This window comes from Mycolicibacterium boenickei, assembly GCF_010731295.1.
Taxonomy (GTDB): Bacteria; Actinomycetota; Actinomycetes; order Mycobacteriales; family Mycobacteriaceae; genus Mycobacterium; species Mycobacterium boenickei.
Genome location: NZ_AP022579.1, coordinates 5283524 through 5398866, shown reverse-complemented (window position 1 = coordinate 5398866; position 115343 = coordinate 5283524). Strand labels below are relative to the sequence as shown.

At 67.2% G+C, this 115343-nt stretch carries 113 protein-coding genes and 2 tRNA genes (2 of these 115 running past the window's edge); 77 read left to right on the top strand and 38 right to left on the bottom strand.

Annotated elements, in window-relative coordinates:
* Positions 1–1410, bottom strand: partial view of a 4-coumarate--CoA ligase family protein gene (locus tag G6N57_RS25805; protein WP_077743863.1) — the 5' portion only. The gene continues 165 nt to the left of window position 1, outside the view; only the first 1410 of its 1575 coding nucleotides appear in the window; it begins with the start codon at positions 1408–1410; its stop codon lies beyond the left edge, outside the window.
* Positions 1411–1422: 12 nt separating this feature from the next.
* On the bottom strand, positions 1423–1824 hold the full coding sequence (locus G6N57_RS25800) for an MmcQ/YjbR family DNA-binding protein (RefSeq protein WP_039318736.1): 402 nt from the start codon (positions 1822–1824) through the stop codon (positions 1423–1425).
* Positions 1825–1905: 81 nt separating this feature from the next.
* Between G6N57_RS25800 and ligA the strand changes: the two genes are divergently transcribed.
* Entirely contained in the window at positions 1906–4002 is a 2097-nt protein-coding gene (gene ligA / locus G6N57_RS25795) for an NAD-dependent DNA ligase LigA (protein WP_077743864.1), read from the top strand.
* Between the two features lie 10 nt (positions 4003–4012).
* On the opposite strand, the gene G6N57_RS25790 is transcribed toward ligA, so the two are convergent.
* Entirely contained in the window at positions 4013–4681 is a 669-nt protein-coding gene (locus G6N57_RS25790) for an ACT domain-containing protein (RefSeq protein ID WP_204161341.1), read from the bottom strand.
* 94 nt (positions 4682–4775) lie between these two features.
* Here G6N57_RS25790 and gatC point away from each other — a divergent pair, with 94 nt between their 5' ends.
* From gatC to G6N57_RS25775, 3 genes are read left to right on the top strand one after another with little or no spacing between them, the layout of a single operon-like run.
* Positions 4776–5075, top strand: coding sequence for an Asp-tRNA(Asn)/Glu-tRNA(Gln) amidotransferase subunit GatC (gatC, locus tag G6N57_RS25785; protein ID WP_019343142.1), 300 nt, complete (start codon positions 4776–4778; stop codon positions 5073–5075).
* A 5-nt stretch (positions 5076–5080) separates the two neighbouring features.
* Complete coding sequence (gene gatA, locus G6N57_RS25780; RefSeq protein WP_077743916.1) at positions 5081–6562, top strand: Asp-tRNA(Asn)/Glu-tRNA(Gln) amidotransferase subunit GatA; 1482 nt, start codon at positions 5081–5083, stop codon at positions 6560–6562.
* A 54-nt stretch (positions 6563–6616) separates the two neighbouring features.
* Positions 6617–7648 (top strand): ATP-dependent 6-phosphofructokinase, encoded by a 1032-nt coding sequence (locus tag G6N57_RS25775; RefSeq protein ID WP_077743917.1) that lies wholly within the window; start codon positions 6617–6619, stop codon positions 7646–7648.
* An 82-nt stretch (positions 7649–7730) separates the two neighbouring features.
* On the opposite strand, the gene G6N57_RS25770 is transcribed toward G6N57_RS25775, so the two are convergent.
* Entirely contained in the window at positions 7731–8423 is a 693-nt protein-coding gene (locus G6N57_RS25770; RefSeq protein ID WP_077743865.1) for an NAD(P)-dependent oxidoreductase, read from the bottom strand.
* Positions 8424–8496: 73 nt separating this feature from the next.
* Here G6N57_RS25770 and G6N57_RS25765 point away from each other — a divergent pair, with 73 nt between their 5' ends.
* Positions 8497–8970, top strand: coding sequence for a MarR family winged helix-turn-helix transcriptional regulator (locus G6N57_RS25765; protein ID WP_065511030.1), 474 nt, complete (start codon positions 8497–8499; stop codon positions 8968–8970).
* Positions 8971–8996: 26 nt separating this feature from the next.
* Complete coding sequence (gene gatB, locus G6N57_RS25760) at positions 8997–10508, top strand: Asp-tRNA(Asn)/Glu-tRNA(Gln) amidotransferase subunit GatB (RefSeq protein WP_077743866.1); 1512 nt, start codon at positions 8997–8999, stop codon at positions 10506–10508.
* 12 nt (positions 10509–10520) lie between these two features.
* On the opposite strand, the gene G6N57_RS25755 is transcribed toward gatB, so the two are convergent.
* Together G6N57_RS25755 and G6N57_RS25750 are read right to left on the bottom strand one after the other, a co-directional pair.
* Complete coding sequence (locus tag G6N57_RS25755; protein ID WP_077743867.1) at positions 10521–11174, bottom strand: TetR/AcrR family transcriptional regulator; 654 nt, start codon at positions 11172–11174, stop codon at positions 10521–10523.
* A gap of 101 nt (positions 11175–11275) precedes the next feature.
* Positions 11276–12397 (bottom strand): PQQ-dependent sugar dehydrogenase, encoded by a 1122-nt coding sequence (locus G6N57_RS25750; RefSeq protein WP_174814517.1) that lies wholly within the window; start codon positions 12395–12397, stop codon positions 11276–11278.
* A 136-nt stretch (positions 12398–12533) separates the two neighbouring features.
* On the opposite strand from G6N57_RS25750, the gene G6N57_RS25745 reads away from it, so the two are divergent.
* On the top strand, positions 12534–13376 hold the full coding sequence (locus tag G6N57_RS25745) for a DoxX family protein (RefSeq protein WP_077743868.1): 843 nt from the start codon (positions 12534–12536) through the stop codon (positions 13374–13376).
* Between the two features lie 22 nt (positions 13377–13398).
* On the opposite strand, the gene G6N57_RS25740 is transcribed toward G6N57_RS25745, so the two are convergent.
* Positions 13399–13740 (bottom strand): PH domain-containing protein, encoded by a 342-nt coding sequence (locus G6N57_RS25740; protein WP_097925962.1) that lies wholly within the window; start codon positions 13738–13740, stop codon positions 13399–13401.
* 368 nt (positions 13741–14108) lie between these two features.
* Here G6N57_RS25740 and G6N57_RS25735 point away from each other — a divergent pair, with 368 nt between their 5' ends.
* Genes G6N57_RS25735 through ilvC form a run of 3 tightly spaced genes read left to right on the top strand, consistent with a single transcriptional unit; the run spans position 14109 to position 17584 of the window.
* Positions 14109–15971, top strand: coding sequence for an acetolactate synthase large subunit (locus tag G6N57_RS25735; RefSeq protein ID WP_077743870.1), 1863 nt, complete (start codon positions 14109–14111; stop codon positions 15969–15971).
* A gap of 31 nt (positions 15972–16002) precedes the next feature.
* Positions 16003–16515, top strand: a complete 513-nt coding sequence (ilvN, locus tag G6N57_RS25730) for an acetolactate synthase small subunit (RefSeq protein WP_065460760.1) — start codon at positions 16003–16005, stop codon at positions 16513–16515.
* A 55-nt stretch (positions 16516–16570) separates the two neighbouring features.
* Positions 16571–17584 carry a ketol-acid reductoisomerase gene (gene ilvC / locus G6N57_RS25725; RefSeq protein WP_036439400.1) on the top strand — a complete coding sequence of 338 codons (1014 nt, stop codon included), beginning with the start codon at positions 16571–16573 and terminating at the stop codon, positions 17582–17584.
* A gap of 70 nt (positions 17585–17654) precedes the next feature.
* On the opposite strand, the gene G6N57_RS25720 is transcribed toward ilvC, so the two are convergent.
* The 4 genes from G6N57_RS25720 to G6N57_RS25705 form a co-directional block, all read right to left on the bottom strand.
* Entirely contained in the window at positions 17655–17993 is a 339-nt protein-coding gene (locus tag G6N57_RS25720; RefSeq protein WP_077743871.1) for a hypothetical protein, read from the bottom strand.
* A 56-nt stretch (positions 17994–18049) separates the two neighbouring features.
* The gene (locus G6N57_RS25715; protein WP_133118318.1) at positions 18050–18319 is read right to left on the bottom strand and encodes a hypothetical protein; all 270 of its coding nucleotides are present in this window, start codon (positions 18317–18319) and stop codon (positions 18050–18052) included.
* Positions 18320–18425: 106 nt separating this feature from the next.
* On the bottom strand, positions 18426–19028 hold the full coding sequence (gene wrbA, locus G6N57_RS25710; RefSeq protein WP_077743873.1) for an NAD(P)H:quinone oxidoreductase: 603 nt from the start codon (positions 19026–19028) through the stop codon (positions 18426–18428).
* Entirely contained in the window at positions 19025–20455 is a 1431-nt protein-coding gene (locus G6N57_RS25705; RefSeq protein ID WP_077743874.1) for a phytoene desaturase family protein, read from the bottom strand. Before G6N57_RS25705 ends, wrbA begins: the two co-directional genes overlap by 4 nt.
* Positions 20456–20514: 59 nt before the next feature.
* On the opposite strand from G6N57_RS25705, the gene serA reads away from it, so the two are divergent.
* The 3 genes from serA (at position 20515) to G6N57_RS25690 (ending at position 23832) form a co-directional block, all read left to right on the top strand.
* A complete protein-coding gene (gene serA / locus G6N57_RS25700) occupies positions 20515–22101 on the top strand; it encodes a phosphoglycerate dehydrogenase (protein ID WP_077743875.1) in 1587 nt (528 codons plus the stop codon).
* Positions 22098–23108, top strand: a complete 1011-nt coding sequence (locus G6N57_RS25695; RefSeq protein WP_077743876.1) for a 3-isopropylmalate dehydrogenase — start codon at positions 22098–22100, stop codon at positions 23106–23108. Before serA ends, G6N57_RS25695 begins: the two co-directional genes overlap by 4 nt.
* Positions 23109–23226: 118 nt before the next feature.
* Complete coding sequence (locus G6N57_RS25690; protein ID WP_077743919.1) at positions 23227–23832, top strand: dihydrofolate reductase family protein; 606 nt, start codon at positions 23227–23229, stop codon at positions 23830–23832.
* A 2-nt stretch (positions 23833–23834) separates the two neighbouring features.
* Here G6N57_RS25690 and G6N57_RS25685 read toward each other — a convergent pair whose 3' ends face one another.
* Positions 23835–25034: an MFS transporter gene (locus G6N57_RS25685; RefSeq protein ID WP_077743877.1), complete on the bottom strand. Its 1200-nt coding sequence runs from the start codon at positions 25032–25034 to the stop codon at positions 23835–23837.
* Between the two features lie 118 nt (positions 25035–25152).
* Between G6N57_RS25685 and G6N57_RS25680 the strand changes: the two genes are divergently transcribed.
* The 5 genes from G6N57_RS25680 to G6N57_RS25660 all read left to right on the top strand — a co-directional run bounded on the left by G6N57_RS25680 (position 25153) and on the right by G6N57_RS25660 (position 28953).
* Positions 25153–26298, top strand: a complete 1146-nt coding sequence (locus G6N57_RS25680) for an alpha/beta hydrolase family protein (protein WP_077743920.1) — start codon at positions 25153–25155, stop codon at positions 26296–26298.
* Between the two features lie 60 nt (positions 26299–26358).
* Positions 26359–27135 carry a fumarylacetoacetate hydrolase family protein gene (locus G6N57_RS25675; RefSeq protein WP_077743878.1) on the top strand — a complete coding sequence of 259 codons (777 nt, stop codon included), beginning with the start codon at positions 26359–26361 and terminating at the stop codon, positions 27133–27135.
* Positions 27135–28595, top strand: coding sequence for a glutamate--tRNA ligase (gene gltX / locus G6N57_RS25670; RefSeq protein WP_077743921.1), 1461 nt, complete (start codon positions 27135–27137; stop codon positions 28593–28595). The genes G6N57_RS25675 and gltX overlap by 1 nt, the downstream gene beginning before the upstream one ends.
* A 142-nt stretch (positions 28596–28737) precedes the next feature.
* Positions 28738–28812: transfer RNA gene (locus G6N57_RS25665), tRNA-Gln, on the top strand.
* 68 nt (positions 28813–28880) lie between these two features.
* Positions 28881–28953 (top strand) — tRNA-Glu (locus G6N57_RS25660).
* Positions 28954–29126: 173 nt separating this feature from the next.
* On the opposite strand, the gene G6N57_RS25655 is transcribed toward G6N57_RS25660, so the two are convergent.
* Positions 29127–29828: an IclR family transcriptional regulator gene (locus G6N57_RS25655; protein ID WP_036439384.1), complete on the bottom strand. Its 702-nt coding sequence runs from the start codon at positions 29826–29828 to the stop codon at positions 29127–29129.
* Between the two features lie 118 nt (positions 29829–29946).
* On the opposite strand from G6N57_RS25655, the gene leuC reads away from it, so the two are divergent.
* The 3 genes from leuC to G6N57_RS25640 all read left to right on the top strand — a co-directional run bounded on the left by leuC (position 29947) and on the right by G6N57_RS25640 (position 32889).
* On the top strand, positions 29947–31401 hold the full coding sequence (gene leuC / locus G6N57_RS25650; protein WP_077738838.1) for a 3-isopropylmalate dehydratase large subunit: 1455 nt from the start codon (positions 29947–29949) through the stop codon (positions 31399–31401).
* 22 nt (positions 31402–31423) lie between these two features.
* Positions 31424–32017, top strand: coding sequence for a 3-isopropylmalate dehydratase small subunit (leuD, locus tag G6N57_RS25645; RefSeq protein WP_077738839.1), 594 nt, complete (start codon positions 31424–31426; stop codon positions 32015–32017).
* A gap of 215 nt (positions 32018–32232) precedes the next feature.
* On the top strand, positions 32233–32889 hold the full coding sequence (locus G6N57_RS25640) for an HU family DNA-binding protein (RefSeq protein ID WP_077738840.1): 657 nt from the start codon (positions 32233–32235) through the stop codon (positions 32887–32889).
* Between the two features lie 62 nt (positions 32890–32951).
* Here the strand turns inward: G6N57_RS25640 and mutT1 are convergent, their stop codons facing one another.
* Genes mutT1 through cofC form a run of 3 tightly spaced genes read right to left on the bottom strand, consistent with a single transcriptional unit; the run spans position 32952 to position 36831 of the window.
* The gene (gene mutT1, locus G6N57_RS25635; protein WP_077738841.1) at positions 32952–33890 is read right to left on the bottom strand and encodes an 8-oxo-(d)GTP phosphatase MutT1; all 939 of its coding nucleotides are present in this window, start codon (positions 33888–33890) and stop codon (positions 32952–32954) included.
* A 42-nt stretch (positions 33891–33932) separates the two neighbouring features.
* Complete coding sequence (locus tag G6N57_RS25630; protein WP_077738842.1) at positions 33933–36140, bottom strand: RNA degradosome polyphosphate kinase; 2208 nt, start codon at positions 36138–36140, stop codon at positions 33933–33935.
* Between the two features lie 22 nt (positions 36141–36162).
* Entirely contained in the window at positions 36163–36831 is a 669-nt protein-coding gene (gene cofC, locus G6N57_RS25625) for a 2-phospho-L-lactate guanylyltransferase (protein ID WP_077738843.1), read from the bottom strand.
* A gap of 64 nt (positions 36832–36895) precedes the next feature.
* Here cofC and G6N57_RS25620 point away from each other — a divergent pair, with 64 nt between their 5' ends.
* From G6N57_RS25620 to G6N57_RS25610, 3 genes are all read left to right on the top strand, one after another.
* The gene (locus G6N57_RS25620) at positions 36896–37894 is read left to right on the top strand and encodes an NAD(P)H-dependent glycerol-3-phosphate dehydrogenase (RefSeq protein ID WP_163646670.1); all 999 of its coding nucleotides are present in this window, start codon (positions 36896–36898) and stop codon (positions 37892–37894) included.
* Between the two features lie 29 nt (positions 37895–37923).
* Positions 37924–39030: a cystathionine gamma-lyase gene (locus G6N57_RS25615; RefSeq protein WP_077738845.1), complete on the top strand. Its 1107-nt coding sequence runs from the start codon at positions 37924–37926 to the stop codon at positions 39028–39030.
* A 61-nt stretch (positions 39031–39091) separates the two neighbouring features.
* Entirely contained in the window at positions 39092–40213 is a 1122-nt protein-coding gene (locus G6N57_RS25610; protein WP_077738846.1) for a D-alanine--D-alanine ligase family protein, read from the top strand.
* Between the two features lie 31 nt (positions 40214–40244).
* Here G6N57_RS25610 and G6N57_RS25605 read toward each other — a convergent pair whose 3' ends face one another.
* Positions 40245–40823 (bottom strand): DUF3515 domain-containing protein, encoded by a 579-nt coding sequence (locus tag G6N57_RS25605; protein ID WP_077738847.1) that lies wholly within the window; start codon positions 40821–40823, stop codon positions 40245–40247.
* A 10-nt stretch (positions 40824–40833) separates the two neighbouring features.
* Positions 40834–41076, bottom strand: a complete 243-nt coding sequence (locus tag G6N57_RS25600; RefSeq protein WP_036439365.1) for an Lrp/AsnC family transcriptional regulator — start codon at positions 41074–41076, stop codon at positions 40834–40836.
* A gap of 106 nt (positions 41077–41182) precedes the next feature.
* On the opposite strand from G6N57_RS25600, the gene G6N57_RS25595 reads away from it, so the two are divergent.
* Together G6N57_RS25595 and G6N57_RS25590 are read left to right on the top strand one after the other, a co-directional pair.
* Entirely contained in the window at positions 41183–42166 is a 984-nt protein-coding gene (locus tag G6N57_RS25595) for a thiamine-phosphate kinase (protein WP_077738848.1), read from the top strand.
* 24 nt (positions 42167–42190) lie between these two features.
* The gene (locus G6N57_RS25590) at positions 42191–42919 is read left to right on the top strand and encodes a uracil-DNA glycosylase (RefSeq protein ID WP_077738849.1); all 729 of its coding nucleotides are present in this window, start codon (positions 42191–42193) and stop codon (positions 42917–42919) included.
* A 5-nt stretch (positions 42920–42924) separates the two neighbouring features.
* Here G6N57_RS25590 and G6N57_RS31865 read toward each other — a convergent pair whose 3' ends face one another.
* Entirely contained in the window at positions 42925–43284 is a 360-nt protein-coding gene (locus G6N57_RS31865; protein WP_133118319.1) for a hypothetical protein, read from the bottom strand.
* Positions 43285–43354: 70 nt separating this feature from the next.
* Positions 43355–43549, bottom strand: a complete 195-nt coding sequence (rpmB, locus tag G6N57_RS25580; RefSeq protein ID WP_003881125.1) for a 50S ribosomal protein L28 — start codon at positions 43547–43549, stop codon at positions 43355–43357.
* A 259-nt stretch (positions 43550–43808) separates the two neighbouring features.
* On the opposite strand from rpmB, the gene G6N57_RS25575 reads away from it, so the two are divergent.
* The 3 genes from G6N57_RS25575 to G6N57_RS25565 are packed head-to-tail and all read left to right on the top strand — an operon-like array spanning position 43809 to position 48402.
* Positions 43809–45449 carry a fatty acid kinase ATP-binding subunit FakA gene (locus G6N57_RS25575; RefSeq protein WP_077738851.1) on the top strand — a complete coding sequence of 547 codons (1641 nt, stop codon included), beginning with the start codon at positions 43809–43811 and terminating at the stop codon, positions 45447–45449.
* A complete protein-coding gene (recG, locus tag G6N57_RS25570; RefSeq protein ID WP_077738852.1) occupies positions 45449–47698 on the top strand; it encodes an ATP-dependent DNA helicase RecG in 2250 nt (749 codons plus the stop codon). The genes G6N57_RS25575 and recG overlap by 1 nt, the downstream gene beginning before the upstream one ends.
* Positions 47695–48402 (top strand): HNH endonuclease family protein, encoded by a 708-nt coding sequence (locus G6N57_RS25565; RefSeq protein WP_077738853.1) that lies wholly within the window; start codon positions 47695–47697, stop codon positions 48400–48402. The genes recG and G6N57_RS25565 overlap by 4 nt, the downstream gene beginning before the upstream one ends.
* Positions 48403–48423: 21 nt before the next feature.
* Here G6N57_RS25565 and G6N57_RS25560 read toward each other — a convergent pair whose 3' ends face one another.
* Entirely contained in the window at positions 48424–49218 is a 795-nt protein-coding gene (locus G6N57_RS25560; RefSeq protein ID WP_077738854.1) for an MBL fold metallo-hydrolase, read from the bottom strand.
* Positions 49219–49223: 5 nt separating this feature from the next.
* The gene (locus G6N57_RS25555) at positions 49224–49778 is read right to left on the bottom strand and encodes an ester cyclase (protein WP_077741657.1); all 555 of its coding nucleotides are present in this window, start codon (positions 49776–49778) and stop codon (positions 49224–49226) included.
* Between the two features lie 97 nt (positions 49779–49875).
* Here G6N57_RS25555 and G6N57_RS25550 point away from each other — a divergent pair, with 97 nt between their 5' ends.
* On the top strand, positions 49876–50604 hold the full coding sequence (locus G6N57_RS25550) for a TetR/AcrR family transcriptional regulator (RefSeq protein WP_197908756.1): 729 nt from the start codon (positions 49876–49878) through the stop codon (positions 50602–50604).
* On the opposite strand, the gene G6N57_RS25545 is transcribed toward G6N57_RS25550, so the two are convergent.
* Positions 50573–51079 carry a GNAT family N-acetyltransferase gene (locus G6N57_RS25545; protein ID WP_165777766.1) on the bottom strand — a complete coding sequence of 169 codons (507 nt, stop codon included), beginning with the start codon at positions 51077–51079 and terminating at the stop codon, positions 50573–50575. The genes G6N57_RS25550 and G6N57_RS25545 overlap by 32 nt on opposite strands.
* Positions 51080–51146: 67 nt before the next feature.
* Here G6N57_RS25545 and G6N57_RS25540 point away from each other — a divergent pair, with 67 nt between their 5' ends.
* Positions 51147–51734, top strand: coding sequence for a TetR/AcrR family transcriptional regulator (locus G6N57_RS25540; RefSeq protein WP_235680576.1), 588 nt, complete (start codon positions 51147–51149; stop codon positions 51732–51734).
* On the opposite strand, the gene G6N57_RS25535 is transcribed toward G6N57_RS25540, so the two are convergent.
* Both G6N57_RS25535 and G6N57_RS25530 read right to left on the bottom strand, forming a co-directional pair.
* Complete coding sequence (locus tag G6N57_RS25535; protein ID WP_077738857.1) at positions 51722–52564, bottom strand: aldo/keto reductase; 843 nt, start codon at positions 52562–52564, stop codon at positions 51722–51724. The two genes, G6N57_RS25540 and G6N57_RS25535, sit on opposite strands and share 13 nt — an antisense overlap.
* A 5-nt stretch (positions 52565–52569) precedes the next feature.
* Entirely contained in the window at positions 52570–53397 is an 828-nt protein-coding gene (locus tag G6N57_RS25530) for an aldo/keto reductase (RefSeq protein ID WP_077738858.1), read from the bottom strand.
* Between the two features lie 13 nt (positions 53398–53410).
* On the opposite strand from G6N57_RS25530, the gene G6N57_RS25525 reads away from it, so the two are divergent.
* From G6N57_RS25525 to mutM, 11 genes are all read left to right on the top strand, one after another.
* On the top strand, positions 53411–54547 hold the full coding sequence (locus tag G6N57_RS25525) for an alpha/beta hydrolase (RefSeq protein ID WP_077738859.1): 1137 nt from the start codon (positions 53411–53413) through the stop codon (positions 54545–54547).
* Positions 54548–54574: 27 nt separating this feature from the next.
* Positions 54575–55408: a DsbA family protein gene (locus tag G6N57_RS25520; protein WP_077738860.1), complete on the top strand. Its 834-nt coding sequence runs from the start codon at positions 54575–54577 to the stop codon at positions 55406–55408.
* Positions 55405–56028 carry a vitamin K epoxide reductase family protein gene (locus G6N57_RS25515; RefSeq protein WP_077738861.1) on the top strand — a complete coding sequence of 208 codons (624 nt, stop codon included), beginning with the start codon at positions 55405–55407 and terminating at the stop codon, positions 56026–56028. The genes G6N57_RS25520 and G6N57_RS25515 overlap by 4 nt, the downstream gene beginning before the upstream one ends.
* A 34-nt stretch (positions 56029–56062) precedes the next feature.
* Positions 56063–59482: a pyruvate carboxylase gene (locus G6N57_RS25510; RefSeq protein ID WP_077738862.1), complete on the top strand. Its 3420-nt coding sequence runs from the start codon at positions 56063–56065 to the stop codon at positions 59480–59482.
* Positions 59479–60033, top strand: a complete 555-nt coding sequence (gene rsmD, locus G6N57_RS25505) for a 16S rRNA (guanine(966)-N(2))-methyltransferase RsmD (RefSeq protein ID WP_077738863.1) — start codon at positions 59479–59481, stop codon at positions 60031–60033. The genes G6N57_RS25510 and rsmD overlap by 4 nt, the downstream gene beginning before the upstream one ends.
* A 38-nt stretch (positions 60034–60071) precedes the next feature.
* Complete coding sequence (gene coaD, locus G6N57_RS25500; protein WP_077738864.1) at positions 60072–60548, top strand: pantetheine-phosphate adenylyltransferase; 477 nt, start codon at positions 60072–60074, stop codon at positions 60546–60548.
* A gap of 86 nt (positions 60549–60634) precedes the next feature.
* Positions 60635–61201, top strand: coding sequence for a hemerythrin domain-containing protein (locus tag G6N57_RS25495; RefSeq protein WP_077741659.1), 567 nt, complete (start codon positions 60635–60637; stop codon positions 61199–61201).
* Between the two features lie 149 nt (positions 61202–61350).
* Complete coding sequence (gene sepIVA, locus G6N57_RS25490; protein WP_036445489.1) at positions 61351–62088, top strand: cell division protein SepIVA; 738 nt, start codon at positions 61351–61353, stop codon at positions 62086–62088.
* Positions 62089–62152: 64 nt separating this feature from the next.
* Complete coding sequence (locus G6N57_RS25485) at positions 62153–62770, top strand: YceD family protein (RefSeq protein WP_077741661.1); 618 nt, start codon at positions 62153–62155, stop codon at positions 62768–62770.
* Positions 62767–63459, top strand: a complete 693-nt coding sequence (rnc, locus tag G6N57_RS25480) for a ribonuclease III (protein WP_220096895.1) — start codon at positions 62767–62769, stop codon at positions 63457–63459. Before G6N57_RS25485 ends, rnc begins: the two co-directional genes overlap by 4 nt.
* A gap of 6 nt (positions 63460–63465) precedes the next feature.
* Positions 63466–64335 (top strand): bifunctional DNA-formamidopyrimidine glycosylase/DNA-(apurinic or apyrimidinic site) lyase, encoded by an 870-nt coding sequence (gene mutM / locus G6N57_RS25475; protein ID WP_077738865.1) that lies wholly within the window; start codon positions 63466–63468, stop codon positions 64333–64335.
* A gap of 22 nt (positions 64336–64357) precedes the next feature.
* On the opposite strand, the gene G6N57_RS25470 is transcribed toward mutM, so the two are convergent.
* Complete coding sequence (locus G6N57_RS25470) at positions 64358–65185, bottom strand: Rv0361 family membrane protein (RefSeq protein ID WP_077738866.1); 828 nt, start codon at positions 65183–65185, stop codon at positions 64358–64360.
* A 139-nt stretch (positions 65186–65324) separates the two neighbouring features.
* On the opposite strand from G6N57_RS25470, the gene G6N57_RS25465 reads away from it, so the two are divergent.
* From G6N57_RS25465 to smc, 3 genes are read left to right on the top strand one after another with little or no spacing between them, the layout of a single operon-like run.
* Entirely contained in the window at positions 65325–65732 is a 408-nt protein-coding gene (locus G6N57_RS25465) for an OsmC family protein (RefSeq protein ID WP_065460671.1), read from the top strand.
* The gene (locus tag G6N57_RS25460) at positions 65729–66037 is read left to right on the top strand and encodes an acylphosphatase (RefSeq protein WP_077738867.1); all 309 of its coding nucleotides are present in this window, start codon (positions 65729–65731) and stop codon (positions 66035–66037) included. Before G6N57_RS25465 ends, G6N57_RS25460 begins: the two co-directional genes overlap by 4 nt.
* Positions 66038–66063: 26 nt before the next feature.
* The gene (gene smc, locus G6N57_RS25455) at positions 66064–69651 is read left to right on the top strand and encodes a chromosome segregation protein SMC (protein WP_097925965.1); all 3588 of its coding nucleotides are present in this window, start codon (positions 66064–66066) and stop codon (positions 69649–69651) included.
* Between the two features lie 7 nt (positions 69652–69658).
* Here the strand turns inward: smc and G6N57_RS25450 are convergent, their stop codons facing one another.
* Both G6N57_RS25450 and G6N57_RS25445 read right to left on the bottom strand, forming a co-directional pair.
* Entirely contained in the window at positions 69659–70285 is a 627-nt protein-coding gene (locus tag G6N57_RS25450; RefSeq protein ID WP_077738869.1) for a hypothetical protein, read from the bottom strand.
* Positions 70286–70491: 206 nt separating this feature from the next.
* Positions 70492–71970 carry a PE-PPE domain-containing protein gene (locus G6N57_RS25445; RefSeq protein ID WP_162563905.1) on the bottom strand — a complete coding sequence of 493 codons (1479 nt, stop codon included), beginning with the start codon at positions 71968–71970 and terminating at the stop codon, positions 70492–70494.
* A gap of 415 nt (positions 71971–72385) precedes the next feature.
* On the opposite strand from G6N57_RS25445, the gene ftsY reads away from it, so the two are divergent.
* The 6 genes from ftsY (at position 72386) to G6N57_RS25415 (ending at position 80891) form a co-directional block, all read left to right on the top strand.
* Entirely contained in the window at positions 72386–73750 is a 1365-nt protein-coding gene (gene ftsY, locus G6N57_RS25440) for a signal recognition particle-docking protein FtsY (protein WP_235680575.1), read from the top strand.
* 221 nt (positions 73751–73971) lie between these two features.
* Positions 73972–75276 carry an ammonium transporter gene (locus tag G6N57_RS25435; protein ID WP_163646705.1) on the top strand — a complete coding sequence of 435 codons (1305 nt, stop codon included), beginning with the start codon at positions 73972–73974 and terminating at the stop codon, positions 75274–75276.
* 6 nt (positions 75277–75282) lie between these two features.
* On the top strand, positions 75283–75621 hold the full coding sequence (locus G6N57_RS25430) for a P-II family nitrogen regulator (protein WP_003881099.1): 339 nt from the start codon (positions 75283–75285) through the stop codon (positions 75619–75621).
* An 82-nt stretch (positions 75622–75703) separates the two neighbouring features.
* The gene (locus tag G6N57_RS25425) at positions 75704–78199 is read left to right on the top strand and encodes a [protein-PII] uridylyltransferase (RefSeq protein ID WP_077738872.1); all 2496 of its coding nucleotides are present in this window, start codon (positions 75704–75706) and stop codon (positions 78197–78199) included.
* A gap of 63 nt (positions 78200–78262) precedes the next feature.
* Entirely contained in the window at positions 78263–79828 is a 1566-nt protein-coding gene (gene ffh / locus G6N57_RS25420) for a signal recognition particle protein (RefSeq protein WP_077738873.1), read from the top strand.
* A 4-nt stretch (positions 79829–79832) separates the two neighbouring features.
* Entirely contained in the window at positions 79833–80891 is a 1059-nt protein-coding gene (locus G6N57_RS25415) for a metal-dependent hydrolase family protein (protein ID WP_077738874.1), read from the top strand.
* Positions 80892–80969: 78 nt separating this feature from the next.
* On the opposite strand, the gene G6N57_RS25410 is transcribed toward G6N57_RS25415, so the two are convergent.
* The 3 genes from G6N57_RS25410 to G6N57_RS25400 form a co-directional block, all read right to left on the bottom strand.
* Positions 80970–82526 (bottom strand): diflavin oxidoreductase, encoded by a 1557-nt coding sequence (locus G6N57_RS25410; protein ID WP_077738875.1) that lies wholly within the window; start codon positions 82524–82526, stop codon positions 80970–80972.
* 90 nt (positions 82527–82616) lie between these two features.
* Positions 82617–83432 (bottom strand): D-alanyl-D-alanine carboxypeptidase, encoded by an 816-nt coding sequence (locus tag G6N57_RS25405; protein WP_077738876.1) that lies wholly within the window; start codon positions 83430–83432, stop codon positions 82617–82619.
* A gap of 86 nt (positions 83433–83518) precedes the next feature.
* Complete coding sequence (locus G6N57_RS25400) at positions 83519–84403, bottom strand: D-alanyl-D-alanine carboxypeptidase family protein (RefSeq protein WP_077741663.1); 885 nt, start codon at positions 84401–84403, stop codon at positions 83519–83521.
* 75 nt (positions 84404–84478) lie between these two features.
* Between G6N57_RS25400 and G6N57_RS25395 the strand changes: the two genes are divergently transcribed.
* From G6N57_RS25395 to trmD, 6 genes are all read left to right on the top strand, one after another.
* A complete protein-coding gene (locus tag G6N57_RS25395; RefSeq protein ID WP_077738877.1) occupies positions 84479–85714 on the top strand; it encodes an osmoprotectant NAGGN system M42 family peptidase in 1236 nt (411 codons plus the stop codon).
* Positions 85715–85733: 19 nt separating this feature from the next.
* On the top strand, positions 85734–86153 hold the full coding sequence (locus tag G6N57_RS25390; RefSeq protein ID WP_077738878.1) for a nuclear transport factor 2 family protein: 420 nt from the start codon (positions 85734–85736) through the stop codon (positions 86151–86153).
* 242 nt (positions 86154–86395) lie between these two features.
* Positions 86396–86869 (top strand): 30S ribosomal protein S16, encoded by a 474-nt coding sequence (gene rpsP, locus G6N57_RS25385; protein ID WP_077738879.1) that lies wholly within the window; start codon positions 86396–86398, stop codon positions 86867–86869.
* 8 nt (positions 86870–86877) lie between these two features.
* On the top strand, positions 86878–87120 hold the full coding sequence (locus tag G6N57_RS25380) for an RNA-binding protein (RefSeq protein ID WP_003881089.1): 243 nt from the start codon (positions 86878–86880) through the stop codon (positions 87118–87120).
* A gap of 10 nt (positions 87121–87130) precedes the next feature.
* A complete protein-coding gene (rimM, locus tag G6N57_RS25375; RefSeq protein WP_077738880.1) occupies positions 87131–87658 on the top strand; it encodes a ribosome maturation factor RimM in 528 nt (175 codons plus the stop codon).
* 11 nt (positions 87659–87669) lie between these two features.
* A complete protein-coding gene (gene trmD / locus G6N57_RS25370; RefSeq protein WP_077738881.1) occupies positions 87670–88353 on the top strand; it encodes a tRNA (guanosine(37)-N1)-methyltransferase TrmD in 684 nt (227 codons plus the stop codon).
* On the opposite strand, the gene G6N57_RS25365 is transcribed toward trmD, so the two are convergent.
* Positions 88350–89306 carry a serine hydrolase gene (locus G6N57_RS25365; protein WP_077738882.1) on the bottom strand — a complete coding sequence of 319 codons (957 nt, stop codon included), beginning with the start codon at positions 89304–89306 and terminating at the stop codon, positions 88350–88352. The genes trmD and G6N57_RS25365 overlap by 4 nt on opposite strands.
* Before the next feature lie 323 nt (positions 89307–89629).
* Between G6N57_RS25365 and rplS the strand changes: the two genes are divergently transcribed.
* The 5 genes from rplS (at position 89630) to G6N57_RS25340 (ending at position 93313) form a co-directional block, all read left to right on the top strand.
* The gene (gene rplS, locus G6N57_RS25360; RefSeq protein WP_029111328.1) at positions 89630–89971 is read left to right on the top strand and encodes a 50S ribosomal protein L19; all 342 of its coding nucleotides are present in this window, start codon (positions 89630–89632) and stop codon (positions 89969–89971) included.
* Entirely contained in the window at positions 89937–90899 is a 963-nt protein-coding gene (lepB, locus tag G6N57_RS25355) for a signal peptidase I (RefSeq protein ID WP_407665953.1), read from the top strand. The genes rplS and lepB overlap by 35 nt, the downstream gene beginning before the upstream one ends.
* Positions 90900–90922: 23 nt before the next feature.
* Complete coding sequence (locus tag G6N57_RS25350) at positions 90923–91735, top strand: ribonuclease HII (protein WP_077738884.1); 813 nt, start codon at positions 90923–90925, stop codon at positions 91733–91735.
* Positions 91732–92037, top strand: a complete 306-nt coding sequence (locus G6N57_RS25345; protein ID WP_003881082.1) for a DUF2469 domain-containing protein — start codon at positions 91732–91734, stop codon at positions 92035–92037. Before G6N57_RS25350 ends, G6N57_RS25345 begins: the two co-directional genes overlap by 4 nt.
* A 73-nt stretch (positions 92038–92110) precedes the next feature.
* Entirely contained in the window at positions 92111–93313 is a 1203-nt protein-coding gene (locus G6N57_RS25340; protein WP_077741664.1) for an amidohydrolase, read from the top strand.
* Here G6N57_RS25340 and G6N57_RS25335 read toward each other — a convergent pair.
* From G6N57_RS25335 to G6N57_RS25320, 4 genes are read right to left on the bottom strand one after another with little or no spacing between them, the layout of a single operon-like run.
* On the bottom strand, positions 93300–94004 hold the full coding sequence (locus tag G6N57_RS25335; protein ID WP_077738885.1) for a dienelactone hydrolase family protein: 705 nt from the start codon (positions 94002–94004) through the stop codon (positions 93300–93302). The two genes, G6N57_RS25340 and G6N57_RS25335, sit on opposite strands and share 14 nt — an antisense overlap.
* Before the next feature lie 24 nt (positions 94005–94028).
* Positions 94029–95483: a protein adenylyltransferase SelO gene (locus G6N57_RS25330; RefSeq protein WP_077738886.1), complete on the bottom strand. Its 1455-nt coding sequence runs from the start codon at positions 95481–95483 to the stop codon at positions 94029–94031.
* A 19-nt stretch (positions 95484–95502) separates the two neighbouring features.
* Complete coding sequence (locus G6N57_RS25325) at positions 95503–95889, bottom strand: DUF2237 family protein (protein WP_077738887.1); 387 nt, start codon at positions 95887–95889, stop codon at positions 95503–95505.
* Positions 95890–95917: 28 nt separating this feature from the next.
* Complete coding sequence (locus tag G6N57_RS25320; RefSeq protein ID WP_077738888.1) at positions 95918–96658, bottom strand: IclR family transcriptional regulator; 741 nt, start codon at positions 96656–96658, stop codon at positions 95918–95920.
* A gap of 136 nt (positions 96659–96794) precedes the next feature.
* Here G6N57_RS25320 and G6N57_RS25315 point away from each other — a divergent pair, with 136 nt between their 5' ends.
* Entirely contained in the window at positions 96795–98150 is a 1356-nt protein-coding gene (locus G6N57_RS25315) for an SLC13 family permease (protein ID WP_077738889.1), read from the top strand.
* A 36-nt stretch (positions 98151–98186) separates the two neighbouring features.
* Positions 98187–99599 (top strand): acyl-CoA synthetase, encoded by a 1413-nt coding sequence (locus tag G6N57_RS25310; RefSeq protein ID WP_077738890.1) that lies wholly within the window; start codon positions 98187–98189, stop codon positions 99597–99599.
* A gap of 10 nt (positions 99600–99609) precedes the next feature.
* On the opposite strand, the gene G6N57_RS25305 is transcribed toward G6N57_RS25310, so the two are convergent.
* A complete protein-coding gene (locus G6N57_RS25305; protein WP_077738891.1) occupies positions 99610–101214 on the bottom strand; it encodes a PucR family transcriptional regulator in 1605 nt (534 codons plus the stop codon).
* A gap of 111 nt (positions 101215–101325) precedes the next feature.
* On the opposite strand from G6N57_RS25305, the gene G6N57_RS25300 reads away from it, so the two are divergent.
* From G6N57_RS25300 to G6N57_RS25280, 5 genes are all read left to right on the top strand, one after another.
* Complete coding sequence (locus tag G6N57_RS25300) at positions 101326–102819, top strand: CoA-acylating methylmalonate-semialdehyde dehydrogenase (protein ID WP_075920775.1); 1494 nt, start codon at positions 101326–101328, stop codon at positions 102817–102819.
* 13 nt (positions 102820–102832) lie between these two features.
* Positions 102833–104218, top strand: coding sequence for an aspartate aminotransferase family protein (locus G6N57_RS25295; protein WP_077738892.1), 1386 nt, complete (start codon positions 102833–102835; stop codon positions 104216–104218).
* Positions 104219–104361: 143 nt separating this feature from the next.
* A complete protein-coding gene (locus tag G6N57_RS25290; RefSeq protein ID WP_077738893.1) occupies positions 104362–105135 on the top strand; it encodes an HAD-IIA family hydrolase in 774 nt (257 codons plus the stop codon).
* A 109-nt stretch (positions 105136–105244) separates the two neighbouring features.
* Positions 105245–105970, top strand: coding sequence for a GntR family transcriptional regulator (locus G6N57_RS25285; protein ID WP_077738894.1), 726 nt, complete (start codon positions 105245–105247; stop codon positions 105968–105970).
* Complete coding sequence (locus tag G6N57_RS25280; RefSeq protein WP_077738895.1) at positions 105967–106428, top strand: RidA family protein; 462 nt, start codon at positions 105967–105969, stop codon at positions 106426–106428. Before G6N57_RS25285 ends, G6N57_RS25280 begins: the two co-directional genes overlap by 4 nt.
* Here the strand turns inward: G6N57_RS25280 and G6N57_RS25275 are convergent, their stop codons facing one another.
* Positions 106429–107022 (bottom strand): SRPBCC family protein, encoded by a 594-nt coding sequence (locus G6N57_RS25275; RefSeq protein WP_077738896.1) that lies wholly within the window; start codon positions 107020–107022, stop codon positions 106429–106431.
* Positions 107023–107120: 98 nt separating this feature from the next.
* Between G6N57_RS25275 and G6N57_RS25270 the strand changes: the two genes are divergently transcribed.
* The 8 genes from G6N57_RS25270 to G6N57_RS25235 all read left to right on the top strand — a co-directional run.
* Positions 107121–108116 (top strand): LLM class flavin-dependent oxidoreductase, encoded by a 996-nt coding sequence (locus G6N57_RS25270; protein WP_234815664.1) that lies wholly within the window; start codon positions 107121–107123, stop codon positions 108114–108116.
* A gap of 354 nt (positions 108117–108470) precedes the next feature.
* Complete coding sequence (locus G6N57_RS25265) at positions 108471–109454, top strand: ABC transporter substrate-binding protein (protein WP_077738897.1); 984 nt, start codon at positions 108471–108473, stop codon at positions 109452–109454.
* Between the two features lie 71 nt (positions 109455–109525).
* Positions 109526–110299: an ABC transporter ATP-binding protein gene (locus G6N57_RS25260; RefSeq protein ID WP_234815665.1), complete on the top strand. Its 774-nt coding sequence runs from the start codon at positions 109526–109528 to the stop codon at positions 110297–110299.
* The gene (locus G6N57_RS25255) at positions 110296–111147 is read left to right on the top strand and encodes an ABC transporter permease (protein ID WP_077738899.1); all 852 of its coding nucleotides are present in this window, start codon (positions 110296–110298) and stop codon (positions 111145–111147) included. Before G6N57_RS25260 ends, G6N57_RS25255 begins: the two co-directional genes overlap by 4 nt.
* Complete coding sequence (locus tag G6N57_RS25250) at positions 111144–111941, top strand: ABC transporter permease (protein ID WP_077738900.1); 798 nt, start codon at positions 111144–111146, stop codon at positions 111939–111941. Before G6N57_RS25255 ends, G6N57_RS25250 begins: the two co-directional genes overlap by 4 nt.
* Positions 111938–114271 carry a xanthine dehydrogenase family protein molybdopterin-binding subunit gene (locus tag G6N57_RS25245; protein ID WP_077738901.1) on the top strand — a complete coding sequence of 778 codons (2334 nt, stop codon included), beginning with the start codon at positions 111938–111940 and terminating at the stop codon, positions 114269–114271. Before G6N57_RS25250 ends, G6N57_RS25245 begins: the two co-directional genes overlap by 4 nt.
* Positions 114268–115149 (top strand): FAD binding domain-containing protein, encoded by an 882-nt coding sequence (locus G6N57_RS25240; RefSeq protein ID WP_077738902.1) that lies wholly within the window; start codon positions 114268–114270, stop codon positions 115147–115149. The genes G6N57_RS25245 and G6N57_RS25240 overlap by 4 nt, the downstream gene beginning before the upstream one ends.
* Positions 115145–115343, top strand: the 5' end (the start) of a protein-coding gene (locus tag G6N57_RS25235) for a (2Fe-2S)-binding protein (RefSeq protein WP_407665996.1). Its footprint extends 314 nt past the window's final position; 199 of the gene's 513 nt are visible here — the first part of the coding sequence; the start codon lies at positions 115145–115147; its stop codon lies beyond the right edge, outside the window. Before G6N57_RS25240 ends, G6N57_RS25235 begins: the two co-directional genes overlap by 5 nt.

Genomic DNA, 115343 nt, shown 5'->3' with positions numbered 1-115343 from the left:
GGCTTTCGGCACTTCCTCGCCGGAATCCCGGTCCTGCACCCCGATCACCGCGGCATCGGCGATCCCGGGGTGGCCGAGCAGCACGGCCTCCAGTTCGGCGGGCGGCACCTGGTAGCCCTTGTACTTGATGAGTTCCTTCAGCCGGTCCACGACATAGACGCAGCCGTTGGCATCGACCTGGGCCAGATCTCCGGTGTGCAGGAACCCATCGTCGTCGATGGTCTCCTTGGTGGCCGCCTCATTGTTGAGGTAGCCGGCCATCACGTTGGGCCCCTTGAACCACAGTTCGCCGGTCGCGCTCAAACCCTCTGCCGGGATGCCGATCTCATCGCCGGTGTCAGGGTCGACCAGCTTGCTCACGCCGTTGGGGACGGTCCAGCCGCACGAGTCCAGCGGCGCCACCGTGCCGACGGTCGCCAGTCCGCCGTCGTGCGGGGTGATGTGGCTGACCGGGCTCAGCTCGCTCATGCCGTAACCCTGAGACACCGTGCAGCTCAGACGATCTGCCACGGCACGCCCGAGGTCGGCGTCGAGCGAGGCCGCGCCGGACAGGACGGCCCGCAGTGAGGACAGGTCATAGGAATCGACCAGGGGGTGCTTGGCCAGGGCGACGGCCACCGGCGGGGCGATGTAGACGAATGTGCACCGGTGGGTCGCGATGTTGTCCAGGAATTCGCCGAGATCGAACGACGGCATGATGACGAGTCGGGCGCGAGCGTGCAGGGCGGCGTTGAGCAGCACCGTCATGCCGTAGATGTGGAAGAACGGCAGCACGGCCAACAGCCGGTCGTCGGAAGTCAGGCCCTGCAGCGGGCGGATCTGGGCCACGTTGGCCGTCAGGTTGGCGTGGGTGAGCATGACCCCCTTGGGGTTGGCCGTGGTGCCCGAGCTGTACGGCAGGACGGCCAGGTGCGTGGCCGGATCGAAGCTCACGTCGCGTGCCGGCCCCTCTGCGCCGAGGCCCGCGCCGTCGAGCACCACCACCTGGTCTTCGGTCAGGCCGGCTGCGGTTGCTCCCTCGAGCGCCTGCGGCAGCAACGCGTTCACCGTGACCAGCAGGCGCGCGTTCGAATCCTTGAGCTGCTTGGTGATGTCCCGCGCGGTGAACAACGCGTTGACGGTGGTGGCGGTGGCACCCGCGCGCAGGATCCCGTGGAACGCGATCGCGAAACCAGAACTGTTGGGGGACAACAGCGCCACCACGTCACCGACACCGATCCCGCGTGCGGCCAACCCGCCGGCGAAGGCGTCGATCCGGCGGACCAGATCGCCGTAGCTGGTCTCGGTACCGGACTTGGCGTCCACCAAGGCGATCCGGCCGGCATCGGCCGCCGACATGTCGGCGAACAGGTAGTCGTAGACGCTGACCGTTGGCAGGTCGACGTCGGGGAACGGGCTGGCGATACTCATGGCTGCTTCCGATCAGTTCTCGTCGAGTTGTTTGATGAGCCGGCGTGAGGCGACCAGGCGGAACGAGGCGTCGACAAGTTCGCGAACCTCGCCCCAATCCACCTTTGCCGCAGTGAAGTCCAGACCAAGCCAGCCGAAGGGGCCCATGTAGGCCGGGAAGAAGAAACGGCTGTCCTGTTCGAGTGCCCGTCGGTCGCTCTCGTCGACCTTGATCAGCAGCGAATGCGGATACGGCACCATCTCGCCGCGGCCCTCGGGTTTGACGTTGCCGCCGTACATGGCGAACATCTTCGGCGCGCAGAACACCGGCCTGCCCCACGAAATCTTCTCGAACGCCTCGGGAAACCCCAGGGCAACGGTGCGGAGTTCGGCCAGGCCCAAGTCGTCGTCGCTGAACATGATCGGGTGCGGCATCCCCTTAGATTAGTGGGACGCCCGGTACCGCCTCGACCAGCGGCTGACTCCGGTGTCATAGCCCTGGACTAACCTGCGGGGGTGACCTCGAACGACGCTGGAGACGCTGACCTGCGACGACGTTGGCAGGAACTCGCAGAAGAGGTACGGGGGCATCAGTTCCGGTACTACGTCAAAGACGCGCCGGTCATCTCCGACGCGGATTTCGACGCGCTGCTGCGGCAACTGCAGGCGCTCGAGGAGGAGCATCCGGAACTGCGGACCCCGGATTCCCCGACCCAACTGGTCGGCGGCGCCGGGTTCGCCACCGAATTCGCCCCGGCCGAGCATCTGGAACGGATGCTGTCCCTGGACAACGTGTTCGATTCCGACGAGCTTTCGGCCTGGGCCGCCCGGATCAAGGGGGAGACCGGCGACGCCGCGCACTTCCTGTGCGAGCTGAAGATCGACGGCGTCGCGCTCGCGCTGGTCTACCGCAACGGCCGGCTGGTGCGGGCCGCCACCCGCGGTGACGGGCGCAGCGGTGAGGACGTGACGCTCAACGCCCGCACCATCACCGACATCCCCGAGCAACTGGCGGCCTCCGACGAGTTTCCGGTGCCCGACGTGCTGGAGGTGCGCGGTGAGGTGTTCTTCCGGGTGGCCGACTTCGAGGAGCTCAACGCCGGGTTGGTCGCGGAGGGCAAGCCCCCGTTCGCCAATCCCCGGAACAGCGCGGCGGGGTCGTTGCGGCAGAAGAATCCCGCGGTCACCGCGCGGCGCAAACTCCGGATGATCTGCCACGGGCTCGGCTACGCCGAAGGCTTCAGCCCCGCTTCCTTGCACGACGCGTACCGGGCGCTGGGCCAATGGGGACTCCCCGTATCCGCGCACACCGCAAAGGTTTCCGGGGTCGCCGCGGTCGCCGAGCGGATCGCCTACTGGGGCGAGCACCGCCACGACGTCGACCACGAGATCGACGGTCTGGTGGTAAAGGTCGACGAGGTGGCCCTGCAGCGCCGGCTCGGCTCGACCTCACGCGCGCCACGCTGGGCGGTGGCCTACAAATACCCACCGGAAGAGGCCACCACCAAGCTGCTCGACATCCGGGTGAGTGTCGGCCGGACCGGCCGGGTCACCCCGTTCGCCTACATGGAGCCGGTCAAGGTGGCCGGCTCCACCGTCGGCCTGGCCACGTTGCACAACGCGACCGAAGTGCAGCGCAAGGGCGTGCTGATCGGCGACACCGTGGTGATCCGCAAGGCCGGTGACGTCATCCCCGAGGTGCTCGGCCCGGTGGTCGACCTGCGCGACGGATCCGAGCACGCGTTCGTCATGCCGACCAACTGCCCCGAGTGCGGCACGGTGCTGGCCCCGGCCAAAGAAGGCGACGCCGACATCCGCTGCCCCAATACCCGCAGTTGCCCGGCGCAGTTGCGGGAGAGGGTGTTTCACGTCGCGGGCCGCGGCGCGTTCGACATCGAGGGGCTCGGCTACGAGGCGGCCACCGCGCTGTTGCAGGCCGGCGTGATCGCCGACGAGGGCGATCTGTTCACGCTGACTGCCGAGCAGTTGCTCCGCACCGAACTGTTCACCACCAAGGCCGGAGAACTCTCGGCAAACGGCAAGCGGTTGCTGGCCAATCTGGACAAGGCCAAGGCCCAGCCGCTGTGGCGCGTGCTGGTGGCATTGTCGATCCGCCACGTGGGCCCCACCGCGGCGCGGGCGCTGGCCACCGAGTTCGCCAGTCTGGACGCCATCATCGCGGCGAGCGAAGAGCAGCTGGCCGCGGTGGAAGGCGTGGGTCCGACCATCGCCGCCGCAGTTGTCGACTGGTTCACCGTCGACTGGCACCGGGCCATCGTCGACAAATGGCGCGCCGCCGGAGTGCGGATGGCCGACGAACGCGACGCCAGCATCGAACGCACGCTGGAAGGCCTGTCGATCGTGGTGACGGGCTCGCTACCCGGGTTCTCGCGCGACCAGGCCAAGGAGGCCATCATCAGCCGCGGCGGCAAGGCGGCCAGCTCGGTCTCCAAGAAGACCGCTTACGTGGTCGCCGGAGACGCCCCCGGATCCAAGTACGACAAGGCCGTGGAGCTCGGAGTCCCGATCCTGGACGAGGACGGATTCCGGGCCCTGCTGGCCGAAGGCCCGCAGGAGCGGCCGCAAGAGCCCGAGCCGGACGACGAGAGCTAGCCCCGGCGCCTCAGCGCAGGATCGTGGCGACGATCCCGGCCAGGTAGCCCAACCGCGCCACCTCCGAGGGACGGAAGCCCGGACCGCCCGGGCGGCCCAGCACCACGGCGGTGTCGTGGCCGCCCAACGGTGCGGCGGCCAGCGTGGTGTCCATGTCGCGCCACACCTGTGGCACCCAGTCCGCATTGCCGTCGAGCGCGGAGGCCTGCTGCAGCGGCAACCACGGCGCCGACTGGGCCTGGGTCTCGGGAGCGCCGTGACTCGCGGCGATCCGTTCCACCCCGGTTGCGGTGGACCGGACCACGACACACCAGCTCACGCGCAGAACTCGCGGCGCCTCCTCGGCGAGCACCCGCAACCGATCGGCCTTGGAGTGCGCGGCGGCGACGTGGTCGATCAACTCCAGCTCGCGGTGTGCCTCGAGCAGCCCGGTATGCGGGCGGATGCTGTCGACGTAGACGCCGGACAGGTTCTCGGCGGCGGTGATCAAGGTGTCCGGCATGGAGCCCTGCGGCAGGTCGACGACCAGATCGTCGATCGCATAGCCGGTTCCGCGCTCGACGACGTCGAGCGACAGGATGTCGGCGCCGACCGATCCGAGGGCCACGGCAAGTGAGCCGAGGCTGCCTGGTCGGTCCTCCAGCTGGACCCGCAGCAGATACGAAGGCACGCGCATCACCTTCGCACAGCGGGCGCACTGCGGCATGCCGGTGCCCGGCCCTGAGGACCGCCGAGGGGAGCCCGATTTGGTGCTTTGACTAGGCTGCTTTGTCGTGTCGAAGATCTCCCGAGACGAGGTTGCCCATCTGGCGCGTCTGGCGCGCCTGGCGCTGACCGATGACGAACTGGACAGTTACGCCGGCCAGCTGGATGCCATCCTCGGCCACGTCAGTCAGATCCAGTCCGTCGACGTCACCGGTGTGGAGCCGACGGACAACCCGCTCAAGGACGTCAACGTCAGCCGGCCTGACGTGGTCCAGCCGTGCTTGACGCAGGAGGAAGCGCTGGCCGCCGCGCCGCGTGCCGAAGACGGACGCTTCGCCGTGCCGCGGATTCTCGGAGAGGGTGAATGACGAGCATGAGTGAGCTGACCCGTCGCGATGCGGCGACCCTGGGTGCCCAGATCGCGGCCAAGGAGGTCTCCTCGACCGAGGTGACTCAGGCCCACCTGGACCAGATCGCCGAGACCGACGACCGCTTCAACGCCTTCCTGCACGTGGCCGCCGATTCCGCGTTGGCCGCCGCGGCCCGGATCGACGCCGCCGTGGCTGCCGGGGAGACGCTGCCCTCGCCGTTGGCCGGGGTGCCGCTGGCGCTCAAGGACGTCTTCACCGCCACCGACATGCCGACCACCGCGGGGTCCAAGATCCTGGAGGGGTGGCGCGCGCCGTACGACGCGACGGTGACCTCGCGGCTTCGCGCCGCGGGCATCCCGATCCTGGGCAAGACCAACATGGACGAATTCGCCATGGGATCGTCGACCGAGAACTCCGCCTACGGTCCGACGCGCAACCCGTGGAACACCGAGCGGGTGCCCGGCGGATCGGGCGGCGGCAGCGCCGCCGCGCTCGCCGCCTACCAGGCCCCGCTGGCCATCGGCACCGACACCGGCGGGTCGATCCGTCAGCCTGCCGCGCTCACCGCGACCGTCGGCGTCAAACCGACCTACGGCACGGTCTCGCGCTACGGCCTGATCGCGTGCGCCTCCTCGCTCGACCAGGGTGGCCCCTGTGCCCGCACGGTGCTCGACACCGCGCTGCTGCACCAGGTGATCGCCGGCCACGACCCGCGTGACTCCACCTCCGTCGATGCTGCGGTTCCGGATGTGGTCGGCGCCGCCCGGGCCGGTGCGGCAGGCGATCTCAAGGGCGTGCGCATCGGTGTGGTCAAGCAGCTGCGCGGTGACGGATACCAGCCGGGCGTGCTGGAGTCGTTCAACGCCGCGGTCGCTCAACTGACCGCGCTCGGCGCGGAGGTCACCGAGGTCGACTGTCCGCACTTCGACCATGCGATGGACGCCTACTACCTGATCCTGCCGTCCGAGGTGTCCAGCAACCTGGCCCGCTTCGACGCGATGCGGTTCGGGCTGCGCGTCGGCGATGACGGCACCCACAGCGCCGAAGAGGTCATGGCGCTGACCCGGGCCGCCGGATTCGGCCCGGAGGTCAAGCGCCGGATCATGATCGGCACCTACGCGTTGTCGGCGGGTTACTACGACGCCTACTACAACCAGGCGCAGAAGGTGCGGACCCTGATCGCCCGCGACCTGGAGCAGGCGTACCAGAGCGTGGATGTCCTGGTGTCCCCGGCCACGCCGACGACGGCGTTCCGGTTGGGGGAGAAGGTCGACGATCCGCTGGCCATGTACCTGTTCGACTTGTGCACGCTGCCGCTGAACCTGGCCGGGCACTGCGGTATGTCGGTGCCGTCGGGTCTGTCCCCCGACGACGGCCTGCCCGTCGGTCTGCAGATCATGGCGCCGGCCCTGGCCGATGACCGGCTGTACCGCGTGGGCGCGGCCTACGAGGCGGCTCGCGGCCCGTTGCCCAGCGCGTTGTAGGCGCTATGTCCCTATGCCCGGCATGGTTGTGTCGGGCGAGGCAAGATGGTGCCCATGCGCATCGGAGTTCTCACCGGCGGCGGTGATTGTCCTGGCCTGAACGCGGTGATCCGGGCGGTGGTGCGTACCTGCGACCAGCGGTACGGGTCGTCGGTGGTCGGATTCCTCGACGGCTGGCGCGGTTTGTTGGAAGACCGCCGCATCCAATTGGCGAACGACGATCGCAACGACCGGCTACTGGCCAAGGGCGGCACCATCTTGGGCACCGCGCGGGTCAACCCGGACAAGCTGCGGGCCGGCCTGGAGCAGATCAAGCAGACGCTCGAGGACAACGGGATCGATGTGCTGATCCCGATCGGTGGCGAAGGCACGTTGACCGCCGCGCACTGGTTGTCCGAGGAGAACGTTCCGGTGGTCGGGGTGCCGAAGACCATCGACAACGACATCGACTGCACGGACGTGACTTTCGGCCACGACACGGCTCTACAGGTGGCGACCGAGGCGATCGACCGATTGCACAGCACCGCCGAGTCGCACCAGCGCGTCATGCTGGTCGAGGTGATGGGCCGCCATGCCGGCTGGATAGCGCTGAACGCCGGGATCGCCTCGGGTGCGCACATGACGCTGATCCCCGAGCAGCCCTTCGATGTCGAGGAGGTCTGTCGGCTGGTCAAGAAGCGGTTCCAGCACGGTTCGTCACACTTCATCTGCGTGGTGGCCGAGGGGGCGAAGCCGGCCGAGGGCACGATGCAACTGCGCCAGGGCGGCATGGACGAGTTCGGCCACGAGAAATTCACCGGTGTGGCACAGCAATTGGCATTAGAGGTGGAGAAGCGGATCAAGAAGGACGTCCGGGTCACGGTGCTGGGCCACGTCCAGCGCGGCGGTACTCCGACCGCGTACGACCGGGTGCTGGCCACCCGGTTCGGGGTGAACGCGGCCGACGCCGCGCACGCCGGCGAGTTCGGGATGATGGTGTCGTTGCAGGGGCAGGACATCGGCCGGGTGTCACTGGCCGATGCGACCCGCCACCTCAAACTGGTACCGCAGTCCCGTTACGACGATGCCGCCGAGTTCTTCGGATAGGTCACGTCCCCTGCCGAGCAGACACATATTTACCCTTTTTCCAAGGGTTTCGGGGACATTTGTGTCTGCTCGGCCAGGAAAATCACGCGCTCTTGAGCGCTTCGCGGCGGAGTAGCTGCCACATGGACGGAGTGTCTACCGTCGTCGAAATCGTCACGGTCGCACCGGTTTCGGGCGCTCCGGCCAACCTCAGCAGGTAGTCGGCGAGGTCGGTGCGGGAGGTGAACGCTCCCACCGGATCGCGCCGGCCGGCAACGTATTCCGTGACTTCTGGCAGGTCGAACAGGCCGGACGGCCGCACGATCGTCCAGTTCAATCCGCTGCCGGTGACGATGTCCTCCATCCGGCGCATGTCGGCATAGAGGGTCCGGCCGAAGATGCGGCTGATCACCGGCTGGACCACGCGCAGCGCGAACGGGGTATCGGTCCGCCCGGGGTAGTCGGCGATCGCGGTGGAGCTCACGACGGCCAGTCGGTCGACTCCGGTCGCGCACATCGCGGCGACGATATTGCCCACGCCGACCGAGTACGTGTCGACCGGATCCATGGTGAACGTGACGCCCAAGGTGGACAGCACCGCGTCGGCGCCGTCGACCGCGGCGGTGACCGCCGCGGCGTCGCGCACGTCGGCTTCGGCCACCGTGAGTGCGGCGCCGGTGATCGGGAACTGCTCGGGATGGCGGGTCACCGCCACGACGGTGTGGCCCGCGTCGAGGGCTCGGCGGGTGAGCAGACGTCCCGTTGCGCCGTTGGCGCCGAAAATGACGATTCGCATGAAGCCTCCCAAATGGTCACTAATAGTGACAATCACGCTATATGACAATCACTCGCAGTGCTAGTGTCCGCGTGTGGCTGAGAAACCGATCGGGGTGTCCGCGCTCGACCAGCGCATACCGTTTCTGCTGTCCCAGCTCGGCGCGTATGTGGCCGAGGGGTTCAAGGCCAGGTTGGAACCGCTGGGCCTGCATCCCCGGGCCACCGCGGTCCTGCTGGCGCTCGCCGCGGCCGACGGGCAGTCCCAGCGTGAGCTGTACGAGCGGCTGGGCCTGCACCGCAACGTCATGGTCACGCTGATCGACACCCTTGAGGCTGAGGGGCTGGTGGAACGCAGGCCGCATCCCGAGGACCGCCGGGCCTTCGCCGTGTCGTTGACCGAGCGGGCGCGGGAGCTGATCCCGGCGCTGGATGAGACCGGCCGCGCGCTCGAGGACGAGGTCACCGCGTCGCTGTCCGACGACGAGCGCGCCGTCCTGCGACACACATTGCGGCGGTTGTCGGCCGCCGCGGGTCTGATCCCCGGCGTCCACCCCGGACTGACCTGAAACGCGGCCCCATTAGGATCGACACCATGTCTGTCGCTACCGCTGAACTCGTCGACTACGACGACGTGATCGCCGCCTACGAGCCCGTGATGGGCATGGAGGTGCACGTCGAGCTGTCCACGGCCACCAAGATGTTCTGCGGCTGCGCCAATCGGTTCGGTGCCGAGCCCAACACGCTCGTCTGCCCGGTCTGCCTCGGACTGCCCGGTTCTCTTCCGGTGCTCAACGAGGCGGCCGTCGAGGCGGCGATCCGCATCGGCCTCGCGCTCAACTGCGATATCGCACCGTGGGGCCGGTTCGCCCGGAAGAACTACTTCTACCCGGACCAGCCGAAGAACTACCAGATCTCGCAGTACGACGAACCCATCGCGATCAACGGGTACCTCGACGTGCCGCTCGATGACGGCACCACCTTCCGCGTCGAGATCGAGCGTGCGCACATGGAGGAGGACACCGGGAAGCTGACGCACCTGGGCAGTGACACCGGGCGCATCGCGGGCGCGACCACGTCGCTGGCCGACTTCAACCGGGCCGGTGTTCCGCTGATCGAAATCGTCACCAGGCCCATCGAGGGAACCGGGGCGCGGGCACCGGAAATCGCCCGTGCCTACGTGACGGCACTGCGAGATCTGCTGCGCGGCTTGGGTGTATCGGACGTGCGCATGGACCAGGGGTCCATGCGGTGTGACTCGAACCTATCCCTCAAGCCGGTCGGCGCGGCCGAGTTCGGCACCCGTACCGAGACCAAGAACGTGAACTCGCTCAAGAGCGTCGAGGTGGCGGTCCGGTACGAAATGCGCCGCCAGGCCGCGGTTCTCAACTCCGGCGGCACGGTCACCCAGGAGACCCGGCATTTCCACGAGGACGGTTACACCTCGCCGGGACGGAGCAAGGAAACCGCGCAGGATTACCGCTATTTCCCGGAGCCCGACCTTGAGCCGATCGCGCCAAGCGACGAGCTGGTCGACCGCCTGCGCCAGACCATCCCCGAGCTGCCGTGGTTGGCGCGCAAGCGGATTCAGGAGGAATGGGGCATCTCCGACGAGGTGATGCGCGACCTGGTCAACGCCGGTGCCGTCGAGCTGGTGGCCGCCACCGTCGGCCACGGCGCCTCCAGCGAGGCCGCGCGCGCCTGGTGGGGCAACTTCCTGGTGCAGAAGGCGAACGAGTCGGAAATCGAGCTCGAGGCGCTGCCCATCACCCCGGCCCAGGTGGCCGCCGTGGTCAAACTCGTCGACGAGGGCAAGCTGTCCAACAAGCTGGCCCGCCAGGTGATCGAAGGTGTGTTGGCCGGCGAAGGCGAGCCCGAGCAGGTGATGACCGACCGTGGCTTGGCGCTCGTGCGCGACGACTCGGTGATCCAGGCCGCGGTGGACGAGGCACTGGCTGCCAACCCCGATGTCGTGGAGAAGATCCGCGGCGGCAAGGTCGCTGCGGCAGGCGCCATCGTCGGCGCCGTGATGAAGGCCACCAAGGGCTCGGCCGACGCCGCGCGGGTGCGCGAGTTGGTGCTGGCCGCCTGCGGCCAGGCCGGATAACCGACGGTCAGCTCACCGGCCGGCGAGCATCGTCATCGCCGCGGCGGCATACCGTTCGAGCCGCTCACGCGGGTAGTTGTCCGGGTCGTGCACGGCCAGCCGGCCGAGCATCTCGGCGAACGACAACAACGTGTGACCGAGCAGCTCGGCATCCAGCGCAGCCAGCCGCGGATCCACCGCAATGCCGGCTTTCGCCATTTGCTCTACCTGCGTGAGGATCTGATTCCGGGCGTTGCGGACGGCGGCGCGGTAGTCGCGCGGGGCACTGTCGGGCACGGTGAGGATCAGCCGCCAGCGGGTCGGATTCTCCAGCACGCACCGCAGGAAACCGGTGACGGTCGCGGTATAGGCATCCGTCGGGCCCGTGACCGACAGGTTCTTGGGCAGCGCGGCCAGTACCTGACTCAGCCCCTGTTGATGCTCGCGGATGAGCAAGGCGGTCACCAGCTCGGCGCGGGTTCGGAACGCGGTATACAGCACCGGTTTGCCCACTCCGCCGGCCTCGGCGACCGCCTCCATCCTCAGCTCGTGCAAGGGGCAGTCGTGGAGCACGGTCATCGCCGCGTCCAGCAGTTGCTCGCGCCTTTCCTCGCGCGGTAGCCGCGGCGCGTATCTGCGGCGGGGGCGGTCAGGCACCCGGACAATGGTACGTGATAGGCGAACCATTTCTAAGGGCACGTTGTGACCCTTGCATTTATTTTTCGCCGTCGGTGCAGCCGTCCCCGGTCACGATTCGTGAGCCGACCCGCCTTGAAATGTGTTGTGGCTCAGGTGTTGTCAGCGTTGCTGCGCGGGAAGCCGCCGCCCTGCGGGAAGAGTGGGAACACGACGTCGTCGAAGCTCTCCGCGTCGCCGGCGGTCCGGTTCACGGTCGCACCCCACACGTTGCCGTCAGGGGACAGCTGCAGCGCCCACGCGTGTCCGCGCACGTTCTCCCGCACCACCTCCGGATCACCGGTGACGGCGCCGGTGTCGGGGGCGAGCCGCACCGCGACGGTCTTCTTGGGGTCGACGAGGTTGACCAACACCGTGCCCTCCAGGGCGGCGCACCCGGCGACGCCTGGGCGGTCCGGCCAGGTCCACACCGTGGACACCTTGGAATCCTTGGTGATCCGCTGCAGACGGTCGGCGCTCGGAGTCCGGTCGGTGACGTAGAGCGAACCGTCCGCCGCGTCGACGCACATCGCCCCGGCGGCGCCGAGGCCGCTCAGCGCCGTGGTGATCGGGGCCTGGTTGACCGTGGTCGGCTGCTCGATGCGCAGCACCTTGCCGGCCAGTGATCCGGGATCGGCGGCCAGTGCGGGATCGCCCGCATCACCCGTTTGCACCAGCAGGGTGGTCTTGCTGGTGAAAGTCAGCGACCCCATGTTGCCGCTGGCGCCCTTGGGGATGCCGGTGAGGATCGGCTTCGGCACGTCGCCGTCGGCGATGCGAATCACCCGGTTGTCGGTCGGTGTGCTGACGTAGGCGTACATCAACCGGTCCTGGCTGTACGTCGGGGACAACACGATGTCCATCAGGCCGCCGTCGCCAGACGGATCGACCGGGATCATCACCTTGACCTTCGGCTCGGCTTTCACCGACACCTGCTTGACCGCGCCGGTGAGCCGCTCGCCGACCAGGGCGGACTGGCTGTCGGGAAGCATGATCAAACCGCTGGTGCTGTCCAGGCAACCCTGCATCACGCCCGTTGCCTTGCATTCCTTGGGAAACGGCTTGGCAGGCAGCGGCGGCGGAGGCGGCGGCGTCGTGGTCGGCCCCGGCTCCATCTTCGGTTCAGTGGTGAAAGGCTCGGACTGGGCCGCGTCGAATCGGGCGCAGCCCGAACCGACCAGCATCGCGGCGCACAGAACGGCGGCCACCCCCGTCATCCGCCGGCGCGATTTCATGCCCGCCAGATTACGGATGCCTCGGCAGTGCGCGCCACGTCGGGACCGTGCGCCGGGTCCATAGCAGCCCGATACCAGGCAGAAGCGCCGGGGTAAATACCCGGATCGGACCGACCTTGCACTTACCCTGGCAGCTGTGACCAGTCACTCGCAGGACCCTCAAGCCTGGCAACGACCGGGTTACTCGGACGATTCCGCCAGGCCGGCCGGAGCCAGCCTGGTCGACCCCGAAGACGATCTGCCGTCGGCGACGTACGGCGGGGACTTCGAAACCACCGCGATTCCGCGCTACGACTCCAAATCGGGCGACCAGTCTGCCTTCAGCCTGGTCGGAGACCCTGAGCCGCTGCCGTACGTGCAGCCGGGCGGCCCCGCTCCGATCGGCCCCTTCTCGGCCGAACCGGCCGAGATCGAGCGCGACGAGTTCGTCGACGACCGCATCAGGGCCGCCGGCCGAAGAGGCACCCAGGACCTCGGCCTGTTGATCCTGCGCGTGGCACTTGGCGGGCTGATGATCATCCACGGCCTGCAGAAGGCGTTCGGATGGTGGGGCGGCCCCGGCCTGGACGGGTTCAACACCCAACTCGGTGAGATGGGCTTCAAGAACGCCGACATCCTGACCTACGCGGCTACCGGAGGCCAGATCGCCGCCGGCGTGCTGTTGGTGCTGGGGCTGTTCACGCCGATCGCGGCGGCCGGCGCCCTGGCCTACCTGATCAACGGGGTGCTCGCGACCGCGATGGCGGCCCACGAGCAGGCCCGGCTCTCGGAAGTCATCACCGATGGCACCGAATATCGGTTCATCGTCGTCGTGGCCGCGGCCGCGATCATCCTCACCGGACCGGGTCGCTACGGATTCGATGCCGGTCGCGGGTGGGCCCGGCGTCCCTTCGTCGGATCCTTCGTCGCCCTGTTGCTCGGCGTGGCCGGGGGCATCGCCATCTGGGTGCTGCTCAACGGCGGCAACCCACTCGGCTGAATCGGTGCTGAACGGCCACTGATCAGGCGTACGGATTCGGTACGCGGCCGCCGCTCACCTCGGTCAGCAACGGCAATGTTGCGAACGTCACTGCGGGCAGGCGCAGGTCGGTTCCGTCGTTCAGGTCGGCAATCGCCCATGAGGACCGGTCGAACCGCAGTCCCTTGATATCGCCCCACTGCACCGTGCGGCTGCGCGTCAGAGAACGCGCGGTGACGGTGTCGGTATCGGCGGTGGTGCGGTACCGGATGATGGCCGCCGACAACGCAATCGGGATCACCAGCAGCACCGAGAAAACGGTGGGATTGCTCAGCACCAGGGTCAGCAGACCGAGCGTCAGAAAGCCGACTGCCAGGTGCGCCATGGGCGAAATCCGGATGACGACAGGGGCGGTTGCCGATCGTGCGCTCACAGCTTCATCCTTGCACCACCTGAATCGCCGGCCCGCCGGCCATCCACTCTGTCGTGGCCCGCAGGCGAAGCAATTTGACCTTTAACCTGTACGGCAGCTACCGTCGAGTGCTATGCAGACCCCCGGATTGCTCGTAGTAATTGGTTGGCGCGTTGATGCCGCGCTAGCCCTCTGCCGGGCATAGCCAACCGCATCGACGCGCCACCCTCGTACAGCTGCCGGCTGACGGGGGTTTTTTATTTGCCCACAAGCGCGCCGGAATCATTGAAAAATTGAAGTTTCCGCCAACAGGAATGTGACGCAACCGTGAAGAGGACATCGTGAGCGCACCGACAACACGACCGCCAGCCCGGTCGGGAACCGCGCCTGCCAACGGCGCAGCCAAGGCCAAATCAGAATCGGGTCAGCCCAATCGGGTTGCACCGGTGCAGCTCACCGGCGCCCAGGCGGTCGTCCGGTCGCTGGAGGAGCTCGGTGTCGACGTCGTCTTCGGCATCCCCGGCGGCGCCGTGCTGCCCGTCTACGATCCGCTTTTCGACTCACAGAAACTGCGTCACGTGCTGGTTCGCCATGAGCAGGGCGCCGGTCATGCCGCCAGCGGCTACGCCCATGCCACCGGCAAGGTCGGCGTGATGATGGCCACCTCGGGCCCCGGCGCGACCAACCTGATCACTCCGCTGGCCGACGCCCAGATGGACTCCATCCCCGTGGTGGCGATCACCGGGCAGGTGGGCCGCAGCCTGATCGGCACCGACGCCTTCCAGGAAGCCGACATCACCGGCATGACCATGCCGATCACCAAGCACAACTTCCTGGTGCGCAACGGCGATGACATCGCCCAGGTGATGGCCGAGGCCTTCCACATCGCCCGCTCCGGTCGCCCGGGCGCGGTCCTCGTCGACGTTCCCAAGGACATCCTGCAGGGCCAGTGCACCTTCTCCTGGCCGCCGCAGATGGACCTGCCCGGTTACAAGCCGAACACCAAGCCGCACAGCCGTCAGGTGCGCGAGGCCGCCAAGCTGATCGCCGCGGCGCACAAGCCGGTGCTCTACGTCGGCGGTGGTGTCATCCGCGGTGAGGCCAGCGCCGAGTTGCTCGAGCTGGCCGAGCTGACCGGTATCCCGGTCGTCACCACCTTGATGGCGCGCGGTGCGTTCCCCGACAGCCACCCGCAGCACCTGGGGATGCCGGGCATGCACGGGACCGTGGCCGCCGTGGGGGCCCTGCAGAAGAGCGATCTGCTGATCGCTCTGGGTACTCGCTTCGACGACCGCGTCACCGGCCAGCTGTCGTCGTTCGCGCCCGAGGCGAAGGTGATCCACGCCGACATCGACCCCGCCGAGATCGGCAAGAACCGGCACGCCGACGTCCCGATCGTGGGTGACGTCAAGGCCGTCATCACCGATCTGATCGAGGTGTTGCGCCGCGACGGGACCACCAGTGCCGCACTGAAACTGGACAGCTGGTGGGAGTACCTGTCCGGGCTCAAGTCGACCTACCCGCTGAGCTACGGCCCGCAGAGCGACGGCAGCCTGAGCCCCGAGTACGTCATCGAGAAGCTCGGTCAGATCGCCGGACCCGAGGCGGTGTACGTGGCAGGCGTCGGCCAGCACCAGATGTGGGCCGCGCAGTTCGTCAAGTACGAGAACCCGAAGACCTGGCTGAATTCGGGCGGTCTTGGCACCATGGGCTTCGCCGTCCCGGCGGCCATGGGCGCCAAGTTCGCCCGTCCCGAGGCCGAGGTGTGGGCCATCGACGGCGACGGCTGCTTCCAGATGACCAACCAGGAGCTGGCCACCTGCGCCATCGAGGGCGCACCGATCAAGGTGGCGTTGATCAACAACGGCAACCTGGGCATGGTGCGGCAGTGGCAGACCCTGTTCTACGACCAGCGCTACAGCCAGACCGATCTGGCGACGCACTCGCGCCGGATCCCGGACTTCGTCAAGCTGGCCGAGGCGCTCGGCTGCGTCGGATTGCGCTGCGAGCGGGCCGAGGACGTCGAGGACGTCATCAATCAGGCCCGGGCCATCAACGACCGCCCGGTGGTCATCGACTTCATCGTCGGTGCCGACGCGCAGGTGTGGCCGATGGTCGCCGCCGGTACCAGCAACGACGAGATCATGGCAGCCCGGGACATCCGGCCGCTGTTCGACGAAAACGACGCCGAGGGGCATGCCTGATGAGCGCTTGCGCGAAGAAGAGAGGGTACTGATGAGCAACACCACCCCCACCCACACCCTTTCGGTGCTGGTCGAGGACAAACCCGGTGTTCTCGCCCGGGTGGCCTCGCTGTTCTCTCGCCGCGGCTACAACATCCAGTCCCTGGCGGTGGGCGCGACCGAGCAGAAGCACATGTCGCGGATGACGATCGTGGTCAGCGTCGAGGAATCGCCGCTGGAACAGATCACCAAGCAGCTCAACAAGCTGATCAACGTGATCAAGATCGTCGAGCAGGAGGACGACAACTCGGTTTCCCGCGAACTCGCCCTGATCAAGGTGCGCGCCGACGCAACCAACCGTGGCCAGGTCATCGAAGCGGTGAACCTGTTCCGCGCCAAGGTCGTTGATGTTTCGACCGAGTCCCTGACGGTCGAGGCGACCGGTACCCCGGAGAAGCTGGAGGCCCTGCTGCGGGTCCTGGAGCCGTACGGTATCCGCGAGATCGCACAGTCCGGCATGGTGTCGGTCTCGCGCGGACCCCGTGGTATCAGCGCAGTGAAGTAAGCACGTCAAGTAGCGTTAGTCGGCTGTAGAGCTAGAAAGAGAAGGAAAATTTCGCATGGCAGTTGAGATGTTTTACGACGCCGACGCGGACCTGTCGATCATCCAGGGTCGCAAGGTCGCCGTCATCGGCTACGGCAGCCAGGGACACGCGCATTCGCTGTCGCTGCGTGACTCGGGCGTGCAGGTCAAGGTCGGTCTGAAAGAGGGTTCGAAGTCCCGCGTCAAGGTCGAGGAGCAGGGCCTTGAGGTCGACACCCCGGCCGAGGTGGCCAAGTGGGCCGACGTGATCATGGTGCTCGCGCCCGACACCGCGCAGGCCGAGATCTTCAAGAACGACATCGAGCCCAACCTCGAGGACGGCAACGCGCTGTTCTTCGGCCACGGCCTCAACATCCACTTCGGCCTGATCAAGGCCCCGGCCAACGTCACCGTCGGCATGGTCGCCCCCAAGGGCCCCGGCCACCTGGTGCGTCGCCAGTTCGTCGACGGCAAGGGTGTGCCCTGCCTGATCGCCGTCGACCAGGATCCCAAGGGTGAGGGCCAGGCCCTGGCGCTGTCCTACGCCGCCGCCATCGGCGGTGCCCGCGCCGGCGTCATCAAGACCACCTTCAAGGAAGAGACCGAGACCGACCTGTTCGGTGAGCAGGCCGTGCTCTGCGGTGGCACCGAAGAGCTGGTCAAGGCCGGCTTCGAGGTCATGGTCGAGGCGGGCTACGCCCCGGAGATGGCCTACTTCGAGGTGCTGCACGAGCTCAAGCTCATCGTCGACCTGATGTACGAGGGCGGCATCGCCCGCATGAACTACTCGGTGTCCGACACCGCGGAGTTCGGCGGCTACCTGTCCGGCCCGCGGGTCATCGACGCCGACACCAAGAAGCGCATGAAGGACATCCTGACCGACATCCAGGACGGCACCTTCGTCAAGCGTCTGGTCGCCAACGTCGAGGGTGGCAACAAGGAGCTCGAGGCGCTGCGCAAGGCCAACGCCGAGCACCCGATCGAGGTCACCGGCAAGAAGCTGCGCGACCTGATGAGCTGGGTCGACCGGCCGATCACCGAAACGGCCTGATTTTCACGCTGACTGGCCAGTTATTGCACGCAAAGTTCGAAAACGCGTGCAGTAACTGGCCTTTCGCGTACTAGATGATCGTGTAGCCGATCGCCGCCAGCGTGCGGGCGACATTGCGGCCGTCGGCGCTGCCCGGGAGTTTCTCGGTGTCGTCGATCTGCAGACCTTCACCGACGACACCGTAGAGCTCGGTCGATACCGGATCGTCGGGCTCCGGCGGCTCGATGTGGCCATCGGGGTAGATGCACTGTGCCCGCATGGCCCACGTCGTCTGGGCGGCGGCGACGACGTTGTAGCCGTGCAACGGCGGGCTCACGTGATAGAGCTCCAGGTCGCCCACCGCGATGATCTTCATGACCGGATCGGTATGCGGCAGAGAACCCACCAAGCGTGCGATGCCAGAGTTCACCGCTCAAATCTAAGGGCCGGCCCAGTGGTGCGTTCGCACCAAATCACCGGCCGTTGTCAGTGCGGAACGGCGACCTGCGGCGGCGTCGTGATCGGCGGGGTGGCCTTCGGCGTCTCGGGACTGGTCGGCGGCACCGTCGGGGTCTCCGTATCGCCGGCCGGCGCCTCCGGCTGACCCGTGATCGTCTCGCCGATCGTCATCTGCGGGATGGTGACGTCTTCTTCGATCTTCTGCATGGGTTTCCCCGAGCCGCATGACACCACCGCCACCAGCACGATGGCCGTTCCGCAGGCGGCCGCCACTTGCCGCCAAAATCGAGTCGACACCTCGGCACCCCCTCGAGTTGAATTCAAGGCTGACCAACTCGACTGTAGAGCGCAGAACATCTCGGCCTGGCCCCAATGCGCGAATCAGGCGATCGCGTTGGCCTTGTCAGCCCAGCCGCGCAGCCACACTCACCACCCGCCGGGCCAGATGATCCAGCGCGTCGTAGGTGGTGTCGTCGAACTCGTTGATGTTGTCGTGGTTGGCCAGCAGGCTCGCGCCGTACGGGTTGCCGTCGGCGAACTTGAGCGGCTCCGTGTAGCCGGGCGGCACGATGATCCCGCCCCAGTGCATCAGCGTCACGTAGAGCGTCAGCAGCGTGGTCTCCTGACCGCCATGAGCGGTGTTGGTCGAGGTGAACCCGGCGTAGACCTTGTCGGCGAGCTTGCCCTGCGACCACAGGCCACCGAGCGAATCGAGAAATGCGCGCAATTGTGATGCGACAGAACCGAACCGGGTGGGGGAGCCGAAGATCACCGCGTCGGCCCAGACGATGTCGTCACCGGTCGCGCTCGGAAGATCTTTGGTGGCTTCGTAATTCGCGGTCCACGCCGGATTGTGGGCGAAGGACGCCGGATCGGCGGTCTCGGCGACGGGCCGCAACCGCACCTCGGCGCCGGCGGCCTCCGCGGTGGCGGTGACGCGCTGGGCCATGTGCGTGCCGTGTCCGGTCGCGGAGTAATAGATGACGGCTACCTTGGGCTGGGTCATGGCGCCAGCTTAGGCAGATCCGTGATGCCGAACTCGCGTTTCAGCACGGTGCGGGCCGCGTAGAAGCCGGCCATCCCGTGCACGCCGCCGCCAGGTGGAGTGGCCGACGAGCACAGGTAGGCCTTGGGGATCGGTGTGGTCCAGGGGTCGAACCGCGGTGTGGGGCCCAGCAGCGCACTCGCCATGTTGTTGCCGCCAACGCCGATGTCGCCGCCGACCAGATTGGCGTTGTGCTCGTCCATCCGCGACGCGGGCACGCTGCGCACTCCGACCACCAGATCGCGGAAGCCCGGCGCGAATCGTTCGATGATCGCCGTGACGCTCTCGGCCAGGTCGAGCGTGGAGTTGTTGGGCACGTGGACGTAGGTCCACAACGGGCGGCGACCGGCGTCGTCGATACGGGTCGGGTCGGCGATGTGGGGGAGTGCGGCCAGCACCATCGGCCATTCGGCGTGGCGCCCCGCGGCGATCTCGGACTCGGCCAGTGCCATCTGCGCGCGGCTACCACCGAGATGCAGAGTCGGCGCCTGGGCCAGACGTGGGTCACGCCAGGGGATCTCGCCGCTCAACACGAAATCGACCTTCGCCACGCCCGGCCCGTACGTGTAGCGACTCAACGCCCGGGCATACCGCGGCGGCAGGGCCTTGCCGTAGATGGCCAGCAGGGCCGTGGGTGCGGTGTCGTAGATGACCACGCCCGACGGTGGTTCGGTGACCTCGTGCCCGAGCACCAGTTCACCGCCGTGCGCGGTGAGATCGGCGAGCAGAGCGTCGGGGATGGCCTGGGACCCGCCGATCGGGATCGGCCAGCCCACGGCATGGCCCAGTGTCGCCAGCATCAACCCGGCGCCTCCGGAAACCAAGGACGGCATCGTCGAAATCGTATGGGCGGCAACGCCGCTGAACAGTGCCCGGGCGTCCTCACCCGCCAGTGTCCGCCACAGCGGGGTGCCCTGGGCCAGGAGCCGGGGTGCGACGCGGACGGCTGCGCCCAGCGAGGGCGGTACCGACCGCTTGTCGCCGAGGATGAGTCCGACCACGCCGTCGCAGTCGGCGGCCAGCGGGCCGAGCAGCCGTCGCCAGGAATCGCCGGATTCCAATTCGGCGCAGGTGCGCTCGATGTCGCGGTAGCCCACCGCGGCGGGCCGGTCGATCAGTGGGCTGGCATAGGAGATGTCGGGGACGGCCAGCTCGACGCCACGCGCCTGCAGGTCGTAGGCCGCGAAGAACGGCGACGCCAGCGCCAGCGGGTGGACCGCCGAACAGATGTCGTGGCCGACGCCGGGGAACTCCGGGTCGGGCAGGGTGCGCGCGCCGCCACCAGGGGTGGGCTGTGCTTCGATGACACGTACCGACAATCCGGCTCGGGCGCAGATGACGGCGGCGGACAGACCGTTGGGGCCGCTGCCGACGATTGTGACGTCCACGCCACCAGTACACCGCACGCGGTTCGGCTGTGGTAGGGCCCACACACTAGGCTGTCCGCGTGAGTCTTCCCGTTGTTTTGATTGCCGACAAGCTCGCGGAATCGACCGTCGCCGCCCTCGGTGACCAGGTAGAGGTCAGGTGGGTCGACGGTCCGGACCGCGAGAAGCTGCTCGCTGCCGTGCCCGAAGCCGATGCGCTCCTGGTGCGTTCCGCCACCACGGTGGACGCCGAGGTCATCGCCGCGGCCCCCAAACTCAAGATCGTCGCCCGCGCGGGCGTCGGCCTGGACAATGTCGACGTCGACGCCGCGACCGCCCGCGGAGTGCTCGTGGTCAACGCGCCGACCTCCAACATCCACAGCGCTGCCGAGCACGCCCTGGCCCTGCTGCTGGCCACCGCCCGGCAGATCCCCGCGGCCGACGCGACCCTGCGCGAGCACACCTGGAAGCGGTCGTCGTTCTCCGGCGTCGAGATCTTCGACAAGACCGTCGGCGTCGTCGGCCTTGGCCGCATCGGACAGCTGGTCGCCCAGCGTCTGGCCGCCTTCGGCGCGCACATCGTGGCCTACGACCCCTACGTCTCGCAGGCCCGCGCCGCCCAGCTCGGTATCGAGTTGCTGCCGCTGGACGAGCTGCTCGGCCGCGCCGACTTCATCTCGGTGCACCTGCCCAAGACCAAAGAGACCGCCGGTCTGCTCGGCAAGGAGAACCTGGCCAAGACCAAGCCGGGCGTCATCATCGTCAACGCCGCCCGCGGTGGCCTGATCGATGAGCAGGCCCTGGCCGACGCGATCACCAGCGGCCACGTGCGTGCCGCCGGTCTGGACGTCTTCTCGACCGAACCGTGCACCGACAGTCCGCTGTTCGAGCTGCCCCAGGTCGTCGTGACCCCGCACCTGGGTGCCTCGACCGCCGAGGCGCAGGACCGGGCCGGAACTGACGTGGCCGCCAGCGTGAAGCTCGCCCTGGCGGGTGAGTTCGTGCCGGACGCCGTCAACGTGGGCGGCGGAGCCGTCGGCGAAGAGGTGGCGCCCTGGCTGGACCTGGTGCGCAAGCTCGGTCTGCTGGCCGGTGCCCTGTCGGATGCGGCTCCGGTGTCGCTGACCGTGCAGGCACGTGGCGAGCTGGCGTCGGAAGATGTTGAGATCCTGCGGTTGTCGGCGCTGCGGGGGCTGTTCTCCGCCGTGGTCGACGAGCAGGTGACGTTCGTCAACGCGCCGACGTTGGCCGCCGACCGTGGCGTGGCCTCCGAGATCAGCACCGCCACCGAGAGTCCCAACCACCGCAGCGTGGTCGATGTGCGCGTCGTGCATGCCGACGGCAGCGCGCTGAACGTGGCAGGCACCTTGAGCGGCCCGCAGCTGGTGGAGAAGATCGTCCAGATCAACGGGCGCAACTTCGACCTGCGCGCCGAGGGGTACAACCTCATCGTCCACTACAACGATCAGCCGGGCGCCCTCGGCAAGATCGGCACCCTGCTGGGCGGGGCGAACGTCAACATCTTGGCCGCGCAGCTGAGCCAGGACGTCGACGGTGACAGCGCCATCGTGATGCTGCGGCTGGATACCGATGTGCCCGAGGACGTCCGCTCCGCGATCTCCGCCGCGGTTGACGCCACGACGCTGGAAGTGGTCGACCTGTCATGAAACTCGCTGTCATCGCCGGTGACGGCATCGGCCCGGAGGTCATCGCCGAGGCACTGAAGGTGCTCGACGCGGTCTTGCCCGGTGTCGACCGGACCGAATACGACCTGGGCGCGCGGCGTTACCACGCGACGGGGGAGACCCTGCCCGAGGGATTCGTCGACGAGCTCAAGGGCTACGACGCAATCCTGTTGGGCGCCATCGGTGATCCTTCGGTCCCGAGTGGTGTGCTCGAGCGTGGCCTGTTGCTCAACATGCGGTTCGCGTTGGACCACCACGTGAACCTGCGGCCGTCGAAGTTGTTCGCCGGGGTTTCCAGCCCGCTGGCCGGCAACCCGGAGATCGACTTCGTGGTGGTGCGCGAGGGCACCGAAGGTCCCTACACCGGCACCGGCGGCGCGATCCGCGTCGGCACCCCGCACGAGGTTGCCACCGAGGTGTCCACCAACACCCGGTTCGGGGTGGAGCGAGTGGTGCGTTACGCGTTCGAGAAAGCCCGGGCGCGGCGCAAGCACCTCACCCTGGTGCACAAGAACAACGTGCTGGCCTTCGCCGGATCGCTGTGGAAGCGCACCGTCGATGAGATCGGCGCGGACTACCCCGACGTCGAGACGGCTTACCAGCACATCGATGCCGCCACCATCCACATGGTCACCGACCCCGGCCGGTTCGACGTGATCGTCACCGACAACCTGTTCGGCGACATCATCACCGACCTGGCGGCCGCGGTCTCCGGCGGTATCGGCCTGGCCGCGAGCGGCAACATCGATGCGACGGGTACCAACCCGTCGATGTTCGAGCCCGTGCACGGCAGCGCACCCGACATCGCCGGGCAGGGGATCGCCGATCCCACCGCCGCGGTGATGAGCGTGGCGCTGCTGCTGACCCACCTCGGTGAAACCGAGGCGGCGGCGCGGGTCGACAAGGCCGTCGGCGAGCACCTGGCCACCCGCGGCGACGCGAAGCTCTCGACCAGCGAGGTCGGCGAGCGCATCCTGTCGCTGCTGTAGTTCTTCGCTTGTGGCATCGACTCTGCGTTGAGGGCGTGATTTTTCGCATTTTTGCGCCCTGGACGCAGAGTCGATCGCCGAGCGATGAGTTTGCGAACGCCCACTGGTCGGTATGGGCATGGGACTCATCGAAATCGAACTGTTCGCGACCCTCGACCTCGTCGCGCAGGCGCCGGGCGGCCCTGACGAGGACCCCGACGGGTTCTCGTTCGGCGGCTGGCAGGCCCCGCTGATCGACGAGGTCTCGGGCGCACAGGTCGGCGCTGCGTACGAGGGTGCCGACGCACTCCTGCTCGGCCGCCGGACGTACGACATCTTCGCCGCCTACTGGCCGCACCAGACCGATGAATTCGGCACGCTGTTCAACCGCATCCCGAAGTACGTCGCGTCCCGCGGCACGCCTGATCTCTCGTGGGCGGGTTCCGAACGGGTGGGCCCGGATCTTGTTGCCGCCGTGCGCGAGATCAGGGACCGGCATGAACATGTCAAGGTCGTCGGCAGCCTGAACCTGGTCCAGACGCTCCTGTACGAGAAGCTCTTTGATCGCATCGACCTGTGGGTGCACCCGATCATGCTGGGCGAGGGCAAGAAGGTGTTCGACGGCGGTTCGGTGCCCACCAATGTCACCCTGCTGCAACCACCGGTGGCCAGCCCGAACGGGATTGTCTACCTGCAGTACGGCCTTGCCGACGGCGTGCCAGGGACGGGGGACATGAGCGAGTGAGATCAGTGAGCTGATTGCTCTACGCGCACCGGATCGGCCGGCACCAGCGGCACCGCGATCAACGGCAACAACGCACAGACCGCGAACGCCACCGGGTAGCCCGCCACCCCGATCAGTGCACCGAACAACGGCGCGGAACTGGCGGTCGCGAGGTGCTGGCTGGTGTTCTGGGTGCCCAGGGCGCGCCCGCTCCAGAACGGGCCTGCGATCTCAGCGATCGCCGTGAACGCCAAACCGTTGTCCGACACCGTGATCACCGAGGCGATCACGATCAGGGCGACACTGATCGGCGAGTCCAGCCAGTCGGTCAGTGCCAGTAGCCCCATCGTCGCTGCGGCTGCCAAGGCGATCGTCCGGATCGGTCGCAGCCGCTGCCCGATGACATCGGACCAGCGGCCCGCAGCGATCCGCCCTGCCGCACCCAACAATTGAGCGACGGTCACCAGCGTGCCGGCCGATGCCGCGGACCAGCCCCGGTCGCTCATCAACCACACCAGCGTGAACGTCCACACCATGCCCTGAGGCACCACCAGCAGCACCGACACCGCGTGGATGCGCCACAACACGTTTGAGCCCCGGTACGGGTTGGCCAGGTGTTCGGCCGGAGCCTCGTGGCGCGGCGGCCGTGGCGGATCCAGCACTCCCACAGCGCAGATCACCGCCGACAGCACACACACGATCGCGGGGAACAGCAATGCGATTGCCACCCCGTGTGATTCGGCCAGACGCGGAATCACCAGCGCGCCCAAGCCGACACCCAGGGGCGTTGCCGTCTGCCGGATTCCCATTGCCAGGCCACGCTGTTCGGGTGGGAACCAACCGACCACGACCCGTCCGCTCGCCGAATTGCTACTGGCCGCGGCCATTCCGCCGAGGAGCAGAAAGATCCCGACCGCAGGCAGGGAATCGGCGGTCGCGGCCCCGAACGCCGCCGCGGCGGTCAGCGCGGAACCCACGGTGAGCACGATCCGTTCGCCGACCCGGTCGACGATGTACCCCCAGGCGATCAGCGTGAGTACCAGCCCGAAGCTCGGCATCGACGACAACAGGCCGGCCTTGGCCAGATCCAGGCCGCGCTCGGCGTGCAGGGTGGGGATGAGGAACGCCGCACCGTTGATGAAGACGTTGGCACATGTGGTCGCAGTCAGGGCGATCGCCAACATCGACCAACGGCGAAACGTGCTGATCGACGAAACCGGCATGCCTGCATCGTGTCACGGATGTCTCAAGATATTGAACTTCAATTCCAATATATGAGACAGCTGCGGGCTGTCCTAGGCTGTGATCGTGAAGTTGTGGTTTGCGACAACCGTTTTGCTGATGTGTGGACTCGTGGCGGCACCGACCGCGTCGGCGGCCGCGCCGAACTGGTCCGGCCTTGATGCTCGCGATTACACCGCGCCGATTCCGGTGCCGGGCACCCTGATCGAGACGGTCCCGCTGGATCCCGCGCTGTCGGTGCCGGGTGCGGCCGGTGCCTACCGCATCCTCTATTCGACTGTCGATCAACATGATGCGGCCGCGCTCAGCACCGCCGTGGTGTTCATCCCGCACGGCCAGGCCCCCGAGGGTGGCTGGCCGACCATCGCCTGGGCGCACGGCACCGTCGGGCTCGGTGACGACTGCGCACCGTCGGCGCAGCCCCGCAGCGCGCGGGATGCCGAGTATCTGACGCACTGGCTCGACCAGGGCTACGCCGTCGTCGGCTCCGACTACGCCGGGCTGGGCACGCCGGGACTGATGAGCTACCTCAACAGCGTGGCCACCGCCCACAGCGTCGTCGACTCGGTGATCGCGATGCACCACATGGATCTGCCGTTGTCGCCGAAGTGGGCCATCGTCGGCCAGTCCCAGGGCGGCGGGGCGGCGGTCAACAGCGCGCGCTGGGCCACCGAGTTCAGCCGGGGGACCGGTCGGGACTATCGCGGCGTGGTGGCCACCGGGACGCCCTTCAATGTCCAGAGCATCGTCGAACAGTCCGGGCCCGATATGTCGCTGCCGCCGAATCTGGGGCCCGCGGCCAACAGCTACACCGGCTACATCCTCGCCGGGTTGCGCGAGGCACGCCCCGACCTCGACGTCGACAGCGTGCTCACCCCGGTCGGGCTGGACGCGGTCGACAAGGCCGAGACGCTGTGCAAGCCGGCCCTCGATCAGCAGCTCGCCGGTCTGACGCCGACGGCGTACTTCCGCGCGCCGTTGGCCACCCGGCCCGGCCTCGCCGAAGCGCTCGACGCCTACATGGGAACGCCGACCAGCGGGTACGACCGGCCGATCTTCCTCGGCGTCGGGCTGCTGGACCGTGATGTGCCGCCGAACATGTCGCAGCAGCTCGCCGATCAGCTACGCGCCAACGGGCAGGACGTCACACTCAAGATCTATCCCGACGAGGATCACTCGGGCACCGTGCTGGCCTCGGTTCCGGACTCCACACCCTTCCTGGCCGCGGCGTTCGCCGGAGACTGACCGGACCGGACCGGAGGCGTCGACGCTGGTGACAAGACGCTGCGCACTACCCTGGTCAAAATGCGCTTAGGTCGAATCGCCAGTCCCGACGGCGTCGCTTTCGTCAGTGTCGAAGGCGACGGCCCCGATGCCGTCTGCAAAGAGATCGCCGAGCATCCGTTCGGCAACCCCAACTTCACCGGACGGAGCTGGCCGCTGGCCGACGTCCGTCTGCTGGCACCCATCCTGGCCAGCAAGGTCGTCTGCATGGGGAAGAACTACGAGGCCCACGCCGCGGAGATGGGCGCGGTAGCCCCGGAGGACCCGGTGATCTTCCTCAAACCCAATACCGCGATCATCGGCCCCAACGTGCCGATCCAGCTGCCGGCCGACGCCAATCCCGTGCACCACGAGGGCGAGCTTGCGATCGTCATCGGGCGGCCCTGCAAGGACGTGCCCGCCGCGCGCGCGGCCGAGAACATCCTGGGCTACACCATCGCCAACGACATCTCGGCGCGCGATCAGCAGGCCAAGGACGGCCAGTGGATGCGGGCCAAGGGCCATGACACCTTCTGCCCGGTGGGCCCGTGGATCGTCAACGACCTCGACCCCTCCGACCTGGAGATCCGCACCGAGGTGAACGGCGAAGTGCGACAGCTCAGCCGGACCTCGCTGATGATCCACGACATCGGGGCCATCGTCGAGTGGGTCTCGGCGGTGATGACGCTGCTGCCGGGCGACCTGATCCTCACCGGAACCCCCGAAGGCGTCGGCCCCATCGAAGACGGGGACACCGTGAGCGTCACCGTCGAGGGCATCGGCACCCTCACCAATCCCGTTGTGCGTAAAGGAAAATGATGACCGATTCAACTGTCAGGGTGAGGTTCTGCCCGTCGCCGACCGGAACCCCGCACGTCGGGTTGGTGCGGACCGCGCTGTTCAACTGGGCCTACGCCCGGCACACCGGGGGATCGTTCGTCTTCCGTATCGAGGACACCGACGCCGCGCGCGACAGCGACGAGAGCTACGCCGCGATCCTCGATGCCCTGCGGTGGCTGGGTCTGGACTGGGACGAAGGCCCTGAGGTCGGCGGCCCGTACGAGCCGTACCGGCAGTCGCAGCGCAGCGAGATCTACCGTGACGTGATCGCGCGGCTGCTCGAGGCCGGCGAGGTCTACGAGGCCTATTCGACGCCGGAGGAGGTCGAGGCGCGGCATGTGGCGGCCGGCCGGAACCCCAAACTCGGATACGACAACTACGACCGCGACCTGACCGACGAGCAGCGCAAGGCCTTTGCCGACGAAGGGCGTAAGCCCGTGTTGCGCTTGCGGATGCCCGACGAGGACCTCGGCTGGACCGATCTGGTGCGTGGGCCGGTGAGCTTCCCGGCCGGCTCGGTACCGGATTTCGCGATCACGCGTGCCAACGGAGATCCGTTGTACACCTTGGTCAATCCGGTCGACGACGCGCTGATGAAGATCACCCACGTGTTGCGCGGCGAGGACATCATGCCCTCGACGCCGCGGCAGATCGCCCTGTACCGGGCGCTGATGCGGATCGGCGTTGCCGAGCGCGTTCCTGAATTCGCTCATTTGCCAAGCGTTCTCGGCGAGGGCAACAAGAAGCTGTCCAAGCGCGATCCTCAGTCGAATCTGTTCCTGCACCGCGACCGCGGCTTCCTGCCCGAAGGACTGCTGAATTACCTGGCGCTGCTGGGCTGGGGCATCGCCGACGACCACGACGTGTTCAGCCTCGACGAGATGGTGGCCGCTTTCGATGTGGCCAACGTCAACTCCAACCCGGCTCGGTTCGACCAGAAGAAGGCCGACGCGATCAACGCCGAGCACATCCGGCTGCTGACGCCCGAGGATTTCACCGCCCGCCTGCGCGCCTATCTCGACGCCCACGGCCACGACACCGGTTTGGACGACGCCGCATTCGCCGAAGCCGCGGCGCTGATCCAGACCCGCATCGTCGTGCTCGGCGATGCGTGGGGACTGCTGAAGTTCTTCGACGACGGCTCCTACGAGATCGACGAGAAAGCCGCCGCCAAGGAACTGCGGGAAGAGGCCGCGCCGGTCCTGGATGCCGCTCTGAGCGCCTTGGAGGGCGTCGGGGAGTGGAACACCGCCAACATCGAGGCAGCGCTCAAGACGGCGCTCCTGGACGGTCTTGAGCTCAAGCCCCGTAAGGCGTTCGGACCCATCCGGGTCGCCGTCACGGGCGCGACGATCAGCCCGCCGCTGTTCGAGTCGATGGAACTGCTGGGCGCCGACCGCAGCCTGACGCGGTTGCGGGCGGCCAGGGCCGCACTGTGAAGGGCCGGGCCTGACGGGCCTTGGTAAAGACCACCGAAAATCTTTGGTAGTCTGCTCGTCGGCCCGGAAAGCGAAGCGGGGAAGCCCCCGCCGAGCCGATCGGATCGAAAATTGCCCGTGACCTGCGGTGATGGGCAATTAATGGGGTATGGTGTAATTGGCAACACAGCTGATTCTGGTTCAGCCATTCTAGGTTCGAGTCCTGGTACCCCAGCCATCCGGAGCGGTTCAGCCGGATTAGGTGAGTACGACCGCCTAAGCTATGCTGACCATCCGGAAGTTCTAGCCCCCGTCGTCTAGCGGCCTAGGACGCCGCCCTCTCACGGCGGTAGCGTGGGTTCGAATCCCATCGGGGGTACAGAGGTAAAAGCGCCCAGTTCTTACGAACTGGGCGCTTTTGCGTTGTCCGGGATGTGCCCCGCAAGCGGGTCCGGCGCCGGGTGTCGAACGTCACGTCGGCGTGGTCCTATCGGCTGACGACCCCGATGCCCGCGCCACGCCCGGCCCATCGGCCGCGCGTTGAGATTCGTCTCACAGTCGGCGGGTGAGCGCTTCGGCGGCGGCGAGCAGATCGGCGGCCCAGCGGGCCCCGGGCCGCCGGCCCATGCGGTCGATCGGCCCGGAGACCGAGACCGCGGCGATCACGGCGCCCCGGCCGTCGCGCACCGGGGCCGAGACACTGGCCACGCCGGGCTCACGCTCGGCGGCGCTCTGCGCCCACCCGCGCTTGCGGACCTCGGCCAGCGTGCGATCGGTGAACTTGGCGGCAGGCAGCACGGCCTGCTGGGTGGCCGGGTCGGCATAGGCCAGTAGCACTTTGGCTCCCGAGCCGGCCGTCATCGGCAGGTGGGTGCCCACCGGAACGGTGTCGCGCAGCCCGGCCGGAGGTTCCAATGCCACGACGCACACCCTCGACTGGCCCTCGCGCCGGTACAGCTGCACGCTCTCGCCCGTGATCTCGCGCAGGCGGGGCAGGACCGCGGCCCCGGCCGCCAGCAGCGGATCGTTGACGTGGGAGGCCAATTCGGTCAACGCCGGGCCAAGACGCCAGCGTCCGTCGCCATCGCGGGCAAGCAGCCGGTGGGTTTCCAGGCCGGCGGCCAGCCGGTGGGCGGTCGCCCGGGGCAGTCCGGTCCGCTCGCAGAGTTCGGCCAGCCCACAAGGTGACTCGGCCACGGTGTGCAGCACACCCACGGCTTTGTCGAGAACGCCGATGCCGCTATCATTTCTCACAGAGAGATACTAGCGTCTCGCATTGTGAGATGACAGGTGAGATGGCGACAGTAACTCCCAGCCCTGGCGGACTCTTGATGCAAGCCCGCGTTGCCGTTAATCGAATCGAGAAGTAGCGATGGACCAATCGACACAGACATCCGTGAAGCCGCGCACCCTGGCCGAAAAAGTTTGGGACGACCACGTCGTGGCGCGCGGTGAGGGAGAGGGCGCGGCCAGAGAGCCCGACCTGATCTACATCGACCTGCATCTCGTGCACGAGGTCACCAGTCCGCAGGCGTTCGACGGCCTGCGGTTGGCGGGGCGTCCGGTGCGCCGGCCCGACCTGACGATCGCCACCGAGGACCACAACGTGCCCACGGTCGACATCGACAAGCCGATCGCCGATCCGGTTTCGCGCACCCAGGTCGAGACGTTGCGGCGCAACTGTGAGGAATTCGGCATCCGGCTGCACCCGATGGGCGACGCCGAACAGGGCATCGTGCACATCATCGGACCGCAGCTGGGGCTGACCCAGCCGGGCATGACGGTCGTATGCGGTGACAGCCACACCTCCACCCACGGCGCATTCGGGGCCATCGCGATGGGTATCGGCACTTCCGAGGTCGAACACGTGATGGCCACGCAGACACTGCCGCTCAAGCCGTTCAAGACCATGGCGGTCAACGTCGACGGCGTCCTGCCGCCCGGGGTGAGCGCCAAGGACATCATCCTGGCCGTCATTGCCAAGATCGGTACCGGCGGCGGGCAGGGACACGTCATCGAATACCGGGGCAGTGCCATCGAGGCGCTGTCCATGGAAGGCCGGATGACGATCTGCAACATGAGCATCGAGGCCGGCGCACGCGCAGGCATGGTCGCTCCCGACGAGACCACCTTTGAATTCCTCAAGGGTCGCCCGCACGCACCCAAGGGTGCCGAATGGGACGCCGCCGTCGCCGCCTGGAGCCAGTTGCGTACCGATGAGGGCGCCGAATTCGACACCGAGGTCTACCTGGACGCCGCCACGTTGAGCCCGTTCGTGACGTGGGGGACCAACCCGGGGCAGGGCGTCCCGCTGTCCGCTTCGGTCCCCGATCCGGAGTTGATGGGCGACGACGCCGACCGTCAGGCGGCGGAGAAGGCTTTGGCCTACATGGATCTTCGACCCGGGATGGCCATGCGGGACATCGCCGTGGACACCGTGTTCGTCGGGTCCTGCACCAACGGCCGGATCGAGGACCTGCGGGTGGTCGCCGACGTGCTGCGCGATCGCAAGGTGGCCGACGGGGTGCGGATGTTGGTCGTGCCGGGCTCGATGCGGGTCCGGGCCCAGGCCGAATCGGAAGGTCTCGACCAGATTTTCACCGCCGCGGGCGCCGAATGGCGTCAGGCCGGCTGCTCGATGTGTCTGGGCATGAACCCCGATCAACTGTCACCGGGGCAGCGCTGCGCCTCGACGTCCAACCGGAATTTCGAAGGCCGACAGGGCAAGGGCGGCCGCACCCACCTGGTGTCGCCGGCCGTCGCGGCAGCGACCGCCGTGCGCGGAAAACTGGCGTCCCCTGCAGATCTGCCGGCCGCGACCCGCTAAGCAAACCAAAAGGAGAAGCGTGATGGAGGCTTTTAGCACTCACACCGGCATCGGCGTGCCGCTGCGACGGTCGAATGTCGACACCGACCAGATCATCCCCGCCGTCTATTTGAAGCGGGTCACCCGAACGGGTTTCGAGGACGGATTGTTCGCCGCCTGGCGCTCGGATCCGTCGTTCATTCTGAATCTGCCGCCATTCGACAAAGGCTCGGTGTTGGTCGCGGGACCCGATTTCGGTACCGGATCTTCGCGCGAACATGCCGTCTGGGCACTCATGGACTATGGCTTCCGGGTGGTTATCTCATCCCGTTTCGCCGATATTTTCCGCGGCAACGCCGGCAAGGCCGGGCTATTGGCGGCGGAAGTCGCCCAAGACGATGTCGAGCTCTTATGGAAGCTGATCGAGCAGAATCCTGGGCTGGAAATCACTGTGAATCTTCAAGATCGAAATATCGTCGCGGGAACGGTTGTGGTGCCGTTCAGAATTGACGACTACACGGCCTGGCGGCTGCTCGAGGGACTCGACGATATAGGCCTTACGCTGCGGAAACTCTCTTCGATCGAGGACTACGAGAAGCGCCGGCCGGCCTGGAAGCCGCACACTCTGCCGGCCTGATCGAGGGCCTGGTACGGGTGCTTCGGCGCCCGAATTCGCCGCCTGCCAAACCGGTTCTGGACCCAACCTGGCGGAGTCCAAGTGGGGCAAGCGGATTGCCAGATTGTTCGCTAGCTACGCCTGAAATTGCGCGTGGCTCTTGGAAATCAGTGGTCACAGGGTTTACCGTGTCCTCTAGTCGGTCCAAGGAGGACCACTGGTTTCGGAGGTTTTGGATGAACAAAGCGGAGCTCATCGACGTACTCACAACCAAACTGGGCACCGATCGTCGGCAGGCTACCGCCGCGGTGGAGAACGTTGTGGACACCATCGTCCGCGCGGTGCACAAGGGTGACAGTGTCACGATCACCGGTTTCGGTGTCTTCGAGCAGCGCCGTCGCGCTGCCCGTGTGGCGCGCAACCCGCGTACCGGCGAGACGGTGAAGGTCAAGCCCACCTCGGTGCCGGCTTTCCGTCCGGGCGCTCAGTTCAAGGCGGTTGTCTCTGGGGCGCAGCGTCTCCCGTCTGACGGCCCCGCCGTCAAGCGCGGCGTGACCGCAGGCCCGGCCAAGCGCACTGCTGCCAAGAAGACCGTCGCCAAGAAGGCGCCGGCCAAGAAGGCACCGGCCAAGAAGGCCGCGACCAAGGCACCGGCCAAGAAGGCCGCGACCAAGGCTCCTGCCAAGAAGGCCGCGACCAAGGCTCCCGCCAAGAAGGCCGCGACCAAGGCACCGGCCAAGAAGGCCGCGACCAAGGCACCGGCCAAGAAGGCCGCGACCAAGGCTCCCGCCAAGAAGGCCGCGACCAAGGCACCTGCCAAGAAGGCCGCGACCAAGGCTCCCGCCAAGAAGGTGGCTGCCAAGAAGGCGCCGGCCAAGAAGGGCCGCAAGTAATTACGGTAAAGGCACGTCGTGAGCGGTAGGTGAGCTCACGACGTGTCTTTTCTCGTGTGGATCTAGCCGCGGGCGGGCAGGGGACTGCCCAGGTGGTCCGCGGCGACCAGCTGGCCGTCCGCAATCGACATCACCCAGGTGCTGCCCTTGCGGTTTCCTGTGGTCTGCGGGCGGACCTGTGAGCGGGCGCACCACCACGAGATGAGATCGGGAATCACCTTGCCCTGTGTGCAGATCACCGGGGTACCGGCCCGGGTCGCGAGATCGAGCACCCGGTTGCGGCCGGCCTTGTGGTCGGAGTTGTATGCCTCTTCGGTCAGCGCCGGCTCATTGTGAATGTCCACCCCGAGTTCCTGGGCCAGGGGCTCCAGGGTCTGGTGGCAGCGCAGCCGATCGGCGGCGTAAAGCGTTGTGGCACCGAATGCCAGTAGTTGGGCGACCAACGCTTCGGCCTGCGCCCGCCCCTTCTTGTCGAGCGGACGCTTACGGTCGTCGCCCTTGAAACGGGATCGCCGACCAGCCGTACCGTGCCGGACGATGAGCACCGTCTTGGTGTCCGGTGGCTGTTTTGCAAAGCGGCGCAACATTTTTCGATCATGCGGGTAGATCAGTTGGTCCATCGCCGAAGTCACCGGCAGCCAGATGAGCTTGTCCACCTCGTCGTTGGGGGTGAAGTCGCCGCCCGTCGCGCGGGCGGCCCAATACCAAACCCGTTTGGTTCCCTGGGGAATGTCATACGAGATCGAGCCGAGCCGGCGCCCGAGCAGCGCGGTGTAGCCGGTCTCCTCGTGGACCTCGCGGACCGCGGCCACCGGATCGGTCTCCTCGAACTCGACCTTGCCCTTGGGCAGGGACCAATCGTCGTAGCGTGGACGGTGGATCACGGCCACCTCGGTCACGGGCGCGCCTGCGGCATCCTCACCGCCGCGCCACAACACGGCGCCCGCTGCGGGCACGAGCTTGGTGCCCGGCTTCGCCGCTGTCGTGCTGTCGTTCGACACCTCAACTCCTGCAGGTCATTCACCGGCCAGGGCCAGGTGGGATCAGGGGTGCCGGTGACGTTCCATCAGCGACACCTGGTGGTCGCGCACGGTCTGCCCCTCCTGGGGTAGCGCCGTCCAGTGACCGTCGTGCCGTAACTCCCAGCACCGGGTGGCCGGATCCATCGCGGACTCGAATACCTCGTTGAGTCGGGCGGTCAGCCTCGGATCCTTGACCTGGGCCATCACTTCGACACGTCGATCGAGATTACGATGCATCATGTCGGCGCTGCCGATCCAGAACTCATTGATGGCGCGGAAGTGAATAATCCGCGAGTGTTCGAGGAAGCGCCCGAGGATCGAGCGCACCCTGATGTTGTCCGAGTAGCCGGGCACGCCCGGGCGAAGGGCGCAGATGCCCCGCACCACGATCTCGACCGGGACACCGGCCTGTGAGGCCCGGTACAGCGCATCGATCACCTGCTCGTCGACGAGTGCGTTGGCCTTCAACCGGATCCCGGTCGTGGCGCCCTCGTGATGGGCGGCGATCTCGCGGTCGATGCGCTCGATGATGCCCTTGCGCACACCGCGCGGAGCCACCAGCAGGTTGCGGTAACTGTCCTTGCGCGAGTAGCCGGTCAGTGAATTGAACAGATCGGTGAGGTCGGCGCCGATGTCGGGATCGGCGGTGAGCAACCCCACGTCTTCATACAGCCGCGCGGTTTTCGGGTTGTAGTTGCCGGTGCCGATGTGGCAGTAACGCCGGATGGTCGACCCCTCACGCCGCACCACGAGGCAGGTCTTGCAGTGGGTCTTGAGGCCGATGAGCCCGTAGACCACGTGTACCCCGGCTTGTTCGAGTGCCCTGGCCCATTTGATGTTGGCCTGTTCGTCGAAGCGCGCCTTGATCTCGACGAGCGCGACCACCTGCTTGCCGGCCTCGGCCGCGTCGATGAGTGCGTTGATGATCGGCGAATCGCCCGAGGTGCGGTACAGCGTCTGTTTGATCGCCAGCACGTTGGGGTCGGCGGCGGCCTGCTCGATGAAGCGTTGCACCGTGGTGGAGAACGAGTCATAGGGGTGATGCACCAGCACGTCCCCGTCGCGCAGGGTGGAGAAAATGCTCTTCGGCGTCTCGCGTTCGCCGAAAGCCGGTGGGGTGGCGGGCACGAACGGCCGGTCTTTGAGTGCGGGCCGGTCCACGTCGTAGATCTGCCACAGCGCCGACAGGTCCAGCAGGCCGGGCACCTCGATGACGTCGCCCGGCGCCACATCCAGTTCCCGCAACAGCAGTTCGAGCATGCTCTCGGTCATGTCGTCGGACACTTCCAACCGCACCGGCGAGCCGAATCTGCGGCGCGCCAGTTCGCGTTCGAGAGCTTGCAGCAGATCCTCGTCGCGATCCTCTTCGACCTCGAAGTCGGCGTTGCGGGTGATCCGGAATGCGTGGTGCTCGACGATCTCCAGCCCCGGGAACAACACCGGCAGGAACGCCGCGATGAGTTCCTCCATCGGCAGGAACCGCACCACGGTCGACCCGTCGGCCGGAGCGCTCAGCTGAACGAAGCGCCCGACGTTGTCGGGCACCTTGATCCTGGCGAAGTGCTGCCCGCCGTCCTCGGGATGCTTGACCGTGATCGCCAGGTTCAGACTCAGCCCGCTGACGAACGGGAACGGATGGGCCGGGTCCACCGCGAGCGGGGTGAGGACCGGGAACACCTGCTCGTGGAAGTAGGTGGAGAGCTTGGCGCGTTCGGCTTCGTCGAGCTGGGCCCAGTTGACGATGACGATGCCCTCTTCGGCCAGCGCCGGGCGCACCGAGCTGAGGAACACGTTGGCGTGCCGGTTGGCGATCTGCTGGGTGCGTTCGTTGATGCGGCGCAGCTGTTCGCGCGGGGACAGGCCGTCGGCCGAGCGCACCGAAAGTCCCATCTCGTCGCGGCGTTTGAGCCCTGCCACCCGGACCATGTAGAACTCGTCGAGGTTGGACGCGAAGATCGCCAGGAACTTTGCCCGCTCGAGCAACGGCAGTGACGGGTCGGCGGCCAGGGCCAGCACCCGGGCATTGAAGTCCAGCCAGCTCAGCTCGCGGTTGAGGTAGCGATCCTCAGGCAGCGCGTTGTCCACGGCCGGCGAGGTCGCCGCCGGTGGCGCCTCGGGCGTCGCTGACTCGATGGAGGGCCCCGATGCGGTTGAAGTGGTGTCCCGTTGGGAGTTGTTCGCCCGGGTACCTGGCTCGGCTTCGGTGGCTTCGCTCATCTGTCCGATCATTCCCTATGCCAGGGGTGCGGGGCTACCTACTGGCGTGCTTGCCGAGGGTGCGCGTGGTGGCGGCTCCGACCCCGAGACGTCGAGCCGCCTGAAGATCGTCGGGTGTGTCGATGTCGCAGCGCAGACCGGGCCACGCGCCGGTTAGTTCGATCGCACCGGAGTGTCGATGGCGCGCAGCTGAATCGGATCCGAAGTGCGGAGCGAGCGCAGTGCCGAACGCGAACAGCGCGGAGGTTCCCGTGCCGTGCCGGTCTCCGACGAAACTGCGTTGATAGCCGCGGGCCAGGGTCAGGGCCTCGGCCAACTCCTGGGGTTGCAGGGCAGGCAGATCCCCTTGGAGAACAACGATATTCGGTGCGGTGCTGCGCAGCTCGGCCTCGGCCGCGGTGATGGCGTTGTTGAGTGGGTCACGATGGCCTGCCGGGGTCGGGTCCATCAACACCCCTGCGCCGAGTTGTCTGGCGGCGTCGGCCGCGGTGTCGTCGGGCGTGACGACTGTCACCGGGGCGATGGAGGATGCGGCGGTGATGGTGTCGACGAGCATCGCCAGCACCACCGCCTCGCGGGTAGGCGCGGAGAAGATGGGCGCCAGCCGGGTTTTGGCGGCCGACAGCCGTTTCACCGCGATCACCAGGGTCACGTCAGCGGCCTGCGTTGCTGCTGCGGCGTTGTCGCTTCGGGAGCCGCTCATGGGTTCATCCTGCCAGCCCTGCCGGCGGAGGCGGGTGGCGCAGCCGCCGGGTTAGGGTGAGCGGGTGGTAGAGGCTGCGGTGATGGGTGCCGGTGCGTGGGGGACGGCGCTGGCCAAGGTGCTGGCGGACGCAGGGAATCCGGTGACGATGTGGGCCCGGCGCTCCGAGGTCGCCGACGAGATCAACACCGCTCATACCAACAGTCGCTACCTCGGAGACGTCGTCCTGCCTCCGACGATCCGCGCCACCACGGACCCGGCCGAGGCGCTGGCCGGCGCCTGCACGGTGCTGCTCGGTGTTCCGGCGCAGCAGCTGCGGGCGAACCTGGAGGGCTGGAAGCACCTGATCGGCGACGACGTGACGCTGGTCAGCCTGGCCAAGGGAATCGAGCTCGGGTCGCTGATGCGGATGAGCCAGGTCATCATCCAGGTGACCGGCGCCGATCCGTCCCGGGTCGCGGTGGTGACCGGGCCGAACCTGGCCAGCGAGATCGCCGACGAGCAGCCCGCGGCCACCGTCGTCGCATGCAGCGACTCCGGACGCGCGGTCGCGCTGCAGCGTGCGCTGGCCACCGGATACTTCCGGCCCTACACCAATGCCGACGTGGTGGGCGCCGAGGTGGGCGGGGCCTGCAAGAACGTCATCGCGCTCGCCTGCGGCATGGCGGTCGGAGTGGGGCTGGGAGAGAACACCGTGGCCGCCATCATCACCCGCGGGCTCGCCGAGGTGATGCGGTTGGGGATCGCGCTGGGTGCCACCCCCGCCACGTTGGCCGGGCTGGCCGGCGTCGGAGACCTCGTGGCCACGTGTACCTCCCGGCATTCCCGCAACCGCACCTTCGGCGAGCGGCTGGGCAAGGGCGGCACCATGGAATCGGCATTGACCGCAGCGGGTGGGCACGTGGCCGAAGGAGTGGCCTCGTGTGAATCGGTGTTGGCGCTGGCATCCAGTTACGGTGTCGAGATGCCGCTGACCGACGCCGTTCATCGGGTGTGTCACAAGGGATTGTCGGTTCACGAGGCAGTCGCAGGACTGCTCGGACGCAGCACCAAACCGGAGTAGCGCCCTCCGGATGTGAGGAGGTAGCACCAATGGACGGCTTGTACGGGGATTCCACCCGGAGCGTGAAAGCTGTTGGTGTGGAATCGGTTCCGGGTCAGCCGGTGGCGCCGATCCCGGTGCCTGCGTCGGCGTATCACCTCTCTCCCGACGAGGCCGAGCCGATGGACACCTACGGCCGCAGCTCCAACCCGTCGTGGCGGCAACTCGAATCGGCACTCGCGGAGCTGGAGGGGGCCGCCACCGCGCTCACGTTCGGGTCCGGCATGGCCGCGATCACCTCGGCCCTGCGGGTGCTCGCCAAACCGGGAACCACGCTGGTGGTCCCGGCGGACGGCTACTATCAGGTCCGCAGATATGCCGCTGAATATCTTGCGCCGCAGGGGATCACGGTGATCGAGGCGACTGTGGCAGAGATCTGCGAGGCAGCCACTCGCGCTGACGTGGTCCTCGCCGAGACCCCGGCCAATCCGGGCCTGGACGTGGTCGACCTGCACCGGCTGGCGATGACCTGCCGCGGCCGCGGAGCCACTCTCGTCGTCGACAACACCACCGCGACACCACTGGGCCAGCAACCGCTTTCGCTCGGCGCGGACCTCGTGGTGGCCAGCGCCACGAAATCACTGTCAGGACACAGCGATCTGGTGGCCGGTTACGTCGCGGGCAGTCAGCCCGAGCTGATGGCCGCCGTGGAGCGGGACCGGCTGCTGGCCGGCCCGATCCTGGGTGCCTTCGAGGCCTGGTTGGTGTTGCGCAGTCTCGGCAGTGCCGGGTTGCGCTTCGAACGACAGTGTCAGAACGCGGCCGCGCTGGCGTTGATGCTGCGCAACCATCCGGCAGTGCGCTCGGTGCGCTATCCGGGGCTGCCCACGGACCCGGCACACGAGCTGGCGGCGACCCAGATGAAGCGGTTCGGCGGATTGGTGTCGATCGAGCTGGCCGATGAGGCCGCGGTGCATGCCCTGGTGCAACGCAGCGCCCTGCTCATCGCGTCGACCAGCTTCGGCGGAATTCACACCTCGGTCGACCGCAGGGCCCGCTGGGGTGACCCGGTGCCCGCCGGGTTCGCCCGCATATCGGCGGGGATCGAGGACACCGAAGACCTGATCGCCGACGTGGAGCAGGCGCTGGCCGGGTGAAAGCCCAGGTCGGGATGCGCCGACAGGCAGCCGCGGCCCGGGACGGTAGCCTCTCTAGGTTGTGACAGGCCGCAACCAGACCGGATCCCGTACCCGAGTCGCCGTCGTCTACGGCGGACGTAGCTCGGAGCACGCGATCTCGTGCGTGTCAGCAGGCAGCATCCTGCGCAATCTCGACCCGGAGCGGTTCGAGGTGGTCGCCGTCGGGATCACCCCCGACGGCTCGTGGATGCTGACCGACGGACGCCCCGAGACCCTCGCGATCACGGATGGTGAGCTGCCCGAGGTCACCGAGACGTCCGGTACCGAACTGGCACTGCCTGCCGCGCCGAACCGCAGCGGGCAGCTGCTGGCGTTGAGCAACGGACCCGGTGAGCTGCTGGCCGCCGTCGACGTGGTCTTCCCGGTGCTGCACGGCCCGTACGGCGAGGACGGCACCATCCAGGGCCTGCTGGAGCTGGCCGGGATTCCCTACGTGGGCTCCGGTGTGCTGTCCAGCGCGGCCGGGATGGACAAGGAGTTCACCAAGAAGCTTCTGGTCGCCGAGGGCCTGCCGATCGGCGACTTCGTGGTGCTGCGTCCCAACGCTCCCACCCTCGATCTGGAGCAGCGCGAACGCCTCGGCCTGCCGGTGTTCGTCAAGCCCGCCCGGGGTGGCTCCTCGATCGGCGTCAGCCGGGTCGCGGCGTGGGACGAACTGCCCGCCGCGATCGAACTCGCGCGCCGTCACGACCCGAAGGTGATCGTCGAGGCTGCGGTGCCGGGACGCGAACTGGAGTGCGGTGTGCTCGAGTTCCCCAACGGCAGCATCGAAGCCAGCACGGTGGGCGAGATCCGGGTGGCCGGGGTGCGCGGACGCGAGGACGGCTTCTACGACTTCGCCACCAAATATCTTGTCGACGCCGCCGAATTGGATGTGCCCGCGAAGGTCGACGATGACGTTTCCGAGGAGGTCCGCCGGCTGGCCGTGCGCGCCTTCAACGCGATCGACTGCCAGGGACTGGCTCGCGTCGACTTCTTCCTCACCGATGACGGACCGGTGATCAACGAGATCAACACCATGCCGGGGTTCACCACCATCTCGATGTTCCCGCGGATGTGGGCGGCCAGCGGCGTCGACTACCCGACCCTGCTGACCGCGATGGTCGAGACCGCGCTCGCACGGGGCACCGGCCTGCGCTGAGGCTTCTGCGCGCGCGAGGAGCGCTACTGCCTCAGCGTGCCTGACCGGGTGCCGGCTCCTGGGCCGGCATCGTGCGGGCGATCTGACCGGAGATCTGCTGGATCGGGGTCGGCCCTGAGCCGGCCGGCAGCGTCAACGCCACGTACACCGGGCGGTCCACCGCGTACCACGTGCTGCGGCCCTGATCGTCGGCGTCATTCCCGCTGCTCGGCACGCCGGTGTCACTCACCCGGAACCACTGGACCTCGTCGACCACCTGCAGTGGCGTGCCCACGACGAAATCCGTGGGGCGTTCCAGCCCACACCGCAGCACGACCGGCTCGGTGTCCGGCTCGGCGCGCCACGCCGCGGTGGCCGGCGGCGTCGGATCGACGGTCGGCGCGCGGCGGAAATCACCGAGCTGCTCGGGCAGCCCGTTGAGCAGGTCGTGGCACTGCTGGCTGTCGGCCTGGGGCGCCGGAATCGACGGGATCGCGACCGGTTGCTGCACCGGGGACTGCTGCCGTGACGCGGCGATACCGAGGACGGTGATCAGCACCGAGACCGCGACGACGACCGCCGCGATGAGCAAGGCGCGGGGCGGTCCGTCGGCGGTGTGCGAGTCGGTCACACCACCAACTCTATGGCCGGCCGGTGTTGGCGATCGGGCAGGTCAAGGTCCGGGTGATTCCGGGGACCTGCTGCACTGCGGGCACCACATCTGACTGCAGCGCCGCCAAGGTATCGGCGCTGATGCGCAACACCACGTCATAGGGGCCGGTGACGTATTCCGCGGACACCACGCCCGGCAGGCCTGCGAGTTGTTTGGCGACGACTTCGGCGCGGCCCACCTCGGTCTGGATCAGCACGTAAGCCTCCACCACCGGCGGTCTCCTCCATCTCGCTGCATAAACTGCTGGCCGCAGGCACCAAACGTACCGCAGGTCGGGTCCGGGTTCAGGACGCGGCAGCCGACCGGCAGGAGGCCAGATGACCGGCGAGACCAACGTCACCGATTCCGGTGACGACAACGGCGACACCCTGGCCGGAGCCGGGGAATTCGTCGTCATCGATCGCCTGGTGTCCGGGCGCACGCAAGCCGACGCGGTGACCCTGGGCCCCGGGGACGACGCGGCCGTGGTGACGGTGGCCGACGGCCGCGCTGTGGTCTCCACCGACATGTTGGTCCAGGACCGCCACTTCCGGCTGGATTGGTCGACGCCGCACGACATCGGGCGCAAGGCGATCGCCCAGAACGCCGCCGACATCGAAGCGATGGGCGGTCGCAGCACCGTCTTCGTGGTGGCCTTCGGCGCGCCGTCGGACACCCCGGTCGCGGCCGCGGCGGAACTGGCCGACGGTCTGTGGGACGAGGCGGGCCTGCTGGGCGCCAGCATCGCCGGGGGAGACCTGGTGAGTGCTCCGCAGTGGGTGATATCCGTCACGGTGCTCGGGGATCTCGGCGGCCGGGAACCGGTATGCCGCAGCGGCGCCCGGGTCGGCGACACCGTGGCGGTGGCGGGCGAGCTGGGTCGCTCTGCGGCCGGGTATGCACTCCTGCACCGTGGCGTCGAAGGGTTCACCGAACTGCGGCAGCGACACCTGACCCCGCAGCCGCCCTACGGGCAGGGGGTCCTGGCGGCCGACGCCGGCGCCACCTCGATGACCGATGTGTCCGACGGCCTGCTCGCCGATCTGGGCCACATCGCGTCGGCCTCCGAGGTGGGCATCGACCTGGAGCGCGACCTCCTGGACGGCGATCGGCGCGAGGTCGCCGAGGCCGCCGCGGCAGTGGGTGCCGACCCGTGGGCGTGGGTGCTCGGCGGAGGTGAGGACCACGCATTGGCCGCGACCTTCCCTGGCGCTGTTCCGCCCGGCTGGCGGGCCATCGGCAGGGTGGTCGGCGGTCCGGCCACGGTCCTCGTCGACGGCGCGCCGTGGGCGGGTAATGCGGGATGGCAATCGTTTGGCTAGCGGTTCACGCTAGGTTGGTTTTCCGTGACTGCGGACGCGAGGAGCAAGACGACCACTGCCGACGCGACGGCAGGCGCACGGCCCCTGAACGAACTCGTCGACCCCGGCTGGGCACGCGCCCTCGAGCCGGTCGGAGCGCATGTCGCGCAGATGGGGCAGTTCCTCCGCGACGAGCTCAGCGCGGGCAGACGCTATCTGCCCGCAGGCCAGAATGTTCTGCGCGCCTTCACCTTTCCGTTCGAGCAGGTCCGCGTGCTGATCGTCGGTCAGGATCCCTACCCGACGCCGGGACACGCCGTCGGCCTCAGTTTCTCGGTGGGTGCCGACGTGCGTCCACTACCGCGCAGTCTGTCGAACATCTTCACCGAGTACTCCGAGGACCTGGGCTATCCGCAACCGGCCAGCGGTGACCTCACCCCGTGGGCGCAACAAGGCGTGATGCTGCTCAACAGGGTGCTGACGGTGTCCCCGGGCACCCCGGCGTCACACCGCGGCAAGGGCTGGGAAGCGGTGACCGAGTGCGCGATCCGCGCCCTGGTGGCCCGGGACCAACCGATGGTCGCGGTGCTGTGGGGCCGCGATGCATCGACGCTGAAGCCGCTACTGGCCGAAGGTGACTGCGCGACGATCGAATCGCCGCATCCGTCGCCGTTGTCGGCGTCGCGAGGATTCTTCGGGTCACGCCCGTTCAGCCGGGCCAACGAACTGCTGCAGCAGAAGGGCGCCGACCCGATCGACTGGCGGCTGCCCTGAGCCGATCAGGGCATGGGGATCCCCGGCGGGGCGGGGATCGCAGGCGGCGCCGGAATCGGCGGGGGTGACGGAATGCCCGGCGACGGAATCTGGACGGTCATGTCCCCATCGCCTTCGTTCGGAGAACCGGGCATCTCGGCCGGCGGCGAGCCCGGTCCGGGCGACACCGTGGTTTCGATGACCGTCGTCTCGGTATGGGTCGCCGGACCCTCAGAGGTCACCGGGGCCTCGGTCGTCGAAGGGGTCTCCGAAGTGGTCGTATCCTCGTCGGAAGTGGTACCGCCACACGCGGTCAGCATCGAGCCGACCGCGACGGCGGCAGCGAACGCACGAAGCGATTTATGTGATGCACGACATGGGGTCATGACGGCAGGGCATACCCCGCCGTGACCTCAGATAAACACGATGGTCGCGCACCCGATCAGGCGCGCGACGTCAGCCGCGCGAGACCTTGCCGGCCTTGATGCAGGAGGTGCAAGCGTTCACACGCTGCTTGTTGCCACCCGGACGTGCCACGGCACGCACCGACTGGATGTTCGGATCCCAGCGCCGGCTGGTCCGCCGATGCGAGTGCGACACCGACTTGCCGAAGCCCGGCGCCTTTCCGCAGATATCGCACACGGCAGCCATATCAACAACTCCTCGAATTCAGTCCTTGGGGGGTCTGGGCCCGCTCGCCGTAAAACGGCGGGGCTCAACCCGACAACCTGATCAGAATACCGGGAGGCCAGAGGATCGCCAAAACGGCCCGTGAACACCACCCCAGGTTGTCCACAGCCGGCGGTGCTCTGATCAAGATTGTCGCCGTCAGTCGATAGGCTGGCGCCCACGGCGGTGACTGCGGGGGCGGCCGCGATTCTGTGGGATCTGATGGGGATTGGGAGGTCCGATGTCGGCTCGGCGGCTGGACGCCTCCGCTCTGCGGGCCTGGGCCCACACTGCCGTCGATGACCTGATCACCCATACCGACGAGATCAACCGGCTCAACGTGTTCCCGGTGGCCGATGCCGACACCGGGACAAACATGCTGTTCACGATGCGTTCGGCATGGGCTCATGCCGATGCCGAGCCGGCCGGCGCGGACGTTCCGGCGCTGGCCGGCGCGTTGGCGGCCGGGGCGTTGCAGGGGGCCCGCGGCAACTCCGGGGTGATCCTGTCGCAGATTCTGCTCGGCCTGGCCGAGGTGATCACCAACGCGGCGGCTCAGCGTGACGGGGATCTCTCCGTCGTGGACGCCACCCTGTTGGGCGCGGCGCTGCGCCATGCCGCCGGCCTCGCTGTCACCTCGATGGGGGAGCCCGTGCCGGGCACCATCGTGTCGGTGCTGGAGGCCGCGGCCTCGGCCGCCGAACACCGTGCGGCCGAGGGGGGTGACGTGGCTGACGCGGCTGCCGCCGCGGGCGATGCCGCGTCGGCAGCTCTGGATCGCACGCCGCAGCAACTTGACGTGCTGGCCAAGGCCGGCGTGGTCGATTCGGGTGGACGCGGTCTGCTCGTTCTGCTCGATGCGATGACCGCGACGCTGGTCGGTCACGCGCCCCGTAGGGCCGTCTACGCCCCGGCGTCACCGCAGGCGCCATTTCCGGCCACGGGCCTCGCCGGTGCCGAGGCCCCGCCGCAGTTCGAGGTCATGTATCTGCTGACCGGATGTGGCGCGCCCGCGGTCGAGGGATTGCGGGCCGTCCTCGAGCAGATGGGTGAGTCCGTGGCGATCGCCGCCTCGGGCAATGATCAGTACTCGGTGCACGTCCACGTCGATGACGCCGGGGCCGCGGTCGAGGCCGGGCTCGCGGTCGGGGCGCTGAATCGCATCCAGATCACCGCCCTGACGGTCGCGCCTGGCCTCAGGTCCGCCGGGGGCTGGGCCCGAGAGCGGGCAGTGCTGGCCGTTGTCGACGGCGACGGCGGCGTCGAGCTGTTCGCCGGTGAGGGCGCCCAGGTGTTGCGGCCCGACGCGGGTGAGCCCATCAGCGCCCAACAATTGCTGCGGGCCCTGGTCGATGTGGGCGCCGCCCAGGTCATGCTGCTGCCCAACGGATATGTGGCCGCCGAGGAACTGGTGGCGGGGTGCACGGCCGCGATCGGTCGGGGCATCGATGTCGTGCCGGTGCCGGCGGGCTCGATGGTGCAGGGCCTGGCCGCGCTGGCGGTCCACGACGCGAGCAGACAAGCCGTGGACGACGGGTACACCATGGCGCGGGCGGCCGCGGGCGCCCGGCACGGCGCGGTGCGGATCGCCACCGAAGAGGCGTTGACGTGGGCGGGTGGCTGCAAACCGGGCGACGGGCTGGGTATCGCGGGCGATGAGGTGCTGATCGTGGGTCCCGACATCACGACGGCTGCCGCCGGGTTGATCGATCTGCTGATGGTGGCGGGCGGCGAGCTGATCACGGTGTTGACCGGTGATGGTGTGGACGGCGCTGTGGGGGAGGCGCTGCAGGCCCATGTGCATCGCGAGCACCTCGGCGCCGAGTTGGTGACCTATCACACCGGCCACCGCGGCGACGCGCTGCTGATCGGGGTGGAGTAGTGGCCGCGCTCGGCGATCGACTGGACCTGGTGATCGGGGCACGGTCGGCCAAGCCCCTCGAAGAGCATTTCGGCATCGTCACCGTCAACGATCTGCTGCGGCACTACCCCCGCAAATACAGCGACGGCATGTCGGTGCGCGGTGAAGGTGAGGCCCTTGATTTGGAGGAGGGCGAACACGTCACCTTCATCGAGGTCGTCACCGAGACCAAGGTCGGTGAGATGAAGCCGGGCTTCAGCAAGAAGACGGGCCGGCCGACGGCCCGAAAGTGGTTGCGCGTCACCCTCGGTGAACATCGGCCCGCCGTGACGGCGACGTTCTTCAATGCCGGGTGGATGGTGGATAAGTTGGAGAAGGGCACCCGCCTGATGCTCTCCGGCGAGGTGAAGTACTTCCGCAATACCCTTCAGCTCGACCATCCGGCCTTCCTGGTGCTGAATCCACTGGCAGGCAAGCAGATCGGGACCAAGTCGCTCAAGACCATCGCAACGGCGTCTGGGGCCACCGGCGAAGACATGCTGGCCGAGTTCGAGCGGGACTTCTTCCCGATCTACCCGGCCTCGGCAAAGGTGCAGAGCTGGGACATCTACGCGTGCGTTCGGCAGACCCTGGACGTTCTGGACCCGATTCCGGAACCACTTCCGGAATCGTTTGTGCGCGAACACAATCTGATGTCCGAAGATCAGGCGCTGCGGGCCATTCACCTGGCTGAGAAATCCGAGGACCGGGACCGGGCGGCCGAGCGGCTGACCTTTGATGAAGCCATCGGCCTGCAATGGGGGCTGGTCGGCCGACGCTACAGCGAGCTGAGCGAATCCGGGCCCGCCGCACCGCGAGTCGACGACGGGTTGGCCGCCGCGATGCACAGTCGGATGCCCTTCGAGCTGACTGCGGGGCAGTCCGAAGTGCTCGAGGTGATCTCGGGCGAGTTGGCCTCGACGCGCCCGATGAACCGGATGCTGCAGGGCGAGGTGGGTTCGGGCAAGACCATCGTGTCGGTGCTGGCGATGCTGCAGATGGTCGATGCGGGCTATCAGTGCGCGCTGTTGGCGCCCACCGAAGTGCTTGCCGCCCAACACGCGCGCTCGATCCGTGACGTGCTGGGGCCGCTGGCGATGGCGGGGCAGCTCGGCGGTGCGGAGACGGTGACCGGTGTGGCGTTGCTGACCGGATCGATGACGGCACCGCAGAAACGTGCCGTGCGCGAACAGGTGGCGTCGGGCCAGGCCGGCATCGTCGTCGGTACGCACGCGTTGTTGCAGGACGCGGTGGAGTTCCACAACCTGGGCATGGTGGTCGTCGACGAACAGCACCGGTTCGGCGTCGAACAGCGGGATGCGTTGCGGGCCAAGGCTCGTGATGGGTTGACTCCTCACCTGCTGGTGATGACGGCCACGCCGATTCCGCGCACCGTGGCGCTCACCGTGTACGGCGATCTGGAGACCTCGACGCTGCGCGAACTGCCCCGCGGCCGGCAACCCATCACCACCAACACCATCTTCGTCTCGCAGAAGCCGGCCTGGCTGGACCGGGCCTGGGCCCGCATCCGCGAGGAGGTGGGCGCCGGCAGACAGGCCTACGTGGTCGCCTCGCGCATCGACGAATCCGACAAGCCGAGCGACAAGAACGACGGGCGCGGCGGCCCGCCGCCAATCACCGTCGTCGACCTGTTCGACCGGTTGAGCACGGGCCCGCTGGCGGGCTTGCGCCTCGGGCTCATGCACGGCCGGCTGTCCGGGGACGAGAAGGACGCGGTGATGGGGGCATTCCGGTCCGGGGAGATCGATGTGCTGGTGTGTACCACCGTCATCGAGGTCGGCGTCGACGTGCCCAACTCGACCATGATGGTCGTGATGGACGCCGACCGGTTCGGCATCAGCCAGCTGCATCAGCTGCGCGGCCGGATCGGTCGTGGCCAACATCCCAGCCTGTGCCTGCTGGCCACTCGGCTGCCGGAAACCTCGAAGGCCGGTGAGCGGATCAAGGCGGTGGCCGCGACGCTCGACGGGTTCGCCCTGGCAGACCTCGACCTCGATGAGCGTCGCGAGGGAGATGTGCTGGGCCTCAACCAGTCCGGGCGCACCATCAATCTGCGTTTCCTGTCCCTGCGGGATCACCTCGAAGTGATCCAGGAGGCCCGGGAATTCTGCGAGCAGCGCTACGCGCAGAGTCCGCACGACCCCGGAATGGATCTGCTGGCAGCACAATTCGTGAACACCGACCGCGTCGAGTACCTGGACAAGGCATGACCGGCCGGCGGGTGTGGTGGCTGGCCGCGGCCGTCGCACTCGCGGTGGTGGTCGCCATTCAGGTGATCACTTCAACGCAGAACTCCGTGCGGTTCGCCGCCCAGGCCCAGCCGCCCACCGTGGCCGCCGGGGTGGACCTGTTGGCCGGGGTACCGGAGATTCCGGTGCGGGTGCGCGGCAACGACTATCGGCGTGCCGCCTTCGGAGAGTCCTGGGACGACGACAACAGCGCGCCCGGCGGTCACAACGGCTGCGACACCCGGAACGACATCCTCAACCGCGACCTCGTCGACAAGACACTCGTCGCGATCAAGCGGTGCCCGGTCGCCGTGGCGACCGGGACACTGCACGATCCGTACACGAACGCGGTGGTGCCGTTCGTCCGCGGCAATCAGACGGGTGCCTCAGTGCAGATCGACCACATCGTGCCGCTGGCGTTGGCGTGGGATCTGGGCGCGCGTGACTGGCCCGACGATCTGCGGCTGCGGTTCGCCAACGACCCGGCCAACCTGCTGGCCGTCGCCGGTAAACCCAACCAGGACAAGGGCGATCAGGAGCCGGCCCACTGGATGCCGCCCAACCGGGCGTTCTGGTGTCAGTACGCGGTGCAGTTCGTCGAGGTGTTGCGCGGCTATGCGCTCCCGGTCGACGCCGCATCGGCGGGGGTGCTGCGCGACGCCGCCGGGACGTGCCCGACGGGCTAGCCGCGGGAATTCCGCCCTGCGTCAGCTGCTCTCGATGGCGCGGTCCAGTAAGTGGGGGCTGTGCGCATTGACCAGCAGTAGATCCGGTTCGCCGGCGGTCGAGAGTTCGGCCAGCCTGCGATGATTGGCCCGGACCTGCTTGCGGTCGAACGCGACAGCCCGTTCGGGGGCGGTGAGCGTCCGCGGCGCAGAGTGACTACCGTCGACCTGCCCGTGGTGGTAGAACGCATCCCCGGCATGCAGGATCCAGCGTGACCCGGTGTCCACCGCGACCGCCGCATGGCCGCGGGTGTGCCCGGGTAGCGGAATCAATACGATCCCCGGCGAGATCTCGCTGAGGTCCTTCGCGCCCGGAAAACCGCGCCAGGCTTCGCCGGCGGCCGGGTGGTGCTCGACGAGTATCGGGCCGTGAGCGCGTTGGGCTCGACGGTAGCGCTGCTTCTCCACGAATGTCGCGGGGTGGGCGGCGGCGAATGATTCGATGGCAGTGAGATGAACTCTGGCCCAAGGGAAGTCGGCAAGGCCGCCGGCGTGATCGGCATCGAGATGGGTGAGCACGATGTCACGGACATCTCGCGGATCATGCCCGAGTTCGCGGATCTGGTTGACCGCCGCTTCAGCGGGGTCGTAGACAGGGCGAACGAGGAACCGCGCGGCGCCGAAACGCGGCCCGGGTGCCGCAATATCGTGCAAGCCGAAACCCGAGTCGACCAGGGCAAGGCCGTGATCGGTCTCGATCAACAACACGTGGCAGACCAGCCCGCCCGGGGTCGCGGGCGGCCGCATGGTGCCGCAGTTGAGGTGATGGACCTTCATCCCGGCTACAGCTCGACCGGCGCGGTGTCGACGAGGAGCGGGTTCGGAGTGCTGGACATCGCCCGCAGTCCTCGCAGGCCACGGATCACCCGCGGCCAGTTGCGCGGGTCGCGCAGATTGAGCCCGGCGAGCAGTTGACCGAACATCGACAGGGCGTCGAAGTAGATCCGCTCGGTGACCAGATTCTCGTCCTCGTCGAAGATGAAGTACGCCGTCATCCTGGTCCGGTGTCGGCCGCCGGTCGGTGGGATGGCGCCGAGTGGGCCCAGATGTGTTCCGATCAACCAGAATTCGACGATGACGGCGTCGGCACTGTGGCGCAGCGCGATGATCTCATGGTCCTGGTCGGGGAATGCGACGCGCGTGTCGTGGTAGTAATCGCGGACCTCTGCGTCACCGTCGTGCACGGTGAGGGTGGGGATGATCTCGTAGTGCGGGTGGGGGAATGTGGCCAGCACGTCGTCCCAGTCCTGCCGCACCTCGTCGTGGAAGTGATCGAGGACGAGTTTCTCGCGCGCCTGTAAGACCTCGACGGGTGGCATGAGTAGGCGGTCGGGCATCGTGTGCTCCTGTACGGGCATTATTCCCACGGGGTGGATTTATTGTAAAATAACCCCACACTGTGGGAATAGCAACGGGTGAGGAACAATGCCAGCCATGACCGGTGCGGCGAACAGGCAGGCCGACGGCGCGCCGCGCCGCGGCAGGCCACCCAAGGCGCAGGCCCAGTTGACCCGGGCGGCGATCCGCGATGCCGCCCTCGCGGTGATCGACGGCGAGGGAATCGCGGCGGTGAGCATGCGCTCGGTCGGCCGGGTGTTGGGCGTCGACGCCAAGAGCCTCTATCACTACGTCGAAGGCAAGGACGACCTGCTCGACGCGGTCGCCGAACACGTCCTGGAACAGCTTCGGATCCCGCCTGCCACTGGCGATTTCGGCGCCGACCTGCGGGCGCTTGGGCATGAATTCCGCCGCGTCACGCTGGCTCATCCTGAGGCGGCGACCCTGGTGCTGACCCGGCAGCTGTCATCGATGTCCGGGTTGGCACCCATCGAGGCCGTGCTCACGGTGCTGCGTCGGACCGGCATCTCGGCGAGGGAGGCCGTGCACCTGCTGCGGACCTTGCTCGCCGCCTTGATCGGCACCCTGTTGCGCGAGGTGTCGGCCGGGCCGACGTTCGGTGCCGGTACCGCCGACGGGATCGCCGAACGCCGGAAGACGCTGGAAGCGTCGGGTCTGGCCGAGGTGACGGCCGCGGCGCCCTACCTCGCCCGCTTCGACCGGGACGATGAGTTCGAGGCCACGCTCGATCTCATCGTGGATCTGGTCGGGTGCCGGGCGGCAGCTGTCGGAACTACAGATCGAGCACCCAGTTCTGGCCGTTGAGGTCGTGGCCGAAACTGTGGTGACGTTCCTCATCGATGAGTCGGAAACCGAAGTCCTGGTAGATCTTTCGGGCGGCGACGAGTACGTCGTTGGTCCATAGGGTGACCTGGACATAGCCGGCCTCGCGAGCGAACCGCAGGCACTCCTCGACCAGGCGCGTGCCCAGTCCCAGCCCACGTGCGCCGGGGGTGACCAACAGGATGCGCAGCTTCGCCACGGCCGGCTCGCCGGATGCCATGCAGAAGATGCATCCGGCGCGCTCGCCGTCGACTTCGGCGATCCAGCCGGCTTCCCGGGCCGGGTCACGGTTGTCGGCGTAGTCCGCCACGATCCGGGCGACGAGCGTCTCGAAGTCGGTGTTCCAGCCGAACTGCTGGTCGTAGACCTCACCGTGGGCCAGCACCACCCAGCCCAGATCGCCGGGACGGTCGGCGCGCCGCAGCACGACGCGCCTCTGGTCGATGGCCTGCGACATCGCTGGACCTCCGGATCGAACGCTACTGACACACTCGTTTCAGTAGCGGTAGGCTATCAACGTGGCCGTGGACACGACAACCCCGTCAGCCCGGAAAATCGAACTCCTCGAGGCCGCATATCGGTACGCGCTCGCCCACGGCCTCAGTGATTTGTCGCTACGCCCGCTGGCGGCGGCGATCGGGACCAGTCCGCGCGTACTGCTGTTCCTGTTCGGCAGCAAGGACGGCCTGGTGCGTGCGCTACTGGCGCGGGCCCGCACCGACGAACTCGCGCTCCTTGAGCGCCTCCGAGACGGCGACACCCACGCAGCCGGGTTGGCCGCGGCGGTCGAGAAGGTGTGGAGTTGGCTTGTCGCCGTGGAACACCGGCCGCTGCTGACGCTGTGGGCCGAGGCGTACGCGCGCTCCCTCGTCGAACCGGACGGAGCGTGGGCGGGCTTCGCAGGTGAAACCGTCGAGGATTGGCTCGACGTGTTGGCGAAATCCCAACCCGCGCACGAGAAAGACGCCGAAACCGGCGCTGCTGCCCGAACCCTGGCGTTGGCGGTGTTACGCGGGGCCCTGCTGGACGTGCTGGCGACCGGTGACATCGAACGCGTCACCGCAGCGGTGCACCGGCACGTCAGGCAGCTCCGCGGGGATCAGCCGGTGTAGGTCGCCGGGTCGGGCCGGAACCGGGTGCCATTGTCGAGCCCGCTGAGGCTGTCCATCTGCTCGGCGGTCAGCTCGAAGCCGAACACGTCGAGATTGGACGCGATCCGCTCCGGGTTGGTCGAGCGGGAGATCACGATGTTGCCCAATTGGATGCTCCACCGGATGAGCACCTGCGCCGGAGTCTTGCCATGCGCCTCGGCAATGGCGGTGACAGCCGGGTTGTCGAGCAGATTGCCGACGCCGAGCGGGCTGTAGGCCTCCGTCGCGACGTTGTACTTGGCATTGGCTGCGCGCCAGGCGCTCTGGTTGAGCAACGGATGCAGCTCGATCTGGTTGACCGCGGGCGCGACGAAGGTCAGATCGACGATGGTCGACAGATTCTCCGGACTGAAGTTGGACACGCCGGTGGAGCGGGCCAGCCCCTCCTGCTTCAGCGCCATCAGCCCGCCCCAGCTGTCGACGTATTTGCCGATGTCGTTGCCGGGCCAATGGATCAGGTACAGGTCCACATAGTCCAGGCCGAGCCGCTCCAGGCTGGCGCGCCCGGCGTTCTGCGATGACTGGAAACCCTGATCGCTGATGGCCAGCTTGGTGGTCACCGAGATCTCCTCGCGCGGAATGCCCGATGCCGCGATGGCGCGCCCGACGCCGGCCTCGTTGTCGTAGGAGGCGGCGGTGTCGATCAGGCGGTGCCCGGCCTCCAGCGCCGCCGACACCACGCGCTCCGCTTCGGAATCCGAGAGCCCGCCGACGCCGAATCCGACGACCGGGATCGTACGGTCGTCGTTGAGCTTGACGGTGGGAATCGCAGCCCCGTCCGAGGAGGTCATGGCACCTATCCTGTGAAGTTGAAGGTTCGAGGATCGGGTCCCAGGCGTGTATCCGTCTCCAACGTGGCGATGGCCGACATATCCGATTCGTCCAGATCGAAATCGAACACGTCGAAATTACTCACAATCCGCGCTGGGTTCACCGACTTGGGGATGACGATATTACCCAGATGGATATGCCACCTAATCAGTACCTGGGCGGGGGTTTTACCGTGCCGCTCGGCGATGCCGGTGATGACGGGATCGGAGAGCAGAGATCCCTGGCCCAGCGGGCTCCACGCCTCGGTGGCGATGCCCAATCGGGCGTGCACTTCGCGAAGCTCGCGTTGCGGTAGCAGCGGATGCAGTTCGACCTGATTGACCGCGGGCACGATCCCGGTGGAGTCGATGAGAACGTTCAGGTGTTCGGGAGCGAAGTTGCTCACCCCGATGGACCGGACCCGGCCCTGATCGTGCAGGTGCGCGAACGCCTTGAACGTGTCGACGTAGGCGTTGTTGGCAGGCACCGGCCAGTGGATGAGGTACAGGTCGAGATAGTCGACGCCGAGCCGGTTCAGGCTGGCATCGAACGCGGCCAGCGTCGAGTCGTATCCCTGGTCGCTGTTCCACAGTTTGGTCACCAGGAACACGTCCTCGCGGGGGACACCGGATTCGACCAGGCCGCGACCGGTCTCGGTCTCGTTCTGGTAGGCAGCGGCGGTGTCGATGTGCCGGTACCCGGCTTGCAGGGCCGCGCTGACGGCGCGCACCGTCTCCTCGGCGGGGGTCTGCCAAACCCCCAACCCGACTTGCGGTATCGAATTACCGTCGTTGAGCGTGACACGAGGACTCACAGAAGGAGCAGCCATGACTGAAAGTCTGCCAGGCGGGCAGGCAAGAGGCGGATCTAACGGTGATCGCCGGGACATGGTCAGACAGGCGCTGCTCGAGCGGGCGACCGGGTTCACCCTGGCCGCGATTCCCCGGATCTCGGATCGGACCAAGCGACTGCTGCTGGGCGGGCGTTCGGTGACCGTCGACGGAAACACCTTGGACACCACGCTGCAGTTCACCCTTGCCGCCCAACGGGCGGCAGGCGTCGGCGGTTTGGTCGCCGATTACAGTGCGGAGTCCGGTGTCGCCGTCTCGCGCGCCGCGCTGCGGGTGACGGCGGGCATGATGAAGGCCCGAATCCGCGCCGACGTGACCGAGATTTCGATTCCCGGCCCGGCCGGGCCGATCCCGTCGCGACGGTATGTCCCCGACGGCACCGGAGCGCCTGCGATCCCCGCACTGCTCCTGTACTTCCACGGCGGCGGCTTCGTGATCGGCGACCTCGATACCCATGACGGCCTGTGCCGGTTGATCTGCCGGGACGGCGGGATCCAGGTGATCTCGGTCGACTATCGGCTCGCACCCGAGCACAAGGCCCCGGCTGCGGTCGACGACGCCTATGCCGCCTACCGCTGGGCACTCGACCACGCCGCCGGACTGGGGGCCACGCGGATCGTCGTCGGCGGAGACAGTGCGGGCGGCAACCTGGCCGCCGTGGTCAGCCAGCAGGCACGTGACTCCGAACTGCCGCTGCCCGCGCTGCAGTTGCTGCTCTACCCGGTCACCGACTTTTCGAGTGAGACGCGATCCAAGACGCTGTTCGCCGACGGCTACTTCCTGAAGAAACGCGACATGGACTGGTTTGCCGGGCACTACCTCGACGGTGCCGAGGTGTCCGTCGAGGATCCGCTGGTGTCCCCGTTGCTCAGCGAGGATCTCTCCGGCCTGCCGCCTGCGCTGGTGGTCACGGCCGGTTTCGATCCGTTGCGGGACGAGGGCAACCGATACGCGGGGGCGATGCGCGACGCCGGGGTGGTGGTGGACCTCAGGGAAGAGCGTTCGATGATCCACGCATTCGCCAACTTCTTTCCGCTGGGCGGCGGCAGCGCCACTGCCACGAGCGCGATGATCTCTGCGCTGCGCGCGCATCTCAGCCACGCCGAAAGTTGACCTGTCGGCGCCGGTACGCTGGTCGACGTGGCCAAACCGAAGAAGACCGCGAAGTACGACCTCAAAGCGGCTGACCGCAAGCGCAACCTGTTCGTTCAGATCGGGCTGACAGCCGTTGTGGTGCTGTTCGCCGTCGGCCTGGTGCTCTACATCGTGACGACCGGCCACAAGCGGCCGGCCTCCGGGGAGGCCAGGGCCGTGCACGTCGCCGCGCCCAGCCTGATCACCAAAGAGGGCACGTCGGAACCCAAGGTGACGCTGAGCCTCTTCGAGGATTTCCTGTGCCCCGCGTGCGGTCATCTGGAGCAGCAGTTCGGCCCGACCATCAACAAGCTCATCGACTCCGGTGCGGTAGCCGTCGATTACCACATGGTGGCGATCCTGGACAAGGCCGGCAACGGCTACTCGTCGCGGGCCGGTGGCGCCGCGTACTGCGTCGCCGACGAGTCGGTCGATGCGTTCCGCCGATTCCACTCCGCGCTCTTCACCCCGGGTATCCAGCCGGAGGAGGGCGGCGGTGTCTACCCGGACAACGCCCGGATCATCGAGCTCGCCCGCCAGGCCGGCGCCGCCGGTGAGGTGCCCGACTGCATCACCAAGGGGCGTTACGTCGAGATGGTGCAGGGCATGGCCGCGGCCAGCGGTATCAACTCGACCCCGACCATTCGGTTCAACGGTGAGGAATACAGCCCGACCACTCCTGACGCGCTGATCGCGAAGGTCAAGGAAGTCGTCGGCGACCTGCCCGCGTTGAAGGGCCCGGCCCCCGGCCCCGCCGCACCCGCAGCGCCTGCCCCGGGTGCACCCGCTGCTCCCGCGGCCCCGGCCGCACCAGCCGTCCCGGCGCCGGCCAACCCATGAGTGACGCCGTCGCCGAGCTGGACGAGCCCGGGACCGAGGAGCCCCGCACCGTAGCCGTGGGCAAGGCCAGTGCCGTCTGGGTGCTGATCGCAGGTGTTCTCGGCCTGGCGGCGGCGATGGCGCTCACGGTCGAGAAGATCGAGCTTCTGATTGATCCGTCCTACGTCCCGTCGTGCAGTTTGAACCCGGTGATCTCGTGCGGTTCGGTGATGTCGACGTGGCAGGCATCGGTCTTCGGATTCCCCAACTCACTGATCGGGGTGGTCGCGTTCACGGTCACCCTGGTCACCGGTGTGCTGGCGGTGGCGGGCGTTCGGCTGCCCCGCTGGTACTGGGCCGGGTTCGCCGCCGGAACGCTGTTCGGTGCCGTCATGGTGCACTGGCTGATCTTCCAGAGCCTTTACCGCATCGGCGCTCTGTGCCCGTACTGCATGGTGGTGTGGGCGGTGACCATCCCGCTGTTGGTGGTGACGAGTTCGATCGCGCTTCGGCCGTTGCACACGAACTCCGTCGCCCGGGCGATCTACCAGTGGCGGTGGTCGCTGGTGGCGCTCTGGTTCACCTCACTTGTGCTGTTGATCTTGGTGCGTTTCTGGGAATACTGGTCAACGCTGCTGTAACACTTCCGCAATAACTTGTCGGTTAGGTCTACCCGTGATTTCCAAGCTGCTAGTCGCCAATCGTGGCGAGATCGCCATCCGCGCTTTTCGTGCCGCCTATGAGATGGGCATCGCGACGGTGGCGGTGTACCCGTACGAGGATCGCAATTCGCTGCACCGCCTGAAGGCCGACGAGTCGTATCAGATCGGTGAGATCGGCCATCCGGTACGGGCGTACCTGTCCGTGGACGAGATCATCAGGGTCGCCCAGCATTCCGGCGCGGACGCGGTGTATCCGGGATACGGATTCTTGTCGGAGAATCCGGAGCTGGCGTCGGCCTGCGCGGAGGCGGGGATCACCTTTGTGGGCCCCTCGGCGCAGGTTCTGGAACTGACCGGGAACAAGGCGCGGGCGATCGCGGCGGCCAAGGCTGCGGGCTTGCCGGTGCTGTCGTCCTCGGCGCCGTCGTCGTCGGTGGACGAATTGGTCGCTGCGGCAAGGGATATGACGTTCCCGCTGTTCGTCAAGGCGGTGTCCGGCGGTGGCGGGCGCGGCATGCGCCGGGTGACCGACCCCGAGGCACTGCCCGAAGCGGTGGAAGCGGCATCACGTGAGGCCGAGTCGGCGTTCGGCGATCCCGCGGTGTACCTGGAGCAGGCCGTCATCAACCCGCGCCACATCGAGGTGCAGATCCTCGCCGATACGCAGGGCAACGTGATGCACCTGTTCGAGCGTGATTGCAGCGTGCAGCGGCGGCATCAGAAGGTGATCGAGTTGGCGCCGGCGCCGAATCTGGATCCTGCTCTACGCGAACGCATTTGCTCGGATGCCGTGGCTCTGGCCCGTCAGATCGGTTACAGCTGCGCGGGCACCATCGAGTTCCTGCTGGACGAGCGTGGTCATCACGTGTTCATCGAGTGCAATCCACGGATTCAGGTGGAGCACACGGTGACCGAGGAGATCACCGACGTGGATCTGGTGGGCTCGCAGTTGCGGATCGCGGCCGGGGAGAGCCTGGCCGATCTGGGGTTGAGCCAGGATTCGCTGGTCATCCGCGGGGCGGCGATGCAGTGCCGGATCACGACCGAGGATCCCGCCAACGGATTCCGTCCCGACACCGGGCGGATCACCGCCTACCGGTCGCCCGGCGGTGCGGGCATCCGCCTGGACGGCGGCTCCAACCTTGGTGCGGAGATCTCCGCGCATTTCGACTCGATGCTGGTCAAGCTGACGTGTCGGGGACGTGACTTCTCCACGGCCGTGGCCCGCGCGAAGCGTGCGCTGGCCGAGTTCCGGATCCGCGGTGTGTCGACGAACATCCCGTTCCTACAGGCGGTGATCGACGATCCCGATTTCCGCGCCGGACGGGTCACCACGTCGTTCATCGATGATCGCCCGCAGCTGCTGACCGCGCACACCCCCGCCGACCGTGGCACCAAGATCTTGAACTACCTGGCCGACATCACGGTGAACAAGCCGAACGGGGAGCGGCCGTCGGCGGTGTATCCGCAGGACAAGCTGCCGCCGCTGGATCTGTCGTCGGTGCCCCCTGCGGGTTCCAAGCAGCGTCTGGTCGAGTTGGGCCCCGAAGGGTTCGCGCGCTGGATGCGTGACAGCAAGGCCCTCGGGGTCACCGATACGACGTTCCGCGATGCCCATCAGTCGTTGTTGGCCACCCGGTTGCGGTCCACGGGCCTGCTCAAGGTGGCTCCGTATGTGGCTCGGACCATGCCGCAGCTGCTGTCGATCGAGTGCTGGGGTGGAGCGACTTACGATGTGGCGCTTCGGTTCTTGAAGGAAGACCCGTGGGAACGGCTGGCCGCGCTGCGCGAGGCGGTACCCAACATCTGTCTGCAGATGTTGCTGCGGGGCCGCAACACCGTGGGATACACGCCGTATCCGGAGCTGGTGACCTCGGCCTTCGTGGACGAGGCGACCCGCACCGGCATTGATATCTTCCGGATCTTCGACGCGCTCAACAACGTCGAGTCGATGCGTCCGGCGATCGATGCGGTCCGCGAGACGGGCACGGCGATCGCCGAAGTGGCGATGTCCTACACCGGTGATCTCAGTGATCCGGGCGAGAACCTGTACACGCTCGATTACTACCTGAAGCTGGCCGAGCAGATCGTCGACGCGGGCGCGCACGTGCTGGCGATCAAGGACATGGCCGGGCTGTTGCGACCGCATTCGGCGCAGCTGTTGGTCAGTGCCTTGCGTAGTCGGTTCGATCTGCCGGTGCACGTGCACACCCACGACACCCCGGGTGGGCAGTTGGCGACGTATCTGGCGGCCTGGCAGGCCGGCGCGTCGGCGGTGGACGGTGCCGCGGCGCCGTTGGCCGGCACCACCAGTCAGCCGGCGTTGTCCTCGATCGTGGCAGCGGCCGCGCACACCGAGTACGACACGGGCCTGTCCCTGGATGCGGTGTGCGATCTGGAGCCCTACTGGGAGGCGCTGCGCAAGGTCTATGCGCCGTTCGAGTCGGGCCTGCCTGCCCCGACCGGGCGGGTGTACACCCACGAGATCCCCGGCGGGCAGCTGAGCAACCTGCGCCAGCAGGCCATCGCGCTGGGGCTGGGGGACCGGTTCGAGGAGATCGAGACTGCCTACGCCGCCGCCGATCGGGTGCTGGGCCGGTTGGTGAAGGTGACCCCGTCGAGCAAGGTGGTGGGCGATCTGGCGCTGGCGCTGGTCGGTGCCGGGGTGAGCGCGCAGGAGTTCGCCGCCGATCCCGCCCGCTACGACATCCCCGACAGTGTGATCGGATTCCTGCGTGGCGAACTCGGGGACCCGCCGGGCGGCTGGCCGGAACCGTTGCGCACCAAGGCACTTGAAGGTAGGGGACCGGCCAAGCCGATCCAGGAGCTCTCGGTCGAGGACGAGGCACTGCTGGCGGCGCCGGGCCCCAAGCGGCAGGCGGCGTTGAACCGGTTGCTGTTCCCCGGGCCGACCAAGGAGTTCGACTCCCACCGCGAAACCTACGGTGACACCTCTGGTCTCAGTGCCAACCAGTTCTTCTACGGGCTGCGCTACGGCGAGGAACATCGCGTCGAGCTTGAGCGCGGTGTGCAGCTGCTGATCGGTCTTGAGGCGATCTCCGACCCCGACGAGCGCGGGATGCGCACGGTGATGTGCATTCTCAACGGGCAGCTGCGTCCGATCACGGTGTGCGACCGCAGCATCGCCAGTGAGGTCCCGGCCGCCGAGAAGGCCGATCGCAACAACCCGGATCATGTCGCGGCACCGTTCGCCGGTGTGGTCACCGTCGGTGTCGCCGTCGGGGACACCGTGGAGGCCGGCGCGACGATCGCCACCATCGAAGCGATGAAGATGGAAGCCGCGATCACCGCACCCAAGGCCGGTACCGTCGAGCGAGTTGCGGTGGCCGCCACCGCACAGGTCGAGGGCGGTGACCTCCTCGTGGTGGTCGGTTCGGCGGGCAGGAGCGAGGCGACCGGGGGATCGATCTGACCCGCATCGTCGCCGGCAGTCTGGGTGGGCGTCGTATCGCGGTGCCCAGCAAGGGAACCCGGCCGACTTCCGACCGGGTCCGCGAGGCCGTGTTCAACGCGTTGACGGCGCGGCTGGACTTCGCCGGATTGTCGGTGCTGGACCTGTACGCGGGCTCGGGAGCCCTTGGCCTGGAAGCGATTTCGCGGGGTGCGACTTCGGCGACCTTTGTCGAGTCCGATGCTCGCGCAGCGGCCGTCATCACGGAGAACATCGCCACCCTCGGCGTCCGGGCCGCTTCGGTGCGTCGCGGCAGTGTGGAGGCGGTGCTGGCCGGGGGTACCACGCGGCCGGTCGATCTGGTTTTCGCCGATCCCCCATACGACCTCGATGACGCTGCGGTCGATGCGATGCTCACCCTGCTGGCCACCGCCGGCTGGGTGACCGGTGGCAGCTTCGTGCTGGTGGAGCGGCGCGCGTCGAGTGGGCCCGTGAAATGGCCGGCGGGCTGGGATGAGTTGAGTACCCGGCGTTACGGCGACACCCGGGTGGAACTCGCCGAAGTGGGCTAGCGGATCCGCTGATCCGTCGGCCTGTAGCGTCGTCACCCATGAGTGGCGCGGTATGCCCCGGCTCCTTCGACCCGGTGACCCTTGGCCATGTCGACATTTTCGAGCGTGCGGCCGCACAGTTCGACGAGGTCGTGGTGGCGGTTCTGGTGAACCCGAACAAGAAGGGCATGTTCGACCTCGACGAGCGCATCGCGATGATCGTCGAGTCGACGACGCACCTGCCGAACCTGCGGGTCGAGTCCGGCCAGGGCCTGGTGGTCGACTTCGTCAAGGCGCGTGGGCTGACCGCGATCGTCAAGGGCCTGCGTACCGGCACCGACTTCGAGTACGAGCTCCAGATGGCGCAGATGAACAAGCACGTGGCCGGTGTCGACACGTTCTTCGTCGCGACCACGCCGCAGTACTCGTTCGTGTCGTCGTCGTTGGCCAAAGAGGTCGCATCGTTGGGCGGCGACGTGTCCGCGCTGCTTCCTGAGCCCGTGAACCGCAGGTTGCAGGAAAAGCTGCGCGGTTAGCCGGCCGCGGCGACGGGTATTGGTTCGGGGTGGCGCTCAGCCCATGCGCCCTACTTCCAAAACCCGATCACGCGGAGGTGCGTGCCGTGCCCAATACATTCGTTCAATCCACCGATGACGTCGTCAAGTTCCTCAAAGACCAGCACAACCTGATCAAGGACCTGTTCGAAGAGGTGTTCTCGGCGTCCACCGCCAAGGCGCGGGAAAAGGCGTTCGTCGAACTGCGGCAACTTCTGGCGGTCCACGAGACCGCCGAGGAGATGGTCGTGCACCCACGGGCTCGTCGTGAGGTCGCCGAGGGCGATGAGATCGTCGACGCCCGGCTGCACGAGGAACACGCCGCCAAGGAGCAGCTGTCCAAGCTGGAGAGCATGGACGTCGAGTCGGACGACTTCATCACCGAGCTGGCCAAGTTCCGCGAGGCGGTGGTCGACCACGCCGAACGCGAAGAGCATGAAGAGTTCGACAAGCTGCATCGCAAACTTGATGCCGACGACCTGGAACGGATGGTCAAGGCCGTGCAGGCCGCCGAGGCGATCGCCCCCACCCGCCCGCACCCCGGGGTGGAATCGGCCGGGCTGAACTTCGCTGTCGGGCCCTTCGCATCAATGCTCGACCGTGCGCGCGACCTGATCGGCGCGGCGCTGCGGTGACTTCGCCGGTCGAATCGGCACCGCTGGGTGGCCCATGACGGCGCTCACAACGGGCGATGGCCCGGGCGACACACCGATTGTGCTCCCAAGTCACAGGCGTAACACCAGGCACACTAGTCACTAACAACGACGACCTGGAGGGTTTTGCCGTGTACCGAGTTTTTGAAGCGCTCGACGAGCTCGGCGCGATCGTCGAAGAAGCGCGCGGTGTGCCGATGACCGCCGGTTGCGTCGTGCCTCGCGGGGATGTCCTCGAGCTGATCGACGACATCAAGGACGCCATCCCTGGCGAGCTGGACGACGCGCAGGATGTCCTCGATGCACGCGACTCGCTGCTGCGTGAGGCCAAGGAGCACTGCGAGTCGGTGATGTCCAAGTCCAACGCCGACGCAGACGGCATGCTCAACCATGCCAGGAGCGAGGCCGACCGGCTCCTCGCCGATGCCAAGGCCCAAGCGGACCGGATGGTCGCCGAGGCCCGCCAGCACAGTGAGCGCATGGTCGGGGAGGCACGCGAAGAGGCGGCACGGCTGGCGGCCGTGGCGAAGCGCGAGTACGACGCGAGCACGGGCCGGGCCAAGGCCGAAGCCGACCGCCTGATCGAGAACGGCAACCTGTCTTACGAGAAGGCCGTGCAAGAGGGCATCAAGGAGCAGCAGCGCCTGGTGTCGCAGACCGAGATTGTCTCGACGGCGACGGCCGAGGCCACCCGGCTCGTCGACGCGGCGCACGCCGAAGCCGACCGGCTGCGCGGCGAATGCGACATCTACGTCGACAGCAAACTGGCCGAGTTCGAGGACTTCCTCAACGGCACGTTGCGCTCCGTCGGCCGTGGACGTCATCAGCTGCGCACGACCGCGGGCACGCACGACTACGCCACCCGCTGACGACGATGCGAAGTCGGCGCGCACTGCCGCGTGGCGCGCTCTGACGCCGCCGTAGGATCGATGCATGGCGACGCATGCGAGATCCGGCGGGCGGGAGCGGCCTGACAAGCGTAGTAACCGCCGATCGCCCTTGGTGATCGATGTCTCCCGACTGGGCCGGCGACCGGGGTCGTTCCTTCCGTACCAGGAGACGGTGCCGAGCCCGGTGCGGATCGGGGCCGAGCTGGTCGCCATCGAGGAGGGCGCGCCACTCGACCTCGACCTGCAGTTGCAGTCGGTGTCGGAAGGGGTGCTGGTCAGCGGGACCGTATCGGCCCCCACAGTCGGCGAATGCGCGCGTTGCCTGACGGCACTGACCGGTGATGTCGAAATCGACCTCACCGAGCTGTACGCATACCCGGACAGCACCACCGACGAGACCACCGAGGCCGACGAGATGGGCCGGGTCGGTGCCTCCGGTCAGGACGACACCGTCGACCTGGAACAGCCGATCATCGACGCTGTCGGATTGGCACTGCCGTTCTCCCCGTTGTGCCGTCCAGACTGTCCGGGCCTGTGCCCGGACTGCGGCATCGCGCTGGCCACCGCCGAGCCGGGCCACCACCACGACAAGATCGATCCGCGCTGGGCCAAACTGGCAGCGATGATGCCCGACGACGAGCAGCCCAGGGGCAACGAGTGACCGACCCGCACGCGGCGCTGCTTGAGGCACTGGGCGTCGAGCTTCCCGCCGAACTGCTGACCATCGCGTTGACGCATCGCAGCTACTCCTACGAGAACGGTGGCCTGCCGACCAACGAGCGGCTGGAGTTTCTCGGGGACGCGGTGCTCGGGTTGACGATCACCGAGGAGCTCTACCACCGCCACCCCGAACGCTCTGAGGGTGACCTGGCGAAGCTGCGGGCCAGCATCGTCAACACTCAGGCACTGGCCGATGTCGGCCGCGGGCTGACCGAAGGCGGCCTCGGCAGTCATCTGCTGCTGGGCAAGGGCGAGGAGAATTCCGGCGGCGCCGACAAGTCCAGCATTCTCGCCGATGGTGTCGAATCCCTGCTCGGTGCAATCTATTTGCAGCACGGCCTGACCACTTCACGTGAGGTCATCCTGCGGTTGTTCGGTGATCTGCTCGACACTGCGCCGACGCTGGGAGCCGGGCTGGACTGGAAGAGCAGCCTTCAGGAGCTGACGGCCTCCCGCGGACTCGGGGCCCCCAGCTACGTGGTGACCTCCACCGGCCCCGACCACGACAAGGAATTCTCCGCAGTCGTGGTGGTGGCCGACGTCGAATACGGCAAAGGCGTGGGGCGCAACAAGAAAGAGGCCGAACTCAAGGCGGCGGCCGCGGCCTGGAACGCACTGGACAATGCGTGAGCACCGATGCCTGAACTGCCCGAGGTAGAGGTAGTCCGCCGCGGGTTGCAGGAACATGTTGCGGGCAAATCGATTTCGGCGGTACGGGTGCATCATCCGCGTGCCGTGCGACGGCATGAGGCCGGCCCCGCCGACCTGACGGCGCGGCTGCTCGGCGCCCGTATCACCGGTACCGGCCGACGCGGAAAGTACCTATGGTTGACGCTGTCGGACCCTGACGGAGCCGAGGACGAGGCCGACGCCCTGGTGGTGCACCTGGGTATGAGCGGTCAGATGCTGTTGGGGCCGCTCCGCGACGACCGGCACCTGCGGATCGCGGCGCTGCTCGACGACGGCACAGCCCTGAGCTTCGTCGACCAACGTACGTTCGGAGGCTGGCAGCTGGCGGAGTTGGTGACCGTGGACGGCACCGCCGTGCCGCAACCGGTGGCACACGTCGCCCGCGATCCGCTCGACCCGCTCTTCGACCGCGACCGGGTGGTTACCGTGCTGCGGCGCAAGCATTCTGAGATCAAACGCCAGTTGCTCGATCAGACCGTGGTGTCCGGCATCGGCAACATCTACGCCGACGAGGCGCTGTGGCGCACGAAGATCAACGGTGCCAGAACCGCCGCGCTGCTACCGCGGCGCCGGTTGGCCGAGGTGCTCGATGCCGCCGCTGACGTGATGACCGACGCGCTGAGCCAGGGCGGGACGTCATTCGATTCGCTGTACGTGAACGTCAACGGCGAATCCGGTTACTTCGAAAGGTCTTTGGACGCCTATGGCCGCGAAGGGGAGCCGTGCCGACGGTGTGGCGCGGTGATGCGCCGTGACAAGTTCATGAACCGGTCATCGTTCTATTGTCCGAAATGCCAGCCCCGCCCCCGGGGATGACATTTCGATAATGTGCGGCTGATCACCGCATGCCGGACAGCTGCGGCGAGTCACTCATGCAGATCTTCCACGAGCCGCTCTCCTTGCGTAGGTACAGCTTGGCCGCGCCCTTGCTGGTCGAGATGTCGACGACGGCCTTGTCGCCGTTCACCGTGATCTTGCTGATCTCGGCCTGCGAACCGCTGCTGTCCGTGTTTTTCGGAACGTCGATGGCACCGATCCCGCCGATCTTGTCCAACAGGTCCTGGTCGGCCTGGCAGAAATAGGGCAGGGCTTCGCTCAGGTCACTGGAGCTGGCCATCACCTCATCGAGAAAGTCCCGGACTTCCTGCTCGGCATCGCTCGTCTGAGACGAGCCGGCGCTGGTGCGGCCGCCGTTCGATTTCGAATCGCCGTTCACGGCGAAGAAGATCACGCCGACGACCACGGCCAGCACCGCGATCACGGCACCGCCGATCGCCAGCCATTTGCCGTTGCCGCCCTTGGGTGGCTGCGGAGTGGGGTAGCCGTATGGCGGCGGCGCACCGTACGGCTGTTGGGCCCCGTAGGGAGCTCCGTAGGGCTGCTGGGGCGCTCCGTAGGGATTTCCGTAGGGCTGCTGCGGCTGCTGGGGCGCGCCATACGGTGCTCCGTACGGCGGCTGAGGCTGTTGCGGCTGCTGTGGTGCACCGTAGGGCGACCCGTAAGGCTGTTGCGGCTCCTGAGGTGCCCCGTAGGGCGACGAGTAAGGCTGCGCAGGGTTGGCGCCGGTGTTCGGATATCCCTGAGGCCCGCCTTGCTGGTACGGCTGCTGCCACGGATCGGGCGAACCCGACGGTGGGGTGGGCGGATTGCTCGGCGGGTAGGTCACGGTGCTCCTCGGCGAAAGTCGGTCTGCCGAGTCTATCGTCGCTGGATGGTTCACCGCCGTGGTGAACCACAGCCTTCGCGGTGGACCGGCAACCATCACCGCTGGAATAACCGTGTGTCGCGACGTGTAGAAATACCGCATGACCGAACTTTGGGTTGACCGCACCGGCGTACGCAGGTATGTCGGGCGCAGTTCGCGCGGCGCAGAGGTACTCGTCGGCAGTGAGGACGTCGAAGGCGTGTTCACCCCGGGCGAGTTGATGAAGATCGCCCTGGCGGCGTGCAGTGGCATGTCCAGCGATCAGCCCCTGCGTCGCCGCCTCGGCGACGACTATCCGGCGACCATCCGGGTGTCCGGCCCGGCGGACCGGGAGCAGGAGCGCTACCCGCTGCTGGAGGAGAAACTCGAGATCGACGTGTCGGGCCTCTCGGAATCCGAGGTGGCCAGGCTGCTGACGGTGGTCGAGCGCGCGATCGACCAGGTCTGCACGGTGGGCCGCACCCTGAAATCCGGCACCGAGGTGAAGTTCGAGGTCGCCACTCGATGACCGGCCCGGGACTCCCCGCAGTCGGGCCCGATGCCGAGGTGCGCCTGAGCGCCTGGGTGCACGGTCACGTGCAGGGCGTGGGGTTCCGCTGGTGGACCCGGTCGCGGGCGCTGGAGCTGGGCCTGACCGGGTTTGCTTCGAATCGTCCCGACGGCCGGGTGCATGTCGTGGCCCAGGGCCCGCGGGCGAAATGTCAGCGATTGCTTGAGCTGTTGCAGAGCGGACAGACCCCGGGGTCGGTGGACAACGTCGTCGCAGATTGGGCGGATGCCGACGCCCCGATGGCGGGGTTCACAGAACGGTAGCCGAGTCGGCGGTAGGGTAAATCGCCGTGCACCTCAAGAGTCTGACGCTGAAGGGCTTCAAGTCCTTCGCTTCGCCGACGACTCTGCGCTTCGAACCCGGCATCACCTGCGTCGTCGGTCCCAACGGATCGGGCAAGTCGAACGTCGTCGATGCCCTCACCTGGGTGATGGGCGAGCAGGGCGCCAAGACGCTGCGCGGCGGCAAGATGGAAGACGTCATCTTCGCCGGCACGTCGTCACGCGCACCGCTGGGTCGCGCCGAGGTGACGCTGACCATCGACAATTCGGACAACGCGCTGCCCATCGAGTACTCCGAGGTGTCGATCACCCGCCGCGTATTCCGTGATGGGGCAGGCGAATACGAGATCAACGGCAGCAGCTGCCGCTTGATGGACGTCCAGGAGCTGCTGAGCGACTCCGGCATCGGCCGCGAGATGCACGTCATCGTCGGCCAGGGCAAGCTCGCCGAGATCCTGGAGTCGCGTCCCGAGGATCGCCGCGCGTTCATCGAGGAGGCCGCCGGCGTTCTCAAGCACCGCAAACGCAAGGAAAAGGCGGTCCGCAAGCTCGAGTCGATGGCGGCCAACCTGGCCCGCCTGACAGACCTGACCACCGAGCTTCGCCGCCAGCTCAAGCCGCTGGGCCGCCAGGCCGAGATGGCGCGCCGCGCGGCCACCATCCAGGCCGATCTGCGCGATGCGCGGCTGCGGCTGGCGGCCGATGACCTGGTGCGACGGCAGGTCGAGTTCCACAACACCAACCAGGCTGAGACCACGCTGCGCCGCGAGCATGACGAGGCGACGGTCCGGCTGGAAACGTCGACCGTCGAGCTGCAGGCGCACGAGGCCGCGGTGGCCGAACTGACCCGCCGCGCCGAGGCCGCCCAGCAGACCTGGTTCCGCGCCTCGGCCCTGGCCGAGCGGGTGAGCGCCACTGTGCGCATCGCGACCGACCGGGCTCAGTTGTTCGAGTCCGAAACAGAGGTTTCCACCGGGCAGGATCCCGATGCGCTCGAGGCCGAGGCCGACGAGGTCGCCGAGCTCGAGATGGAGCTGCTCGGCGAGCTCGAGGAGTCCCGCATCGTCTTGGAGACCGCTCGAGCCGAGCTGGCCGAACGTGAGCGAATCGCCGCCGAGGCCGAGCGGGCGCACCTGGCCGCGGCGCGCGCCGAGGCCGACCGTCGTGAAGGCCTGGCCCGGTTGGCCGGTCAGGTCGACACCATGCGCACCCGGGTCGAGTCGATCGACGACGGCGTGATGCGCATCTCGGTCAACATCGAGGAAGCCGCCGCCAAAGCCCAACAGACGCAGGCCGAGTTCGAGACCGTGCAGAATCGCGTCGGCGAACTCGACGCCGGAGAAGTGGGCCTGGACGAGCAGCACGACCGATCGGTGGCGGCGCTGCGCCTCGCCGACGAACGGGTGGCCGAACTGCAGGCCGCCGAGCGCGCCGCCGAACGGCAGGTGGCCTCGTTGCGGGCCCGTATCGAAGCTCTGTCGGTCAGCCTGGACCGGCGTGACGGCGCCGCGTGGTTGCAGAAGAACCACAGTGGCCCAGGCCTTTTCGGCACCATCGGCGAATACCTGAAGGTGCAACCGGGGCATGAGGTGGCGGTGGCCACGGTGCTCGGTGCGGCTGCCGATGCGTTGGCCGCCGAGGATTTCGGTGTCGCCGCAGCCGCCGTGGCCGCGCTCAAGCAATCCGACGGGGGACGCGCGGCCCTGCTGCTGGGGGACTGGAAGGTCAACGGCTCGACGCCATCGGGAACGCTGCCCGAAGGGGCGATCTGGGCCAACGACGTGGTGTCCGTCCCGGAGCGGTTGCGCGGGGCCATCACCGCGATGCTCTCCGGGGTGGCGGTGGTGACCGATCTGCCCGCCGGGGTGCAACTGGTGTCGGAGCGGCCGGACCTGCGTGCGGTGACTGCGGACGGTGACCTGGTCGGTGCGGGCTGGATCAGCGGTGGCTCCGATCGCAAGCCGTCCACCCTCGAGATCAGTGCCGAGATCGACAAGGCCCGAGCGGAACTGGAGGTCGCCGAGCGGCAGACCGGTGAGCTCGCGGCGGCATTGTCGGGTGCGTTGACCGAGCAGGCCGCCCGACAGGAATCGGCCGAAGAGGCGATGGCTGCGCTGAACGAGTCCGATGCCGCGATCTCGGCCATCTATGAGCAACTGGGCCGCCTGGGACAGGACGCCCGTGGGGCCGAAGACGAGTGGCAGCGGCTGATCCGCCAACGCGACGAGCTCGAGGCCGGGCGTACCAAAACGGTCGAGGAGCTCAACGAACTCGAATCGCGCTTGCACAACGCCGAACAGCTGCCGATGTTCGAGGCCGAGCCCGTGGACCGCCAGTCCTCGGTGGCCGCTGCCGAGGCGGCGCGCTCGGTCGAAGTCGAGGCCCGACTGTCGGTTCGAACTGCCGAGGAACGTGCGAATGCGGTTCGCGGACGCGCTGATTCACTGCGCCGGGCCGCCGCTGCCGAGCGCGAGGCGCGGGTGCGCGCACAACGGGCCCGGGAAGCCCGCGAACATGCTGCGCGGGTGGCGGCTGCCGTGTCCGAGTCGGGACGTGTGGTGGCCCAGCGGTTGAGCGCCGTGGTGTCGGTGGCCTCACGGATGCGCGACGAGCTGGCCACCGAGCGCCAGCTGCGAGGCACCGCACTGGCTCAGGCGCGCGAGGCGGTCACCGAACTCAACGCGAGAATCACTGCGCTCACCGATGCCCTGCACCGTGACGAGATGGCCAAAGCGCAAGCGTCGCTTCGAATCGAGCAACTTGAGGCCCAGGTGCTCGAGCAGTTCGGAATGCCTGCCGCCGACCTGATCGCCGAGTACGGGCCCCAGGTGGCGTTGCCACCCAGTGAGCTGGAGATGGCGGAGTACGAGCAGGCGCGGGAGCGCGGCGAACAGGTGACGGCGCCTGCGCCGATGCCGTTCGACCGGCCGACCCAGGAGCGCCGGGCCAAGAAGGCCGAGCGCGAGCTCTCGGAGTTGGGCCGCGTGAATCCGCTTGCGCTGGAAGAGTTCGCCGCGCTGGAAGAGCGCTACAACTTCCTGTCGACGCAACTTGAGGACGTCAAGGCCGCGCGCAGCGATCTGCTCGATGTCATCGCCGACGTCGACACGCGCATCCTGCAGGTGTTCACCGAGGCCTACGTCGACGTGGAGCGCGAGTTCGAGCAGGTGTTCTCCACGCTGTTCCCCGGCGGCGAGGGCCGGCTCCTGTTGACCAACCCCGCCGACATGCTGACCACCGGTATCGAGGTGGAAGCCCGGCCGCCGGGCAAGAAGATCAAACGACTCTCGCTGCTGTCCGGCGGGGAGAAGTCGCTGACCGCGGTGGCGATGCTGGTGGCGATCTTCCGGGCTCGGCCGTCCCCGTTCTATGTGATGGACGAGGTCGAGGCCGCCCTCGACGATGTGAACCTGCGCCGCCTGATCAGCCTGTTCGAGCAGCTCCGGGAGAAGTCCCAGCTGATCGTGATCACCCACCAGAAGCCCACGATGGAAGTCGCTGATGCGCTCTACGGTGTGACCATGCGCGGCGACGGCATCACCACCGTGATCTCGCAGCGGATGCGGGGGCAGGAGCTGGCGGCCAGTTCGGGCTAGCTCGGGCCTATTCCGATCGGTAGACTGCGGGCGGTCCCCAGCCGGGCTCGGTGGCGCAACCCGGGACGGAATTCGCGGGGCAACCGCTGCCCTGTCCCGGTTGTGGCGTCGGTGCCGGCGACGGCGGGTCGAGCTTGAAGGTGATGCGCGCCGACCTCATGATTCCGCTGGAGGTGACGGGCCGCTCCCGGTAGAACGCCTTGACCTCGAATGGCTTCGGGATCAGCTGGTCGCTGGTGGCCACCACGTTCCATTTGCCGTCGGTTACATCGGTTTCGGCGGTCACGAGAGGTGCTGTGGCGTTCGGCGCGCCGACCTCTACCCGCACGGCTTCCACGAACGGACTCGCAGAACCCCAGAGCGCGAGCGCCTTGTGCGAGTCGCTGAGTTTGGCATCGTCGATGGAAACCCGTTCTGAGGGCTGGACTTCGGTGATGGGCGTCGACGGCAGGCTCTCGGCGGGGTTGAGCTTGTCCAGGATGGCAGGCGTGGCGGCGATGAGTGCCCCGCCGAGAGTGCCGATCAGTCCGATGACGGCCGCATTCCCCGCGGTCGGCTTCTTGATGGTGCGTGCACGGCGGCGTTTCGGGCGCGACTGCGTCGTGGTGCCGACGGTTGGTGAGTTGGTAGTCATGGCCGTGTGCCTTGTTCGATGTTGAACTGCCCGCCGACGGTTGTCGGTGCGGTACAGAAATGATCACGCCACGATCACGGGCTACGCATGCGTAGTGGACTACTCGAATGTCCCGATCGTGTCGGGAAAACCCTGCCGAGCGTGCGGATAGGCCCGGGATTCCCCCGTGGATCCGGGGCCTGTCCGCACGCTCGACCGATACGCCCCTACGCCGCGTCGGAGTGTGCGGCGCGAGCGCTACGGCGGGACTTATCTTGCGTAGCAATATCTTTCGTCAGGGTGGCGGATCTAGGCTGGGCCGAATCGCTTTCGCCGGAGCGAGGCATCCTGCGCGCCGGACGGGTGTCCGCGCCTGATCCATCAGCTTCGATGGCGTCGGAGGCCTTGGGCGAGAGGGCCTGCCGCACCGACTGCCGGATTCGCTCGGCCGTCGCTTTCGGCTTCGGTGCCGGCTTGGTCTTGACCACGGTCTTGACGTCGGCCTCGGCTGTGACGGCGGTGTCGACGTCGGTGTCCGCCTCCGTTCCGGGGTGCGTGTGGGGCGCCCGCAGCCGGGTGTGTTCGGGCTGTGGACCCTCCGGCGTCGAGATCTGGGGCGTCATCTTCTCGGATGTCGGCTTGTCCGGTGCGGCAGCGTTTTCCGTGCGGTCATCAGCAGCGTCATCGACGTTGATACCCAGGTCGGCGAGTGCGTCGCGCACACCCTTCTTGGCCGCGGCTCTCAGATCCTGTGCCAACTTGTCGAGATCGATGTGGGGTACCAGCCCGGCACGGGTCGGGACACCCATGTTGGCGGGCGTACGGTCGTAGGCGAGCTCGATCAGCACCCGCAGCGTGGGCTCGGCCAGGTCGATTACCGGCGCGGGGATTCCCAAGTCGCGCAACGGCTGCAGCAGTGGGAGGTGCTCGGTGTGCACCAGGTAGTAGGTGGTGTTGCCAGACGTGTACGACTGGTAGGTGCTCGGATCGTCCAGCTCGATCACCGATGACCCATAGTTCGGATGGAGGTAGAAGTACCCCATCAGGGCGTTGAGGTCGGCCAGCAGGTTGAGTGGGTACTTGGGAAAGTCGGCGATCAGGTCGTACTGGCGGGCGACGTCGATCGTCTTGTATTCGTCGTCCGGGGTGGCGCCGTCGAAGCTGACCCCGAGGATCGGGATGTAGAGGCCCTCGAACCGGGCCAGGATTCCGCCGTTGGGCCGGTTGGGGTTGGCCACGAACACGAACGACAACTCGTCGGGTGAGGGCACCGCGGCGCCTTGTGCGCGGAGGTCGGCCAGGTTCCGCTTCTCCCGGGTGGCGATGTTGGCACTCTGCGAATATCCGACGACGATCTTTTCTCCCGGCGTGTTCAGCACCGCGTTGTTGAGGCTGAGGAGGCCGCGCGCGACCGAGGTGTCGAAGCTGATGTCGGTCAGGCTGGTCGCGGGCCAGAACTGCTCCGGTGTCGACACCCATTTCAGGTCGTCCTGATCGAGGTGCCGGTCGGCCAGATAGGTGTTGTTCACCTGGTCCACATAGCTGCCTGCACCCCATTGGTGCGGATCTCCCAGGGCCTTCATCCCGGTTCCGCCCATGATGAGTGCGGTCGCCGCCAACTGAACCAGCGTGGTCATGCTCGCCGTCAGTGCCAGCCCGACCGTGCCGGCCAGAGTGACCAGCGCCAGTGCTGCCCCCCTAAGCACACGAATGTGCATACTTGCCCTCCCTTTACTTCAGAAATCCCAAGGGAAGGACCACATGCCGACCAAACGCTGAAGTCATTCCCGACCCGTTTGGAATCGTGGACCAGGCCGGTGTCAGTTGTCAGCGAATTGAAAGAATTGTGATACTGGAATGAAAAGAGCAGTTAAATCGCATTACTGCCGGATTTATCAGTGAATGCAGCTAAGCCGTAGAGGAAATCTACGGCTGCCGGCAGAACGTTGGTTCGTGTGCGTGGAAGCGGGGAAATACCGCCGTGGTACGTGAGTGTACCGCGATTTCGGACAATCCGGTATGCCGATCTTTCCGGCCGACTCCGGTGTGTGGGGACCTGGCGGCGGAAGCGGGAAAACGGGGTCGATCGTTCCCATGCCGCCGCCCTGCGACAATGGCGGCGTGACAGAAGGTGCGTTGTTGGGTCTGTGGATCGCTATCGCGGTCGTCGCTGTTCTCGTCGTCGTCGCTCTCACGGTCGGGTTGGTGCGTTACCGGCGGCGCCGGATTAGCCTGTCCGAGAATGACGCCGCGAAGCCGCTGGACCGGTCCGGTGGCTACACGGCGTCCTCGGGCATCACGTTCAGCCAATCGGGCACTCCGACGGTCGAGCGGATCGACACCAGCGGGCTGCCCGCGGTCGGCGACGACGCCACCATTCCGCGGGATGCGCCCAAGCGCACCATCTCCGATGTTCAACTGCCCGAACCGCCGGTCGAGCCGGTCGCGCCGCAAAAGCCGGCCGAGCCGGCGGAGCCGGTGGAACCGGAACCGGTCGCCGAGCCGGAGCCTGCGCTCGAGCCGACCGAGGCGCCCGATCCGGTCGCCGCCGCCGTGGAGGACATCGCCCCGGCCGAAGGGCGGATGGACCGGCTGCGGGGCCGGCTCGCCAAATCCCAGAACGCGTTGGGCCGCAGCATGCTCGGGTTGCTCGGCGGTGGCGATCTCGACGAGGACTCGTGGGAGGCCATCGAGGACACCCTGCTGATCGCCGATCTCGGCCCGGTGGTCACTGCCTCCGTCGTCGCCGCCTTGCGGGAACGGATGGCGAGCAAGAACGTGCGCAGCGAAGCGGATGCCCGCGCGGTGCTGCGCGAGGTGCTGATGTCGGAGCTTCGGCCCGAGCTGGACCGTTCGATCAAGGCGCTGCCGCATGCGGACAAGCCGTCCGTGCTGTTGGTGGTCGGCGTGAACGGCACCGGCAAGACCACCACGGTGGGCAAGCTGGCGCGCGTGCTGGTCGCCGATGGCCGCCGCGTGGTGCTCGGTGCCGCCGACACTTTCCGTGCCGCGGCCGCCGACCAGCTCCAGACCTGGGGCTCGCGGGTGGGGGCCGACGTGGTGCGCGGGCCCGAGGGCGCCGATCCGGCGTCGGTGGCCTTCGATGCCGTCGATGACGGGATCAAGACCGGAGCCGACGTCGTCGTGATCGATACCGCGGGCCGCCTGCACACCAAGACCGGCCTGATGGACGAACTCGGCAAGGTCAAGCGGGTGGTGGAGAAGCGCGCCGCCGTCGACGAGGTGCTGCTGGTGCTCGATGCCACCATCGGCCAGAACAGCCTGCCGCAGGCCAAGGTGTTCGCCGAGGTCGTCGACATCACCGGGGTGGCGCTGACCAAGCTCGACGGCACCGCCAAGGGCGGGATCGTGTTCCGCGTCCAGCAGGAGCTCGGTGTTCCCGTCAAACTCGTCGGGCTCGGTGAGGGGCCCGACGACCTTGCGCCGTTCGAACCGGGGGCCTTCGTCGACGCCCTGCTGGGCTGAAAACCCTGGGAAACGCACGGTGTAACACCGGCGAAACGCAGCCCGGCTATCCGTTCACACGAGCGAAACGCAACGGCGCCGTGGCTGAAACATCCACTCAGCATTGTCTTGGACCAGGTCAATGGTCGTAAATCCTTGCGGCCGTGGCGTGGTGAAGGAGGAAACTGCGAGTGGAGCAATTCCCGATATTGGGTGCGCCGGACACCGGTGACACGGCATGGATGCTGGCCAGTGCCGCACTTGTGCTGTTGATGACGCCGGGTCTGGCCTTCTTCTACGGCGGCATGGTGCGTGCCAAGGGCGTGCTCAACATGATCATGATGAGCATCAGCGCGATGGGTGTCGTGACGGTGCTGTGGGCGCTGTACGGCTATTCGGTCGCGTTCGGTGACAACACCGCCGGGGTGATCGGCAATCCGGCACAGTTCTTCGGTCTCAAGGGCCTCATCGGGGCGAATGGCTCGGCCGATGCGCCCATCGCGCTGGTCGGGACCATCCCGGCCACCGTGTTCGTGGGCTTCCAGCTGATGTTCGCGATCATCACCGTCGCACTGATTTCGGGCGCCGTCGCCGACCGCATCAAGTTCGGCGGCTGGTTGTTGTTCGCCGCGCTGTGGGCGACCGTCGTCTACTTCCCGGTCGCGCACTGGGTCTTCGACTTCGACGTCAAGGGGTCCGACGGTGAGACCGTGATTCACCACGGCGGATGGATTGCCAATCAGCTCAAGGCAATTGACTTCGCCGGCGGCACCGCGGTGCACATCAACGCAGGTACGGCGGGCTTGGTCCTGGCCATCATCCTCGGCAAGCGGCTCGGCTGGCCCAGCACGCCGATGCGCCCGCACAACCTGCCGTTCGTGATGCTCGGCGCCGGTCTGCTGTGGTTCGGCTGGTACGGGTTCAACGCCGGTTCTGCGGTGTCGGCCAACGGAGTTGCCGGTTCGACCTTTGTCACGACCACGGTGGCAACCGCGACGGCGATGCTGGCCTGGCTGCTCACCGAGCGTATCCGCGACGGACACGCGACTTCACTGGGCGCGGCTTCGGGCATCGTTGCCGGACTGGTGGCGATCACGCCGTCCTGCTCGTCGGTGAACGTGGTGGGCGCGCTGGTGATCGGCGCGGCGGCCGGTGTGCTGTGTGCGCTGGCGGTGGGCCTGAAGTTCAAGTTCGGCTTCGACGATTCGCTCGACGTCGTGGGCGTGCACCTGGTCGGCGGCATTGTCGGCACGTTGCTGGTCGGCCTGGTCGCGACCAAGGAAGCGCCCGCCGCGGTCGCGGGCCTGTTCTACGGCGGTGGCTTCGATCAGCTCTGGCGACAGGCGGTCGGGGCGGGTGCTGTTCTGCTCTATTCGGCGGTGGGTACCGCTATCTTGGCGTTGATTGTCAAATACACCGTGGGCCTGCGCCTGGACAAAGAAGAGGAAGCATCCGGTATCGACGAGTCCGAGCACGCGGAGAGCGCTTACGACTTCGTCGCTGTCGGAACCGGTTCTGTTCTCGGTCGTCACGGCGGGGAGGAATAAGGAAATATGAAGCTGATCACTGCGATCGTCAAGCCGTTCACGCTGGAAGACGTCAAGACAGGTCTGGAGCAAACCGGCATTCTCGGAATGACGGTCAGCGAGGTCCAGGGTTACGGCCGGCAGAAGGGCCACACCGAGGTCTACCGCGGCGCTGAGTACTCGGTCGATTTCGTGCCGAAGGTCCGGGTCGAGGTCGTTGTCGACGATTCCGCGGTCGACAAGGTCGTGGACGTCATCGTGCAGGCCGCACGTACCGGCAAGATCGGCGACGGCAAGGTATGGGTCAGCCCGGTCGACACCGTGGTTCGGGTGCGTACCGGTGAGCGGGGAGCTGACGCGCTGTAGCCGGGGCGTCCATAGAGACGTCTTCTCCCTGGCCAGCAATCGCGTGAGCACTACCCGGTGATCGGCCGGGGGAGGAGTCGAAATGACAGAGAACAGTTCAGCAGCCGCCGGAGCCTCTCACGAGGCTCCGGCGGCTTCATCCCGGCCCGCCAACGATCTGACGGCGGCCACCCAGCAGCTGCTCAGCGGGGGATCGCGCCAACTCGATGCGGCCGCCTTGCGGCGCGCGTTGCTCGATCTGCACGAATTCTGGCTCGCCACAAAGGCGACCGAGATCGGGATCACGGCCACCAGCGGATTCTCGATCGTGGCCACCGGTGGCCTTGGCCGCGGCGAGATGCTGCCGTACTCCGATCTCGACCTCACCCTGCTGCATGACAACATGCCGGTCGAACTCGTCTCCGAGGTCGCGGAGAAACTCTGGTATCCCTTGTGGGACGCCAATATTCGGATTGATCACAGCGTGCGCACCGTCCCCGAGGCGCTCAAGGTGGCCGGTGAAGACATCGCGGTGGGTCTGGCGATGCTCGACGCCCGTCATATCGCCGGCGATGCCGATCTGTCGGCACTACTGGTGGGCGGGGCGCGTCGGCAGTGGCGGATCGGAATCGCCTCGCGGTTCGACGAACTCGTCGAGCACGCGCAGGCAAGGTGGGAGCGCAGCGGTCAGATCGCACACCGCGCCGAACCGGACTTGAAGTCGGGCCGGGGCGGACTGCGGGACGTTCAACTGCTCAACGCGCTGGCGATCGCGCAACTGGCAGATGTGTATCCGAGCCGGGCGCTGGCCTCACCGACGGGCACCCTGGGTGATGCCCACCTGGCGCTGCTGAATGTCCGCACCGAACTGCACCGGGCTTCCGGTCGAGGCCGGGAATTGCTGCTGGCGCAACACGCGGACGAGATCGGCGCGGCATTGCGAATCGGGGATCGATTCGACTTGGCCCGCACGCTCTCCGATGCGGCGCGCACGGTCAGCTACTACGTCGACTCCGGAATCCGTACCGCCGCCAATGCCCTGCCGCGCCGCGGCTTCGCCGCGCTGCGCCGCCCGGTTCGCCGCCCACTCGACGAAGGGGTGATCGAGTACGCCGGCGAGGTGATCCTGGCCCGCGACGCCAGGCCGGAACGTGATCCGGGTCTGATCCTGCGGGTCGCGGCCGCATCGGCCAGTGCCGGGCTGCCGATGGCGGTCTCCACGTTGAGCAGACTGGCCGAAACCGCACCGGAACTGCGTACGCCGTGGCCGCGTCAGGCCCTCAAGGACTTGCTGGTGCTGCTTGCGTCCGGTCCCGCGGCGGTGGCCACCATCGAGGCCCTGGACCGTACCGGTCTGTGGGGCCGGCTGTTCCCGGAGTGGGGCGCAGTGCGTGACCTGCCGCCGCGGGATGTCGTGCATACCTGGACCGTCGACCGCCACCTGGTGGAAACCGTCTCTCGGGCAGGCGCTTTCACCACGCGGGTGTCACGTCCGGACCTGCTGTTGCTGGGCGCGCTGTGCCACGACATCGGCAAGGGCCGCGGCGGCGACCACAGCGTGATCGGCGCCGAGCTGGCCACGCAGATCGGTACCCGGCTGGGTCTGTGGCCGTCCGACATCGACGTGCTGTCGAAGATCGTGCGCTATCACCTGCTGCTGCCCGACACCGCGACACGGCGAGATCTGCAGGACCCCAAGACCATCGACGCGGTGGTCGACGCTCTCGGCGGGGACACGGTGCTGCTGGAGCTGCTCCACGTGCTGGCCGAGGCGGACTCGCTGGCCACCGGACCGGGGGTTTGGGGGGATTGGAAGGCATCGCTGATCGGTGATTTGGTCAGGCGGTGCCGGCTGGTGATGGCGGGCGAACCACTGCCGCAGCCCGATCCCATCGAGCCGCGGTTCGTGGAACTGGCGTCGGACGCCGGCGTCCATGTCGAGCTCACGCCGGGCGACGGCCCGCACATCTACAACGTGACGATGATCGCCGCGGACCGGCGCGGCCTGCTGTCCAAGGCGGCCGGGGTGCTGGCGCTGAATTCCCTGCGGGTGCATTCGGCATCGGTCAACAGTCACGAGGGCTCGGCGATCAACACCTTCGCGGTCTCGCCGCATTTCGGTGCGCCACCGGCGGTCGAACTGCTGCGCCAGCAGTTCATCCTGGCGCTGGAGGGCGAGCTTGACGTGATCGGCGCGCTGGAACGGCGAGACCAGGAGGCCGCTCAGCATCCGACCACCCGGGCCGGCGAGATCCTGGCCTCGGTGCCGGCCAACCATGTGCCGGCCCCGCCGCGCATCCTGTGGTCGCCCGGCACCGCGCCGGAAGACCTGATCGTCCAGATCCGCACGATCGACCGGGCCGGGCTGCTGGCCCGGCTGACCGCTGTCTTCGAGCGCGACGGCGTCGATGTGTCCTGGGCCAAGGTGACCACTTTGGGCGCCTCGGTCGTCGACGTCTTCTGCATCACCGCACCGGCGCTCGCCTCGGATGAGGCGCGACGGGCGGCGTTCCGCGAGGAGCTGGAACGCGACATGTTCGCGATCCTGCCCGCGCCGCCGCCGGCCAAGCCGGCCAAACCGGTGGAGCAAGCGGGCTGACCTCCGAGCCGGCCGACCGGTGGGCTCACCACCCCGCCCCGGCCCGGCCGCTAGGCTTACCACGTGTTTGAGAGCCTGTCTGACCGGTTGACCGGAGCCCTGCAGGGCCTACGCGGCAAGGGGCGGTTGACCGACGCCGATATCGACGCCACAGCGCGCGAGATCCGGTTGGCGCTGCTGGAGGCCGACGTCTCGCTGCCGGTGGTGCGTGCCTTCGTGTCGCGCATCAAGGACCGCGCCAAGGGCGCCGAGGTCTCGGCCGCGCTGAATCCCGCGCAGCAGGTGGTCAAGATCGTCAACGAGGAGCTGATCGGCATCCTCGGTGGCGAAACGCGCCAACTGAACTTCGCGAAGAACCCGCCGACGGTGATCATGCTGGCCGGTCTGCAGGGTGCCGGTAAGACCACGCTGGCCGGCAAGCTGGCGAAATGGCTCAAGGGGCTCGGGCATACCCCCTTGCTGGTGGCGTGTGACCTGCAGCGGCCCGGCGCGGTCAACCAGCTGCAGATCGTCGCCGAGCGCGCCGGCGTCGGTGTCTTCGCCCCGCATCCGGGAACGTCGCCCGATGGCCTGGAGATCGGTGGCCACGGTGACCCGGTGGCGGTCGCCTCGGCCGGTATGGCCGAGGCCCGGGCCAAGCACTTCGACGTCGTCATCGTCGACACCGCCGGTCGGCTCGGTATCGACGAGGAGCTGATGGGGCAGGCCGCGGCCATCCGCGACGCCGTGAAGCCCGACGAGACCCTGTTCGTGCTCGACGCGATGATCGGTCAGGATGCCGTCGCCACCGCTGAGGCATTCCGTGAGGGTGTCGGCTTCACCGGTGTCGTGCTGACCAAGCTCGACGGTGACGCCCGCGGCGGTGCGGCGTTGTCGGTCCGCGAGATCACCGGCATGCCGATCCTGTTCGCCTCGGCGGGGGAGAAGCTCGAAGACTTCGACGTCTTCCACCCCGACCGGATGGCCAGCCGCATCCTGGGGATGGGCGACGTGCTCACCCTCATCGAGCAGGCCGAGCAGGTCTTCGACCAGCAGAAGGCCGAGGAGGCCGCCGCCAAGATCGGCTCCGGTGAGCTGACGCTGGAGGATTTCCTCGAGCAGATGCTGGCGATCCGCAAGATGGGCCCGATCGGCAACCTGCTGGGCATGCTGCCAGGGGCGGGGAAGATGAAGGACGCGCTGGCTGCCGTCGACGACAAGCAGCTGGATCGCGTGCAGGCGATCATCCGCGGAATGACCCCGGCCGAACGTGCGGACCCGAAGATCATCAACGCCTCGCGCCGGCTCCGCATCGCCAACGGCTCGGGTGTCGCGGTGTCCGAGGTCAACCAACTCGTGGACCGGTTCTTCGACGCGCGCAAGATGATGTCGTCGATGGCCGGCCAGATGGGTATGCCCTTCGGGCGCAAGAGCTCCCCGCGCAAGGCCGCCAAGGGTAAGAACAAGCAGGCCGGCAAGAAGAAGGGCCGTCAGTCAGGGAAGGGCCCGACGCCACCGAGGAACCCGTTGGGTGCCGGGATGCCTGCCGGCTTCCCCGATCTGTCGAACATGCCCAAGGGCCTGGACGAATTGCCGCCCGGTCTGGCCGATTTCGATCTGTCCAAGCTGAAGTTCCCGGGCCAGAAGTAGTTCGGTGCTCCACCTTCGGGGGCGCGGCCTGCCCGACGGCGAACCCGTCGAGTGGTGGGTGGCCGACGGGGTGCTGTCGGCGGAACCGATCGCCGACGCCGCCACCGTCTTCGACGGCGGCTGGATCATCCCGGGGTTGGTGGACGCGCACTGTCACGTGGGGTTGGGGCCCGGCGGCGCAGTGTCGCTGGACGAGTCGGTGGCTCAGGCCGAAACCGAGCGCGATGCCGGTGCGCTGCTGTTGCGCGACGCCGGATCGCCGGTGGACACCCGCAGCTTCGACGAGCGCGACGACCTGCCGCGCATCATCCGGGCCGGACGGCACCTCGCGCGTCCAAAGCGGTATTCGCCAGGGTTGCCGATCGACATCGAGGACGAGTCGCAGCTGCCCGATGCCGTTGCCGAGCAGGCCCGGTGGGGCGACGGCTGGGTGAAGCTGGTCGGCGACTGGATCGACCGCGGCGTCGGGGATCTGGCGCCGTTGTGGTCCGACGAGATCCTCAAGGCGGCGATCGACGCCGCCCACGCCGAGGGGGCCCGGGTCACCGCGCATGTGTTCGGCGAGGACGCACTGCCGGGACTGATCAAAGCCGGTATCGACTGCATCGAGCACGGCACCGGAATCACCGACGACACCATCGAATTGATGCTCGAACACGGCACAGCGCTGGTGCCCACCTTGATCAACATCGACAATTTCCCGGGCATCGCCGATGCGGCGGGCAAGTATCCGGCGTACGCCAAACACATGCGGGATCTCCATGCCTCCTGCCGTAGCCGGGTCGGTGCGGCCTATGAGGCGGGAGTGCCGATCTTCGCGGGTACCGATGCCGGCGGGATGATCGCCCACGGTCGCATCGCCGACGAGATCGAGGCGCTCAAGGGCATCGGGATGAGCCCCACCGCGGCACTCGGTGCGGCCAGCTGGGATGCCAGGGCCTGGTTGGGCCGGCCCGCGCTGGAGCACGGTGCGTCCGCGGACCTGGTGTGCTACACCCATGACCCGCGTCAGGGCGGGGTCAGCCACCCTGATCTGGTGATCCTGCGCGGGCGGGTGTTCTGATTCTCGGCCGAGCAGACGTGTAGGTACCCCAGAACGCGCGTTTCCGGGTACCTACGCGTCTGCTCGCGGGGGAGCGCCCTAGTACACGTCGCGCACGTAGCGGTGCGTCTTGATCAGGTCGTTGACGTAGGCGTGCGCAGCGTCGGCGTCCATGCCGCCGCTCTCGGCGACGATCTCGTGCAGGGCGGTGTCGACATCCTTGGCCATCCGGTCGGCGTCACCGCACACATAGAGGTGTGCGCCGTCCTGTAGCCAGCTGAACAGCTCGGCCGAGTTCTCCCGCATACGGTGTTGCACATACTCTTTCGTGTCCTGATCGCGGGAGAACGCGGTATCGAGCCGGGTCAGGGTGCCGGACCCGGCGAATCCGGTCAGCTCCTCGCCGTAGAGGAAGTCGGTGGCCCGGCGCCGGTCGCCGAAGAACAGCCAGGACCGGCCCGATGCGGTGGTGGCCTGCCGTTCCTGCAGGAAGGCGCGGAACGGCGCGATCCCGGTGCCGGGCCCGATCATGATGATCGGCACATCGGCGGCCGGCAGCCGGAAATGATGGTTGGGGCGCAGGTGAATCCGAACCGCCTGGGTGCGCTCGGCCAGATAGGTGGAGGCCACACCACCGTGTCGGCGGCCGGCGCCGGGATAGCGCACGGTGGCCACGGTCAGGTGCACGCGATCTGGGTGCACCAGTGGACTCGAGGCAATCGAGTAATCGCGGAACTGCAACGGGCGCAAGGTATCGATGACGTCATCGACGGTGAGGTCGGCGCGGCGGATCAGATCGAGGACATCCTCGCCGTAGGCGGCGGGTCCGGCCAGCTCCTGCAGCGCGCGCGAGGGTGTGCGGATCTCGAGCCGCTCGGTGAGCAGCAGTCCCAAGGTCTCATCCGCCCCCGCTACCCGGTGCGTGGCGCCCACTTTGAGTTCGGCAAGGATCGCCGCCACCAGGTCAGGATCGTTGAGGGCATGGACCGCCAGCGAATCACCGGCCTGATAGGCGATCCCGGACCCGGTGAGGTCGAGCTCGTAGTGGCGGACCTCCTTGTCGGATTCGGTCGAGGTGAGCAGGCGATTGACCGAGAGGGGAGCCGTGAAGGGGTGGTGACGCTCCTGGTTGCGAAGCGGGGGCTCCGGGTTCTCCGCGACGACGGGCCGCGCGGTAGGCCCGGACTGTGCGGCGGTGAGCTGCTTGACGAGGTCGGTGGTCCAGGCTGCCGCGGGTTCTTCGTAGTACCCGTCGACGTCGACCCGGTCTGCGAGCCGGGTGGCGCCCAGCTCTTCGAGTCGTGTGTCGAGGAGTTTGCCTGCGTTGCAGAACAATTCGTAGGACGTGTCGCCGAGGGCGAGCACCGCGAAGCTCATGTGCTCCAGTCGCGCGGTGGAGGCGCTGATCGCCTCCCAGAACAAGGTGGCGGTGTCGGGGAATTCGCCGTCGCCGAAGGTCGACGTCACGACGATGAAATGCGTTGTGGTGCTGAGATGGTCGAGTTCCACCTGGTTGAGCTCCACGGCCTCGGCGGGGATTCCGGCCGCGGTGGATGCTTCGGCGAACGACATGGCAGCGTCTTCCGCGTTACCCATATCGGTGCCATAGGCGACCACCAGCGAGAACTCACGGTCGGACACATCGGCTCCCCTCATCGCGCGCGGGGTACTCCACGCGAATTTAGGGTCACCTTAGTTTGGGGTGAGTCTCGGTGGGGCCCTACCTTTTACCGCAGACGGGCACCGTCAATGCGAGAAGCCGTAGTCGAACAGCTCGATCGCCTGACCGTAGAGATCGCCGGTGCCGTACATCTGGACCACGATCAGCCGCCGGTTACCGCGTTGGGCGGCACCCACATACGTCTTGCGGGCGAGGTCGGTGTATCCGGTCTTGCCTGCGATGTCACCGGGATATCGCTGGAGCAGTTCGTTCTGGTTGGTGAGCGTCTTGCCGGGGAACTGCGCCGTCGGTTGGCTCATGATCTGCGCGATGAGCGGGTACCGCAGTGCCGCGCGCAGGATCACCGCGAGATCGTGCGGGGTGGTGACGGTTTCCCAGCCGGGGCCGTCGAGGCCCGACGGTGAGCCGGCCCGGGTGTTGCGGGCGCCGACACTGGCCGCCTTGCGCGTCATCGCCGCCACGGTGGCGGGCCGGCCGCCGAGCATGTCGGCGAGCATGTTCGCCGCATCGTTGCCCGACACCATCAGCAGTGCCTCGAGCAGCTGGCGGGTGGTGTACGGCTGACCCGGCTTGAGGCCAACGCACGAGCATTCGACCTTGGTGTGGGACTCGTTGGCCCTGGCGAAATTGTCGGGCCGAAGGTGGTCGAGGACCACCATCGCCAGCAGGGGCTTGATGGTGCTGGCCGGGGCATAGGAGCCGTTGGGATCTTTGGCCGCCAGCACCTGGCCGGTATCCATGTCGGCGACCAGCCAGGCCTTGGCCGGCCCGTCGGGCATCTGGGCGCCCGCCGGCTGGACACCGGGCTGCGCGTTCGCGGCGGGTGTGACCGCCAGCACCGCGCCGAGGGCGAGCACGGTCGCCGCGAAACGTCGTCGCACGGAGCTTGACGCTACGGATCACAGGACTCGCTCAGCGCGCGATCAGGTCTCCGTATGGTTGCGGCGCCGCAGTGCGGATCAGCCCGCTACAGCTGACTGATGCCGGCTGAACGGTCCTGCGCGAAACCCCAGTCCAACAGGCTGGTGGCCTGGTCCCAGTAGGTCGGGCCACCTTCCTTGACCAGTCCGTACATCATGGCGATCACCAACCGGCGGCCGTCGCGCTGCGCCGCACCGACGAACGTCTTGCGAGCCACATCGGTGAAACCGGTCTTACCGCCGAGCATGCCTGGATAGCGGCCCAACATCTCGTCCTGATTGACCAACGTGACCGGTCCGGTGGGACCTGGGAAGGACGCCGATGGCGATGACGTGATCGCCGCGAACACCGGATTCGCCAGCGCGGCGCGGAAGATCACGGCCAGGTCCCGCGGCGTGGTGGCCCCGTCGATGCCGGGGCCGTTCAGACCCGATGGCGACCCGGCATGGGTGGCGTCGGCGCCGAGCGCGGCGGCCTTGGCGTTCATCTTGGCCACGGCGGAGGCGGTTCCGCCGAGCATGTGTGCCAATGTGTTGGCGGCGTCGTTGCCGGACACCAGCAGTGCCGCATCCAGCAGCTGCCGCATGGTGTAGGTGCGTCCGGCTTTGACCCCGACGCAGGTGCACTCGACCTTGGCGTCGGCTTCGTCGGCGACGACCGTGGCATCCAACGGAATCTCATCGAGGGCCACCAGCGCCAGCAGAGTCTTGATGGTGCTGGCGGGCGCGTGTGGAACGTACTGATCCCGGCCGGCCAGGATCTGGCCGGTGTCCATGTCGGCGATGATCCAGGCCGGGGCGGGACCGTCCGGGATGGGCGTCGCGCCGACCTGCTGCACGCTGCTGTCGGCGGAGGCCGCGGGGGAGCCTGGTAGAGCTGTTGGGAGAAGTATTGCGAGACAGAGCGAGATCGCGCCGACGAGCCTGACCATGTCCACTGACCCTAGTGGCACAATCCGCGGGCATCGGTGTGTGAGGAAGATCCGACGAATTCGAGGTGAGAAAACGTGGCCGAGACCGCCGTCATGCCGGAGGCCGAAAGTAAGTGGATGGTCGACACGCTGCTGTCGTTGCTGCAGACCCCGAGTCCGTCGGGACGCACCGACGCCGTGATGCAGTTGATCGGCGACATTCTCAACGATCTCGGCGTGCCGTTCACGTTGACCCGGCGCGGTGCGTTGACCGCCGAACTGCCCGGTGAGTCGGCCACGATCGATCGAGCGCTGGTGGTGCACGCAGACACCATCGGGTGCATGGTCCGCAATCTGAAGGACAACGGCCGCCTCGAACTCGTCCCGGTCGGCACGTTCTCCGCCCGGTTCGCTGCGGGTGCGCGGGTGCGGATCTTCTCCGACGACCCCGACGAGTTCTTCACGGGCACGATCATGCCGCTCAAGGCCAGCGGGCATGCCTACGGCGACGAGATCGACACTCAGCCCACCGACTGGGACCACGTCGAGGTACGGGTGGACCGAAATGTGTCGACGCGGGCGGATCTGGAACGGCTGGGTCTGAACGTGGGTGACTTCGTCGCGCTGATCGCCAGCCCCGAACTCACCCAGGACGGCTTCGTGGTGTCGCGGCATCTCGACGGGAAGGCCGGGGTAGCGGTCGCGCTGGCCCTGGCCAAGACCATCTCGGAGCAGAAGATCGTGCTCCCGCACCGCGCCACGCTCATGGTGACCATCACCGAGGAAGTGGGCCACGGTGCCAGTCACGGGCTTCCGCCCGACGTGGCCGAGCTGGTCTCGGTGGACAACGCGGTCTGCGCCCCCGGGCAGCATTCGATCGAACACGGCGTGACGATCCCGATGGCCGACCTGCACGGCCCGTTCGACTATCACCTGACCCGCAAGCTCTGCCGCCTGGCCGAGGGACAGGGCATCCCGTTCGCGCGGGACGTGTTCCGCTACTACCGGTCCGACGCGGCAGCCGCCATCGAGGCCGGCGCGGGCACCCGCGCGGCACTGCTGGGGTTCGGCCTCGACGGGAGCCACGGTTGGGAGCGGACCCACCTGGACTCGTTGGAGGCGACCTATCTGTTGCTCAACGCTTGGCTGCAGACACCGTTGACGTTCGAGGCATGGGATTCCAGCCCGACCGGTGCGCTGCGCGACTTCCCGTCCTCGAAGCAGCCGGCTCCTAGCGAGCAGTGGGTGCCGTTGTCCCGCGGAGACTTCACCGAGCCGGGGGACGCCTCGCCGGGGACGCATTGGCCGCCGTCGGAGGGCCCCCAATCCTGACCTGGTGTTGAATCGAGCCATGTTGAGCCTGGCCGAGATTTCGGATCGCCTGGAGATCCAGCAGTTGTTGATCGACTACTCCACGGCGATCGACCGTCGACTGTTCGATGACCTCGATGTGGTGTTCACACCCGACGCCTACATCGACTACCGGGCAATGGGCGGTATCGACGGCCACTACCCGGAGGTCAAGGCGTGGCTGGCCGAGGTGCTGCCGAACTTTCCGGCCTACGCCCACATGCTCGGCAACTTCGATGTGAAGATCGACGGGGACAAGGCGTCCTCCCGCACGATCTGCTTCAACCCGATGGTGCTGCCGGGGCTGGAGCAACAGGTGTTGTTCTGCGGGCTCTGGTACGAGGACGAGTTCGTCCGGACCTCCGAGGGGTGGCGGATGAGCCGCCGGGTCGAGACCAAGTGTTTCGACAAGGTGGTGTGACGCGGTCGGTTGACGCGCTGAGTGGCCAGTTGTGACACGCAACCGGCGGGAAGTTGTGCGACAACTGGCCATCGGGACCGGATTTGGGCTGGTCGACATCGCTCTGGCACAATTGGCGGCTGTCTGCCGCGCGACTCGTTCGATGCGCTGTGCGGCGGTCACACACGTAAGGCAAAACCGGATCGGGCAATTCCGCCCGCATCGCTGAATTGCAGCGTGACACTCAAGGAGAAGTCTTAACCATGGCTGTCAAGATCAAGCTCACCCGGCTTGGCAAGATCCGCAACCCCCAGTACCGCATCGCTGTCGCCGACGCGCGCACCCGCCGCGAAGGCCGCGCCATCGAGGTCATCGGCCGTTACCACCCCAAGGAAGAGCCGAGCCTGATCGAGATCGATTCGGAGCGCGCGCAGTACTGGCTGGGTGTCGGTGCCCAGCCCACCGAGCCGGTGCTGGCCCTGCTGAAGATCACCGGTGACTGGCAGAAGTTCAAGGGCCTGCCGGGCGCCGAGGGCACGCTGAAGGTCAAGGAGCCCAAGCCGTCCAAGCTGGAGCTGTTCAACGCGGCGCTGGCCGAGGCCGAGAGTGGCACCGGTGCCGCGGCTGTCACGCCCAAGAAGAAGAAGGCTCCGAAGAAGGACGAGGCCGCCGCCGAGACCACCGAGGCTGAGGCCCCGGCTGCCGAGGCCGCCGACGAAGCCGCAAGCGAGAGCTGAGCATCGCAGTGAGTTCTGTCGTGGTCGACGCCGTCGAGCACCTGGTCCGCGGCATCGTGGACAATCCCGACGACGTACGCGTCGACATGGTCACCAGCCGCCGCGGCCGGACCGTCGAGGTGCACGTGCACCCCGATGACCTGGGCAAGGTCATCGGCCGTGGCGGCCGTACGGCCACCGCGCTGCGGACGCTGGTCGCAGGTATCGGTGGGCGCGGAATTCGCGTCGACGTGGTGGACACCGACCAGTAGCGTCGGATCCATGGACCTGGTTGTCGGGCGGGTTGTCAAAGCTCACGGCATTTCCGGTGAGGTCGTCGTCGAGGTCCGTACCGACGACCCCGACGCCCGGTTCGCCCCTGGCGTGGCCCTGCGGGGCCGCGCAAAGGGGGGTGCCGAGCGCAATTTCTCCGTCGAGTCCGTGCGCGATCACGCCGGCAGGCTGCTGATTCGTCTGGCCGGTGTCACCGACCGCAACGCGGCCGATGCGTTGCGCGGCACCGTGTTCGTCGTCGACACCGCAGACCTGCCCGCGATCGATGATCCCGACGAGTTCTATGACCACGAACTCGAAGGCCTGCGGGTTGTCACCGTCGACGACACCCCGGTGGGAGTCGTGCGCGAGGTGTTGCACACCGCCGCGGGCGAGCTGTTGTCCATCAAGGCCGACCCGGACGGCCGTGAAGTGCTGGTGCCGTTCGTCACCGCCATCGTCACGTCGGTGTCGCGGGACACGGGAACTCTCGTCATCGACCCTCCGGACGGTCTGCTGAACCTGGACCAGGTCTGACGGGCCGCGCAGTGCGTATTGACGTCGTCACGATCTTCCCGGCTTATCTCGATCCGATCCGGCAGTCGTTGCCGGGCAAGGCGATAGACGCCGGAATCCTCAGCGTGGCCGTGCACGACCTGCGTGACTGGACCCATGATGTGCACCGGTCGGTGGATGACTCACCGTACGGCGGGGGCCCAGGCATGGTCATGAAAGCGCCGGTGTGGGGTGAGGCGCTCGACGAAATTTGTTCCGAGGAAACACTTCTGGTGGTACCGACCCCGGCCGGTCGCCCCTTCACCCAAGCCGTGGCCGAGCGCTGGAGCACCGAGTCGCACCTGGTCTTCGCCTGTGGGCGATATGAGGGGATCGATCAACGGGTGGCCGAAGACGCGGCACGCCGGATGCGGGTCGAAGAGGTTTCGATCGGCGACTACGTCCTGAACGGCGGTGAGTCGGCGGCGTTGGTCATGATCGAGGCGGTGGTCCGGTTGATGCCCGACGTGTTGGGCAATCCCGCATCGCACCAACAGGATTCGCACTCCGACGGCCTGCTTGAGGGGCCGAGCTACACCCGGCCGCAGAGCTGGCGTGGGCTCGATGTGCCCGATGTGCTGCTGTCGGGGGACCACGCCAAGGTGGCCGCGTGGCGCCATGAGCAATCGTTGCAGCGCACCCGCGAGCGCAGACCGGATCTGCTCGACGAGTCCTAGATCCGGCCGCCGGGGAACACCGTCTTCACGGCGTCGGTGATGGTGTCGCGCGCGGTGGCCGCGTTCGTGGGCTGCAGCGAGCTGATCACCATGATGAAGCGGCGGTCGGCACCGATCACTCCGGTCGACAGGTGCATCCAGTCCGAACCGATACAGCACATCCAGCCCTGCTTGACCGCAACCGGCTCGGCATAGAGGCCGTCGGGAATGCCGAATCGTTGGGGATAGGTCCCGCCCGGCTGCGTGCCGTCGATGGCGTCGGGGGTCGATTGGGCCAGGTTGGACAGGATGACGTTGGCCTGTTCGGCGGGAAGGCCGCCGCTGCCGTTCATCAACATGTCGTAGTAGCGGACCAGATCGGCCGCGGTACTGATGGTGTTCCACCAGCGCCCGTCGTTCGGCGGCCGGGTCGAGGCCAGGCCGTAGCGGGCGGCCACCCGGTTGACGATCGCGCTGCCGCCGCTGCGGTTCCAGAACACCTCGGCGGCGCTGTCGTCGGAGGACCGCAGCATCACGTCGAGGTTCTCGCGGTCCTCGGGACTGAGCACGGTTTGGCGCTTGGCCTCCTGCAACAGCAGATCGTCGGCGATGAACAACTTGACCACCGATGCGATGGCGATGGGCGCCCCGTTCCCGTTGGACACCAGCTGACCGGAGTTGCGGTCGAGCACCAGCAGGGAGATCTCGGCGCCGGCATCGGCGGCGTCCTCCGTGGCCTGTTGCGCCCGGTCTCCGAGACCCATGAAGGCTGCGGCGGGCTCGCCGGGCGGGGCTTCCGGCAGGGGAGCCATGCTGCCCTGAGGGGCGACGACGGTCAGTTGCGGCACTCCGGCAGGCGCCGGCGTGGTCCCGTAGACGCGGGCTTCGCAGCCGACTGTCACGGCGGCCATCGCGACCACCGCCGTCATGCCGGCCGCGTTCGCAATCTTCAGCTTCGACGGCCCCCGTCGCATGGTCCTCCTTGAACCGTCAAACAAACCGATGCGCGCTGCAGGACCGGCACATCGGTGGGTGAAGCCTAGCCGTTCGCCTCGTGGCACGCGTGCTTAGCCGCGCTCGAAGTATGCTGGGGAGCCGATGCGGATGGGCGCCGTATTTCGCCGGATTTCACGGTATGGGGACCCGTCTGGCACAATTGAGCAGTTGTCTGCGCAGGGCTGGGCCCGGCTTGTCCGCGTTCCGCTGCGAGATACACCCCGATACACCCGAAAATAGCTTCGGCTGCGCGCCATGTGCGCGCCCATCCGGAGCCGCGAACAACAAGGAAGTGTCACCGATGAACACGCTGGACTTCGTCGATCAGGCGTCGCTGCGCGACGACATCCCGACCTTCAGCCCCGGCGACACCGTCAACGTGCACGTGAAGGTGATCGAGGGCTCGAAGGAGCGCATCCAGGTCTTCAAGGGCGTCGTGATCCGTCGCCAGGGCGGCGGCATCCGCGAGACCTTCACCGTGCGGAAGGAGAGCTACGGCGTCGGCGTCGAGCGCACCTTCCCGGTGCATTCGCCCAACATCGACCACCTCGATGTCGTGACCCGCGGTGACGTGCGTCGCGCCAAGCTCTACTACCTGCGCGAACTGCGTGGCAAGAAGGCGAAGATCAAGGAAAAGCGCTGAGCGCGCTGCTCCGCCTGACGAAGCTCTCGTCGCGGGATCGGTCACGACGCTCGCTACTGTGGTGCCTGTGACCGGACCCACCGACTCTGCCGACGCGCGCTCGGAGGGCGACCTCGACGCCGACTCGGACTCAGGTTCCGCTTCCACTTCGGCGGAGTCCGCCAGCGGCGAAAAGCCGGACGAGGCACCGAAGCGCAAGCACTCAACGGCCCGTGAATTCGCCATTCTGGCGACCATCGCGCTGGTGCTGTACTACGTGACGCTGACGTTCATCGCTCGGCCCTATCTGATTCCGTCGGAATCCATGGAGCCCACGCTGCACGGCTGCGCCGGCTGCGTCGGCGACCGCATCATGGTCGACAAGGTCACCTACCGGTTCTCGAAGCCGGAGCCCGGCGACGTGGTGGTCTTCAAGGGCCCGCCGTCGTGGAACATCGGCTACAAGTCGATCCGTTCGGACAACACCGCCATCCGCTGGGTGCAGAACGCCCTGTCCTTCGTGGGATTCGTGCCGCCGGACGAGAATGACCTGGTGAAGCGGGTGATCGCAGTTGGTGGTCAGACGGTGCAGTGCCGTGCCGACACCGGGCTGACGGTCGACGGCAAGAAGCTGAACGAGCCGTACCTGGATCCCGCCACCATGATGGCCGACCCGAACATCTATCCGTGTCTGGGCAATGAGTTCGGACCGGTCACCGTGCCGCCTGACCGGCTGTGGGTGATGGGTGACAACCGGACCCATTCGGCGGACTCGCGCGTCCACTGCAGCAATCTGCCCGCCGACGCCCGGGAAGGTCTGTTGTGCACCGGTGATCCGATGGCAGGCACCGTTCCGGTGGAGAATGTGATCGGAAAGGCACGGTTCATCGCCTGGCCGCCATCGCGCTGGGGCGGCATCACTGGCGGGAACCCGCAGACCGACTCCTAGGAGCTGCCCTGGTGCCTCCAGTGATGAAGACGTCGTGGCCGCCTCGGACCGTGATCCGGCGGTCGTCAGGCCTGCGCACGCTGGAATCCGCGTTGTATCGCAACGGCCTGGGCCCGGTTGCCGGGGTGGACGAGGTAGGTCGCGGAGCCTGCGCGGGACCGCTGGTGGTGGCCGCGTGTGTACTCGGCCCCAACCGGATGGACAGCCTGGCCTCCCTTGACGACTCGAAGAAGCTGGGTGAGCGGGAGCGCGAGCGGCTGTTTCCCCTGATTCGCCGGTATGCGCTGGCGTACCACGTGGTGTTCATCCCTTCCGACGAAGTGGACCGGCTCGGCGTACACGTGGCCAATATCGAGGGGATGCGGCGAGCGGTGGCGGGATTGTCCCTGCGTCCGGGGTACGTGCTGTCCGACGGCTTCCGGGTTCCGGGCTTGGCGGTGCCGTCTTTGCCGGTGATCGGGGGAGACGCCGCAGCCGCGTGTATCGCCGCGGCCAGCGTGCTGGCCAAGGTGAGCCGGGACCGGTTGATGGTCGAGATGGAGCAACACCATCCCGGATACGGGTTCGCCGAGCACAAGGGGTACAGCACGCCGGCGCATTCCGCGGCGCTGGCGGAGTTGGGGCCGTGTGTGGAGCACCGCTACTCGTATGTGAACGTGCGGCGGGCCGCAGAGACGGCTGATGGGCGGCGGGCCGCAGAGACGGCTGATGGGCGGCGGGCCGCGGAGATGACAGACGTGCGACGGGATATGGCACCAATGCGGCATGCTGAGGCGGGGTACGCAAAGATGGTCGACAGGGCACCAGCACAACGAGAAGGACAGCACACCAGATGAGCGCCGAGGATCTCGAGAAGTATGAAACCGAGATGGAGCTCTCGCTTTACCGCGAATACAAGGACATCGTCGGGCAGTTCAGCTACGTCGTCGAGACCGAGCGCCGGTTCTACCTGGCCAACAGCGTTGAGCTGATTCCGCGCAACTCCGAGGGCGAGGTCTACTTCGAGCTGAGGCTCGCCGACGCCTGGGTGTGGGACATGTACCGCCCTGCGCGGTTCGTCAAGCAGGTGCGGGTCATCACGTTCAAGGACGTGAACATCGAAGAGGTCGAGAAGCCAGAACTGCGGTTGCCGGAGTAGCCGCGGACAGGGGGACGATGTGACGGCGGCTGTCAGTGCCGGCGAGCGCGATGTTCGCCGCCGCGCCGAGGCCGTGCTGGCACGTCTCCCCGAGGTCCGTAAGTGGCAGGAGCCGCTCTACCGGGACCTGCATCAGCATCCCGAACTCTCGCATCAGGAGCGCCGTACTGCCGGTGTGGTCGCCGCTCGGCTGCGGGAGTCTGGCCTGACCGTCCACGAAGGGGTGGGTGGCACCGGCGTGGTCGGCGTGCTGGGCAACGGCGACGGTCCCCGGGTGCTGTTGCGCGCGGATATCGACGCCCTGCCGGTGACCGAGGCGACCGGCCTACCGTATGCGAGCTCTCAAGAGGGCGTCATGCACGCGTGCGGGCACGACGTCCACGTGACCTGTCTGCTCGGTGCCGCGGATTTGTTCGCCCGGGCCACAGATCACTGGCAGGGCACCGTTATTGCCCTCTTCCAGCCGGCCGAGGAAGTCGGCGATGGAGCCCGCGGCATGGTCGCCGACGGTTTGGCCGAACTCGTCGGCCCGGTCGACGTGGCGTTGGCCCAGCACGTGTTTCCGGCGCCGGCCGGGCAGCTGCGCACCCGCAGCGGTCCGGTGCTGTCGGCGGCCGACAGCATGCGCATCACGGTCTACGGCCGCGGTGGCCACGGTTCGATGCCCCAGGCCACGGTGGATCCCGTGGTGCTGGCATCGATGATCGTCATTCGGTTGCAGACGATCGTGTCCCGCGAGGTTGATCCGAGCCAGACGGTCGTTCTGACCGTGGGCAGCATTCAGTCGGGGACCAAGAGCAACGTCATCGGTGACCACGCCGTGCTCGAGCTCAACCTCCGTACCTTCGACGAATCGGTGCGCACCGCGGTGCTTTCCGCGATCCGGCGGGTGGTCGTCGCCGAGTGCCAGGCATCCGATTCGCCGCGTGACCCGGAATTCGAGTTGTACGCCAGCTTTCCGCTGACCGTCAACGACGACGCGTCGACGGCTCGCGTCGAGGCCGCGTTCGGCGAGTACTTCGGCGACCGGACGCAGACGATGCCCGCAGGGTCAGCGAGCGAGGACTTCAGTGAGATCCCGGCCGCACTGGGAGTGCCCTACACCTACTGGGGGTTCGGCGGCACCGACGAGCAGACCTTCCGCGCCGCAGAGGCCGCGGATCGCGTGAGTGCCGACATCCCGGTGAACCATTCGCCGCGGTTCGCCCCGGTGATCCAGCCGACGTTGGACACCGGCACCCAGGCGCTCGTGGTGGCCGGCCTCAGTTGGCTTTAGCGGCCAGGTGCTCGTCGAAGAATGCGAACACCCGCGTCCAGGCGTCGGCGGTGGCGGCCTCGTTGTAGCCGAAGCCGGTGATGCGCAGAAACGATTGCCCGGGAAGCTGATTGGCGAAGCTGTGCCCGGCATCCGGATAGACCTTGATGTCGGCCGGGATGTTCTTGTCGTCGACGATGCGCCGCAGGCGGTCGCCCGCGCCGATGCCCATGGGGTCCCGGCGGCCGAAGCTGGCCACCACCGGACACGAGGCGTCCAGGGTCTGGTCGAGCCGCCGTGGCAGCGGAGTGCCGTAGAACGGGGCCGATGCGCCGAACCCTTTGGGGCCCATGACCAGTGCGAATTGTCCACCCATGCAGAACCCGGCGATGCCGACCGACCCGGTGCACTGCGGGTGTGCGAGCAGGTGGTCGCGGGCAGCCAGGATGTCGTCGAGCGCCCGGCCGCGCTGGGTCAGCAGTTCGCGCATCACCCGGGTGATACACCGCGCGCGGCCGCCGCGCGCGTAGAGGTTCGGCGTGAGTGCGAGATAGCCGGCAGCCGCGACGCGTTCCGAGATCGCCTCGTTGTCGGGGCCGTAGCCGATCGCGTCGTGGATGATCACGACGCCGGGCCACGGTCCTGGTCCACTGGGAAGGCTGAGTAGAGCGTCGATCGGGCCGGCCGGGGTATCCACGGTGATCGTCGTCACCTCACCGAGGGTAGCGGGCGATCGTCAGGTTCCGCAGAACGTGCGGTAGGCGCCGAAGTCCGGGGGCGCGGGTGCGGCATATCTTTCGAGGCCGGGACGCTCGTCGTAGGGTGCCGTGACCGCGTGCACGAGGCGCTGGACGGGTTCGAGGTCATCGTTCATCGCCGCGTCCAACGCCTCTTCGACCAGGTGATTGCGGGGGATGTACAGGGGGTTCACCCGGTCCATCGCGCCCGCGTCGGGGCCAAGGGCATGCCACCGGGCCTGCCACTCGTCGAATTCGACGGGGAGGTTGCTTTCTCGCCGCGCGGTACGGCTGAGATCGTGAAAGAACGACGTGTAGTCAGTTTGGTTCTGCTGCAACAACACCAGCAGGTCGCTGATCAGAGCGCGTGCTACTTCGTCGTCGACATCGGCGGGCAATCCGAGCTTGGTGCGCATGCCGGCCGACCATGCCGCGTCGAACTGCGGACCGAAGCCGTGCAGGGCTTGGGTGGCCAACTCGACGGCGCGCTCACCCTCGTCGGCGAGCAGGGGGAGCAGGGTTTCGGCGAAGCGGGCCAGGTTCCACGCCGCCACGGTGGGCTGGTTGCCGTAGGCGTAGCGGCCACCGTGGTCGATCGAGCTGAATACCGTTGCGGGATCGAAAGTCTCCATGAAAGCGCACGGCCCGTAGTCGATGGTCTCGCCGGAGATGGTCATGTTGTCGGTGTTCATCACGCCGTGCACGAATCCGACCAGCATCCATTGGGCCAGCAACGCGGCCTGTGCCGAGATGACCGCCTCGTACAGCGCCAGGTACGGATTGGCGGTACCGGCGGCGCCGGGATGGTGCCGGGCGATGGCGTGGTCGGCGAGCCGGCGCAGCAGCCCGAGGTCCCCGGCGGCCTGGGCCTGGGCGGAGGCGTACTGGAAGCTGCCGACCCGAAGGTGGCTGCTGGCGATCCTGGCCAGCACTGCGCCCGGTTGCGCGGTTTCGCGGCGGACATCCCGTCCGGTGGCGACGACCGCCAGAGCCCGGGTGGTGGGGATGCCCATGGCGTGCATGGCCTCGCTCACGACGTACTCCCGCAGCATGGGGCCGACGACGGCCAGGCCATCGCCGCCGCGGGCGAACGGGGTGCGTCCCGATCCCTTGAGGTGCAGATCGCGGGGACGGTCGTCGGCATCGACGAACTCGCCGAGCAACAGGGCGCGGCCATCGCCGAGGCGTGGGACATACCCGCCGAACTGGTGCCCGGCATAGGCCTGGGCGACGGGGGTGGCGCCTTCGGGCACGGCGGTGCCCGACAGCAGGCCCAGCCCGTCGGGGGTGCGCAACCAGGAGGCGTCGAGGCCGAGTTCGGCCGCCAGCGGCTCGTTGAGGACGAGCAACCGCGGGGCCGGGGTCGCCTCGGCCTGCCACGCGACCGCCATCTCGGGCAGGGCGCGGGCGAAGCGGTTGTCCAGGGCGACGGCCGGGTCGGATGTGACGCTCACGCCTTGAGCCTACGGAGCCTCAGAGGCTGCCCAGGTCATCTGGCACATCGACGGCGTACTGCTGGAGAACGTCGAGCGGCACCAGGTCGAGGGTGCGTTCATGGGTGGCGGCCAGCACCACCGGGGCTGCCCTGCCGTCATTGTGGGCGCGCAACCAGTTGACGGCGGTGACGCACCAGCGGTCTCCGGGTGTCAGTCCGGGGAATCTGTACTGCGGTGCCGGTGTCGACAGGTCGTTGCCGATGGATTGCTGGTGTTCGAGGAACTCGGCGGTGACCACCGCGCAGATGGTGTGCCGGCCCGCGTCGGCGTCGCCGGTCGAACAGCACCCGTCGCGGTAGAAGCCGGTGAGCGGGTCGGTGCCGCATTCCTCCAGCGGGCCACCCAGCACGTTGCGATCAGCCATCTCGGTATCTCCTGAGTTCTGCGCGAGTTCACAATGCCGCGGAGATCCGTTGCGCGGTCTCGCGCACTGCGCATCCGAACCTAGCGAACTTGTCGGCCGTAATCCTGCTGCTCGGTCCCGATATCGAGACCGAGCCGATGGGTTCACGTTGTGCGTTGACGATACTGGCGCCGAGTGCCGTGATACCGGCATTCAGGCCCTGCTCGTTCACCGAGTATCCCCGTGTCCGCACCAACTCGATGGTCTCGCTCAATCGGTCCGGATCGGTGATCGTGTGTTCGGTCTGCGGAGCGAGGTGCTGTGAAAGATATTGCGCAACATAGTCGTCGGTGCTTGCCGCGAGGAAGGCGATTCCGGTTGCGGAGGCGTGCAACGGAATTCGTGACCCCAGCGGCATGAAGGCGCGCAGTGGATGCGGGGTGTCCAGGCGTTCGATGAGTACCAGCTCGGGCCCGTCGGGTGCGGCGAGATGGATGGTCTCGGTGGTGTCGAGCTGCAATTCGTTGAGGAAGGGCAGTGCGGTTTCGCGCATCAGCTGATGATCGCCGGCCCGGCTGCCGACGGAGAACGCGCGGTACGTCAGGTTCCACCGGGTGGGCTGTGCGGAGGTCGGCCGCAGCCAGCCGATCTCGTGCAGGGTGAGCAAACACCGCTGAACGGTGCTCTTGGGTAGTCCGACTGCGCGCGTGAGCTCGGACAGCCCCACCGGTTGCAGCCTTGCGACTGTTTCCAGCACCTGAAACGCGGACACCACGCTGTTCGTCGACACGCGCCCTCCTTGGTGACTCACATTGACCCGCGGCGCGGATGTGAGCTAGCTTACCCGCACCGGTTCATACAGTAGACCACTGTGCCACACAGTGGACCAGTTGGGAAGCGGATCCAACGTTTCGAAAGGCGATGGAATGACAATTCAGCTGCTGGCGCTGGCGATCTTTGTCGGCGTCTTCGCGGTTTCGGCATGGCGTAACGCTCACCTTGGCGTGTTGATGTTCGCCGCGGCGTGCGGGGTGGGGCTCGGGTTGGCGGGCATGCCGATCGACGACATCATCGACGGCTTCCCGATCGACATCCTGGTGCTGCTGGTCGGGGTGACCTACTTCTTCGGGATCGCCCACGCCAACGGCACGATCGACCGGATCATCGAGGTCACTCTGGCCAAGGTCGGGCACCGCACGGTGCTGCTGCCGCTGGTTTTCTTCCTGCTGACCGCGGCCATCTCGGCGATGGGCTCTCCGCTGGGTGGGTTGGTGATGGCGCCGATCGGCATGATGGTGGCGGACAAGCGCGCGATCGATCCGATGCTGATGGCCCTGTCGATCGGCACCGGCCTGAGCGCCGGGGCGTTCGCGCCGACCAGCCTGTTCGGCATCGTCACCTACGGCACCGCGCACCAGGCCGGCATCGACCTCAATCCGTTCGTGCTGTTCGTCGTGGCCCTGATGGTCAACCTGGTGCTGCTGATGGCGGCATACGTGTTGTTCGGAGGGCTGAAGCTGTTGCACCGCAACGCGGTTGCCGAGCCGGCGGTGGCGCTGCCCGCCGAGGATCGGCTGGTTACCGTCGGTGGCGGCGGAGGGCGGGACGTGCCTCGCGGCAGCGCGCCGAGTTCGGACCTGCCGTCCGCGCCCGAACGAAACCCCTTCACGCCCAATCAGATTGTCACGGTGACGGCGATGGTCGGTCTGATCGCTGCGGTCATCGGAATGTCGCTGGCAGGCATGGACCCCGACATCGGCGTGTTGGCGTTCGCGTTGGGTGCGGTGCTCACCCTCGTGGATCCACGATCGGGTAACAAGGCGATTCCCCGGATCGACTGGTCGACGGTTCTCCTGGTGGGCGGCATCATCACCTTCGTCGGAGTGCTCGACAAACTGGGCTCGGTTGATCTGCTCGGTGAATTCGCCGGCCACATCGGAGTCCCGCTCATCTCGGCGCTGTTCATATGCCTTGTGGCAGGTCTGGTCTCGGCGTTCGCCTCGACCACCGGCATGTTGGCGGCACTGGTTCCGCTGGCTCTGCCCCTGGTCGCCGCAGGCGGCATTCCCGGCTGGGCGCTGATGTGTGCGCTCGGCGTGTGCGCGTCCATCGTTGACGTGTCGCCGTTCTCGACCGTGGGCGCGACGCTCGTGGCGACCACCGTCGACGAAGCGCAACGACCTCGGATGACCAGGCTGCTGATGCGCTGGGGACTGTCGATGGTGGTGATCGGCCCGGTTCTTCTGGTCGGAGCCCTCGTGCTACCGGGCACGGTGTTGTAAGTGGCCGTTACCAGCAATGAAAGGACTTGTTCGCCAATGCTTTTGACGTCTCTCGACCCTGCGGGGAGCGACTCGGCCGATGCTTCCGCCGTGATCTCGGTGGGTTCGCGTAGCCTGTCGCGCGCGCAGCTGTTCGACGCTGCCTGCGCGCTTGCGGGCACACTGCCCGACGAGGGTCCGGTTGCGGTGTGCGCCCAACCGACCCTGGAGACGGTCATCGCCGTGGTGGGCTGCCTGTTGGCCGGCGTCCCGGTGGTTCCCATTCCGCCCGACTCCGGCCCTGCCGAGCTGCGGCACATGCTCACCGACGCCCGCGTCACGTGCTGGGCCGGACCACCGCATCGGGACTCGGGACTGTCCGCGATACCGGCGACCATCAGCGGCAGGGGGAGTGGCGAGTTGCCAGGGCCGCCGTCACCCGAGGCGGTCGCGATGATTCTGTACACGTCGGGGACCACCGGTGCGCCCAAGGGCGTCAACCTGAGCCATCGGGCGCTCGCGGCCGGTATCGATGCCGTGGCCGATGCATGGCAATGGACACGCGATGACACGGTGGTGCATGGCCTGCCGTTGTTCCACCTGCACGGACTGATGCTGGGCATGCTGGCTTCGCTGCGCATCGGCTCCCGGGTGATTCATACCGTCAAACCGCGACCGGAGCGCTACGCCGCCGCAGCCGGGACCATGTATTTCGGCGTGCCCACGGTGTGGTCCCGCATCGCGGCCGACGAAGCATCGGCGCGGGCGCTTCGCGGCGCCCGGCTGCTGGTATCCGGCAGCGCGCCGCTGGTGACGCCGGTTTTCCACCGCATCGCCGAGCTCACCGGCTGCACACCGATCGAGCGGTACGGCATGAGCGAAACGATGATCACCCTGTCCACCCGTGCCGACGGCGAACGCCGGCCCGGCTCGGTGGGACAACCCGTGCTCGGCGTCGAGACCAGGCTGCGCACCGAGGACGATCAGGTGGTTCTCGCCGACGGCGCCGCGATCGGGCGGCTCCAGGTTCGCGGACCCATGCTGTTCGACGGCTACCTCAATCGTCCCGAGGCCACGGCGGACGCATGGACCGACGATGGCTGGTTCGTCACCGGCGATGTCGCCACCCGTGACCCAGACGGATTCCACCGAATCGTCGGACGCGAATCAGTGGATCTGATCAAGTCGGGCGGATACCGCATCGGTGCGGGTGAGGTCGAAACCGCGCTGCTCGCTCATCCGTCGGTGCGCGAGGCCGCGGTTGTGGGGCGCGCAGATGCCGACCTGGGGCAGCGGGTGGTGGCGTACGTGGTGGCCGATGGCGGGAACCGGTCTCAGCTTGCCGACGGCCTCATCGACTTCGTGGCACAGACGCTTTCGCAGCACAAGCGCCCGCGGGAAGTCGTTTTCGTCGGCGAGCTGCCGAGAAACGCGATGGGCAAGGTGCAGAAGAAGCTGCTCACCGATTGAGTGACCCGGATCAGGTGGTTGTCTGCGGGCCCGCGCTGCGTTGCGCGTCGAGCACCAGCAGCGCGACATGCAGTGAGGTCATCGATTCACCGTCGTCGAGGTTGACGCCGAGCCGGCGTTCGATCGACGCCAGCCGGCTGTAGAGCGCCGGGCGGCTCATGTGCAGGCGTTTGGCCAGTGCGGACTTGTTGCCGGCGAGTTCGAGGTAACCGCGCAGCACTTCCACGTCGTCGCTGCCCTGCTCGGCGTCGTGGATCAGCAGGGTCTTGAGTTCCGTCTCGGCGAACATCTGGACTCGCGGATCGTCGAGCAGCAGCGTGATCAGCCCGCGCAGCCGGACGTCGGAGGCCCGCACGAACGGGCGCACCGGGTCCGACATCGACGCGGCGACCTCGGCGACGTGGGCGGCTTCGCGCAAGCCGTGGACGGCGTCGGCGAACACACCGGCCTCACCGCCGACGGCGACGACGACCTTGTCGGTGTCGCCGCCGCGGGCGATCGCCTCGCGCCAGCCTTCGGCCAGACGGCTGAGCACGGCGTCGGTGCTGAGCCCGCGACGCGGGTGCAGCGCCAGCACCAAGCCGATCTCGCCGTCTCGGCGGATCGAGCAGATCGCGCTGTGCCCTTGGGCTTTCACGTTGTGGGTGACCGCGTCGAGGATGCGGATGTTGCGACGTTGGGTGCCGACCGGGTCGAGCCGGTCAGCCGGCGTGCTGACCCGGACCATGGTCGGAAGGTAGGGACCTCCGGCGCGTAGGCCCAGCGCGAGGGCCCGCGCGTCGGCCTCGCGGTCGTCGGCGATCCGTCCGGCCAGGACATCCTCGATCAACCCGCTCTGGGCCTGATGTTCGAGTCCGGACCGGCCGCGTTCGGCCATCCGGTGCAGGGCCAGCGCTTGCGCGGCGCGCTCGAGGACCATCGTGGTCTTGGCCGGTGCCGACGGGGCGCGCGGAACGATCAGCCGGCCCCACTCCTCGGCACGAGGGCCGACAGCGGTCGTGGCCCATGGTTCGGTCATCGTGCGGGACCTGCGCTGCCAGTCGGCGAGCACGATGGTGGCCGGCTCGTTGCGGGGGGAGATCGCCAGCACCTGATGCGACAAGTCCTCGAGCACCACTGACTCGTCGATCATCTCGGCTGCCGCGCGCACGATGTCGGCCATCGTGGGGCGTTTCATGCTCAGCTCGGTGAAGGTCTTGTGGGTGCGGTGGGCGAATTCGAGTTCCTCGTACTGGTCGGCGACAATGAGCCGGTGCACCGCCTCGGTGATCTCGACGAACTTGGTCTCCCGATGCAGCACCACGAGCGCCAGACCGAGTGTCTGGGCGGTCTCGCCCACGTTGTCGGGAAGTGATTCGATGCGGGTGCCCAGTTCGACCACCACCCCGACGACGCCGGCGCGCTGCATCCGTCGCAGGTAGTCACGGGGTGCGTCACGCAACGCGGCGCCGGTGGTGAGTACCAGCTCGCCGCCTTGCAGGAGCCCGGCGAGGTCGGGCATATCGCTGACGTGGACCCAGCGCACCGGACGATCGAGTTGTTGGGCGCTGAGTACCTCGGGTTTGCCGGCCCGCACCACCGGGAGTTCGATGATGTCGCGGACGCTCGGGATCATTTACAAAGTGTAATGAACGAGTCAATCAGACTTACAGGTTGATGTCGCTTGAGTGGTTGACGGTGGCTCAGAGTGAAAGCCGTACCAAACGCCACAGGAAGGTTCGGACCCATGAGCAATGTCATCCAGCACTGGCGCGACGGCAAGGTATTTGCCGGCACCTCGACCGCCACCGCCCCGGTGACCAATCCGGCCACGGGCGCGGTCACCGGCGAGGTCGCACTGGCCAGCGTGGATGACGCCCGTGCGGTGATCGACGCCGCGGTCGCGGCCTTCCCGGCCTGGCGTGACACGTCGCTGGCCAAGCGCACCTCGGTGCTGTTCGCCTTCCGCGAGCTGCTCAACGCCCGCAAGGAGGAGCTGGCCGCACTCATCACCGCAGAGCACGGCAAGGTGCTCTCCGACGCCCTCGGTGAGGTGAGCCGTGGCCTGGAGGTCGTCGAATTCGCCTGCGGCATCCCGAGTCTGCTCAAGGGCGGTTTCACCGAGAACGCCTCGACCAACGTCGACGTGCACTCCGTGCTGCAGCCGCTGGGTCCGGTCGGCATCATCTCGCCGTTCAACTTCCCGGCGATGGTGCCGATGTGGTTCTTCCCGATCGCCATCGCCGCGGGCAACACCGTGGTGCTCAAGCCGTCGGAGAAGGACCCGTCGTCGTCGCTGTGGATGGCCCGACTGTGGGCCGAGGCCGGCCTGCCCGAGGGCGTGTTCAACGTGCTGCAGGGTGACAAGACCGCGGTCGACGAGCTGCTGACCAACCCCAAGATCAAGGCGATCTCCTTCGTCGGTTCCACCCCGATCGCACAGTACGTCTACGCCACCGCCACCGCGGCAGGCAAGCGCGTGCAGGCACTTGGCGGGGCCAAGAACCACGCGGTGATCCTGCCCGACGCCGATCTGGACCTGGCCGCCGACGCCATGGTCAACGCCGGCTTCGGTTCCGCCGGTGAGCGCTGCATGGCCATCTCGGCCGCCGTCGCCGTCGGCCCGATCGCCGATGATCTGGTGGCCAAGATCGCCGAGCGCGCCGCCACCATCAAAACCGGTGACGGAACCAAGGATTCGGACATGGGCCCGCTGGTCACCAAGGTCCACCGCGACAAGGTGGCGTCCTACATCGATGCCGGCGAGGCCGACGGTGCCAAGGTCGTGCTCGACGGCCGTACCGTGATCGCCAACGGTGGGGCCGACGGATTCTGGCTGGGCCCGACCCTGCTCGACAACGTCACCCCGCAGATGAGCGTCTACACCGATGAGATCTTCGGCCCGGTGCTGTCGGTGCTGCGGGTGGAGACCTACGACGAGGCTCTCGAGTTGATCAACAACAACCCCTACGGCAACGGCACGGCGATCTTCACCAACGACGGTGGCGCCGCGCGGCGGTTCCAGAACGAGGTCGAGGTCGGCATGGTCGGCATCAACGTGCCGATCCCGGTTCCGATGGCCTACTTCAGCTTTGGCGGCTGGAAGGCATCGCTGTTCGGTGACAGCCACGCGCACGGCACCGAAGGCGTGCACTTCTTCACCCGGACCAAGGCCATCACCACCCGCTGGCTGGACCCCAGCCACGGGGGCATCAACCTCGGGTTCCCCGAGAACAAGTGAGAGAATTCCACTCATGACTGTGACTCAAGAGTCTTCCGTGCTGCCCAATGGGCTGACCGTCGAGGCGGCGAAGGCCGAGGCCGCGCGAGCCTATGAACTCGACCGTGCACACGTGTTCCACTCCTGGTCGGCGCAGGAGGAGATCTCGCCGATGACCATCACCGCCGCCGAGGGTTCCTACGTGTGGGACGGCGATGGCAACCGGTTGCTGGATTTCTCCTGTCAGCTGGTCAACACCAACATCGGGCACCAGCACCCGAAAGTTGTTGCCGCCATTGCCGAGCAGGCCGCCAAGCTGTGCACCGTGGCTCCGCAGTACGCCAACGCGGCCCGCTCGGAGGCGGCCCGGCTGATCGCCGAGCGCACCCCCGGTGAGCTGAACAAGGTGTTCTTCACCAACGGCGGTGCCGACGCGGTCGAGCACGCGGTCCGCATGGCCCGTCTGCACACGGGCCGCTACAAGGTGCTGTCGCGGTACCGTGCCTACCACGGTGGCACCGACACCGCGATCAACCTGACCGGTGACCCGCGGCGCTGGCCCAACGACCGCGGCAACGCCGGCATCGTGCACTTCAACGGACCGTTCCTGTATCGCTCGTCGTTCTACGCCGAGACCGAGGAACAGGAATCCCAGCGTGCGCTGGAGTACCTCGACAAGCTGATCCAGATGGAGGGCCCGTCGACCATCGCCGCGATCATCCTGGAGTCGATCCCGGGTACCGCAGGCATCATGGTGCCCCCGCCCGGATACATGGCAGGCGTGCGGGAGATCTGCGACCGCTACGGCATCGTGTTCATCGCCGACGAGGTGATGGCGGGATTCGGGCGCAGCGGAAAGTGGTTCTCCATCGAGCATTTCGACGTGGTCCCGGACCTGATGACCTTCGCCAAGGGGGTCAACTCCGGTTACGTGCCGCTCGGCGGGGTGGCGATCAGCCCGGCCATCTACGAGACGTTCGCGCATCGGCCCTACCCGGGCGGGCTCACGTACTCCGGCCATCCGCTGGCCACCGCGGCCGCCGTCGCGACCATCAACGCGATGGCTGACGAGGGCATGGTCGAGAACGCGGCCAAGATCGGTGCCGAGGTTCTGGCTCCCGGTCTGGCCGAGTTGGCCGCCAAGCACCGCAGCATCGGCGAGGTGCGCGGCGCGGGTGTGTTCTGGGCCGTCGAACTGGTCGCCGACCAGCAGACCCGGGAGCCGTTGGCGCCCTACGGTGGCTCAAGCCCGGCGATGAACGCCGTGGTCGGGGCGTGCAAGGCCAACGGCCTGCTGCCGTTCGCCAACTTCAACCGGATCCATGTGGTGCCGCCGTGCAACGTGACGGAGGAAGAGGCCCGCGAGGGTCTGGCGATCCTGGACTCCGCGCTCGACGTGGCCGATCAGCACGCCAACTGATCTAGCGCCTGCTCTTCACCGAGACTGCGCTCAGGGACAAGAATCGCGAAAAATCGGTCCCTGAGTGCAGTCTCGGTGTGCGTTTTACGCCGCTATCACCCGGTTGGCCCCTGATTCGCGGCGCGAATTGGGACACTGGACCCGTGCGTCCACCTGCTCAGTGCTGGCTAACCGACATGGACGGCGTCCTGGTGCGCGAAGAACACGCGCTGCCGGGCGCCGCCGAATTCCTACAGACGCTGGCCGACAAGCAACGGCCGTTCCTGGTTCTGACCAACAACTCGATCTTCACTCCGCGCGACCTGGCCGCCCGCTTGGCGCGCTCCGGGCTGATCGTGCCCGAGACATCGATCTGGACGTCGGCCCTGGCCACGGCGGCGTTCCTCGACGATCAGCAGCCCGGTGGCTCGGCCTATGTGATCGGTGAGGCCGGGCTGACCACCGCGCTGCACGAGGCCGGCTACACCCTGACCGATATCGACCCGGACTACGTGGTGCTGGGGGAGACGCGCACCTATTCATTCGAGGCGATCACCAAAGCGGTCCGGCTGATCCTCGGCGGGGCCCGGTTCATCGCCACCAACCCGGACGTCAGCGGCCCGTCCGCGGAGGGGCCGCTACCCGCGACCGGTTCGGTGGCCGCGATGATCACCAAGGCCACCGGTCGCGACCCCTACTTCGTCGGCAAGCCCAATCCGATGATGTTCCGCAGTGCCCTGAACAGGATCGAGGCGCACTCTGAGAACACCGTCATGGTGGGGGACCGGATGGATACCGATGTGGTGGCCGGGATCGAGGCGGGGCTGGAGACCATCCTGGTGCTCACCGGTTCGACGTCGGTCGAGGACATCGAACGCTATCCGTTCCGGCCCAGCCGGGTGCTGCCGTCGATCGCCGAGGCGATCGAGCTGATCTGAGCGTTCGACGGTCAACTCTGCAGTGATGACGCGCCGCAAAGAGGCGGCGATCTGGCATCGCGACCTGGTGATCGCATAGAGTATCCAATATTAGCGAAAGCGAGACCTGATGCCACCGCGAACAGCCACCCGACGTACCGCCGTCGCGTCCGACTCCGCAACTGGAGCGCGGTCGGATTTCGTCCGGCCCAAAACCGCCCAGCAGGCGGTGGCCGAAGCGCTGCGACGCGACATCACCAGTGGCAAACTCGCGCCCGGCAGCTGGATCGTGCAGGAGAGCCTGGCCGAGCAATTCGGCATGTCGCGGATTCCGGTTCGCGAGGCGCTGAAAACCCTTGAGGCCGAGGAATACATCACCTACGTGCCGCACAGCGGATATCGCGTCGCGCAACTCGGGTTGGACGAACTCGTCGAGGTGTTCCGGATCCGCGACATCCTCGAGGCCGAACTCATCCGTGATGCCATGCCCGCGGTCACCGACGAACTCATCGATGCCATGCGTGAGCAGATGGCCGTGATGGACCGGGCCGCAGCCGAGGCGGATCTCATCGGGGTGGGGCTGGCGAACCGGCAGTTCCACTTCCTCACCTTCGAAGCCAGTCGGATGGCGCGCACCAAGCGGATCGTCACCCAGCTGTGGAACACCGCCGACGCATATCGTCCGATGTACGCGCACCTGATGGACCTGGAGCAGGTCAACAGTGAGCACGTGCTGCTGGTCGATGCGATGGCGGCACGCGATGTCGATCGGGTGGTCGCGTTGAACCACCAGCACCGCAGTCATGCCATCGATCACCTGCACACCGTCTTCGGCAATCAGGACCCGGGGGCGTGACGGTCGGGGAACGCTTGGCTTCGTTGGGAATCGAGCTGCTGGCGCCGGCGCGGCCGAAGGGGGTCTATTTTCCGAGCCGTCGGCATGGCGACCAATTGTGGGTTTCGGGAACCACCGCACGTCGTCCCGACGATCCCGGCGCAGTGGGTGTGGTCGGCGCTGATGTCACCACTGAGCAGGCAGCGGCCCAGGCGCGGCTGGCTGCCCTCAATCTCGTGGCAGCGCTGGATGCCGCCGTCGGCCTGGATTCGGTCACCGCACTGGTGCACCTGCGTGGATATGTCCGCGCCACTTCGGATTTCGATTCCCATCCCGGGGTGATCGACGGAGCGTCCGAGCTGTTGCTCGAGATATTCGGAGAAGAGTGCGGGGCGCACGCCCGCACCGCGATCGGGGTGGCGTCGTTGCCCGGTGGCGCATGCGTGGAACTCGAACTCGTCGCAGCCGTGCGCGACTGATCAGATCCGTCGCGCGGTGGTGCGTCCGATCGCAAGGCCCAGCGCGATCCCGGCCAAGGTGGTCAACAGGATTGAACACCAGTCATTTTCGGCGAACTCAGCCTGTCGTGGGGTAGGGATCGCCTCGGCGGCCGCGCCCTGGGGCCCGGCTGACCCAACAATCATTCCGTTGAGCCTGCGGACGAACTGACCGATGATGCGGTTGCTGACCTGAGAGATGACTCCGCTGCCGAACTGGGCGATGCGGCCGCCCAGTTCGAGGTCGGTCCGTACCGTGACGTCGGTGTGGCCGCCCCGTTCGCAGGCTGACATGGTGACTGTGGCTTCCGCCGAGCCGTTCCCTTTCCGGTCACGGGCCTGTCCGCGCACCGCCATCTCATGCGTGCTGTCGTCGCGACGGATCACGGTCGCCGTGCCGGCGAGGGTGAGTCCGACCGGGCCCACCTTGATGGCGACGTTGGCGCGGTAGTCGTCGCCGTCGTGGCTCTCCAGCGTTGCGCCAGGGATGCATTCGACCACGCGGGGCACGTCCGTCAGTGCCGCCCAGGCGATGTCGAGCGGGGCATCGACGGAGAACTCGTTGACTAGCTGCATGGCGGTTTCGGTCTCCTCGATTTCGTGCTGCGGTTGTGCGTCCCGAAGGCCCGCCCTACGATTGGATACGATATCCAACGTCGCCCAGGAGGTCGATAGTGCTGAGTAAGGGAGTCGGTCTGTTTCCGACCGAACCGGTGGGCACGATGTGCGAATACGTGCGATTGAGCGAATCGCTCGGTTACGACAACGTCTGGTTCGGGGATTCGCAGAACATCTGGCGAGAGTCCTCCACCGTCATGGGAGCCGCGGCCGTCGGAACCGAACGCATCATCTTCGGCACCGGCGTCACCAATGCGGTGACTCGGCATCAATCCCTACTGGCGTCGACGTGGGCGACCCTGGCCGAATACACCGGTGGCCGGGTGGCGCTGGGCATAGGCACCGGCGACTCGTCTTTGCGGACAATGGGTCTCAAGCCGCTCAAGCTGGCCGAGCTCGAACAGTCGATACGCGAGCTTCGGGCATTGTTCAGGGGGGAGAAGGTGGCGGAGCCGACCAGCGGCGCCGAGTACCACCTCAACTATCTGACCGGTCCGATGGACATTCCGATCTATATCGCCGCCTCCGCCCCGAAGATCCTGCGGATGTCGGGACGCATTGCCGACGGCGTCATCGTGCTGGTCGGCACTGCGCCGAATTTCATCGAGGCGGCGTTGCAGACAATCGAAGCCGGCGCGGCCGAGAGTGGCCGTTCCCTCGATGACATCCACGTGGTTTTGTGGACCCCGACGGCCATCGACGAAGATCGGACCAAGGCGCGGGATCTGGTGCGCGCGCATGTGTCTCGCGTGGCGATCAGACCGCTCCCGGCCAAGGTGGAGCCCGCTCTGGAGAAGGCGATCGATCGGATCCGAGACTCCTACGACTACTACCAGCACATGAATCCCGAGGCCTCGCACGCCGACCTGGTGCCCGACGAGCTGGTCGACCTGTTTGCGCTCGCCGGGACACCTGACGAATGCGCGCAGCGCCTCAAGGAGATCGAATCGCTTGGCGTCGACCAGGTGTCGATCGTGCCGTTCGTGCGACCGGGGGAGAGTCGGGCGCCCACCATCCGCACCTTCGCGCGCATCGTCGACGGCCGTGGCTGACGGGCCCCACCGGGAGTTTCCCGCACCCGGTAGCGCGGTGCCTGGTGCCCCGCCTCCGCTGAAGAGAAATCTCACTGCGGCTGACGGTGTTTCGGTTGCCAAGGCCGGGGCCGGGGAACCGGATGCCACGAGCAGGGCATCTCTTCGGGTAACTGCTGCGCCGAGGTCGAGGTTCACCACGGCCGCGGCACTGATCGGCGTCGCGGTCGGGCTGGAGCTGTCCCGGCTGTGGATGGGTGGCGGTGCCTCCCGCATTGGACCAAAATGTTGACCTATTGGGCCGAAACATTGACCTAGATCACAGTAATTCGTATAGTGTATCCAATATTCAACCCGTCTCGGAGGTTTGCGTCCATGGCCTGGTTTCGTAAAGTGTTCGCCGCGGCGGGTACCGCGGTGGCACTCGTCGCGGCAGCGACCGCGTGTGCCGACGAATCGACAGGTCCGGAAAGTGGCGGTGCGGATACGCTGAGCATCTCGGCGACCGGCGTCGACAGTCTGCCCTTCATGGCGATACTGCAGGTCGGAATCGACAAGGGCTGGTTCAAAGAACAGGGTGTCAATGTCGATCTGTATTCAGGTGGCGGCGGCGGCAACACTCTGCGTGTGGTCACCAGCGGTGACGCGGATATGGCGATCGCCGGCAACAGTTCGGTGATTCTCGCGGCGCAGCAACCGAATTCGAACCTCAAGGTGGTTGCGCCCTGGTTCCAGGTCAACGACTTCTCGTGGATCTCGCCACCGGGCCGGAAACTGGAGAACGCCACCCTCGGGTTCAGTTCCGCGGGCTCGTCCACCGAGCTGATCGTCAAGGGCCTGGAGCGCAAGCTCGGGGTCAAGTCGCAAGCGGTGGGACCGATGGGCGACAACTGGACCGCTGCCAAGGCTGGTCAGATCACCGCGGGTTGGGCCATGCAGCCGTTCATCGCCGACAAGCAGGCGTCCGATCACGCCGAGGTGCTCGTCGATTCCAGGGACGTGGTGGGCGACCTGCCTGCCGACCTGGTGGCGGTGAATGCCGAATATGCCCAACAGAATCCCGATAACGTGCGCGCGTTCTTCACCGTCGCCGATCGACTGAACGACTGGCTGGTGGCCAATCCCGGTGAGGCGGCCGATGAGATCGCCCCTCTGGTCGGAGTGTCGCCCGAAGTGATGAGGGCAGCGTTCGCCGGCAATCCCGATCTTGCCAAGGGGTATTCCCTGAAAGTCGACGCGGAGGGGTTGAAGAATCTGTCCGAGCTGATGGTCGGCGCCGGGCAGATCCCGGAGCAGATCGATTGGGCCGCAATGCTTGATCAGCAGTACCTGCCCGACGACGCGCAGACCGACATCTGAGCTGACCAGGGTCAGTACCCCCGAAAGGCGTACCAATGGATCGTGACGGTATCCGGATCGACAACGTCTCCGTGGTCTTCGATACCCCGGCTGGCAAGGTGACAGCGGTAACCGACATCAAACAGCATGTGCCGCATGCCAGTTTCGTGTCCATCGTCGGACCGAGCGGGTGCGGAAAGTCAACCCTGCTGGCCGTGATCTCCGGTCTGCAGGAGTCGTCAACCGGACTGGTGCGCGTCGCCGGGAGGCCCGTCACCGGCCCCGACCCGTCAATCGGTGTGGTGTTTCAGGAAGATTCCACGTTGCCGTGGCGCACGGTCGAGGAGAACGTGGCGTTCGCGATGGAGATGATCGGTACCGACAAGGCCGATCGCCGGCGGCGGGCGAAAGAGGCGATCGAACTGGTCGGACTCGGCGGCTTCGAAAAATCGTATCCCTCCATGCTTTCCGGGGGCATGCGGCAGCGGGTCGCGCTCGCGCGGACCTTGGCGGTTCAGCCGGAAGTGGTGCTGATGGATGAGCCCTTCGCGGCGCTCGACCAGCAGACCCGCTTGTTTCTCGGTGCCGAGGTGCGACAGATCTGGGCGAGAACCAAACAGACCATCGTGTTCGTCACCCATGACATTTCCGAGGCGATTCTGCTCTCCCAACAGGTTTGGGTGATGTCGTACCGGCCTGGATCGATCATCGATGTCGTCGACATCGACCTACCCTCCGAGCGTGACGCGAGCATGGTCTCCACCCCGCGATTCAACGAACTGCAGAACCGGATCTGGACGTCACTGCAAGCCGAATCCATGCGCGGGTTCAGACAGCAGGAAGCCCAGAAGAAGGTGGCTACGTGACGACTTCATATGTCGCACAGGATGACCTGCCAACCGAAGACATGAGTACCCAAGCGGGCCGTCCGGAGCCGCAGCAGCGCAAGATCCGGTTGGGCAACTCGGCGATCAGTATGGTCTCGACACTCGCGCTCATCGTCGGATTCCTAGTGCTCGCAGAGTTGGGCGCCCGGACCGGGCTGTGGAGCGACCGCATTCTGCCCGCGCCTTCGGTGATTCTGTCCGAGCTCGGCCGTCTCCTCGGCGAAGGGCAGTTCTGGAAGGACGCGGCCCGGACGGGTATCGAGGTGGCGTTCTCGATTCTGTTCGGCAGCCTGCTGGGTTTCGCGGCCGGCCTGACCTTCTGGAAGCTGCCTGCCGTCGGGCGCATCTTCGAGCCGTACCTGGTGTCGTTCTACGCGGTGCCGCTTGTGCTGTTCTATCCGGTGATGATCGTGATCGTCGGGATCAACGCGACGTCGGTGATCATCCTGGCGACCATCATGGCGGCCATTCCGATGGCGCTGAACACGGCGGTCGGGCTCAACACGATGCCGCCGGTGTACATGAAACTGGCCCGCTCACTGAAGGCCTCGCCCCGGCAGACCCTTTTCGCGATCGCCATCCCGGCGGCCGGACCGTACATCGTGGCGGGCCTGCGCCTGGCCGTCGTCTACGCGTTGATCGGAACCATCGCGATGGAGTTCACCACCGCGCAGGCCGGCCTGGGCTACCGGATCCGGTACCTCTACGAGATTTTCAACAACAACGAGATGTTCGCCTACATCGCGGTCGTGCTGGTGCTGTCCTGCATCCTCACGGCCCTGCTGGCCGCGGTGGAACGCATTCTGCTGCGTGGGAGGAACCGATGACCTCGACCCTGCAGTCACCCGCCGGACACCATGCGTCGCCCGCGCGAACTATGCCGCAGCGACTCCGCGCCGTCCTCGGCAACCAGGCAGTCGGGGCGACCCTGCTGGCACTCGTGGTGGTCGTCGTCTGGGAGATCTTCTCGGCGTTGACGTTCGTGATTCCCTCGCCGGTCGAGACCTTCCGGGTACTCGTCCACAATCTTGCCGATCCCGGGTATCTGTTCGATCTGCGGGTCACGGCACAGTCGGTGTTCCTGGCGTTCGTGATCGGCACGGCAGTCGGTGGGGCGCTGGGTCTGGTGCTCGGCTTGTCCCAGCGGTTGCGCGTGATGTTCGAGCCGATGCTGATCGTGCTGAACGGAATTCCCAAGATCGTGCTGTACCCGGTACTGCTGCCGATCTTCAGCCTGTCTGGCTCCAAGATCGTGATGGGGGTGCTGTTCGCACTGTTCCCGGTATTGATCAACGTGACCACCGGCGTGCAGGAAATCCCGCGGGTGTACTGGAAACTGGTTCGGTCGGTGCGGGCCAACGCCTGGCAGACCTTGGTGCACATCATCATCCCGGCGATCCGGCGGCCGCTGCTGACCGGAATCCGGCTGGCGGTGAGCCTCGCGGTTGTCGGGGTGGTGCTGTCGGAGTTCTTCGCGACCAGACGAGGTCTCGGCCGGGTGGTACTGCAGGCCTACAGTCACGGCGACTACCCGTCCATGGTGGCCACCATCATGTTGCTGATCACCATCTCGTTCGGTATCTCGATTGCGCTCTGGCAGTGGGAGAAACGACTTCATTGACCGCGAACTCATCGGCGCAGGGGCACATCGGTAGCTCGGTCCGGCGTCGCGAAGACGAGCGCCTACTCGGCGGCCACGGTCAGTTCGTGGCCGACTGTGCGGCGGGTGCGCATCACGTCGTGTTCCTGCGGTCGGCTCAACCGCACGCGAGGATCATCCGGCTCGACGCGTCGGTGGCCGAGCAGATGCCGGGTGTGATCGGTGTCTACACCGCCGATGACCTGGGTCTGTGTGGTGTCCCCATCCCGTCACTGACCACTCCCGATCCGGACTTCACCGCTGCCACGTCGTGTGTGTTGGCCGAGCAGCGGCTGCCGATCCTGGCCCACGACCGCGTGCACTACGCCGGACAGCCGGTGGCTGTGGTGGTCGCCGAGGATCGCTATCGGGCCGAAGACGCGCTGGAGGCCGTCGAGGTCGACTATGAGCCGCTGCCGGTGGTGACCGATCCGTTCAGCGCTCTCGAGGCCGGCTGCCCGCCGTTGTTCGAACATCTCGACAGCAACGAGGCGGCGCGGTTGCACTATTCGTTCGGCGATGTCGAGAGCGGGTTCGCTTCGGCCGCAACGGTGGTCAGCGGTACCTACCGGATGAACCGGCACGGGGCGGTCCCCCTGGAATGCCGAGGCGTGCTGGCGCAGTTCGACTCTCGGCTGCAGCGGGTGGAGGTGACCACCTCGACTCAGGTTCCGCACATGGTGCGCAACGCGATCTGCGCGGTGACCGGCTGGTCGCGCCAGGATGTCAAGGTCGCGGTTCCCGACGTGGGCGGTGGGTTCGGTACGAAGGCCAACGTGTACGGCGAAGAGATCCTGCTGGCACTGTTGGCCCGCCGCACCGGCCACCGGTTGATCTGGATCGAGGATCGCCAGGAACATCTGCTGGCCAGCGCGCAGGGCCGCGATCAGGTGCACCGCACCAGGCTTGCCGTCGACCGCGACGGCCACATCCTGGCCTGGGCAGACGATTTCGTCGTCGACATCGGGGCCGGAAGCCTCTGGGTGGCCGGCATCATCGCCAACACCGCGATCCACCTCCTCGGCCCGTATCGGATACCGGCCGCACAGATCTCCGGTCGCGCAGCGCTGACCAACAAGACGTTGGTCGCCCAGTATCGCGGTGCCGGCCGGCCCGAGGCGACGTTCGCCCTGGAGCGCAGCCTCGACGCCGCAGCCCGGGAGATCGGCCTCAGTACCGACGAGATCCGGCGGCGCAACCTCCTGACCCATGCGGACATGCCGTACCCCCGGCCGATTCCGTACCGTGACGGGGTCCCGATCAGGTACGACGGGCGCGACTATCGGGCCTGTCTCGAATCGGTGCTCGACGCGCTGCCGCGGAGCGAATCAGCCTCCTGCGCAGTCGAGTTCCCGCAGTACCACATCGGGTACGGCGTCTCGTCCTATCTGGAGGCCACCGGCCGCGGCCCGCACGAGACCGCGCGGATACGCCTGCTGCCCGACGGCCGGTTCGAGGTCACCGCTGGAGCGGCGTCGGCCGGTCAGGGGCATGAGACGGTGTTCGCGCAGGTTGCCGCCGAGGCTTTGGCGGTGCCGTTCGACCGGGTGCATTACGTGCCGGGGGACACCGATCGGCTGCCCGACGGCGTCGGCACCTTCGCCAGCCGTTCGGCGATTCTCGCCGGCTCAGCGGTACACAAAGCCGCCTGCACCCTGATCGAGCTGGCCACCGAGCGGGTGGCAGCCCTGTCCAACGCACGACGCGGCGACGTCCAATACGCCGGTGGGCGGTTTCACGTCGCCAGGGACTATTCGATCGACTGGGTGGAACTCGCGAGGGCCGCCGCGGTGGGGGGCGAGCAGGAGAGCAGTGGTGCTCTCGATGTCACTGCGGTACATCGGGTTTCGACGGTGACCTGGACGATGGGTGTGCACGCTGCGATCGTCGGCGTGCACCGGCGGACCGGAATCGTCAAGGTGCTGCGGTATGCGGTGTCGCACGAGGGCGGTCGTGAGATCAATCCGAGAATCGTCGAAGGACAGATCATCGGCGGTGTCGCTCAGGGGGTCGGCGGGGCGCTGTTCGAGCAGTGGAAGTACTCGGAAACCGGTCAGCCGCAATCGACCACGTTCGCCGCCTACCACCTGCCGTTGACGACAGACATGCCGATGGTGCGGGTACGGCATCTGCATGCCGACACCCCGGCGAACCCGATCGGGGTTCGCGGGGCGGGGGAGAGCGGAACCATCGCCGTGTACGCCGTTCTCGCCGGGGCGGTCGACGATGCACTCGGTGGACGGATCGAGATCGACAGCACGCCGATCTGCACGGCACATCTGTTCCGAGCCCTTGACCGGCAGGCATCGTGAAGCCCGCGCCCTTTCATTATCTCAGGCCGGATTCGGTCGGCGAGGCCCTCGAGCAGTTGGCGAGTTATCCAGACGCCAAACTGATGGCCGGCGGGCAGTCCCTGATGGCGCTGATGAACCTTCGGTTGGCGCGACCGAGCGCAATCATCGACATCGGCCGTCTCGACGAACTCCGGCGGGTTTTCGACGACACCGACGATCTGATCCTCGGCGCGTTGGTGACTCATCGCACCGTCGAGGTCGATCCGCTGATCGCCGCTCGCGCGCCGTTGCTGGCGACCGCTGCCGGCCAGATCGGACACGTCGGGATCCGTAACCGCGGAACTCTCGGCGGTTCGGTGGCTCACGCCGATCCGGCGGCCGAAATGCCGTTGGCCACCTTGGTGCTCGGCGCGACATTTCACGCCGAGTCCGCGGGCGGCGGCCGTCGCGCTGTCGCGGCCGAGGACATGTTCGTGTCGTTCTACACCAATGCGCTGGAACCGGACGAGATGGTGACGTGGGTTTCGATCCCGGCCATCGGTCGCGATCAGGGCTGGGGATTCGTCGAATATGCCCGGCAACACGGTGATTACGGGCTGGCCGGGGCCGGTTGTCTGCTGAGTGTCGACAGTGCGGGCCGGATCGCGTCGTTGCGCGCCGGTGCTCTCAGCGCCGCGGACCGGCCGCTGCTGTTCACCGGCGACGAGGTGGTCGGTGAACGTCCGTCGGCGCGATTGTGGCGAGGGCTGGCACAGCGTTGGGCCGATACCGCCGAGCCATCGTCGGATGACCCCGACTACTCGCGGCGGTTGTGCGCCGAGGCTTTGGCGCAAGCACTCACCGAAGCTCATCGACGCATCGAAGAAGGACAGGAGACGGTCCGTGCGGGCAATTGAGACTCCGGCTACCGATCCGTCGCAAGCGCCGGCGCGTGTGCCGATATCAGCTGTGGTCAACGGCCGGTCGATACAGCGCACGGTGGAGCCCCGATTGACGCTGGCAGATTTTCTGCGGGACGAACTGGGCTTGACCGGAACACATCTGGGTTGCGAGCACGGGGTATGCGGCGCTTGTTCGGTATTCCTCGACG

Excerpts from the sequence above, each read along its gene's own strand:
- G6N57_RS25800 (WP_039318736.1), bottom strand. The coding sequence starts at position 1,824 with ATGCCGCACCCGATCATGTTCAGCGACGACGACTTGGGCCTGGCCGAA.
- gatA (WP_077743916.1), top strand. The coding sequence starts at position 5,081 with ATGAGTGAGCTGACCCGTCGCGATGCGGCGACCCTGGGTGCCCAGATC.
- G6N57_RS25775 (WP_077743917.1), top strand. The coding sequence starts at position 6,617 with ATGCGCATCGGAGTTCTCACCGGCGGCGGTGATTGTCCTGGCCTGAAC.
- G6N57_RS25770 (WP_077743865.1), bottom strand. The coding sequence starts at position 8,423 with ATGCGAATCGTCATTTTCGGCGCCAACGGCGCAACGGGACGTCTGCTC.
- gatB (WP_077743866.1), top strand. The coding sequence starts at position 8,997 with ATGTCTGTCGCTACCGCTGAACTCGTCGACTACGACGACGTGATCGCC.
- G6N57_RS25755 (WP_077743867.1), bottom strand. The coding sequence starts at position 11,174 with ATGGTTCGCCTATCACGTACCATTGTCCGGGTGCCTGACCGCCCCCGC.
- G6N57_RS25750 (WP_174814517.1), bottom strand. The coding sequence starts at position 12,397 with ATGAAATCGCGCCGGCGGATGACGGGGGTGGCCGCCGTTCTGTGCGCC.
- G6N57_RS25740 (WP_097925962.1), bottom strand. The coding sequence starts at position 13,740 with ATGGCGCACCTGGCAGTCGGCTTTCTGACGCTCGGTCTGCTGACCCTG.
- ilvN (WP_065460760.1), top strand. The coding sequence starts at position 16,003 with ATGAGCAACACCACCCCCACCCACACCCTTTCGGTGCTGGTCGAGGAC.
- ilvC (WP_036439400.1), top strand. The coding sequence starts at position 16,571 with ATGGCAGTTGAGATGTTTTACGACGCCGACGCGGACCTGTCGATCATC.
- wrbA (WP_077743873.1), bottom strand. The coding sequence starts at position 19,028 with ATGACCCAGCCCAAGGTAGCCGTCATCTATTACTCCGCGACCGGACAC.
- G6N57_RS25695 (WP_077743876.1), top strand. The coding sequence starts at position 22,098 with ATGAAACTCGCTGTCATCGCCGGTGACGGCATCGGCCCGGAGGTCATC.
- G6N57_RS25690 (WP_077743919.1), top strand. The coding sequence starts at position 23,227 with ATGGGACTCATCGAAATCGAACTGTTCGCGACCCTCGACCTCGTCGCG.
- G6N57_RS25685 (WP_077743877.1), bottom strand. The coding sequence starts at position 25,034 with ATGCCGGTTTCGTCGATCAGCACGTTTCGCCGTTGGTCGATGTTGGCG.
- G6N57_RS25680 (WP_077743920.1), top strand. The coding sequence starts at position 25,153 with ATGTGTGGACTCGTGGCGGCACCGACCGCGTCGGCGGCCGCGCCGAAC.
- G6N57_RS25675 (WP_077743878.1), top strand. The coding sequence starts at position 26,359 with ATGCGCTTAGGTCGAATCGCCAGTCCCGACGGCGTCGCTTTCGTCAGT.
- gltX (WP_077743921.1), top strand. The coding sequence starts at position 27,135 with ATGACCGATTCAACTGTCAGGGTGAGGTTCTGCCCGTCGCCGACCGGA.
- leuC (WP_077738838.1), top strand. The coding sequence starts at position 29,947 with ATGGACCAATCGACACAGACATCCGTGAAGCCGCGCACCCTGGCCGAA.
- leuD (WP_077738839.1), top strand. The coding sequence starts at position 31,424 with ATGGAGGCTTTTAGCACTCACACCGGCATCGGCGTGCCGCTGCGACGG.
- G6N57_RS25640 (WP_077738840.1), top strand. The coding sequence starts at position 32,233 with ATGAACAAAGCGGAGCTCATCGACGTACTCACAACCAAACTGGGCACC.
- G6N57_RS25630 (WP_077738842.1), bottom strand. The coding sequence starts at position 36,140 with ATGATCGGACAGATGAGCGAAGCCACCGAAGCCGAGCCAGGTACCCGG.
- cofC (WP_077738843.1), bottom strand. The coding sequence starts at position 36,831 with ATGAGCGGCTCCCGAAGCGACAACGCCGCAGCAGCAACGCAGGCCGCT.
- G6N57_RS25615 (WP_077738845.1), top strand. The coding sequence starts at position 37,924 with ATGGACGGCTTGTACGGGGATTCCACCCGGAGCGTGAAAGCTGTTGGT.
- G6N57_RS25595 (WP_077738848.1), top strand. The coding sequence starts at position 41,183 with ATGACCGGCGAGACCAACGTCACCGATTCCGGTGACGACAACGGCGAC.
- G6N57_RS31865 (WP_133118319.1), bottom strand. The coding sequence starts at position 43,284 with ATGACCCCATGTCGTGCATCACATAAATCGCTTCGTGCGTTCGCTGCC.
- rpmB (WP_003881125.1), bottom strand. The coding sequence starts at position 43,549 with ATGGCTGCCGTGTGCGATATCTGCGGAAAGGCGCCGGGCTTCGGCAAG.
- G6N57_RS25575 (WP_077738851.1), top strand. The coding sequence starts at position 43,809 with ATGTCGGCTCGGCGGCTGGACGCCTCCGCTCTGCGGGCCTGGGCCCAC.
- G6N57_RS25565 (WP_077738853.1), top strand. The coding sequence starts at position 47,695 with ATGACCGGCCGGCGGGTGTGGTGGCTGGCCGCGGCCGTCGCACTCGCG.
- G6N57_RS25560 (WP_077738854.1), bottom strand. The coding sequence starts at position 49,218 with ATGAAGGTCCATCACCTCAACTGCGGCACCATGCGGCCGCCCGCGACC.
- G6N57_RS25555 (WP_077741657.1), bottom strand. The coding sequence starts at position 49,778 with ATGCCCGACCGCCTACTCATGCCACCCGTCGAGGTCTTACAGGCGCGC.
- G6N57_RS25550 (WP_197908756.1), top strand. The coding sequence starts at position 49,876 with ATGACCGGTGCGGCGAACAGGCAGGCCGACGGCGCGCCGCGCCGCGGC.
- G6N57_RS25545 (WP_165777766.1), bottom strand. The coding sequence starts at position 51,079 with ATGTCGCAGGCCATCGACCAGAGGCGCGTCGTGCTGCGGCGCGCCGAC.
- G6N57_RS25535 (WP_077738857.1), bottom strand. The coding sequence starts at position 52,564 with ATGACCTCCTCGGACGGGGCTGCGATTCCCACCGTCAAGCTCAACGAC.
- G6N57_RS25525 (WP_077738859.1), top strand. The coding sequence starts at position 53,411 with ATGACTGAAAGTCTGCCAGGCGGGCAGGCAAGAGGCGGATCTAACGGT.
- G6N57_RS25515 (WP_077738861.1), top strand. The coding sequence starts at position 55,405 with ATGAGTGACGCCGTCGCCGAGCTGGACGAGCCCGGGACCGAGGAGCCC.
- coaD (WP_077738864.1), top strand. The coding sequence starts at position 60,072 with ATGAGTGGCGCGGTATGCCCCGGCTCCTTCGACCCGGTGACCCTTGGC.
- G6N57_RS25485 (WP_077741661.1), top strand. The coding sequence starts at position 62,153 with ATGGCGACGCATGCGAGATCCGGCGGGCGGGAGCGGCCTGACAAGCGT.
- mutM (WP_077738865.1), top strand. The coding sequence starts at position 63,466 with ATGCCTGAACTGCCCGAGGTAGAGGTAGTCCGCCGCGGGTTGCAGGAA.
- G6N57_RS25465 (WP_065460671.1), top strand. The coding sequence starts at position 65,325 with ATGACCGAACTTTGGGTTGACCGCACCGGCGTACGCAGGTATGTCGGG.
- G6N57_RS25460 (WP_077738867.1), top strand. The coding sequence starts at position 65,729 with ATGACCGGCCCGGGACTCCCCGCAGTCGGGCCCGATGCCGAGGTGCGC.
- G6N57_RS25450 (WP_077738869.1), bottom strand. The coding sequence starts at position 70,285 with ATGACTACCAACTCACCAACCGTCGGCACCACGACGCAGTCGCGCCCG.
- G6N57_RS25435 (WP_163646705.1), top strand. The coding sequence starts at position 73,972 with ATGCTGGCCAGTGCCGCACTTGTGCTGTTGATGACGCCGGGTCTGGCC.
- G6N57_RS25430 (WP_003881099.1), top strand. The coding sequence starts at position 75,283 with ATGAAGCTGATCACTGCGATCGTCAAGCCGTTCACGCTGGAAGACGTC.
- G6N57_RS25425 (WP_077738872.1), top strand. The coding sequence starts at position 75,704 with ATGACAGAGAACAGTTCAGCAGCCGCCGGAGCCTCTCACGAGGCTCCG.
- G6N57_RS25410 (WP_077738875.1), bottom strand. The coding sequence starts at position 82,526 with ATGAGGGGAGCCGATGTGTCCGACCGTGAGTTCTCGCTGGTGGTCGCC.
- G6N57_RS25400 (WP_077741663.1), bottom strand. The coding sequence starts at position 84,403 with ATGGTCAGGCTCGTCGGCGCGATCTCGCTCTGTCTCGCAATACTTCTC.
- G6N57_RS25390 (WP_077738878.1), top strand. The coding sequence starts at position 85,734 with ATGTTGAGCCTGGCCGAGATTTCGGATCGCCTGGAGATCCAGCAGTTG.
- rpsP (WP_077738879.1), top strand. The coding sequence starts at position 86,396 with ATGGCTGTCAAGATCAAGCTCACCCGGCTTGGCAAGATCCGCAACCCC.
- rimM (WP_077738880.1), top strand. The coding sequence starts at position 87,131 with ATGGACCTGGTTGTCGGGCGGGTTGTCAAAGCTCACGGCATTTCCGGT.
- G6N57_RS25365 (WP_077738882.1), bottom strand. The coding sequence starts at position 89,306 with ATGCGACGGGGGCCGTCGAAGCTGAAGATTGCGAACGCGGCCGGCATG.
- rplS (WP_029111328.1), top strand. The coding sequence starts at position 89,630 with ATGAACACGCTGGACTTCGTCGATCAGGCGTCGCTGCGCGACGACATC.
- G6N57_RS25350 (WP_077738884.1), top strand. The coding sequence starts at position 90,923 with ATGAAGACGTCGTGGCCGCCTCGGACCGTGATCCGGCGGTCGTCAGGC.
- G6N57_RS25345 (WP_003881082.1), top strand. The coding sequence starts at position 91,732 with ATGAGCGCCGAGGATCTCGAGAAGTATGAAACCGAGATGGAGCTCTCG.
- G6N57_RS25325 (WP_077738887.1), bottom strand. The coding sequence starts at position 95,889 with ATGGCTGATCGCAACGTGCTGGGTGGCCCGCTGGAGGAATGCGGCACC.
- G6N57_RS25315 (WP_077738889.1), top strand. The coding sequence starts at position 96,795 with ATGACAATTCAGCTGCTGGCGCTGGCGATCTTTGTCGGCGTCTTCGCG.
- G6N57_RS25310 (WP_077738890.1), top strand. The coding sequence starts at position 98,187 with ATGCTTTTGACGTCTCTCGACCCTGCGGGGAGCGACTCGGCCGATGCT.
- G6N57_RS25305 (WP_077738891.1), bottom strand. The coding sequence starts at position 101,214 with ATGATCCCGAGCGTCCGCGACATCATCGAACTCCCGGTGGTGCGGGCC.
- G6N57_RS25300 (WP_075920775.1), top strand. The coding sequence starts at position 101,326 with ATGAGCAATGTCATCCAGCACTGGCGCGACGGCAAGGTATTTGCCGGC.
- G6N57_RS25295 (WP_077738892.1), top strand. The coding sequence starts at position 102,833 with ATGACTGTGACTCAAGAGTCTTCCGTGCTGCCCAATGGGCTGACCGTC.
- G6N57_RS25285 (WP_077738894.1), top strand. The coding sequence starts at position 105,245 with ATGCCACCGCGAACAGCCACCCGACGTACCGCCGTCGCGTCCGACTCC.
- G6N57_RS25275 (WP_077738896.1), bottom strand. The coding sequence starts at position 107,022 with ATGCAGCTAGTCAACGAGTTCTCCGTCGATGCCCCGCTCGACATCGCC.
- G6N57_RS25265 (WP_077738897.1), top strand. The coding sequence starts at position 108,471 with ATGGCCTGGTTTCGTAAAGTGTTCGCCGCGGCGGGTACCGCGGTGGCA.
- G6N57_RS25250 (WP_077738900.1), top strand. The coding sequence starts at position 111,144 with ATGACCTCGACCCTGCAGTCACCCGCCGGACACCATGCGTCGCCCGCG.